Genomic DNA, 112,829 nt, shown 5'->3' on the forward strand with positions numbered 1-112,829 from the left:
ACATGCTCTCCAACGATGTCGCCCAGATCCCGCTGATCCACCGCGGTCAGCCCTCGGCTGTCAACAACACGCTTCTCGGCGTGAAGATGAACGCCTGGGATTCGGAACTCTGGAACGTCGCCGACTGGTCGCGCGCGAAGTAATGCCATAGGTGACGGGTCTGCCCTGTCGGCAGGCCCGTCACCCGCATTGTTGCCGACAGTCTGGAGACCAGCCGATGTTCACCTTCACCGTGCGGCGACTGCTGTTTGCAGTCCCGACGCTACTGGCCATCAGTTTCATAATTTTTGCCCTGCTCGACCTCGCACCGAGCGACCCGTTGGGCGACCTGCCGCTGACCATTCCGCCCGAAGTGCGCGAGCAGATCCGGCTGGCCATGGGCCTCGATCAGCCCTTCATCATTCGCTATTTCAAATGGCTGCAGCAGTTCTTCATCAATGAACCGCTGAACATCTTCGAACAGATCACCGGCATCACCGTCGGCTCCGGCGAGCGCATGCGCGTGCTTTCCTGGGCGACTCGCAGCCCCGTGGTCGACCTGATCGTCCAGCGTCTGCCACAGACACTCTGGGTCGTCGGTCTCTCCTACCTCTTCGGCGTTTTGATCGCGATCCCGATCGGCGTCATCTCCGCCTATCGCCAGTATTCCTGGTTCGACCAGATCGGCACCTTCGTCTCGATGGTCGGCTACTCCGTGCCGACCTTCTTCACCGGCGTCCTGCTGATCGTCGTCTTCTCCTCCTGGCTGCAGTGGTTCCCGTCGATCTACGACACCACACTGGTGGTCAACAGCTGGGACAGCTTCGTGCTCCAGGTGAAGCAGATGTTCTTGCCTGTCCTGGTGTTGACCCTTTTCAACGTCTCCCAGATCAGCCGCTTCGTGCGCGCCTCCATGCTCGACAACCTGAACATGGATTATGTCCGCACGGCGCGTGCCAAAGGCGTCAAGGAAAAGATCGTGCTGCTCGTGCATGTCCTGCGCAACAGCCTGATCCCGGTCGTGACTGTGATCGCGCTCGGCGTCCCCACGATCTTCTCCGGGGCCATCATCACCGAGCAGGTCTTCCGCGTGAATGGTCTGGGGCAGTTGCTGATCACCGCGATCCAGGGCGCCGATATCCCGCTCGTGCAGACCCTGACCTTCATCTTCGCGATCCTGATCGTGCTCTTCAACCTGATTGCCGACGTTCTCTACGGCATACTCGATCCGAGGATCCGCTATGAGTGATGCCGCAATCGCAACAACCGGTGCACCGGCTCCACAGACAAGACCTCAGAGCGGCAGCTTCTGGCCCATGCTCTGGCGACAGTTCCGAGCTCACAAGGGCGGCGTTGCCGGCCTGATCGTCTTCGTCTTCATCGTCGCCGCCGTCTTCATCGGCCCCTACATCCACACGATCGATCCGGCGAAACTCGACATCCGTGCCAAGAACCAGGGGCCATCCTGGGAGCATCCCTTCGGCACAGACAACCTTGGCCGCGACATGCTGGCCCAGGTTCTCGCCGGTGGCCAGATCTCGCTTGCCGTCGGCATGGCGGCCATGCTGCTGGCCCTGGTCGTCGGCACCCTGGTCGGCGTGCTCTCGGGCTACTCCCGCAAGCTCGACGGCCCGCTGATGCGTCTGACCGACCTCTTCCTGGCGCTGCCGCTCCTGCCGCTGCTGCTGGTGATCATCATGCTGTTCCGCGACACGTTGCGCACCGCCTTCGGCCCGGAAACCGGCATTTTCATCCTGATCGTCTTCGTCATCGGCATCACCAGCTGGATGCACACGGCCCGCATCGTGCGAGGCGACGTGCTGGCAATCAAAAGCCAGGAATTCATCCTGGCGGCGAAATCGAGCGGCATGCGCGAACACCGCATCATCATCAAGCACATCCTGCCCAATGTGATGTCCTCGATCATGGTCTCGGCGACGCTCGGCATCGCCACCGCCATCATCACTGAATCCGCGCTCTCATTCCTGGGGCTCGGCTTCCCGCCGGACTTTCCCACCTGGGGCCGGCTACTGTTCGACGGCGCCAACTTCCTGCAGATCAACCCGTCCCGCGTCTTGTGGCCGGGCCTTGCGATCTCGCTGACGGTGCTGAGCGTCAACTACATCGGCGACGCAATCCGCGATGCGCTCGATCCGAAGGCGCTGAAGCATTGAGGGCATGAGCGGGCGCGTCAGCGCCCGCTTGGCCGCCCCAATATCCAGCGCGCCGCGAACCAGCTGGCACAGGCCCAGACCGTTCCCGCCGCCCAGCCACCGAGCACGTCAGTCGGGTAATGCACCCCGAGATAGATGCGGCTGAGGCCGATGATCAGGGTCAGGAAAACCGCGACGGCCGGGAAGAAATAGCGCAGCGACGGCTGCTCCTCGAGCCGGGACAGCATGGCGCCGAGTGTCAGGTACGTGATCGCCGACAGCATGGCGTGGCCGCTCGGAAAGCTCATGTCCGACACCTCGACCAGATGCTGCACGACTTCAGGCCTCGGCCGGGCGATCCCAAGCTTCATCGCGCTGCTCAAGGCCCAGCCGCCGAGGATCGAAACGGTGACGAAGGCAGCGGTGCGAAATTTTCGACGCAGAGCCAGATAGGTGACGACCAGGGTCACGAGCAGAGTCAGCACGGTCACGCCGCCAAGCGCCGTGATGTCGACCATCACCTTGGTGAGCCAGGCGGGACCGACCGGCATGCCGACGTCGGAGGTATCGCGCAGCATGAGCAGCACGCTCTCGTCGAAGGCACGCGTCTCGCCTTCCAGCACTTCCCCCGTCAGTTCGAACAGCAGATAGGCAAAAAGCGCCGCCACCAACGCGGTCAGCCAGACGCGGGCTTCGGCGACCGAGACGATGCGGGTGAGATGGCGCTTGAGCTGCTGCATGGGCAAGATCCTGATCGTTGGTGTTGAGGCTACATCGCGTTGCAAGGCGCGTGCGTCAACCGGGACGCGGGAAGCAAATGTGGGCGGGTCGCGGTTGTTCCATACTTCCCTTTCCGGACAGCGGCGGTTCGCTCGCGACGAGGGCCCGGAGTTTTGCCCCTCACCCTACCCTCTCCCCGCAGTCGGGAGAGGGAGGCACGCGCGGTGCACGTTTCGGCCTTCTCCCCGCGCTTGCGGGGAGAAGGTGCCGCCCTTCGACAGGTTCAGGAGGCGGATGAGAGGCCATAGCGCACGGCACAGGCTTTGAGCCGATCAGCTTACTCACCCAAACCGCCTTGATCTTGTCGCCCACCCCCGCCACTCTCCGCCCACACATCCGGAGACATCCCCATGCCCCAAGGCCCGCTCAACCTCCTGACCGACATCGACGGCCTGACCGTCGGCCATGCGACAGACTTTGCCCTCGGCTCCGGCGTCACCGTGATTGTCTTCGACGAACCGGCGACCGCATCCGGCACCGTGCTCGGCGGCGCGCCCGGTGGACGCGACGTGACGCTGCTCGATCCCTCGATGACGGTGCAACAGGTCGATGCCTTCGTGCTCTCAGGCGGCTCGGCCTTCGGGCTGGATGCGGCAGGCGGCGTGCAGTCGGGCCTGCGCGCTGCGGGCCGCGGCTTTGCCGTTGGCTCCGTGCGGGTGCCAATCGTGCCGCAGGCGATCCTGATGGACCTGCTCAATGGCGGCAACAAGAACTGGGGCCTGCATGCGCCCTATCGCGATCTCGGCTATCAGGCCTTTAAGAGCGCGGCGAAAGGCGCCTTCCCGCTCGGCACTGTTGGCGCAGGAACGGGCGCGACGACCGCCAATTTCAAAGGCGGCCTCGGCTCGGCCAGCGCCATTTCGTCCTCGGGACACACAATCGGAGCGCTGGTGGCCGTCAATGCCATGGGTTCAGTCACGGTTGGCGATGGTCCGCATTTCTGGGCTGCCCCTTTCGAGGAGGGGGAAGAATTCGGCGGCCTCGGCCAGCCCGCTCATGTGACCGTCGAAGATCGGGCCTTGCGCATCAAGGGGCTGCGACTGACGGCAACCACGATCGGCGCCGTCGTGACCGATTGCGCTGTCTCAAAGCCAGAACTTCATCGCCTCTCGCTCTCGGCCCATGACGGCCTCGCCCGCGCCGTCCTCCCGGCGCATCTGCCGCTGGACGGAGACACGATGTTTTCGGCCTCGACGGGCAAGCGCCAGAGCAATGGCGCGGCGGACTTGATGGAACTCTGCCATCTCGCAACGCTGGTGACCGCTCGGGCGATTGCGCGCGGGGTGTATGAGGCGGTGGCCCTGCCTTACGCGGATGCGTTACCGGCCTGGCGGGACAGGTGGGGGTGACCTCTTCTCCTCCTTGGTGGGGGAGAAAGCGATTTCGATGAATTAGGCGAGCGCAAGCCGCCTAAACATCAGAAATCGCAAGTGAGGGGGTCCGTTCGTCGTGCTACCATCACCGATCCCCTCACCGGGAAAATCTGAAGTTTAGGCGGCTTGCGCTCGCCTAAGCCTTCGATTTTCCATCCTCTCCCACAAGGGGAGAGGTGTCGCCCCACCCACATTGCGCCCTTGACCCAAGTCAAGGACAGGCCTTCCCTAGCCCTAGAGATTGCCCGCCAAGGGTGGTCATGCTGGTAAAGCAGGCCTGCCGTAGGATGGACGGATCGGGGGAGGACGGTTCGAGAATGGAAGACGAAAGCGACATGGAAAGACCAATCCTCACCAACCGCACCTTCGACGAGCTGAAACTCGGCGATGCGGCAAGCCTGACACGGATCATCGGCCCCGATGACATCGAACTCTTTGCAGCCCTCTCCGGCGATAGAAATCCAGTGCCGCTTGGCCAGTCGCTGATCCCGGCCGGCATGATCTCCGCCGTGTTGGACACGCGCCTACCCGGCCCCGGCACCGTCTATCTCGGTCAGGATCTGGAATTCTGGAAGGAAATCGCGACAGGGGATCGGATCACCGCAACCGTCACCCTGATGAAGAAGGAAAGCGACGGCCGGACACTCATCTTCGACACCCGTTGCGTCAACCAGAATGGCGAGCCGGTACTTGCCGGCAAGGCCCGCGTGCGGGCGCCGATTGAACGCATCAGCTGGTCGGAGAACCTGCCGCCGGACGTTTCGCTGCAGCGCCACGACCGCTTCGATGCCATTGTCGCCGAGGCCCGCGGCCTGCCGATGGTGAAGACGGCGCTGGTCCACCCCTGCTCGCCGGAAGCGATCGAGGCAGCGGTCGAGATCCGCGACGAGGGCTTGCTGGAGCCGATCTTGATTGGCCCGGAGGCAAAGATCCGCGCGGCCGCCGAAAAGGCCGGCATCTCGATCGACGGGCTGGAAATGCTCAACACCGAACACAGCCATGCGGCGGCAGCCCTCGCGGTCGAACTCGCCGTCGCCGGCAAGGTCGGCTCGGTGATGAAGGGCAGCCTGCATTCAGACGAATTGCTTGGCGCGGTCGTCGGCAGCGGCTCGGGGCTCAAGACCGAGCGCCGCGTCAGCCATGTCTATGTCATGGATGTGCCCGCCTATTCCAAGCTGCTGATCGTCACGGACGCGGCGATCAACATAGCGCCGACGCTCGAGCACAAGCGCGACATCTGCCAGAACGCCGTGGATCTCATGCATATGCTGGGCGTGGCCGAGCCCAAGGTCGCGGTGCTCGCCGCCGTCGAGACGGTCAATGACAAGATGCCGGCAACGCTTGAAGCGGCAGCCCTCACCGTCATGGCCGCCCGCGGCCAGATCCGGGGTGCGAAGGTCGACGGGCCCCTCGCCTTCGACAATGCCATCAGCATGGAAGCCGCCCGCACCAAGGGCATCATCTCGCCCGTCGCCGGCGATGCCGACATCCTGCTGGTGCCGGATCTCGAAGCCGGCAACATGCTGGCCAAACAGCTCCTCTATTTCGCCAATGCAGATGCCGCTGGCCTGGTGCTCGGCGCTCGCGTGCCGGTCATCCTCACCAGCCGCTCCGACAGTCTTAGGGTCCGGATCGCCTCGGCCGCACTCGCCAAGCTGGTCGCTGCCAAGCGTGCGGCAGCGCTCGGTGACAAGGCATGAGCCAGAAACTGCTGCTGACTTTCAATGCCGGCTCTTCGACGGTCAAGATCGGCATCTTCGCCCGCGAGCCTGAAGGGGCGAAGCGCGTCGGCAAGGGTGTCATCGACTTCCGCGCCGAACCTCTGACTTTCCATCTGGTCGAGGGGCCCCAGGTCTTCGACGTGCCGCTGGTCGCCAAAACTGATGATCTGCTGCACGACGTTCTGGAAGAGGTTTTCGACTGGCTGTCCGAGCACTACGATCTCGACGCCGTCTCGGCCGTCGGCCACCGCGTGGTCCATGGTGGCGATCGCTTCGCAGATGCTGCCGTCGTCGACGAGGAGGGCCTCGCCGCAATCGAGAGCCTGGTGACGCTGGCACCGCTGCACCAGCCGCAGAACCTGCGCCTGATCCGCGCGATTGGCGAGCTCAAGCCCGGCCTCCCCCAGACCGCCTCCTTCGACACCGCCTTTCACCGCACGCAATCCGATGTCGTGCGCCGGTTTGCCATCCCGCGAGAATGGTTCGACAAGGGGGTGAAGCGCTACGGCTTTCACGGCCTGTCCTATGCCTATGTCGCGGGCGCCCTGAAGAGGCTCGAACCGGAAACGGCAGGAGGTCGGGCCGTCGTCGCCCATCTCGGCTCCGGGGCCAGCCTCTGCGCGCTGGACCACGGGATCAGCCGCGACACGTCCATGGGCTTTTCCACGATCGACGGCGTGCCGATGGCAACACGGTCCGGCGCAATCGACCCGGGCGTGCTCTTCCATCTGGTCGATGCGCATGGGCTGAGCGTCAAACAGGTCGAGGAGATGATCTACAAGCAGTCGGGCCTGCTCGGTCTCTCCGGCATCAGTGCCGACAGCCGATTGCTGTTGGAGACACCGTCGAAGGAAGCCTGCGAGGCCCTCGATGTCTTCACCTTCCGCATCGCAGGAGAGGTGGCGCGGCTCGCCTCTTCGCTCGGTGGTTTGGATACGCTGGTCTTTACCGCCGGCATCGGCGAAAACCAGCCGACGATCCGCCGTTCGGTGGTCGAGCGCCTGCGCTTCCTCGGCCTGCTCCTGGACAGCGAGGCGAACGACCGCAACGAGGCCGTCATCTCACGCGAGGAAAGCCGCGTGAAGATCCTGATCATCGCGACCGACGAGGAACAAGTCATCGCCGACGATTGCCTGAGACTCCTCGGCTGAGACATCCATCGTCGCCCCCTCAGGCGATGCCCCCCTGGCTTACTCATGCCAGGCAGATGCCAGCACCCGAAGCCAGTTCTCTCGGCAGATCTTGTCGAGGTCTGAAGGACCGTAGCCGCGCTCTTTCAGCGCCGTCACGAGCCGCTGGTTGCCGGTGGCGTCGCCGATGACATTCGGGATCGTCGCGCCGTCGAAATCGGACCCCAGCGCCACACAGTCAATCCCCATGCGGTCGACGAGATAGTCGATATGGCTGACCATGGTCGCAAGCGAGGTTTCCGCATCGTCGCGACCATCAGGCCGCAGCATGGTGACGGCATAGTTAAGACCGACGAGCCCGTGGCTGGCCTTGATCGCATCCATCTGCCGGTCCGTCAGATTGCGGGCGACAGGCGTCAGGGCATGGACGTTGGAATGGCTGGCAATCAGCGGCTGATCGCTCAGACGCTCGACATCCCAAAAGCCTTTCTCGGTGATGTGGGCGAGATCGATCAGGATCCCGAGCCGGTTGCAGGCCTTGATCAGATCTTCCCCGGCCTTCGTCAGCCCCGGCCCGGTATCAGGCGAACTCGGATAGGCGAAGGGCACGCCATGACCGAAGATGTTGTGGCGGCTCCAGACCGGTCCGACCGAGCGCAAGCCGGCGGCATAGAAAACCTCCAGCGTTTCGAGATCGGCATCGAGCGCCTCGCAGCCTTCCATGTGCAGGACAGCGGCAAAGACGCCGTCCGCCATGGCCTGGCGGATCTCGGCCGTTGTCCGGCAAAGCCGCCAGCTGCCGTCCTGGTCGAGCCGATGGGCGATCGCCGCCATCTGCAGGGCGATGTCGAGCGAGGGGATCCTCTCCAGCGGCGGATCGAGTGGCGTGGAATAGTGACCGTTCACATCCGGTTCGCGCAGATTGAAGTCATGCGGCGACGGAATGTAGATGGCGCAGAGACCGCCGGCGAGCCCGCCTTTCCGCGCGCGCGGCGCATCGATATGCCCGGCGCTCGTTCCGTTACGAAATTCTGCGACCGGATTTCGGCCCTCGCTGCGGCTGCGCCAGAGGCGCAGAAGAACATCGTTGTGGCCGTCGAAAACTAGGTTCATGAAAAAGGATCCAGAAGTAGCGTCCAGGCAAAAAGCCCGGACGGGGTATGAGGCGAAACACCGCGACTGTTTCGGAATCGTTGGACCAAATCATGTCGCGCTTCAAGCTGCGCGACGATTTATCCCGCAGTCACGGAAACAAGCGGTGGCACTCGCGCGAGCCAGTCGGTCGCCGCCTCGTAGGCTGCGGCAACCGACAGCACCGCTCGATCCGTCCTCGGTCGCCCGATCAGCTGGAAGCCATTCGGCAGGCCCGTCGCCGAAAAGCCTGCGGGCAGTGCAGCGACCGGCAGGCCGGCCATGCTGGGACCAATCACGACTTCCATCCAGCGATGATAGGTGTCCATATGCTTGCCCGCGATCTCGCGCGGCCACGGAATGTCCGCATCGAAGGGGAAGACCTGCGCGGCCGGCGCCACGAGATAATCGCAAGTCTCGAAAACCTTCATCATCGCCTGATACCAGGCCGTGCGAACAGCCGAGGCCTCGTAGACATCCGCCGCCTGGATGCGCAACCCGGAGCGGACCTCGTAGAGGATCTCGGCCTTCAGCGCGCCACGTCGGCCGGGATCTTCATAGAAGTCGCGCATGCTGCCGGCAGTGAAATAGCTGCGGAGCGTCGTCCAGGCCCACCAGAGTCTGTTCAGGTCGAAATCGACCTTCACCGGTTCGACGGCAAAACCCAGTCCTTCGAAGACGCCGAGTGCCTTCTCGTTCAAGTCGAGCACGCCGGCTTCGAAGGATAGATGTCCACCGAAGTTCCCGAGCCAGCCGATGCGACCGCCCTTTCCAGGGATCGCCGGGTCGAGGGAGATTGGCCCGCTTTCGAAAGAGGAGGGATCGCGCGGATCGAAACCGGACTGGATGTTGAGGAGCGCTACGACATCCTTCACGGAGCGACCCATCGGCCCGAGCGTTGACAACTGATTGAGATAGGCGTCCCGCCCCGGAAGCGTGGGCACACGGCCGAAGCTCGGACGGAATCCGACGACATTGTTGAAGGCGGCCGGATTGCGCAAAGAGCCCATCATGTCGCTGCCATCTGCGACCGGCACGAGACGCGCCGCAAGCGCTGCCCCTGCCCCGCCGCTTGAGCCCCCGGCAGAGCGGGTGAGGTCCCACGGATTGCGGGTCACGCCAAAGACTGGATTGTAGCTATGCGAGCCGAAACCCCACTCCGGCGTATTGGTCTTGCCGATGATGATGGCACCGGCGGCCCTGATGCGCTGGACCTGGATGTCGTCGAAGTCCGGAACATAGTCGTGGAAGAGCGGCGAACCATAGGTACAGAGAATGCCCTTTGCTTCGCTCAGGTCCTTGATCGCAATCGGTACGCCGTGCAGCGGGCCAAGGGTTTTGCCTTGCTTGCGCTCGGCATCCCTGGACCGGGCCTCAGCAAGCAGTGCCTCGCGCGAACGAAGACTGACAAGCGCATTGATCTGAGGGTTTAGCCACTCGATCCGATCGAGATAGGCTTCCATGACGTCCTCGGCCGAGACGCCTCCCGCATTGAGGGATTTTAGCAAGTCGGCAAGGGACAGGGAGGTCAGGTCGGACACGCGGGGCTCCGTTCGAATGGGCGCTCTGGTCGGGCAGACAGAGACGATGGGCTTCCCGACAGGACACTGTCAAGCGTTGGGCCGAGCGCCTCACGCAGGCCAGCCATGCGCATCCGGAAAACTTTCCACCCACCCAAAATAAAAATGGTCAAACGACCAAATTAGAGGCAACATGCCACAAAAGAGGATGCTGCGGGTCTCGTCGAACCGCACTTCCAAAACACGGGAACATCGACGAAATCAGGCGAAATCCGGCTCAGATCCCGAAAAAGGGGCAGACCGGCGAGCGCCACGGAGGGAGAGATCGGCATGCTTGAAAGCTGGCACGTGACTTGCGTGATACCACCTGCGCCACTCCGCAATCGGCAGTCTCTGCCGCATCCGGGGTCGAACGAAGCACTTCGCGCATAACCCGAACGCCAGGGGGCACGGCTTGAGTTCCGCATCAGACAAGGCAGCCATCGAAATCCGCGGCGTCAGCCGCATCTACGGATCAGGACAGGACAAGGTCAAAGCCCTCGACGGGATCTTTCTCAAGATCAGGGAAAACGAGTTCTTCACGCTGCTGGGTCCATCCGGCTGCGGCAAGACCACCCTGCTCCGCCTGATCGCCGGCTTCGATTTCCCGACAACGGGCGAAATCCTCCTGCACGGCGAGGACATCGCCCCGCTTCCGCCCTTCAAGCGTCCGGTCAATACCGTCTTCCAGTCCTACGCGCTCTTCCCGCACATGAGCGTCGCCGATAACATCGGCTTCGGCCTGAAGATGCTCGGCAAGCCGAAGGTCGAGGTCGAGGCCCGCGTCGCAGAGATGCTGGAGCTCGTCCACATGACTCAGATGCGTGACCGGCAGGTGAGCCAGATCTCCGGCGGCCAGCAACAGCGTGTGGCGCTCGCCCGGGCACTCGCCCCCAAGCCGAAAGTCCTGCTGCTCGACGAGCCCCTGTCGGCGCTCGACTACAAGCTGCGCAAGGAGATGCAGATCGAGCTGAAGCGGGTTCAGGCCGAGACGGGCATCACATTCATCTTCGTCACCCACGACCAGGAAGAAGCGCTCACCATGTCGGACCGCATCGCGGTCATGTCGACAGGAAGCCTGCGCCAGGTCGGCTCACCTTGGGACATCTACGACCGTCCGGCGGAACGCTTCGTCGCCGACTTCATCGGCGAAACCAACTTCCTTGAGGTTGAAGTCGCCTCCGTTCGGGGCGACCGGGCAAGTGTCCGGCTGCGCTCCGGCCGTGAGATCCCCGCGACCTTCCCGGACAACACAACACCAACAGGCAAGGTGACCATCGTCATCCGCCCCGAACATGCCGCCGTCGTCGACCCGACAGATGAGGCGACCTTGCAGGGTTCGATCGAAAGCGTCGTCTATCTGGGAACGGACACCAATATCAATGTCCGCCTCGAAGGTGGCGCGCTCTTCACGGTTCGCCAGCAAAACAGCCGCAGCGGCAGTTGCGGTCTGGTCGAGGGCCAACATGTCGGCATCATGGTCAGCCATGATGTCGCGCAGATCCTGAGGGATTGATCATGAGCGCGATCAAGACGGCCCCTGAAAATGCCAAATCGCGCGACATCCGAAACCGCTGGTTCTTGAGCCTCCCGGCGCTTGTCATCATTTTCGTCGCAGCCCTCGGGCCCCTGCTCGTGATGGTGCTCTATTCCTTCTTGGAGAAGGGAGACTATGGCGACGTGAAGTTTGGCACCTTTTCGCTGGAAGGCTGGACCTCGGTCTTCATGCAGCGCGATATCTTTGACGACACGCTCGGCATCGCCGACGCGCACCTCGCGATCTTCTGGCGCTCCATCAAGCTCTCGCTCTACACGACCCTCTTCACCCTGATCCTCGGCTTCCCCACCGCCTATTTCATCGCGACCCGCCCGGCCCGCACCCGGGAGATCTGGGTCTTCCTGATCACCATTCCCTTCTGGACCAACCTTCTCATCCGCACCTTCGCCATGCAGCAGGTCATCCGTAATGAAGGCATCCTCAACAATGTTCTGATCTGGCTCGGCATCATCGATACGCCGCTACAGATCATCTATACCGACACGGCCACCCTGCTCGGCATGACCTATGTCTACCTGCCGCTGATGGTTTTGCCGCTTTATGCCTCGATCGAGAAGCTCGATTTCCGGCTGGTCGAGGCCGGATACGACCTCTACGCCAACCGCCTGCAAGTGCTGTGGCGGATCGTCATTCCGCTGGTGAAACCCGGCCTGATCGCCGGCTCGATCCTCGTCTTCATTCCCTCGCTCGGCGCCTATGTCATTCCGCGCGTGCTGGGCGGCGGCAAGAACCTGATGCTCGGCAATCTCATCGAGCTGCAATTCGGCGCCGGTCGCAACTGGCCGCTGGGCGCTGCAATGTCCATCACGCTGATGGCCCTCGTGATGATCGCCCTGCTCTTCTATGTCCGCAACGCGGCGAAATCGGGGGTGCGTCATGGCTGAACGTCGCTTCGACATCCGCTCGCAGCCCGGCTTCGGCTTTATTGCGCTCTTCACCTTCTTTGCGCTCTATCTGCCTATCGTGACGCTGGTAGCCTATTCCTTCAATGCCAGCGACTCGCTCTCATCATGGGGCGGCTTCTCGCTGCGCTGGTTCGCCTCCGCTCTGGAGAACAGCACAGTGCAGGCCGCAGCCATGCGCTCGGTGATCATCGCGCTCTGGGCCGCGGGCCTTGCGACGATTGCCGCGACCATGGCAGCACTCGCCACCACGCGCACAGAACCCTATCGGGGTCTCACCGCCAAATATGCCGTCATCAACCAACCGCTGATGATCCCGGAAATCGTCACCGCCGTGGCGTTGCTGATTGTCTTCTCGCGCATCAAGGTCTGGACCGGCTATTCCGGCCTCGGCTACCTGATCCTGGCCCATACGGCCTTCTGCATTCCCTTCGCCTACCTGCCGATCCGCGCGCGACTGGAGAGCATGGACCTCACTTTGGAGCGGGCGGCTGCCGACCTCTACGCCACGCCCTGGCAGGCCTTCCGCTTCGTGACGCTGCCTTTGCTGCGACCCGCCATCATCGCCGGCTTCATGCTCGCCTTCGTCATCTCGCTCGATGACGTCGTCATCACAGAATTCGTCAAATCCGGCGGGCAGGACACGCTGCCCACCTACATGCTCGGCCAGATCCGCCGCGAAACGACACCGGAGATCAACGCAATCGCGACGATCTTCCTGGCCGCCTCGACGGTCCTGATCGTGATCTTCTTCTTCATCAACCGGCGCAAGCCGCAAGCATAAAAGCAACCAACAGAGAGGAACGGACATGACAATGAAATGGATGACGACCACGGCGATCGCCGCCGTCTCGGTGCTGACCTTTGCAGGCGCGGCATCAGCCGCCGGCGAACTCAACATCTACAACTGGGGTGACTACACGAGCCCGGAGCTGATCAAGAAGTTCGAGACGGAGTTCGGCGTCAAGGTGACGATCACCGACTATGACTCCAACGACACGGCGCTCGCCAAGGTCCGCGCCGGCGGCCATGGCTTCGACATCGTCGTGCCCTCGGCCAACTACATGCCGATCTGGATCAACGAGGGCCTGCTGCTTGAGGCCCGCCCGGACGAGATGGAGAACTTCAAGAATGTCGACCCCCGCTGGGCGGATGTCGAATGGGATCCAGGCCGCCGCTACTCGGTTCCGTGGCAGTGGGGTGTGACCGGCATTGGCGTCAATACAAAATTCTACAATGGCGACATCAACACCTCGGCAATCTTCCTCGACCCGCCGGAAGAGCTGGTCGGCAAGCTGAACGTCACGCCCGAGATGAATGACGTGCTCTTCGCCACGATCAAGTATTTTGGCGGCGACTGGTGCACGACCGACAGGGACGTGCTGATGAAGGTGCGCGACAAGCTGGTCGAGGCCAAGACCAAGTGGCTCGCCATGGACTATAGCGTCACCGACAAGCTGCCGACCGGCGACTATGCCGGCGTCTACTACTGGAACGGCGCGATCATGCGCTCACGCCTGCAGAACCCCGACGTCAAGTTCGGCTATCCCAAGGAAGGCTATCCGGTCTTCATGGACAGCGTCGTCATCCTCAAGGACGCCAAGAACGTCGACAACGCCAAGGCCTTCATGAACTTCATCATGGCACCGGAAAACGCCGCCATGCTGTCGAACTTCGCCAAATATGCCAACGGCATCACGGGCTCGGAGCAGTTCATGGACAAGGAAATGCAGGGCGCGCCGGAGCTGGAGATCCCCGCAGAACTCGAGAGTGCCGGCGAGTTCCTGCTGAGCTGCGAACCCGACGTCCAGCAGCTTTACACGCGGATCTGGACCGAAGTGCAGAAGTAACACCGAACCACGAACGAAAAGACCGACACGGGAGGGCTTACATGCCCTCCCGCAGGAGGAGCATACCCGGATGACGACACAGTTTGCCAAGGCCTATGGTTTCGAGAGACGGGACGTGACGCTCGCCAACTGGCGCACCGCGCCATTCAGCCGCTTCAGCTTTGGCCATGCCGAAGAAGTTGTCCCGAGTGCCATGATCGCCGCCACCGCCGAATTGAGCGAAGGCGAAACCGTGGCGTCCGATCTTCTGTCGCAGGCCCTGCCTCAGGGGCTTGCCGGTCAGCCCGACGTCCAGAGCTATCTCGACTATGCCCATACCGACGCCTTCGTGTTGATGAAGGCGGGCACGATCGTCGCCGAACACTATGCCCCGCATGCTGGCATCGACCAGCGCCATATTGTCTTTTCGATCAGCAAGTCGCTGACTGCTCTGGCCATTGCAACCCTGGAAGCCGACGGACTTATGGACCCCGACGCGCCCGTCACCAGCCTGCTGCCCGAAGCGTCCGATTCCGCCTATGGCAACTGCAGCATCCGAGACGTGCTCGACATGCGCGTGAGCCTCAGTTTCGACGAGGCTTATCTCAACACCGACGGCGCCTATGCCCGCTACCGCCGCGCCACGCTCTGGAACCCGGCCGATCCGTCCCAGCCGGACGAAACCTTGCTGGCCTTCCTGCTGACGCTGGAGAAGGAAGCACACCCGCATGGCGGCGCACATTTCTATGCCTCTCCCAATTCCGACCTGCTCGGCATCCTCATCGAGCGCGCAACCTGCGAACGTTACGCCGATGTCTTGTCGACGCGCCTGTGGAAGCCGCTCGGCGCGAAGAACCACGCCAGCGTGACGGTCGACGCCGAAGGCACGGCACGTGCAGCAGGAGGCATCTCGGTTACTGCCCGCGATCTCGCCCGTGTCGGCGAAATGCTGCGAAATGGCGGCACCATCGACGGAAAACGCCTCATTCCCGAAGCCTGGCTCACCGACATGCTGACGGCAGGCGACCACCAGGCCTGGGTGGACGGCAAATCCAATTTCTTCCCCCACGGACGCTATCGCAGTCAGTGGTACCAGTCGGGTGAGCCTGATGGAGCCTTCTGCGCCATCGGCATCCATGGCCAATGGCTCTATGTCGACCCCTCCACCGAAACCACCATCGTCAAGCTCTCCTCGCAGCCCAACCCGCTGGACGATGAGCTGAAGCACGACAATTTCGCCTTCTTCCGTGCGTTCAGCGCCTGGACCGCCTGAGATCAAAGGAGCCTGAAATGGCAACCACCGCAGACATCATCATCACCAATGGCCGCGTCCTGACCATGGACAGCGCCGCCCCCCGCGCCGAAGCCGTCGCCCTTGCCGGCAACCGCATTCTTGCGGTCGGCAGCGAAGCCGAGGTGAAGGCTCTGGCCGGTCCGAACACAAAGCTAGTTGACGCCAAGGGCGCCACCGTGATGCCCGGCTTCAACGAAGCCCATATGCACATCTTCCCCGGCTCGGTGTCGCTGCGCCAGCTGAACCTGCATGGCATTCAGGGCTTCGACTCCCTGAAAGCAGCAATCCTCGACTATGCAGAGAAGAACCCCGACGAGCCGCTTCTGATGGGCTTTTCGGCTGACTACTCCATCATCTCTCTGACCGAGCCCTGCACCCGCCATCACCTGGATGCGATCCTCCCGGACCGCCCCTTCATGATGTTCGCGCCAGACCATCACACCGCCTGGGCCAATACCGCGGCACTGGAGAAGGCCGGCATTCTGCAGGGCAAGGATGTCGGCGTCGGCAACGAGATCGTCATGGGGCCGGATGGCCTCGCCTATGGCGAGCTGCGCGAGGGCAATGCCTTCGGCCCGGTCTCGGCGCTCGCCTCCACAGGCGGCCGCGAGGAGCTCGGCATGGTCACCGGCATGGACCCGGAGAACGTCACGCCGGAACAGTTTGCCCTCGACCGCGCCATCCTGAAAGCTGGCCTCGACTATTGCGCCTCCTGGGGCGTCACCTCGATCCAGAATTTCGACGGCAATCACTACCAGCTGCGCCTGATGCGCGATCTGGAGCTTTCGGGCGAGCTCTCCTGCCGCATTCGCATCCCCTATCACATGAAGAACTTCATGGCGCTGGAGGATCTCGACAAGGCGGCGGCCTGGAAGACGGAATTCGCCACCGACATGCTGCGCGGCGATTTCGTCAAGGTATTCATGGACGGCGTGCTGGACAGCCAGACGGCCTATATGCTCGACGGTTATGGCGACCGACCGGGCTATACCTATGAGCCGCTGTTCACGCCGGAAGCCTTCAATGCCATCGCCATCAAGGCTGATGCGCTCGGCCTGCAGGTCGCAGTCCACGCCATCGGCAGCGCCGCGATCCGCCAGACGCTTGACGGCTATGAGGCGGCGGTGAAGGCCAACGGCAAGCGCGGTAACCGCCACCGCATCGAGCATATCGAAATCATCCATCCGGATGACATCCCGCGCTTTGCCGAACTGGGCATCGTCGCTTCGATGCAGCCCGTCCATTACCCCGGCGGCACCTGCTTCCCGGCAGAACCGACGACGGCGAAGATCGGCGAGGACCGTTGGGACTATGCCTATGCCTGGCGGACGATGAAGGAAGCAGGCGCACCGGTCGTCTTCGCCTCCGACTGGCCGGTCTCGCCCGTCTCGCCCTTCCAGTGCATCCAGGATGCGCTGACCCGCAAACCATGGAAAGACGGGCTGAAAAACCAGCGCTTCTCGCTGATGGAAGCGCTTGAGGCCTATACCGCAATCGGCGCCTGGGTGGAGTTCATGGAAGATCGAAAGGGCATGCTGAAACCGGGCTACCTCGCCGATGTCGTGATCCTCACCAAAGACATCGAAGCCATCGCTCCCGAAGAGATCATGGACACCGCCCGCCCCGCCGTCACGATTTGCGACGGCCGCATCACCTTCCAGGCCTGAAGAAAGAACCGCCATGAGCGCCGAGATCGTCATCCACAATGCCCGCATCCTAACCATGGACCATGAGCATCCGCGTGCGGAAGCCATTGCACTCACCGGCAATCGTATCATGGCGGTGGGCGGCAATGCCGAGATCCTGACGCTGGCGGGGCCAAAGACGCGCGTCGTGGATGCAGGCGGCGCTACGGTACTTCCAGGTTTCAACGAAGCCCATATGCACATCTTCGGCGGTTCGGTCGCGCTTGGCGAACTCTCGCTTTTCGGCATGAAGGGTTTTGACGCCCTGTCCAAGGCGGTAAAGGACTATGCGGCTGCCAACCCGGACCTGCCGCTGCTCGTCGCCCAGACGGCAGACTACACCATCCTTTCGGAAACAGAGCGCGTCACGCGCCACCATCTCGACAGGATCATATCAGACCGCCCTTTCATGATGGTTGCCCCCGACCGACACACGGCCTGGGCCAATACCATCGCGCTTGAGAAGGCCGGTATCCTGCAGGGCCGCGATGTCGGTGTCGGCAACGAGATCGTCATGGGTGAGGACGGTCTGGCGAATGGCGAATTGCGCGAGAGCAATGCCATCCGCCCCGTCGCGACCATGAGCGTGACCGGCGGCCGCGAAGGCCTCGGCGTCGGCACCGGCGGCGATCCCGAACACGTCACATCGGAAGAGCGTGCTGCAGACATCGAAGTGCTGAAGAAGGGCCTCGCCTATTGCGCCTCGCTCGGCATTACCTCCTTCCAGAACATGGACGGAAATCTCTATCAGCTGGAAATGCTGGACGAGATCGAGAGAACCGAGAGTTTGCCGGTGCGCGTGCGCATGCCCTATCACATGAAGAATTTCATGCCTCTCTCCGACCTGGAAGAGAAGGCCGCAGCCTGGAACGCCCGCTACGATACGGACAAGCTGCGCTGCAACTTCGTCAAGCTGTTCATGGATGGTGTGACCGAAGGAGAAACCGCGGTCTTCGTCGATGACTACGCCCACAAGCCCGGCTGGAAGGGCGAGCCGCTATTCTCGGGCGAAGCCTTCAATGCTGTCGCGACCGAGGCAAACCGGCTGGGCTTATCCGTCGCCGTGCATGCGATCGGCGACGGCGCCGTGCGGATGGTGCTCGACGGCTACGAGGCCTCGATCCGCGCCAATGGCCGAAAGGACATGCGCAACCGCATCGAACACATTGAGGTGGTGCATCCCGACGACATCCCCCGCTTTGCCGAAACCGGCACCATCGCATCGATGCAGCCGACACATCCGCCGGGCTCCGCCGGCCTGCCGCTCGAACCCTATCTCACCTATATCGGTCGCGAACGCTGGCCCTACGCCTTCGCCTGGAAGACCCTTGTCGATGCTGGAGCAAAGATCGTCTTCGCCACCGACTGGCCGGTTTCCCCGCTCCCGCCACTCAGCTGCATCGGCGATGCTCTGACCCGAAAGCCCTGGGCGGACGACGTGCCGGATCACCGCCTCAGCCTGCAAGAAACGCTTGCCGCCTATACCCGCACCAGCGCCTGGGTCGAATACATGGAAGACCGAAAGGGCGTGCTGAAACCGGGATATCTGGCGGATGTTGTCGTCCTCTCCGGCGATATCGAAGCGACGTCACCGGACAACATCGCCTTGCTATCGCCTGTTCTCACCATCTGCGACGGCCGCGTCACTTTCGAAGGCGGAGGGGGTCGATGAGCGAGGCAGCGCAAGCGTCCACTGATTCAGCGAACAGTGCAACGACACGCGGGCGACCACCGGGCGCGACCCGCAAGGGTCTCGAAACCCGCGTCCGCATCATCAAGGGCGCCCGCGAGGCGCTCGAAGACGGCGGCATGGAGGCCTTGACCACACGCCGCATCGCAGCTTCTGCCGGCGTCAAGCTCGCGACGCTGCACTACTACTTCGACAGCAAGGAAAGCCTGCTACTCGCCGTGCTCGAAGACCTGATCGCGGATATGGATGCGGCCTATCGCGCGGATGTCGACCTGCCACCGGCGCCCGAGGACCGGGTCGAAGCCCTGATCCGCGCCAGCTGGCGCTACATCCAGCGCACCCGAAACAAGCAGATCGCCCAAACCGAGCTGACGCTCTACGCGCTGCGGACCAAAGGCTCCGAATGGCTCGCGGCAAGACAGTACAACGCCTATATCGATTTCTACGGCCACCTCGTTTTCGAGGATGACAGCGATGAAGAGCTACGCCGCATCGGCCGAGCCGTCGGTCGCCAGATGCTGATCGGCATCGACGGTATCATCCTGCAGAGCTATGCCCTGCAGGATCTCACGGCATCGAATGACGACATCGAAGCCCTGATCATCGCCATGCGCGGCTATCTTCGCCGCCTCATGGCCGAGCGCGGCAAGGCACGCTAGCCAAGGTTCCAGATGCCTCTGGCATTGCCGGAGAAAAGCTTGTCCTTCTCTTCTCTCGTGCAGCCATGCAGCAGCGCCTGCGTCGTCGCGACCCAAGTCGACAGCCCCCCGCCGAGTGTACAGACCGGCCAGTCCGAGCCCCAGATCGCGCGACCGAAACCGAACGCGCCGATCGTGTGGTCGAAATAGGGTTTGAGATCTTCCAGCGTCCAGCTCTCGAGATCGCCATAGGCCGGAATGCCGGAGATCTTCACGCGGACATTGTCGCGCTTGGCAATGTCAGTGATCCCGGTCTTCCAGATGTCATAACCATGCCCCTTGATGTCGGGCACGCCGCAATGGTCGAGGATGAAGGTGACATCGGGCGCGAGATCGACGAGTGCCTTCGCCTTGTCGATCTGATGCGGCAGCATGCAGAGATCGAAGGTGAGGCCTGTCGCGCCCAAACGCTTCACGTTCTCCCGGAACAGCGCGCCCTCGGACACATCGTCGGGCACGACATGCAGAACGCGGCGGAAACCTTTGACGAACGGGTTTGCCAGCTGTGCATCGAGATAGGCGGCAAAGCCGGGATCTTCCGGCCGGCAGGAGGCGATCACACCCTGGATGAGGCTATGAGGCGCCTGCGACAACTCCTGGACCATGGCGGTTTCACCGGGGATGTCCTCGGGCGCAACATCCACTTCCATATGCAGCACCGAGGAGATCCCGAGCCTCTTCGCCTCCCGTGCATAGGTCTGCCAGGTGAAATCGGCATCGAGGGCCGGAACGTCCTTCAGCCAAGGATAGCTGAGCCTGTCGCGGTAGATGAGATGCAGATGGGTATCGATGATCATGTGTGGCCTCCCAAGGCAACTTAAACTGATGGAGTGTCCCCGGTTTCGCCACCAAGACCAGCACCGGCAAGCTCGGAAATCCGACGTGCCGTTTCCCGCAGCGCCTCCAGCGTCCGCGGGATATCAGGCGCGTCGGGCTGATTGATGATGCCGATATAGGGGACGGTCAGCGCGCCCAGAGCTTCGCCGTCTGCGCTCAGGATCGGCGCCGACAGGTTGGTGACGCCGGCGGTCTGGGCACTCGGCATCATCTCGTAGCCGCGTGCGCGGATCTCATCGAGGTGGCGAGCAAAGGCCTCGGTCAAGCGTCCCTCCGGCCCGCCGCTCGCGACATGTTCGGCCACCATCATCGCCCGCACGTCCGGACTGCGATAGGCAAGCAGCACATGACCCGACCCGGTATCGAACAGGCCCATGCGCGAGCCGACCCGCATCGAGATGCCCCAATAGCCAGGCGCCTCTAGCTGCGCGATGACGACCGGATGGCCGCGATCATAGACGACGATATGGTTCTCCTGCCGGGTCACTTCCGCAAGCTCGCGCATCAGCGGCATGGCAAGCGACGCGAGCCGCCGGGTCGGCGCATGCAGGTGCGCAAGCCCGAAGAGCTTGAGCGTCAGCACATAGCGATCGCCGTCCAGCCGCGCGACATAGCCGCGTTTCACCAGCCGATCGAGCATCCGGTAGAATTCATTCGGGCTGCGGTCGAGCTTCTTGGCGATCTCCGCCTGACTGAGCCCCCCGTCGACGCCGGCCAAGAGCTCAATGATATCTAGCCCCTTGTCGAGAGCCGGCGCCCGATAACGATCCTGGTCGAGGTCATTCACGCTTTTCTCTCCCTGAAGTTCGACGACTGACCTTGACGTTCATGAATAAATGTTTTGCATATGAATGATGCTCGCATCGACGGCCGGAATATGCAAGGGTCGCGTGACGAGGGATCGGCTGGAGGAGCCAAGAGCATGTATCTGCCTCTGAAGAACAAGCATGTTTTGGTGACGGCTGCCGGCCAGGGTATCGGCCGCGCGAGCGCCATCGCCTTTGCCCGCGCCGGCGCGACCGTCGTCGCGACCGACATCAACACCGAGACTCTGGCGATACTGGACGGCGAGGCCGGCATCACGACGCGCCAGCTGGACGTCCTGAAGGACGACGCGGTCAAGGCCGTGGTCGGAGAGACAGGACCCTTCGATGTGCTGTTCAATTGCGCCGGTGTCGTGCATGGCGGCACCATCATGGACATGGCCGACAAGGATCTCGACTTTGCACTCGACCTCAATGTCCGCGCGATGATCCGCACAATCCGTGCCGTGCTACCTGCCATGCTGGAGAAGGGCGACGGCTCCATCATCAACATGGCATCGGTCGCCAGCTCCGTGAAGGGCGTGCCGAACCGCTGCGCCTATACCGTCACCAAGGCCGCTGTGGTGGGGCTCACCAAATCCGTCGCCGCCGACTATGTGACGCAAGGGATCCGCTGCAACGCGATCTGCCCCGGCACGGTCGAAAGCCCGTCGCTGCAGGATCGCATGCGCGCTCAAGGCGACTATGATGCCGCCCGCGCCGCCTTCATTGCCCGCCAGCCCATGGGGCGGCTGGGCACCCCGGAAGAAATCGCCGACCTCGCCGTCTACATCGCCGGCGCTACCTATACCTCGGGCCAAGCCTTCGCCATCGACGGCGGCTGGACCATCTAATTCTGAAGAAGGAAGAAACCCATGAAACTCATGCGCGTCGGCCCACTCGGCCAGGAAAAGCCTGCGATCCTCGATAAGGACGGCAAGGTTCGTGACCTCTCGGCTCATGTGAGCGATATCGGCGGTGCGGCTATATCCCCGGAAGGTCTGGCGAAGATCGCCGCTATCGACCCAGCCTCGCTGCCTGAGATCGCTGCGGACCGGATCGGCGCCTGCGTCTCTGGCACCGGCAAGTTCATCTGCATTGGCCTCAACTATTCCGATCACGCCGCAGAAACCGGTGCCGCTGTGCCGCCGGAGCCGGTGATCTTCATGAAAGCAACCTCCGCCATCTGCGGCCCGAACGACGACGTGCTTATCCCCCGCGGTTCGGAGAAGACCGACTGGGAAGTTGAGCTTGGCGTGGTCATCGGAAAGACCGCGAAATACGTCTCGGAAGCGGACGCCATGGACTACGTCGCCGGCTACTGCGTCTCCCACGACGTTTCCGAACGCGCCTTCCAGACAGAGCGCGCGGGCCAGTGGACCAAGGGCAAGTCCTGCGACACCTTCGGCCCCATCGGCCCCTGGCTTGTCACCAAGGACGAAATCGCAGATCCGCAGAACCTCAAAATGTGGCTCTCGGTGAATGGCAAGATGATGCAGGACGGCTCGTCCAAGACCATGGTCTATGGCGTTGCCCACCTCGTTTCCTATCTGAGCCAGTTCATGAGCCTGCATCCCGGCGACGTCATCTCCACCGGCACGCCTCCGGGCGTCGGCCTCGGCATGAAGCCGCCGCAGTTCCTGAAGGCCGGCGATGTGGTCGAACTCGGCATCGAGGGTCTCGGTACGCAGAAGCAGACCTTCAAGGCGGATGTTTGAGGTCAGTCGGTAGGACCGTTGTTGACCCCGCCCATGTGGCGGGGTTTTGCGTTTTTGCGCCATGCATGGGGCCTGATGTTGGCGACGCTCTGTCCATGTGGACTTGTCCTGGTTCGCCCACTATCTTGTAAGCAGGTATCACCCAGTAGTCTGGAGCGACCATGGCGACCTCGCTGAAGATCGATGACGCATTAAAAGAGCGGGTGCAGCAACTGGCCAACGACCGCAAACGCTCGGCGCATGGACTGATGCTGGAAGCGATTGAGCAGTATGTGGAGCGTGAGGAGGCCCGTGAGACCTTCACGCGAGAGGCACTGGCATCCTGGACGGCTTTCAAGGAAACGGGCCGCCACCTGACACTGGAGGAAGTTGGCGACTGGCTCGAAACCTGGGGCACAGCCGACGAAAAACCGGTGCCCGAGTGCCACGAGTAATCGTGACAGAGGGAGCAGCTATTGGCTTGGAGCGATGCCGTCGCTTCCTTCAGGCAGGGTCGGCGGAGGCAGCTCAGAAAGCAGCCAGGGAAATCAAACGACAATTCAAGCTGCTGGCGAGCCAACCGCACATCGGAAGACCAATGCAACGCGCGCCCGCGATTAGGGAATTGAGCATTCCTTTTGGCACCTCGGGCTATGTGGCCCTTTATCGTTATGAAGCGCTGGAGGAGGCAGTCTACATCCTGGCATTCAGGCATCAGCGCGAAGCGGGATATTGATGATGCGACAAGCTGATTGCCATCCGCGCACATCAACAAAAAGCCGGCCGCCCCACCCGGCCATTGTAGCAGTCACACCTGACCCAGATCAGAACCGATAGTTCAGACCGACGCGCAAGATATGGCTGGACGGTTCCGACCGATAGCTGTCTAGCGGACTGACCGTGCCCAGAGGAGAGGTCCGTGAGACATAATCGGTGTAGAGATATTCGGCCTTGAAGCTCAGGGCATCCGTCATGGCGTATTCCGCCCCCACGCCGGTGACGAAACCCAGATAGGTCTGCTTGTCATCGCCAATGGCTGCGCCGACCACCGGATCGACACCGCCCTGGCCGCGTGCGACGGCGAGACCGCCGGTCACGTAGAGCAGTGTGCGATCCATGGCGACGCCGACACGGGCGCGTGCCGTTCCCTGCAAGCCGAGCTCATAATAGCAGGTCTGAGAAGGAAAACCCTGGCAGGACTGGTCTCCCTTGACCTTGGCCCAGGAGACATCGCCTTCCACGCCATAGACCATGTTGCCGTTCTGGATGTTGTATCCGGCCGTAACGCCGGCAACACCGCCCCGAAGGGTCGTGTCCGAACCCAGAGTGCCGGATCCTGTCTCGGTCTTCACCTCGCCGACCGCGCCGCCACCGACGACGCCGACATAACCGCCGCTCCAGTCGTGAATGATGTCTGCCACGGCAGTTTGCGAAGACAAGGGAGGTGACGAATCCGCCAAACCGAAGTCGGCGGCTGAGACTGTGGTGCAATGCAGGCCAGCACAGAGGCTGGCGAATAAGAATCTGGTGCTCACGAAAACTCCTGGCGCTGAACAACCGCCTCTGCGCGGCGCAATGCTGGCGTCCGGTTCTCGCCTGCTCCCGCAAAGATAGAAAAAAGCCGGGCGTCACCACCCGGCTTTATAGTTTCAATCTGATCCGAAGCTTACTTGATCAGCGGCAGGATGCTGTCGATCGACTTCTTCGCGTCACCGTAGAACATGCGCGTATTCTCCTTGTAGAACAGCGGGTTCTCGATGCCGGAATAGCCGGTGCCCTGGCCGCGCTTGGAAACGAAGACCTGCTTCGCCTTCCACACTTCCAGAACTGGCATGCCGGCGATGGGCGAGTTCGGATCTTCCTGGGCGGCCGGGTTGACGATGTCGTTCGAGCCGATGACGATGGCGACGTCCGTTTCGGGGAAGTCCTCGTTGATCTCGTCCATTTCCAGAACGATGTCGTAAGGCACCTTCGCTTCCGCGAGCAGCACGTTCATGTGGCCCGGCAGGCGTCCGGCGACCGGATGGATCGCGAAGCGCACAGTCTTGCCGGCGGCGCGCAGCTTGCGGGTCAGTTCCGATACAGACTGCTGCGCCTGGGCGACCGCCATGCCGTAACCCGGAACGATGATGACGCTGTCTGCATCGTTCAGCGCATTGGCCACGCCGTCGCCGTCGATGGCGATCTGCTCGCCCACGACTTCCATCTGCGGCCCGGTCGTGCCGCCGAAGCCGCCCAAGATGACCGAGACGAAGCTGCGGTTCATCGCCTTGCACATGATGTAGGAAAGGATCGCACCGGACGAACCGACGAGAGCACCGACGACGATCAGGAGATCGTTCGACAGCGAGAAGCCGATGGCAGCAGCAGCCCAACCGGAATAGCTGTTGAGCATTGAGACGACGACGGGCATGTCGGCGCCGCCGATGCCCATGATCAGGTGATAGCCGATGAAGAGCGCCAGAAGCGTCATCAGGATCAGCGTCCAGCTGCCGGCGCCGTTGAAATAGAGCACCAGCAGGATCAGCGAGCCGAGAGCAGCACCCGCATTCAGCATGTGCCCGCCCGGCAGCTTCTTGGCCGTCGTATCGACCTTGCCCGCCAGCTTGCCATAGGCGACCACGGAACCCGTGAAGGTGATGGCACCGATAAAGACGCCGAGGAAGACCTCGATCTTCAGAACCGCTATCTCGGCACTGGTCTTCTCGGCAATCTTCAGGGCAAAGCCGGTAAAGTCATTGAAGAGGGCCGTGTGACCGTTCTGAGCAGCGCAGACGACCGCATTGAGCGCGGGATCGCAGAACGCGATATTGGCATTGGCGAGCGAGCTAGCAATCCGCCACATCTCGATTTCGGCATTGAAGCCGATAAAGACGGCAGCCAGACCGACCAGCGAATGCATGGCAGCCACAAGCTGCGGCATCTCGGTCATCTGCACGCGCTGGGCAACGACCCAGCCGATGCTGCCGCCGATGGCGATCATCACGACCGAGACCAACCAGTTACCGGCGCCAGGACCGTAGATCGTCGCGAGAACTGCAAGCGCCATGCCTGATATACCGTACCAGACGGCGCGCTTGGCGCTTTCCTGACCCGAGAGGCCGCCGAGTGACAGGATGAAGAGAACAGCCGCGACAACATAGGCCGCTGTGGTGAATCCGTATTCCATGAGTTTTCCCCTCCCCGCTCTTTAAGACTTCTGGAACATGGCGAGCATGCGCCGTGTCACCATGAAGCCGCCGAAGATATTGATGCCGGCCATCAGAACCGACAGTGCGGCGAGGATGATCACCAGGAAATTGCCGGAGCCGATCTGCATCAGGGCACCCAGAATGATGATCGAGGAAATGGCATTGGTAATCGCCATCAGCGGCGTGTGCAGCGAATGGCTGACATTCCAGATGACCTGGAAACCGACGAAGCAGGCGAGCACGAAGACGATGAAATGGCTCATGAAGCTGGCCGGCGCATAAAGACCGACGAGCAGGATCAGCGCACCGCCACCGGCGAGCATCGCCACCTGGTTGCGGGTCTGCGTCTTGAAGGCGGCGATTTCCTGCGCCCGCTTCTCCTCGGGCGTCAGCTCCTTCACCTTTTCCTTAGGCTTGGCAGCCGCGATCGCTTGAATCTTCGGCGGCGGCGGCGGGAAGGTTATCTCGCCACCCTTGGTGACAGTGGCACCCCTGATCACGTCGTCTTCCATATTGTGCACGACCACGCCATCCTTGGCCGGCGTCAGGTCCGTCATCATGTGGCGGATATTGGTGGAGTAGAGCGTCGACGACTGCGCAGCCATGCGGCTCGGGAAATCGGTATAGCCGACGATGGTCACGCCATTGTCGGAGACGATCTTCTGATCAGCAACCGTCAGGTCACAATTGCCGCCTCGCTCGGCAGCAAGGTCGACGACGACGGAGCCCGGCTTCATCGCAGCGACCATGTCGGCGAGCCACAGCTTCGGCGCATCACGGCCGGGGATCAGCGCGGTTGTGATGACGATGTCGACCTCGGGGGCCAGTTCGCGGAACTTGGCAAGCTGCTTTTCGCGGAACTCCGGTGAAGAGGGTGCCGCGTAACCGCCGGTCGCTGCGCCATCCTGCGTGGCTTCAAATTCGAGATAGACAAACTGTGCGCCCATGCTTTCGATCTGCTCGGCAACTTCGGGCCGGACGTCGAAGGCATAGGTGATGGCGCCGAGCGATGTAGCCGTACCGATGGCGGCAAGACCCGCGACGCCCGCACCGATCACCAGGACCTTGGCCGGCGGCACCTTGCCGGCCGCCGTCACCTGACCGGTGAAGAAACGGCCAAAATTATTGCCAGCCTCGATCACTGCGCGATAGCCGGCGATGTTGGCCATCGACGACAGCGCGTCCATCTTCTGGGCGCGGCTGATGCGCGGCACCATGTCCATGGCAACGACCGTCGCGCCCTTGTCTTTGGCCTGCTCGAGCAGAGCCGTGTTCTGGGCCGGATAGAAGAAGGAGATCAGCGTCTTGCCAGGTCCGAGACGATCGACTTCAGCCGTTTCCGGCGGACGCACCTTGGCGATGATGTCAGCTGTTTCATAAAGCGCAGCGGCCGTCTCGACCACCGTCACGCCGGCGGCGCGATAGGCATCGTCCGACAACCCCGCGGCCTTGCCGGCACCGCTTTCGATGACGCATTCATAGCCGAGTTTCCGCAACTGCGAGGCGCTATCAGGCGTCATCGCGACGCGGGCCTCGCCGGCATAAATCTCCCTTGGCGATCCGATCTTCAATCCCATCTCCCAAACTCCGTTCGAACGGGTTCCACCTACGGTCCTTCGCCCAAAGTCGAAGGACTCTCCGATCGCGGACACGACCAGAACTAAGGCCCCCTGTCTAGTCCAGCTCCGAGAACAAATGACGGTTTTGTCTTGCGGCTTACCCGCTTAAACCGATTTTTGTTGCAGCGCACACACGTAGCTTCCGCTGACACCCGATGGAACAATTGACCGCTGGCCCTGTTTCCCACGGGAACAACGCACAAGGAGACCCACATGCTGCAATGGATCCTCATCCTTCTTCTGATCGCCGCTGTCGCAAGCCTGCTCGGTTTTCGTGGCGTGGCCGGCGCCTCGGCCGGCGTCGCCAAGATCCTGATTTTCATCGTCTTGGTCGTTATGATCATCGCGCTCTTTACCGGCGTCGTCATCGTCGCCTGACGAGAGTTCACCCAGACGGAAAAGGCCCGCACGCTATTAGCGATGCGGGCCTTTTTCTATGCAGCGATCAGATGAAAGGCCTGACCCTTTGCTCGGCCGGCGTCCAACCGGAAATTTCCTGCAGGCCGAGGGGGTCGACGATGTCGCAGCCCCGCTCGCGCCAGCGTATGAGCCCCCGGTCGGCGAGCTTCTTCAGCGTCTTGTTGGTATGGACAATCGAGAGCCCGAGCGTATCGGCAAAATGCATCTGCGTGACTGGAATATGGCGGTGGTTGTCGCCGAGGATGCCGGCATTCATGCCACGATCGAACAGGAAGGCCAGGAGGTAGGAGGCTCTCTCCAGCGCAGACCGGCGCCCGATGCTGAGCAGATGTTCGTCAAGAATGCACTCTTCGCGCGCTGCAAGCCAGGTGAGATCGAAGCTCAGCCCCGGATGCAGCTCGAACAGGGAAAACAGCCGACTTCTTTCGAAGACACAGAGCGTCATGGGTGTCAGGGCTTCAACCGAATGCTGCATCTCGGCCATGACAGCGCCCTGCAGGCCGATCATGTCGCCAGGCACGATGTAGTTCAGGATCTGTCGTCGGCCGTCTTCGAGGATCTTGTAGCGGAAGCCCCAACCCGACAGCACCGTGTAAAGATGGGCGCTGCGCGCGCCTTCGACGAGCACGGTCGTTCCCGGATCGGCAACGAGTTCACCACGCTTGAAGGTGGAGACGAATTCCAGTTCTGACTCAGTGAAAGGACGGAACCGTTTCATATGCCGCAACGGACATTCGAAACAGCTTACACGAATGGGGGAATGACGCGGTTCGATTGCCACGGGATAACCTCGTTTGTCCGTCATGCTGTTCCGGATTGGAACAATGCAGGCTGCACATGTCTTTTTTAAATGACGCTGGTCGGGGCACGTCCCATAACGCGCGCCTGACAAAAGGAAATTCCATGATGACTGCGCCGCTCCGCGTTCTCGTTGCCGAGAACCAGTATCTGATTGCCATGGAGGTGGAGCGCATTCTTCTTGACGATCTGCCTTGCGATGTGACCATCGCCCCGCTGGCCCGACTGGCAGAAGCCGTCCAGACGACCGCATTCGATGTGGTGATCATCGATGCGGCCTTGAACGAGGCCTTGAATGTCGAGCGCACAGACCTGATCATGAAAGCTGGCGCGAAGCCCGTCTTTCTGTCGTCCTACGGACATTTTACCGACATCCCAAGCATCGTGACCGAGCATCCGCTGGTCACAAAGCCGCCGCAAGCCCACGAACTGGCTGCGGCGGTTTTGAAAGCGGCGCATGGTCGCGGGCCCTCAGACGGCAAAAGCCTTCTTGATGACCGCTGAGCTGTGGGCATCGGGGCCGTAATCGCCCTCGCCGCTCACACCCAGGATCTCCTGAAGCTTGTTGCGTGCTCGATTGATGCGGCTCTTGATCGTGCCGACGGCACAACCGCAGATCTCCGCAGCTTCTTCATAGGCGAAGCCGGAAGCGCCAACGAGAATGATCGCCTCGCGCTGGTCGCTCGGCAACTGATCAAGTGCACGCTTGAAGTCCTGCAGGTCGAGTGAACCATACTGCTGGGGATGGGTGGAGAGCTGCGACGTGAAGATGCCGTCGGTGTCGGAGACCTCACGGCCACGCTTGCGCATTTGCGAATAGAATTCGTTGCGAAGAATGGTGAAGAGCCAAGCCTTCATGTTGGTGCCGGGCTCGAAATGATCCTGCTTCGCCCATGCCTTCATGATCGTGTCCTGCACCAGATCGTCGGCGACGTGATGTCGGCCGGTCAGCGATACGGCAAAGGCACGCAGGTTTGGCAGCGCTGCCAAGAGGTCGCGCTTGAAGGAGTGGTCGGTCGACTTATCGCCAACAGTCATCGAGCATTGTCCTTGATGCGAGTGGACTCACTGGCCTGGCGTTCGGCCACATCCAGTTGCTCCAGGAGCTGGAGGAACCGATCCGGAATCCCTTCTTCCTGTACCGACTGATAGTATTCGCGCAATTGCGCGGACACGCCGGGATGAAAGGCGGCCATTCCAGGCAGCCCGTTCGTAGCCGGCGCTTTCTTCGAATGTTCTGTCATTTGGTCCAACGGGTTTGAAACAGTGTCGCCTGACAACGCCAAAGGGCGCAGAAGGTTCCCGAACATGCAATTATTTTATTTCAACGCTGCGTAGCTCTCGAAACCGTGATCCGAATGGAACAAAGCCCACCAGCCGACGTTCATCCGGCATCGAAACACGGAGAACCCAACATGCTTTACTACGCACTCGTATTTCTGGTCGTCGCCCTGATCGCTGGCGTTCTCGGCTTCGGCGGCATTGCTGGCGCATCGGCTGGCATCGCCAAGATCCTCTTTGGTATCTTTATCATTCTCTTCCTCGTTTCGCTCGCCATGCGGCTCTTCCGTCAGGCGTGAACGAGAAACTGACGTAGCAAAAAAGGCCGCTTCCGAAGAAGCGGCCTTTTTTCATGGGAGAAATTCAGATCGAAGCTCAGAGGAGGATCCAGACGACAGCGGCGAATAACAGGACGAGAATGACGCCGAGCGTCGTGACGGTGAACGAGCCGTAGCGGGGCGGGACCTGAGATTCGAGGTCCTGATCGAGGCCCGCCTGTTGCGAGACATGGCGGTTCTGTGCGTCGACGTTGACTAAATTCGGATCGGCCGAGACTTCGGGCTTCATCATCATTCTCCATAACGTTCGGCAGGGACAGGCGGCATCAAGGCCTGCGCTTCGGCAGGGCCGGCGGTTGAGACAGGCGCCTCGAGCACGGCCAGCTTGTTGGGATCGATCGTCTGGCGGATGTTTCGACCAGCCACGAGATCGGCGTTCACGGGGAAACAATCGCCATAGATGATCTCGGCCATGGCCCGCGCGCGCTTAAGTTCTTTTGGCAGCGCGCCGTAGCAAGCCTCGTCCGTGTCATAAGAAATAACAGCGACCGGATCCTGCAGACATGTGGTGTCTTGCGGATGGCAGGCCACAATGACCATCAGGGCAGCCATACTGTTCATGATCGTTCTCCGTGTTACCTAAAGGTTAACGCGAAGACTGCACGACAGTTCCAGGAACAATGGCGTGAAACGCCCATACGGCAGGGATTAGGAGCGGATCAAGCCATGAATGTAGTGCAGCTTGCCGATCACCGGCTCGGACAGCACGAAGGGATAGAGATCCGGCTGACCCATGCTGCGATTGATGCTGTTGATCGCTAGCGTCAGCGGCACCCAGGCGCGGATCAGGGCGCCTGCGCTGCCAATGCCGTAACTGTCAAAAGTGCGTTTCAGCTCGATCGCCGGCACATCGGCCTCGACATCGGGATTGGTTCTGAGACCGAAGGCATCCGCCGTATCCAGCGCGTCGACGATGTGGAAGTAATGGGCAAAGGTCTCGGCGAAATCCTCCCAAGGGTGGCTCGCGGCATAGGCGGAGATGAAGCTGTTCTCCCAGCCTAGCGGGGGGCCCTCGGCATAGTGGCGTTTCAGAGCCTCACCGTAATCGGCTCGCTCGTCGCCGAACACACTCCGGAAGGCCTCGAAGGCATTCCTGTCCCGCACGAGGACATTCCAGTAATAATGGGCCACCTCATGGCGGAAATGGCCAAGCAGGGTGCGGAATGGCTCTCCAAGCGCCACACGCCGCGCCTCCCGTTCTGCGTCGGAACCCTCGACAATATTGAGCGTGATCAGGCCGTCGGCATGACCGGTCAGCACTGGCCCGTCACCGCTGTCTGCCGGATCATCCGCGAGAAATTCGAAACCCAGCCCTTGCTCGGGATCGGCTGTGCGTGTGACCAGGGGCAGCCTGAACCTGAGAATGGAATAGAAGAGCCCGCGTTTCGCGAGCTCGATTCTCTGCCAGTTCTGGAGGTTTTCCGGCACCGAAAGATCCGGGATCGTAACATTGTGCCGGCAGGCGACGCAAAAGCCGCTGGCATCCTCATCTTCAACGAGCCAGTTGCACCCGCCCAGGGCCGCATTGGCGCAAGGCCGGACGCTCCCGGTTTCCGTTATGCCTTTATTGAGCACATGCGTGCCGGAACCATCCAGCGCCACCATGTCGAGACTGGTCGAACGAAAAGCCAGACGCGCCCCACATGTGACGCAACCGTCATTCTCAAAATGCACGACGTTCGAACAGTTGCTGCAACTGAACAGGCGCATGGCCGTATCTTTCCATGAAAGGACACCCGCGGGGGCGCCAAAGATTCAGTCGAAGATCTCGAGTGGAAAGCGCAGCTCGTAGCGCACCTGTCCGTTCGTCAGTTCGTGATGCGCTTCGCCGTTTACCGAAGATGGGACGACCCGCTCCAGAACGGTGCTGCCGAAGCGCGCCGCCTTGGTTTCTTCGTTTTCGCGAGCGGTAAATGGTTCGGACCAGACGATCACCACCACGGGACCCGCGGGCGTTTCGAGCTTCCGGCACGAGACCTCGATCGGCTGGCGTCGTTGCAGGAAATCACCATGGCTAACGGCATTGACCACCAGCTCATGCAAGGCAAGCCCGATATGCAGCGACGCATTGGGTGTCAGAAGAACGTCGTCGCCCACGACCTGAACCAGATCTGCGTTTTCCTGAACGTAGCGATCGACCTGCTGCTTCAGGAGATCGCGAAAATAGGCCCCGCGCCAGCTGGAGTCGGTGATCAGGTCTTGCGACTGAGAAAGGGCATGCAGCCGGCCCCGGAATTTTCCGAGGAACATGTCCAGCGTCCCGGAATACCGGGCCGTCTGGGATGCGATGCTCTGAATGATCGCGAGAAGGTTCTTCGACCGGTGGCTGACTTCCCGCAGGAGTGCGCGCAAAAGCCTTTCGCGCCGCCGGTCTTCGGTGCGATCGATGACAACTGTGATCAAATGCAAATCATGATCCGCCATCTCGACCATGCGGCAGCGGAATTCGAAGAAGGTATCGTCTCCCGCCTCAATCTCGAGCTCAGCACGATCTCCGGCGTTCTGTAACCCGGACTTGAGCTCTGCGAGTTTCTGCCCGATCTCCGGCCCGAAGATGGTGTCGTCGGACGGAGTTGCCCCCGCCGCCAGCCGCCAGCGAGCCGGCAGCGAGGTGATGCAGACATAGGTACCATCTTTATCCTGAAGAGTGAGGCTGGCGCCCATGTCGATGAGCGCGGTTATGAAGAACTCCCGCAGCTGTTCGTCGCCGCGCTGAGGTTCAAACCATGTCAACCGATGTACCAATTGCCTGCTCCGCCATTATCGGCATCTGGGACCGGCTCCGTCTGCCGGTCCATTCCTCGCTCTAACCTATGCCCCACAAGAGCTATATCAAGCCTGCTCGGTCACGCGCTCGTTGAAGAAAAGCGCCTGACTGATCAAAGCCTTGACCATGTCGGGGTTGAACGGCTTGGTGACCAGGAAGGCAGGCTCAGGACGCTCGCCAGTCAACAGGCGCTCCGGGAATGCCGTAATGAAGATGACCGGGATGGTATCGACCTTGAGAATGTCGTTCACGGCATCGATGCCCGAGCTTCCATCCGCAAGCTGGATGTCGGCGAGGACCATTTTCGGGCTGGTACGCTTATAGAGATCGACGGCTTCGGCATGGGTGCGGGCGATGCCGGTCACGCGGTGACCGAGGTCTTCGACCATCTGCTCGATGTCGAGCGCGATCAGAGGCTCGTCTTCGATGATCATGATGTCGGTCGCGACCTGGCGGGAGATCTCCATCGAGGCCTCGTTGAAGAGCGCGTTGAATTCGGCTTCGCCGACGCTCAGCACGCTGGCCGCTTCGGTGGTGGTGAAACCTTCGACCGTGATCAGAAGAAAGGCGTGGCGCGCGCGCGTCGGCACGGATGCAAGGTTGGCGGCGGCACGCTTTTCCCATGCAAAGGGCGAGGTGATCTGGGGAAGCTCGACCTTGGTCGAATCGTAGATCGTCACGAACAGCTTGTAGAGAGCGACACGGTCATCACCGGTGTCGGGAAAAATGGAGATGTCGGCGATCAGCGCTTCCAGGACCGCTGCCACATAGGCATCTCCGGAGGTCTGCGAACCGGTGACGGCGCGTGCGTAACGGCGCAGGTAAGGAAGATGGACAGCGACGCGGGCAGTAAGGGACATGCAGTTCTCCAATCGAAATGGATAAAGGTGCGGACTCGGCAGAAAACGCGGCTCGAAAAAAAATGTTCCATCGTCTTTGGAACTTTTTTGCCTGTTCGGGCTTATCACGTTAATTGTCGTCTCGCTTGGCAAACTGACGGAATTGGACAGACATGGCTGAAGGCCCTCCGGATGGAAATAAATCGAAGAAGCCGTCGGAGGCAAAGCGGCAAAATGCGAACGCATTGATCGCGTCAAAGCTTCGTGGCTACTACGACAGTATCGTCGACGAAGGCACTCCGTCCCAATTTCTCGACCTTCTCGAAAAGCTTCACGATGCGGAAGCAAAAGCCAAGTCCAGGAAACCCTGACATATGAACGGCCGGGCTTCGAAAAGCCCAACCGTCTCTCAAAAGCGCAGGTCAATCGCGATCGTTGCCGACACCTTGCGACTTGGCGACCCCATAGGCGACTGCTGCAATCGCCGCGGCAGTCAGCAGGGACCGTCCCTTCATCAGCGCCGGCACACCAGCCAATAACTGCAGCGTCATCGGATCAGGCAGCCGTGCCCTGGCGGCCCTTTGACGGGCTTCCATGCGACGCTCGGCGCGACGGTTGATCGACTGCACCACGACGATGACGATGATGGCGCAGAGCGCCGTGACGCCAGCGATGACCAAGGCAGCATAAATCGGACCGATGATGCTGGTCAGATAGAAGCCGAGAGCCAGAAGCAGGGCGACATAGGTCGTTAGCCCCAACACACCGGCAATCGCACCCGCCATCACGGAGCGCCCGACCTTGTTGGCGGTCGGCCGCACCTTGCCAAAGGCGACGATGCCCAAATGTCTAAGGAGTGGCAGCATGATCAGCGCCGGCTGAGAAGCGCAAGAACGTAGCCGACGCCAGCGGCCATAGCGAGCGACTGCAGCGGCTTTGCGCGCACATAGGCTTCGATATCTTCTTCAGCATTCATGAAGCGCTCACGTGCGCTGTCGATATATTCCTGTGAGGTTTCGCCCGCCTGACGGATCTTGCCGCTACCGAAGGAGGCGACGGTCTGCGTCAGAGAAGCGATATCGCGGCGCAGGGCTTCGAGGTCCGCCTGGACGTCACCGCTGGTCGCGGTACCCGCCGTGTTCGCCTTGTCTTCGATGCGGTCTGCGAGATCGTTTGCCTTGACTTCGATCTTGCTCTTGGAGGCGCTCGGTACCTGGGCCATGGAATTCTCCTTGGATTGTTCATGAAAGGCAGTTCGCAACAAGAACGCCGTGACCGGACGAGTGTTCCATCATCACCTCGGCCTTTTCTTGTGCACGAGGCCACGGGCCCGATCTGATCGGCTTCGACCCAGCCGATGGAACTTCCCGCATTAGCCGACGTTTTCAGCCCCGAGGACATCAAGCCTCGACCATTCACCGACACGGGAGTTATCCGATGAATTGGAATCAGATCGAAGGCAATTGGGAACAGTTCAAGGGCAAAGCCCAGACCCAGTGGGGCAAGCTGACAGGTGACGATCTCGATGTGATCGCCGGCAAGCGCAAGGAGCTCTCAGGCAAGATCCAGGCTGCCTATGGCAAGACCCAGGAAGAAGCCGATCGCGAGATCGACGAGTGGATGAGCCGCAGCTAAGACCTGCAGGCTAAGGAATGCCCGGAACCCGGAAGCGCCCGCTTCCGGGTTTTTTGCTGCGCCTCAGGCAGCCACTGTGCTGGCGCCGTAGGTCACGCCCTTTTCTTTCAGCCAGCGGCGATAGGCGATGGACGAGGCATCTGCCCGCGTTGGGATTTCCTTGCGCGGCTCCAGCGGCAGGAGTACCGGCCGCTGGTTTTCAAGGATGATGCGGTCCTGCAGGAAGATCATCTGCTGGAAATGGATAAGCTCCGTGGTCGTTGAGACATCGTCGATCAGATACATGATCGGATGCGCCCGGCAGCGGCCGGGATCGAGCGGCTGGACGAAGAGGCCGATGACATCCCAGCGATTGGTAGCGTTGGGACATGTCTTGTAGAGGATCGTGGCGAACGGCGTCATCACCCGGTACATGTATTGGGTGGTGATGCCGTCGGACGCCGACAGAGCCGCCTGCGGCTGGAAGAAGGTGCAGTTGGTCGCCCAGACCTCGTCTTCGTCGCGGCGGATTTCGACATCATAGCTCTGTACTTCCGTATGCGGCTCGGCTCCCAGAACATCCGTATGCACGAAGGGGAAATGCGCCATGTCGAGGAAGTTCTCGACGATGCGAAGTCCTGAAGCCTTCACCGTGACCACGCCGCAGGGCACATAGCGTCTATCCGGCTCGTCGGCCTCCGGCAGCGGAAAGATCTCGCGCTCGGGCTCGCCCAGCGTCGCCCAGAGAAAGCCGAAGCGATGGCGTAGCGGCAGCGGCTCGGCCCGCCCCTCGGCAAACACTTCGATCGCCCCATCCGCTTGTCTGACGACAGTCAGATCCGTCCCGAGCAACCGGTTCTGCGATCGGCCCACAGGGATCACCGCCTCGGTATCGAGCACATACCACTGATCAAGCGACGCCTTGTCGATACCGTTCTGCATAGTCTGTCTTTCCTCTGGAGCACGGGAGAAACCGCTTGAAACCCGATCTCACCCGCCGCTAGATTGCCCAAAAATTAGAGCGCGCACAATTGCAAGGCAACACTGATCCCCATCCGATGACGGCGAAAGCCGACCATATGACCGTCGGCTTCACCTTTTCCGGAAGGCTGGAGCCGCAGGGCTTCATCGCGTTCGCCGAACATCGGGCCGCCCGCCTCTCGCTCGGGCTCAAGATTGCGGCCTGCGACTACGATCGCTGTCGCCTGACGCTGTCGGGCCCGGAAGCCCTGATCGACGCCTTCGAAATGGCGGTCAGCCTCGGCCCCTATGACAGCATCGTGCTCGACGTGACCCGCTTTCAAACAGACGAAGACTTGCCCGCAAAGGCCGCATCATGACATCAACCTCTCCCTGGATCCCCGTTGCCCTTTCCGCGGACGTCGAGGCCGGCACCTCTGCCGGCACCCTCGTCAACGGCGAGGAGCGCGTCGTCTGGCGTGACGACAAGGGCGAAATCCATGTCTGGGAGGACCGCTGTCCGCATCGCGGCATGCGCATGAGCTTCGGCTTCGTGCGCGGCGACCACATCGCCTGCCTCTATCACGGCTGGCGCTACGACACGGGTGGCCAATGTCGCTACATTCCGGCGCACCCGGATCTCGAGGTGCCCCAGACCATCAAGGTCCCGACCTTTGCCGCAACCGAACGCGCCGGGATAATCTGGATGGCACCGGACGGGGCGGATGCAGCGGACCTCTCGACGCTTCCCGAGACGGCCGAAGCCGTCCGCAGCCTGTTTCTCGACCTGGCGACGAATGCGGCTTTGCTGGCGGTGACGGCAGCTCCACCCGACGGGTATCGTCCGGTCGAGAGTGGGACTGGCTTGGTTACCTTCCAAGGTAACGACCTGACAGTGCTGATCGCAGGCCAACCCCGCGACGCCGGCCGGACGGCCCTGCACATCACGGTGAGCGGACACACCTCCGCAGCCACCCGCCGCGACCTGATCCTATGGGCGACCGACCTGCGCAACCGGCTCGAAGCCCAGACGACGGAGGCGGCGTGATGATCAGGCTCTACGACTACCACCTCGACGAAAACGGCTTTCGCGTCCGCCTGCTCCTCTCCATGCTCGGCCTCTCCTTCGAGACGGTTGCCGTCGACAAGGCACCGGGCCGCGAGCAGGAAAAGCCGCATATGCTGGCCCTCAACCCGACCGGCACGCTGCCGATCCTCGAAGACGGCGATGTCAGGTTGTTCGGCACGGCGGCGATCCTGGCTTATCTCGTCCGCGCCCATGCGCCTGACAGTCCCTGGCTGCCCGCCGATGCCGCAGACTTCGGACGCGTCCAGCAATGGCTGGGCTTTTCCGGCCGAGAACTGAAACCCGCAATCGACGCCCGCGAGGCGGCCCTCTTCACCACCGAAGGCGCAAGCGAGGCCGACCTGAAGGCGGCGCGAAAAGCCTTCCGCATCATGGAAGACCACATGACGCTGCGGCAGATCGAAGGCTCGGACTGGTTCGTCGGCAACGCCCCGTCACTCGCCGACCTCGCCCTCCTGCCCAGCTTTGCGCTTTCGCGTGACTGCGGCATCGACCATGACGAATACCCCGCCCTTCGCCGCTGGCTGCGCCGCTTCCGCGCGCTGCCTGGCTTCATCACCATGCCGGGCGTACCGGATTACCATTGACCTGCCTTGCTGACCGAAAGCCGCTCGGCTAGGTCGGAGGGCAAGCAGGGAGGTCCGCCATGATCCGCATCGTCTTTCTCGACCGGGACACGCTGTCGCCGGAAACCGTGGTCCGCGCGCCCTCCGTGCCGCATGAAATGGTGGTCCATGCCCGCACCGCACCGCATGACGTGGCGGAGCGCATCCGCGACGCAGATGTGGTGATCACCAACAAGGCCCCTGTCCGTGCCGAGGCTCTGGCTGGTGCTGCGAAGCTGAAACTGATTGCCGTCTCCGCCACCGGCACCGACATTGTCGATCTTGCGGAAGCCAGGACGCGAGGCATCGCCGTCTGCAATATCCGCAATTATGCGAAACACACGGTGCCCGAACACACCTTCGCGCTGATGCTGGCGCTGCGCCGTTCGATCCTGCCCTATCGCCAGTCGGTGATCGAGGGACGCTGGCAGCAGGCCGCGCAATTCTGTTATTTCGATTACCCCATCGCGGATCTCGGCGGCTCGACGCTCGGCATCATCGGCCATGGCACACTCGGCCAGTCCGTCGGGCGCATCGCCGAGGCCTTCGGCATGACCGTGCTGGCCGCCGGTCGTCGCGGCGCAACCGACCTCAAACCCGGCCAGACGGCTTTCGACGAGGTCCTGAAGCGCTCTGACGTCATCACCCTGCACTGCCCGCTGACACCGGAAACGCGCGGCGTGATCGGCATCAGAGAATTCGCCCTGATGGAGCGCCGCCCGCTGCTGATCAACACCGGACGCGGAGGCCTCGTCGATGAACTGGCGCTGGAAAAGGCCCTCGATACCGGCCAGATCTCCGGCGCCGGCTTTGATGTCACCGATGGCGAACCGCCCGCAGCCAACAGTCCGATGATGCGGATTGCATCACGCGAAAACGTCATCCTCACCCCGCATGTCGCCTGGGCAAGCCGCGAGGCGATCCAGGCGCTGGCCGACCAGCTGATCGAGAACATCGAGCTCTTTCTAGCCGGCACGCCCCGCAATCTTGTTGGCTGATCCAACCAAGGCAGCAGAAGCCTGTCGCATCGGGATACCCCCCTCTGGCCTGCCGGCCATCTCCCCCACAAGGGGGGAGACTGGCTGAATCGCTGGCCCGCTCACATTCCGTTGGCGCCGCAAAGGGATCGGCAAACGCGGCGCTCCGCTCTCCCCCCTTGTGGGGGAGATGTCACGCAGTGACAGAGGGGGGTATCCCTATGCAACCCCCCACCCCTTGCCCTTTGGCCGCAACGCATATCTAACTCTCTCAAAAGACACATGGGAGGACGGCATGCGGTATCTGGAGGCGGACTATCAGGGCGAGGAAATCCTGACGGCGAAAAAGGGCGCGCTTGGCCTGATCGCCCTCAACCGTCCACGTGTGCTGAACAGTCTCTCCCACGACATGGTCCTCGCCTTTGGCAAGGCGCTCGATGCCTTCGAGGCAGACCGCCAAGTGGCCGCCGTCCTCGTCACCGGCGAAGGCGAACGCGGGCTTTGCGCCGGCGGCGATATCAGGATGTTCTATGAAAGCGGCAAGGCCGGCGACACCAAGGCCTCCGAATTTCTCAAGGCCGAATACCGCCTGAACGCCCGCATCGCCCGCTTCAAAAAGCCCTATGTCGTCGTGATGGACGGCATCACCATGGGCGGCGGCGTCGGTGTCTCCAGCCATGGCAGCCACCGCATCGTCACCGAAACCACGAAACTCGCCATGCCCGAAACCGGCATCGGCTTCTTCCCCGACATCGGCGCCACCTGGCTTCTCTCCCGCGCATCCGGCGAACTCGGCACCTGGATGGGGCTAACAGGTGAAGCGGTGAACGGCGCTGACGCCATCACCGCAGGCTTTGCCGACTGGTTCGTTCCGCAGGACCGGGTGGCCGAACTGCTGGAGCGGATCGCCGCCCTCCCCGCACCCGCTCTCGGGGCAACCATCGCCTCGATCATCCGCGACTACACGGTGGACGGCCCGACCGGCATCTTTTCCGAAGGCCGCACCATGATCGACCGCTGCTTCGCCTTCGACACGGTAGAGGAGATCATCGCCGCCCTCGAAGAGGAAGGCAGCGAACTCGCGACGCGCACCCTCATCGCCATGCGCGCGAAGTCACCGACCAGCCTGAAGGTGACGCTCCGCATGCTGCGCGAGGCCCGCCGCTCCAAGGACCTCGAAACCTGCCTCGAACGCGAATTCGCCGGCACCTGCCAAGTGGTCAAGGTACCCGACTTCTACGAAGGCATCCGGGCTGCGATCATCGACAAGGACCGCAACCCGAAATGGTCCCCGGCGACGCTGGAGGATGTGGCGCCGGAGAGTGTCGAGGCGTTTTTTGTCGCGAGAGATGAGCGGTTGTTTGGGTAGGTTCGAAGAGGCCTAGAGTTCGCGACCGACGGACGGTGAATCCATATGCTCGCGGACAGAGGCGTTAAGCTGGGCCAATTGATCCGCGCCGACCAAGAGCTCGGCCAGGGTATAACGTCGGATTGAGCGGTCAACCGGCCGACCGATCAAAACACCATCCTGTACATCGAGCGTGAGAAGGTCACCGGGCTCGACATTCAAGCGCCGCAGAAGTGCGGACGGAATGCTGAGAATAGCCGAGTTGCGTTGTCTGCGGATCTTTTTCTTGAACGGCATGACACTCTCCATTTGCACCAACTCGACCTCGCCGCTTCAAGATTGGGCGCAACATCCGGAAGATAACTCATTACGGCGATCGTGTCCCGTAACGAGCCGTCAGGAGTCTACCGCTTTGCACCAGAAGCGGACATTCAATCGACTTCGTCTGCTGTTGCTACCTTCGCCCGATTTTGTGCCATCACGGCCAGCATATGCTCGCCCCACGCTGAGAATTCCGGCAATCTCTTACTGAAAGTGGAGAGATTCATTACGTAAACATGATTAGATACGCGCCCGTAATTTCCCGAGTGATAGTTCTGAACATAGAGAACCTCATCAATTTCACTAGCCACCAAGGTATCCCCGCCTTGCTCGAAAAAGCATTCGTAAAGGGGGCCATCAACCACCATCATTGGAACGAAGAAACAGATATCGCCAGAGAGGTCGGAGTAGACTTCTTCGCAATTGTCTCTCTCGTGGATGGCGGCTTTAAAGGCTGAAATTACGCCCGATTGAATTTGCTGTGTCTGGCCACTTTTGAAACACGAGTACGACCTTGCTACTCGCTCTACCGCTGCCATTGGACGCATTGCTTCGATAGCCCCGTAGCTCAGAACGAATCTATCAACGTTGTTTTTCCAGTGAAAGATACCGTAGCCTGACGACCCGTCGTAATCGCTCTTTCTGTTTGTGTAGAAAATGAAGGGATCAGCAGTCTTTTTAACCTCTATGCAGAGCGAAATCATGCATGTAACTTCCGGCTTTTCTTTTGTGCTGGCGAAAATCTTGTAGGCCCGAATATCTAGCTCGCGCGCCTTTCCTTCATCCTTGTCAATAAAGTAGACATTTTGGCTCGGCCTCCAATTCGCGTTGTCCAAAATAGACGCGGCCAGCAACTCCGTAGCGAACCCTGCTTTTTCCGCAGCTTCAATGATCTTTTCTAATGGAATGGGCATCACCGACCTTATCAAGTGAATTGGCAGACTAGCTCACGTAGCACGGCAGCGATTGCGAAGGGGCATTTCGTTTAACTGGCAGGCCAGCAAAGGGCCGAATGCAGCCGACGGTGTGCCTAGTTGCAAGTGTAGAAATACCCCCCTACTCAATCTCATACGGCATCGGGTTCCTGACCCGGTGATCCACCACCAGCTTCCTTTTCAGCGGCGGCACGGCGCGGCTGGTGCATTTGACGCGCTCGCAGATGCGGCAGGAAATGCCGATCGGGTCGAAGGCGCCGCGGTTGGAGAGGTCGAGGTCGTCGGCATAGACGAAGGCGCCGGCATAGGAGATCTCGCAGCCGAGTGCCAAGGCGTAGCGCGGATTGGCGGCGCGGAAGCCGGCGGAGCCTTTTGATACCTGCGTCGCGATGCAGAGATAACGCACGCCATCGGGCGTTTCCGCCGTCTGGCGGATGATCCGGCCGGGCGTCTCGAAGGCCTGATGGGCGTTCCACAGCGGACAAGCCGCCCCGAAGCGGGCGAATTGCAGGCGCGCCGCACTATGCCGCTTGGTGATATTCCCGGCCCGGTCGATGCGGGCAAAGAAGATCGGCACGCCCTTCAGCCCCGGCCGCTGCAGCGTCGAGAGGCGGTGGCAGACCTGTTCGAGCGAAGCCTCGAAGCGGGCGGCGAGCAGTTCGATATCGTGGCGAAGGTCCCGAGCGGCGGTGAGGAAGCTGCGATAGGGCAGGATCAACGCGCCGGCGAAATAATTGTGAAGCCCCATGCGACAGATCTCGACCGCCTCTTCGCTGCGGAAATTCGCCTGTTTCAATACCTGGTCGATCTTCGGGGCAGCGGCCAGCTGGGCGATCTGGATGGCGATCTGGAAATCGCGGGTGGGGGCCGAGGCATAGCGACTGACGGTGAGGATCCGCCCCACCGGATCGAAGCGGCGGATCGCCTCATCACCCGCCTCGCCGCGCACGACGCGCACGCCATGCCGCGCTTCGAGATGGCCTGAAAGAGCCGCGTAATTCTCCCCCTCGCCGAGCTTCAGCTCTGTCGCCAGCTGCTCGGCGGCGAGGTCGAGATCGTGGATGTAATTGTCGACGAAGTGGAAGAAGTCGCGCACCTCGTCATAAGGCGTCACCTCCTGGCTGGGCGCCGCCCCCAGCCGGTCGTCGAGGCTTGCCAGCTGCTCGTTGCCGCGCCGGTAAGCCTGATGCGCGGCAATCAGCGCATGGGCAAAACCGGGCGCATTCTGGGTGACGAGCTTCAGCTCCTGCAGGCTCGGCGAATAGGTCTCGAACAGAGGGTCGGATAGCGCCTCCGTCAGCGCAGAGAGCAGCCGGTCGTTCTGGCCTGAGGACAGCTCGGTGATATCGATGCCGAACTTTTCCGCCAGCGACAAAAGCACCGAGGCCGAGACCGGGCGCTGGTTGTTTTCGATCTGGTTGAGATAGCTGGTGGAAATGCCGACCATATCGGCAAACTGCGCCTGGGTTGCCCCATTCGCCTGGCGGATGTCGCGGACCTTGCGGCCGATGAAGAGTTTCCCGATGGCCATTTCGCAAATTCGCAATTTTCACTTTGCAAATTCATAAATCCACAGATGCACCTGTTCAACCGTTTTCTTCTGCGGCACAGTGGAATAGGTGTCACATCAAGGCTCTGAAGCCAAAAGACCATTCGGGAGGACATATGCTGACGATCCTGGACCAGCTCGAAGCCCGTCGCGACGAGGCCCGCCTCGGCGGCGGCGAAAAGCGCATTGCCGCCCAGCACGGCAAGGGCAAGCTGACCGCCCGAGAGCGCATCGAGGTCCTGCTCGACGAAGGCTCGTTCGAAGAATACGACATGTATGTCACCCATCGCTGCGTGGATTTTGGCATGGCCGAACAGAAGGTGCCGGGCGACGGCGTGGTTACCGGCTGGGGCACGATCAACGGCCGCCAGGTCTACGTCTTCTCCCAGGATTTCACCGTGCTCGGCGGATCGCTGTCGGAAACCCATGCCCAGAAGATCTGCAAGATCATGGACATGGCGATGAAGGTGGGAGCGCCCGTTATCGGCCTGAATGATAGTGGCGGCGCCCGCATCCAGGAAGGTGTCGCCTCGCTGGCCGGCTATGCCGATGTCTTCAAGCGCAATGTCGATGCCTCAGGCGTCATCCCGCAGATCTCCGTCATCATGGGCCCCTGCGCCGGCGGTGCCGTCTATTCGCCCGCCATGACCGATTTCATCTTCATGGTGCGGGATAGCTCCTACATGTTCGTCACCGGTCCCGACGTGGTGAAGACCGTGACCAACGAGATCGTCACGGCGGAAGAACTCGGCGGCGCCTCGACGCACACGAAAAAGTCCTCCGTCGCCGATGGCGCCTATGAGAACGATATCGAAGCCCTGGAACAGGTCCGCCTGCTCTTCGATTTCCTGCCGCTCAACAACCGCGAAAAGCCCCCCGTTCGCCCCTTCCATGACGATCCCTCGCGCATCGAGATGCGGCTGGACACGCTGATCCCCGACAGCTCCAACAAGCCCTATGACATGAAGGAGCTCATCCATGCGCTGGCCGACGAGGGTGATTTCTTTGAGATTCAGGAAGCCTTCGCCAAGAATATCATCACCGGCTTCATCCGCATGGAAGGCCAGACGGTCGGCGTCGTCGCCAACCAGCCCATGGTGCTGGCCGGCTGCCTCGACATCGATTCATCGCGCAAGGCCGCCCGCTTCGTCCGCTTCTGCGATGCCTTCTCGATCCCGATCCTGACGCTGGTCGACGTGCCCGGCTTCCTGCCCGGCACCGCCCAGGAATATGGCGGCGTCATCAAGCACGGCGCCAAGCTCTTGTTCGCCTATAGCCAGGCGACCGTGCCGATGGTGACCCTGATCACCCGCAAGGCCTATGGCGGCGCCTATGACGTCATGGCCTCCAAGCATATCGGCGCCGATATCAACTATGCCTGGCCGACGGCGGAAATCGCAGTCATGGGCGCCAAGGGGGCGACCGAAATCCTCTACCGTTCGGAACTCGGCGACGCAGAAAAGATCGCGGCGCGGACCAAGGAGTACGAAGTCAACTTCGCCAACCCCTTCAAGGCCGCCGAACGCGGCTTCATCGACGAAGTGATCATGCCGCATTCCTCCCGCCGCCGGATTGCCAAGGCCTTTGCGAGCCTCAGGAACAAGCAGGTCGGCACGCATTGGAAGAAGCACGACACGATCCCGTTGTAAGCATGCATTGAGAGTGGGCAAGGACAGCACGGAAGGCCTATATACCTCTCGGCGCGCCCGAGGCGCATCACCGAGAAAGGATCCGATTTCATGACCGAGACAAAATTCCCGCCCGAGAAGAACCTGCCCGCAGGCTATCAGCCGCCGAAGGTCTGGATGTGGGAGCCCGGCAATGGCGGCGCCTTTGCCAGCATCAACCGCCCGATTGCGGGTGCGACGCATGACAAGGAACGCCCGGTCGGCAAACATCCGCTACAGCTCTATTCGCTGGGCACGCCGAACGGCCAGAAGGTGACGATCCTGCTCGAGGAACTGCTGGCGGCAGGCCATGAAGGTGCTGAATACGATGCCTGGCTGATCAATATCGGCAAGGGCGACCAGTTTTCCTCCGGTTTCGTCGAGGTCAATCCCAATTCCAAGATCCCGGCCTTGATGGACCATGCGCCTGTTGATGGCGGAGAGCCGATCCGGCTGTTCGAGAGTGCCTCGATCATGACCTATCTCGCGGAGAAATTCGACGCCTTCCTCCCGACCGAGACTCGCGCCCGCGCTGAAACATTGAACTGGCTGTTCTGGCAGATGGGCTCCGCACCCTTCCTTGGCGGCGGCTTTGGCCATTTCTACACCTATGCGCCGATGAAGATCCAATATGCCATCGACCGCTACGCCATGGAGGTGAAGCGCCAGATGGATGTGCTGAACCGCCACCTCGCCGACAACGAGTTCATGGCTGGCAAGGATTACACGATTGCCGACATGGCGATCTGGCCCTGGTATGGCCGGCTTGCCCTGCATGGCGCCTATGACGATGCCGGCACCTTCCTCTCGGTCGACGAATACGAACATGTCCAGCGCTGGACGAAGCAGCTCGCAGCCCGCCCGGGTGTGAAACGTGGCGCGATCGTCAACAAGACCTCCGGCCCGCTTTCCGAACAGCTGCATGAACGCCACGATGCCTCCGACTTCGATACGATGACGCAGGACAAACTGGCCGGTCAGGCGTGAGGAGAAAACCATGAGCAAAGCGCCCGACATGATCAAGCATCGGGGTTTTCCATCCGGCATGCCGGGGACCGGTGTGCAATTCACCATTCGCCGCGCCAACGACAAGGGTGTCACCCCGATCAAGACCCTGCCGCGAAAGGCGCGACCGGGCACGAAGGAGCACCGGATCGACGCTGCCTTTCTGCATGCGCTCTGGCACCAGTTCGGGGCAGAACCATTCGTCCGCGGCAATCTCGATGCAGCCCGCCTCAGCCTGTTGTTTGGTCGCGAGGTCGTGGCCGTCAACAAGGACTTCGACCCTCACTCCTATGACGAAATGCTTGTCATAAACGAGCGCGTCGCCCGCAAGAGCTTCCCGGAATCCTTCGAAGACGTGTTTGAGGTGTAACGTCATGGCAAAAGATCCGCTCATGCCGAAACATCAGGGCTTTCCCTTGGGATTGCCCGGAACGCAATGGCAATACACGATCCGTCGGCCAAACCCGAAGGTCACGCCCGTCACCAACTGGCCGCGCCACCGCACCATGGACCAGACGGTGGCACTCGCCGACCTCGGCTTCATGCAAGCGCTCTGGCAGTATTTCGGCACCGAACCTTTCGAGCGCGGCAATCTCGACGGTGAACGCCTCTGCCGCCTCTTCGGCCGCGAAGTGATTGCCGCCGAGCGCGGTTTTGATCCGCAATCCTACTTCGCCAAGCTCAAGATCAACGAGCAGCTGGCGCGGAAGAACTTTCCGGAAGCCTTTGGCGAGGTGAAGGACGAAAAGAGCGTGGCGAAAGGCTTGAAAAAGAAGGTCAGGGAATAGCGGGCATGCCGACACTCCTTCTCTGGAAAGGACATCGTTTTCTTTTCTACTCGAAGGAAATTGGCGAGCCGCCACATATTCACGTCCTGAAGGACGGAAAGCAGTTGAAAGTGTGGTTGCGGGATCTCGGTGTTGCCCGCAACGCAGGCTTCGCGGCACATGAGGTGAATGCTATCCTCAAAGTCGTCGCGGAACACCGGCAGGGTTTCGAGGAGGCGTGGAATGACCACTTTGGACATTGATGAGCGGCAACTGCAAGTCCGCTCCGTGGACGTCACGGACGACAGCATCATCTTCGACATGATGGATGGGCGCAGGATCGTGGCGCCGCTCTGGTGGTATCCGCGCCTCGCCAAGGCCTCTCCCGAGCAGCGTGCCAAGGGTGAGATTCTCCCCTTTGGTGACGCCGTCGGCTGGGAAGAGATCGACGAATACATCAGCGCCAAGGCGCTCATCATCGGAGGTGCCGCTCCCGGCGCCGTCCCACCTGCTCAAGCTGCCGAGTGACAACAATGATCCAGAAAATCCTCATCGCCAACCGGGGCGAAATTGCCTGCCGGGTCATCAAGACCGCGAAGAAGCTCGGCATCAAGACGGTGGCCGTCTACTCCGATGCCGACCGCAATGCGCTGCATGTCGAGATGGCCGATGAGGCGGTGTTTATCGGCCCGGCGCCGTCGAACCAGTCCTATATCGTCATCGACAAGATCCTCGATGCGATCAGACAGACCGGCGCCGATGCGGTCCATCCCGGCTATGGCTTCCTCTCGGAAAACGCTGCCTTTGCCGAAGCGCTGGAAAAGGCGGGCGTAACCTTTATCGGCCCGCCGGTTGATGCAATCCAGGCCATGGGCGACAAGATCACCTCGAAGAAGCTGGCAGCCGAAGCCGGTGTTTCGACCGTGCCCGGCCATATGGGCCTGATCGCGGACGCCAACGAGGCGGTCAAAATCTCCGATCAGATCGGCTATCCCGTGATGATCAAGGCTTCCGCCGGCGGTGGTGGCAAGGGCATGCGCATTGCCTGGAATGCCGAAGAGGCCCGTGAAGGCTTCCAGTCGTCGAAGAACGAGGCGAAGAATTCCTTCGGTGACGACCGCATCTTCATCGAGAAATTCGTCACCGAACCGCGCCATATCGAAATCCAGGTGCTCGGCGACAAGCACGGCAACACGCTCTATCTCGGCGAACGCGAATGCTCGATCCAGCGGCGCAACCAGAAGGTCATCGAAGAGGCCCCCTCGCCCTTCCTCGATGCCGCCACCCGCAAGGCCATGGGCGAACAGGCAGTCGCCTTGGCAAAAGCCGTCGGCTATCACTCCGCCGGCACGGTCGAGTTCATCGTCGATGGCAAGGAAAACAAGTTCTACTTCCTCGAGATGAACACCCGCCTGCAGGTCGAGCATCCCGTCACCGAACTGGTGACCGGCCTTGATCTCGTCGAGCAGATGATCCGCGTCGCGGCCGGCGAGAAACTCTCATTCGGCCAGGAGGATGTGAAGCTCAATGGCTGGGCCATCGAAAGCCGGCTCTATGCCGAAGACCCCTATCGCAACTTCCTGCCCTCGATCGGTCGCCTCACCCGCTATCGCCCGCCGGCAGAGGGCACGACGGCCGAGGGCACCGTGGTTCGCAATGACACCGGCGTCTTCGAGGGCGGCGAGATCTCGATGTATTACGACCCGATGATCGCCAAGCTCTGCACCTGGGCTCCCGATCGCCTGACCGCCATCGACGCGATGTCGGAAGCGCTCGACAGCTTCGAGGTCGAAGGCATCGGCCACAATCTGCCCTTCCTCTCGGCGGTGATGAACCAGGATCGATTCCGCTCAGGCAAGATCACCACGGCCTATATCGCCGAGGAGTTCAGGGACGGGTTTAGCGGCGTGACGCCGGATGCCGCCTCAGCTGAAAAGCTCGCTGCCATCGCCGCGGTGATCAACCATCGCCTGCAGGCGCGCGCGATCCAGATCTCCGGCACGATCGGCAACCATACCCGCAAACTCGGCAAAGACTGGGTCGTCAATCTGGCCGGTAGCGACCACGCGCTGGCCGTCACCGAAGGCACCGGCAACACGCGTGTCGCATTCGAGACCGGCAACGAGATGGTGGTCGCCACCGACTGGCAGCCCGGCCAGACACTGGCAACCGTCGACATCGGCGGTGACACGCTCGCGGTGAAGGTCGACCTCAAGGGCCCCGCCATCCGGCTCCGCTGGCGCGGCATGGATTTGACCGTCCGCGTCCGCTCGCCGCGTGTCGCAGCGCTTGCCAAACTCATGCCGGAAAAACTGCCGCCGGATACGTCGAAGATGCTGCTCTGCCCGATGCCGGGCGTGATCACCGGGGTGGCCGTGAAGGAAGGCGAGACTGTCGAAGCCGGTCAGGCGCTCGCCACCGTCGAGGCTATGAAGATGGAAAACATCCTGAAGGCAGAACGCCGCGGCACGGTGAAGAAGATCGTCGTCAAGCCGGGCCAGAGTCTGGCGGTCGATGAGTTGATCATGGAGTTCGAGGGGTGAGGACGCCGTCGGCAATTGCGGTCGGGGTCCCCCCCTCTGTCGGCTATGCCGACATCTCCCCCACAAGGGGGGAGAGTGGCCGCTCGCGTTCCGCCTACCTCACACACTTAACCCTAAGCGTGGGGCAACAGGCCGGCCCCACCCCATTCTCCGCCCTTGTGGGGGAGATGTCCGGCAGGACAGAGGTGGGTACCCGCGCGGTACGCCGGCAGACGAAGAAAAGCCGCCTAGGACAGCCGCTTCAGCATATGCCGCTGATGGTCCTGCCCGCCGAAGAAGACGGCAAGGACGTGAACGACTTTAGCTGCCTCGTCTATACGGAAATAAATGACAGCATTGTCTTTCGAAAAGTGTCGAAGGCCGAAGCCAAGGCCTGCATCGAGCGTGCCGCGATGTGGATAGGCGGCCAGCGCAAACATGTCTGCCGTTATTCCGCGAACCCGCTTCCCCGCCCGCTCATAGGCAACCTGCAATTCGTCGCCGAAGCCAAGATAGGTGCTTACCAGGTGGTCGAAGATTGCATCGAGATCTTGGATGCTGTCTTTGGTACGCCTGATTTCATAGGCCATACTCGACCTTCTTGCGCGCGATCATCTCCTCGATCTGCACTCGGCTCTCTTCTTCCGAGAGAAATGGCCCTTCCATCCGACGCAGAAGAAGAGCACGCAACGCTTCCTGATCCTCTTCCCGCATCTCCGTCTCTTCGCGCACCAGATCAAGCCCCCGCTCGACGACGGCGGCAAGGCTTGGAAAATGGCCGTCCTCGACCAGCTTGCGTGCGAATTCCGCCTGCTGGGGCGAGAGCGAGACAGAGGCTTTCACGGTCATGGCAAGGCGCTCCGGTTGAGCTTCTAAGAATAACCCGACCCCGAAATTCCGTCAAACAGACCTCCCTCGGCGAACCGCCGAACCGCGCAGCCTTCAGATAAGGATCGCATCGATGACCAAGAAAACCATCGCCGACTGGCAGGCGCTTGCCGAGAAGGAATTGAAGCGTCCGGCGGACAGCCTCGTCTGGAACACGCCCGAGGGCATTCCGGTGAAGCCGCTTTATACGGCAGACGACATTGCCGGCATCGGCCATCTCGAGAGCCTGCCGGGCTTTGCCCCCTTTGTGCGCGGGCCGCGCGCCACCATGTATGCAGGGCGGCCATGGACAATCCGGCAATATGCCGGCTTCTCGACGGCGGAGGAGTCGAATGCCTTCTACCGCAAGGCGCTTGCCGCAGGTCAGCAGGGCGTCTCGGTCGCCTTCGACCTCGCCACCCATCGCGGCTATGACTCGGATCATCCGCGCGTCGAGGGCGATGTCGGCAAGGCGGGTGTGGCGATCGACTCGGTCGAGGACATGAAGATCCTGTTCGACGGCATTCCATTGCAGGACATCTCCGTGTCGATGACCATGAATGGCGCCGTCATCCCGATCCTCGCCAATTTCATCGTCACCGGCGAGGAACAGGGTGTCTCGCGCGACAAGCTGTCCGGGACCATCCAGAACGACATCCTCAAGGAGTTCATGGTCCGCAACACCTATATCTATCCGCCCGAACCCTCGATGCGGATCATCGCCGACATCATCGAATATACGGCGAAGGAGATGCCGAAGTTCAACTCGATCTCGATCTCCGGCTATCACATGCAGGAGGCGGGTGCGACGCTGGTGCAGGAGCTTGCCTTCACGCTGGCCGATGGGCGCGAATATGTCCGGGCCGCTATCGCCAAGGGCCTTGATGTCGACGCCTTTGCAGGCCGCCTGTCCTTCTTCTTTGCCATCGGCATGAATTTCTTCATGGAGGCCGCGAAACTGCGCGCCGCCCGCCTGCTCTGGACCCGCATCATGCAGGAATTCGAGCCGAAGAAGGCGTCTTCCCTGATGCTGCGCACCCATTGCCAGACTTCGGGCGTTTCGCTGGCCGAACAGGACCCTTACAACAACATCGTCCGCACGGCCTTCGAGGCGATGTCGGCCGTGCTCGGCGGCACCCAGTCGCTGCACACAAACTCGTTTGACGAGGCGATTGCGCTACCGACGGAATTCTCCGCCCGCATTGCCCGCAACACCCAGCTGATCCTGCAGCACGAGACCGGCGTGACCAAGGTCGTCGATCCCCTCGCCGGCTCCTATTATGTCGAGAGCCTGACCAATGAGATGGCGGAAAAGGCCTGGGCGCTTATCGAGGAGATCGAGCAGCTGGGCGGTATGACCAAGGCCGTCGACGACGGTTTGCCGAAGCGCCTGATCGAGGAGGCCGCGACCCGCAGGCAGGCCGCTGTCGATCGCGCAGAAGAGGTGATCGTCGGCGTCAACAAATACCGCCTCGAAAACGAGGAACCGATCGATATCTTGCAGATCGACAACACCGCCGTTCGCCTGTCGCAGATCAAGCGCATTGAGCAGACGCGCCGACAGCGCGACCCGAAGCGGGTGAGCGAAACACTCGCCCGGCTGACCGAGGTCGCAAAGACCGGCGAAGGCAACATCCTCGAAGCCGCCGTCGACGCGGCGCGTGCCCGGGCCACCGTTGGCGAAATCTCGGATGCCATGCGCGCCGTCTTCGGCGATCACGTTGCCGTGCCTGAAGTGGTGCATGACATCTATGGCAAGGCTTACCAGGGCGATCCAGAAATGGTGACGCTGTCGACCCGCCTCAAGGACTACGGCAAGGCGGCCTCCAAGCCGCGGATACTGATCGCCAAGCTCGGCCAGGATGGCCATGACCGTGGCGCCAAGGTCATTGCGTCGGCCTTTGGCGATATCGGCTTCGATGTCGTGGCAGGCCCCCTGTTCCAGACGCCGGAGGAAGCGGCGGATCTCGCCGTCGCCAACAAGGTCCAGGTCGTCGGCATGTCCTCGCTTGCTGCCGGCCACAAGACGCTCGCCCCGCAGCTCGTCGAGGCACTGAAGGCCAAGGGCGCCCACGACGTGATCGTCGTCGTCGGCGGGGTCATCCCGCGCCAGGATTATGAATTCCTGCTGGAGCACGGCGTCTCCGCCGTCTTCGGTCCGGGCACCAATGTGATGGATGCCGCGCGCTCGGTGCTTGACCTTCTGGAAGGCCGCCTGCGAAACAGTTGAGACGCAGGCAGCGCTCGGGGAGGAGCATGGAGACCTACGATTACATCGTCATCGGCGCCGGCACCGCCGGCTGCCTGCTGGCCAACCGGCTCTCTGCCGATCCGTCACGCCGCGTGCTGCTGCTCGAAGCCGGCGGCAGCGACAATTATCACTGGATCCACATCCCGGTCGGCTATCTCTACTGCATCAACAATCCGCGCACCGACTGGTGCTTCAAGACGGAAGCAGAGGCTGGGTTGAACGGCCGCGCGATCGGTTATCCCCGCGGCAAGGTGCTCGGCGGCTGCTCCTCGATTAACGGCATGATCTACATGCGCGGCCAGGCCCGTGACTATGACCAGTGGCGCCAGATGGGCTGTGAAGGTTGGGGTTGGGATGATGTTCTGCCTCTGTTCAAGAGAACCGAGGACTTCCACCGGGGGGCCGACGACAAGCATGGTGCAGGCGGCGAATGGCGCGTGGAAAAGGCCAGGCTGCGATGGGACGTGCTGGAAGCTTTTCGCGAGGCGGCCAAACAGGCCGGTATTCCGGAGACCGACGACTTCAATCGCGGCGACAACGAGGGCTCCGGCTTCTTCGAGGTCAACCAGCGCTCCGGCATCCGCTGGAACACGGCGAAAGCCTTTCTGAAACCGATCCGCCACCGGAAGAACCTGACGATCCTCACCCGCGCCCATGTCAAGCGGCTGACGGTCGAGGGCGATCGCGTGACCGGCGCCGAAGTGCATCACGACGGGGAGCTGAAGCGCTTTGCCGCCCGCCGCGAAGTTGTTCTCTCAGCCGGCGCCATCGGCTCGCCGCAGATCCTCGAACTCTCCGGCATTGGTCGCGGCGATGTCCTGCAAAATGCAGGGATTGAGACCGTCTGCGAGGTACCCGCCGTCGGCGAAAACCTGCAGGACCACCTGCAACTCCGCCTCGTCTTCAAGGTCAATGGCGTGCCGACGCTTAACGAACGGGCCTCCAGCCTCTACGGCAAGGCGATGATCGGGTTGGAATACGCGCTACGTCGTTCAGGCCCCATGTCCATGGCGCCGAGCCAGCTTGGCATCTTTACCCGCTCCGGCCCGGACAAGGAAACCGCCGATCTCGAATACCATGTACAGCCGGTCTCGCTCGACAAGTTCGGCGATCCCGTTCACCCCTTCCCGGCGATGACGGCGAGTGTCTGCAATCTCAGACCCGAAAGCCGGGGCTCGGTGCACATATCGGGTCCGGACTTCGCCGCCCAGCCGAAGATCGCGCCGAACTACCTCTCGACATCAGGCGACCGCGACGTCGCCGTCCGGTCGATCCGGCTTACCCGCCGCATCGCGTCCCAGCCCGCCTTTGCCCGCTATCAGCCGGAGGAATATCGTCCCGGCCCAGCGCTCGAAAGCGATGCGGAGCTGGAGAAGGCGGCCGGTGACATCGGCACGACCATCTTCCACCCCGTCGGCACCTGCCGCATGGGTGCGGATCCGGACAGCGTGGTCGATCCGCGGCTACGGCTACGTGCACTGAAGGGCCTGCGCATCGCGGACGCCTCGATCATGCCGACCATCACCTCGGGCAACACCAATTCCCCCACTCTGATGATCGCCGAAAAGGCGGCCGCGATGATCCTCGAAGATCACCGCTAACCGCCGATATCAGCTGCGGTCGTCGGCATTCGCCCCGAGCAGCTTCGGCAGATCGCCGAAGCGGGCAACGAGGCCGAAGATGATGGCGGCCACCGCCACGAACAGGATCGTCACCGACGCCATCACAGGCGTGTAGCCGTAGCGCAGCGCGTTGAAAATCTTGATCGGCAGCGTCTCCATCACGAAACCGACCGTCATGTAGGCGACGATGTATTCGTTGAGCGATAGCACGAAGGCAAAGGCATAACCGGAGACGAGATAGGGCGCGATCAGCGGCAACACGACCGTGCGGAAGATGGTCCGGTCATCGGCGCCCATGGTGGCAGCCGCCTCGACCAGCGAGCGGTCGATCGCGGAGAAACCGAGCGACAGCGTCACCAAGGGAAGCGTCACGAAGAAGATCGCGTGGCTGATAACCGCCGTCCAGGGCTGGCCGTAGAAACCGGTCGCGGCCCAGAAGGTGAGCAAACCCAGCGCCGTGATGACGGGCGGCAGCGTAAAAGGCGCGATGCCGAGCAGCTGGAAGACCTGTGCCCAGGGCGCAAGGCGCCGCCAGAGGAACCAGGCAAGCGGCAGCGCGATGGCAACCGCCAAAGCGGCCGCGCACAGCGCCAGAATGACCGAGGCGAACAGCGCCGCACGCCAGCCGGGATCGGTGAAGATCGCGCCATACCACGAGAGCGAAAAGCCCTGCGGCGGGAAGTTGAGGCTCTGCTTGGCATTCACCGAGACGCCGGCGACAACGACGATGGGGGCCGCGAGGAAGATGCCGATGAGGGTGAAATAGAGACGGGTCAGGGCCTTATTCATGCTGCCTCTCCCTTGCGACCGATCAGAAGAGTCAGCGCCACCATGCCAAGCGTGACAAGCACGAGGAACACGGCCATGGCAGCCGCAAACGGCATGTTGGACTGGTAGATCGCCTGGTCGGTGATCAGCACCGACAGCGTCCAGTGCGAGGGACGACCAAGGATCTGCGGCAAAAGATACGAGCCGAGCGCGAAAATGAAGACCATGATCAGCGTGGCAATCAGCGTATTGCGCAGCGCCGGCACGACGACCGTGAAGAAAGCCCTGAGCGGCGAGGCCCCGAGTGTTCGCGCCGCTTCGGTCAACGTCGGGTCGAGCCGGACAAGGGCGGGATAGAGCACGAGCACGGTATAGGGCAGCGCCTGATAGGTCATCCCCGTGAGCACCGCGCCGAAATTCGGCATGAGCGCCACGGGGCTTTCCATCAAGCCGATCATCACAAGCAGATTGGTGATGCCGGCGGTGCGCGAAAACAGCGTCGACCAGGCAAAGCCGATGATGACTTCCGAGAGCGACAGCACGGAGAGCAACGCCACCAGCCACAGCACCTGCGCTTTGCGCGACATGCGCGCCAGCAGATAAGTGAATGGCAAGGCGAGCACGACGCAGACCACGGCGACGGCAATCGCAAGCCCCAGCGAGAAGCTGAGTACGCCGCCGAAGAAGAATGACAGGAAACGGGCATAATTGTCGAAGACGAAATCCGGCGAATAGAAGCCGGTCGGGTCCCGCTTGAAGAAGGAGACGGCAATCATCGTCGCGAAGGGCACGACGAAGAACAGAATCAGCATGCCCGCCGGAAAGGCGAGCGGCGCATAGTCGAGTGCGGTTTTCGGGGGCTCGCGTCTCATGCCGACAACACCACGGCGGTTTCAGGATCGATGACGATGCCGACATCCTGGCCGACAGCGACGACCGGCCGCTCGCGCGGTGTCGAGACGGCGACGACTTCGGTGCCGGAAACGTCGAGGAAGGTCTCGATCGTGCCGCCGAGATCGCGGATGAAAGTGACCTTGCCGGTGATGCGGCCGTCGCCGGGGGCCGCGAGCTTCACATCCTCGGGGCGAACCGAGAGGCTGGCCTGCCCCTGCCCCGACGGCGCCGATATGCCGGCGACGGCATGACCGAGCACCAGCGCTGTACCACCCTGCGCGTTCAGCGGCAGGAGATTGGTCGAACCGATAAAATCGGCCACGAAGCGGTCAGCGGGTTTGCGATAGATCTCGATCGGGCTCGCCGCCTGTCGGATCTTGCCGCCATTCATGACAACGACGGTATCGGCCATGGTCATCGCCTCCCGCTGGTCATGGGTCACGACAATCGTCGTGATGCCGAGCTGCTGCTGCAGCTTGCGCAGCTCGACCTGCATCGCCTCGCGCAGCTTGGCATCGAGCGCCGAGAGCGGCTCATCGAGCAGAAAGAGTTTGGGCGAGATGGCGAGCGCCCGGGCAATCGCCACGCGCTGCCGCTGGCCGCCTGAGAGCTTGTGCACGGGCCGGTCGGCATAGCCAGTCAGGTGGATCATCGAGAGCAGCTCGTCAACGCGCTTCACCTGCTCCTCACGACCGATGCCTCGGATGCGCAAGGGATAGGCGATGTTCTCGCCGACGGTCAGATGCGGGAAAAGCGCCAGCGACTGGAAGACCATACCGAGATCGCGCTTGTGCGTCGGCACCTGGGTGATGTCCTTACCATCCAGCACGATCGCACCATTGGTCGGGCTGTCGAGCCCGGCGATCATGCGCAGCAATGTGGTCTTGCCACAGCCGGAGGGGCCGAGTAGGCAGACGAAGGTGCCATGCGGCACGGAAAGCTCGACCTGATCGACCGCCGTGAACGGGCCGAACTGCTTGGTGACGGAATTAAGGGCGAGGCCGGACATCATGTCTCCGAAATCAAATGGTGCAGGCTCGAAGCCCTTTGGCGCGGCAATAGCATCTCACGCCCGAATTGTCTTGCAAACGCTGAGCAGTCCCATGAGGCGCGACACGCGTCAGTGATTGGGGCTTTGCCCCTCACCCTACCCTCTCCCCGCCTGCGGGGAGAGGGGAAGTTGGCCTTGAGCGAGCCGCGTATTTCCTTCTCCCCGCGAGCGGGGAGAAGGTGCCGGCAGGCGGATGAGGGGCGAGCCTCTGCCGCTATCAACCGACGATCAGCTCGGTCCACTTCTGGTTCAGCCAGTCCGACTTGGTCTGGTAGAGATCATAACGCGGCGTGATCGGCTCGATGTCAGAGGAAACGGCGGCGAATTCTTCTGCCGTCAGATCGAGCAGCTCGCGCTTGACCGTCGGCGCCGTGCCGACCTTGCGCGACAGGGTCGCCTGAACCGAAGGCTGGCACATGTAGTCGATGAAGATATGCGCTTCCTCGGTCTTGGCCGAAGCGCGCGACAGAGCCCAGCAACCGGAGTCCTGAATGCCGCCTTCCTTCGGGAAGGTCGAGCGAACCGGCTGGCCGTCCGCAGCGGCAAGGCCCGTGACGTCGTGGTAATACTGGCCCATCGGGATTTCGCCCGACTTCAGCGACTGCTCGAACTGTGCCTCGTCGCGATACCAGAGGCGCACATTCGGCTTCACTTCTGCAAGCTTCTCCAGCGCCTTCAGGATACCCTCTTCGGTATCGAGCGCGTTGGTGCCGCCCATAAAGGTCTTGGCTGTCACTTCCAGCAAGAAGGAGTTGGAGACAAGCGCCAGAAGGCCGAGCTTGTCGGCATTCGCCGGATCCCACAGGGCTTCCCAGGAGGTCGGGGCTTCCTTGTAAACATCGGTATTGGTGACCAGCGTGATGTACCAGGCAACGGCACCGACGCCGGCGACGCGTCCATCCGGATACTTGTTGACGAAGCGGTCGATCAGGCCCGAGGCATTGCTGATCTTGGCCATGTCGATCGGCGCCCAGAGCTCGGTCGCCTGGCCCTTGAGCATCGCGACCTGCGACATCATCGAGAGGTCGGCGGGTGCCTGGCCAGCCTTGGCGGCCTGTTCAAGCTGCACGAGCCAGGCTTCACCGGTCGGCTCGGCGATGGATTCGACGGCGATGCCGGTTGCCTTGGTGAATTCCGGGAAGATGTTCGCGTCGAACGAGTCCTTGAAGTAGCCGCCATAGACGCCAATCTTGATCGACTTGTCCTGGGCGCGTAGGATCGACGGCATGGCGAGCGTGCCAGCAATGGCGGCAGAGCCCGCGAGCACGCCGCGCCGGCTGACGGAAGTGGAGAAAATGTCTTTCATGGTCCTGTTCCCTTGGTTGTTGTTGAGGCGTTTTCGCCCGTTCATCTGTATCGGTGGCCGGACCGCAGGAGCCGTCCGGAATATAAGCGCTCAGCGCCCTTTGATCGCCGGACTGTAGACCATCAGGCTGAGGATTTCGAAGAGGATTTGAGCGCCGACATGCGCCGTATTGTGGTTCGCGTCATATTGCGGCGCGACTTCGACGACGTCACCGCCGATAAGGTTGATGCCCTTGAAGCCACGGATCAGTTCCAGCGCCTCGCGCGATGTCAGGCCGCCCACCTCGGGCGTGCCGGTGCCGGGAGCGACGCTTGGATCGAGGCTGTCGATATCGAAGGAGAGATAGGTCGGACCGTCGCCGATCACGGCCTTCGCCTTTTCGATGATTGCGGCAATGCCAAGACCGTTGATCTCCTCGGCGTGAATGACGGTCATGCCGGACTCGTAGGAGAACTCCCAGAGATATTCGGCAGGTCCGCGAATGCCGATCTGGATCGTCCTGACAGGGTCGAGCACGCCATCGAGCACGGCATTCCGGAACGGGCCGCCATGGTGAAACTTCGTCTGATCGAAGGCGCCGCCGGTATCGCAATGGGCGTCGATGTGGATCATACCGACCGGGCCGTGCTTCTTGGCAATCGCCTTCATGATCGGATGGGTGATCGAATGGTCGCCGCCGACGGAAAGCGGCACAACGCCTTGAGCAACCAGCTTCGTATGATAGGCCTCGATGTCATCATGGCTCATTTCCAGCCGGTAACGGCTGGAAAAGGGCACGTCTCCGATATCGGCGACCTTCAGATCAAAGACCGGCGCGCATTCGAGCACGTGATTGTAGGGGCCGATACGATCGATGGCCCGCAGCGCCCGAGGCCCGAAGCGCGAGCCGGGACGGTTGGTCACACCTAGGTCCATCGGCACGCCGACGATCGCGACATCGAGATCGCTGACCTCAGGATTGCGCTGATCAACCTGGCGATAGGGCGCGGACACGAAAGTCGGCACGCCGGCATAGGGGGCAGCGCGCGTACCGTTCGAGAAGATCTTCTCGCCCACCTTGGCAAACTTCGGATCGAAGATTTCGCCGGCCTTGTCGTTTCCGTATTTCTCGCGCAGCGCGGCCAAGCGCTTTTCGTCGAAAGTCATGTCTCGTTCCCTGTTTGTGAACGATGGAGAGACCATCGTCCATTTTTGCGGCACGATCCGCACCTGCCTTTATTGTGAGCATTAACCCGCAACAGACTTGGAAAATCAATTCACGATGTTATAGCAATCGATGTGAGAAAAATTCACGGATCCTGAACCAGTCATGGCAAGCCGCCTGCCCCCGCTCAACCCCCTGCGCGCCTTCGAGGCCGCGGCTCGCCGCGGCTCGATCTCGGCTGCAGCGCGGGAGCTGAGCGTCACCCATGGCGCGATATCGCATCAGATCCGCAGCCTTGAGGAAACGCTGAAGACCGCACTCTTCGAGCGCGGCGGCAAGCGGCTGAAACTGACGCCCCAGGGCGCGCTTCTCTTGCCGGCCGTCACCCAGGCCTTCGATGGCATTGCAGCGGCAACAGCGCTGATGAACCGCCCCTCGACCAGCGGCAGCCTGCGCATCTCCTGCGTGCCCGCCCTGCTTTCGCTGTGGCTCGTGCCTCGCCTCGGCTCCTTCACCGATCGCTATCCCGAAATCAGCCTGACGTTGACCTCCAGCAATGATTCCAGCCTGATCTATTCCCCCGACATAGACATAGCGATCCTCTATGGCCCGGGCGGCTGGAAGGATTGCTGGACACGGCTCTGGAGCACGTTTGATCTCTTTCCGGTGGTCAGTCCCACTTTGCTCAACACGCGGCCGCTGCGCTCGACCCGCGATCTGCGTGACCATGTGCTGCTGCATGGCGACGACGGACGCGAATGGCGAAGCTGGCTCGCGGCCGCCGACGAACTCGACATGCCAAAAGCGCGTGAACACTTCATGGGCGATGCGCGGCTCTCGACCGAGGCTGCCCGTTTCGGCCAGGGCGTGGCGCTCGGAGACAGCATCACGGCGTCCAGCCTGATTGCCGCCGGAGAACTCGTGATCCCCTTCGATCTCGCAGTGCCCGCACCCGATGCCTTCTATGTCGCGGCTCGCAATGACGTGCGCGCGGCCCCGATCGCCAAGGTCTTCATCGACTGGATCTTCGACATGATCGAAACCGAGCGCGCCGCCCAGCCGCGCCCGGCAAGCCGCCCTTCAGGACGAGGCCTGCCATCCGCCCGAAAACGCAACGCCAATACCACTGCCGTGCTCTCGGAAGAGAGCTGACAACACCGAGGACAGAGACATGCCCGCCGCCCCCTTCAATCCGCTCGTCGCAGATCTCTCGGCTCCGCCGGTGCCTTCGGTTTTTGCCTGGGCACGCGCCTATGATGGCGCGAGCGGCCCGATGATCGATTTGAGCCAGGCCGTGCCCGGCTATCCGCCGCATCCCGATCTCTTCGCCTGGCTGGCCGAGGCCGCTTCCGCCCGGGCGAATGCCGGCTACGGCCCGATCGAAGGCGAAGCGCCGCTGCGCGAGGCCTATGCGGCGGAGGTTGCTGCCGTCTACGGCGCGCAGGTCACGGCCGACAACATCCACATCACCGCGGGCTGCAACCAGGCGTTCATGGCAACAGTCTCGGCAATTGCGAGGAGCGGCGACGCGGTGGCGCTGACCGATCCTTTCTACTTCAACCAGGAAACCACGCTGGCGATGATGGGCATTCGTCGCGAGCTGATCCCGCTCGATCCGGCCACCGGCTTCGTCCCCACCATCGAAGGCATCGAGGCCGTCCTGGCGAAGGGCGTTAAGGCCGTGGCGCTGGTCTCGCCCAATAACCCGACGGGCGCCATCTATCCGGCGGACCTGCTGCGCCAGGCCTTTGACGCCTGCCGAAAGGCCGGCGCCTTCCTCATTCTCGACGAGACCTATCGCGACTTCCTGCCCGGCGAAGGCCGCCCGCATGATCTGCTCTCGATCCCCGGCTGGGAGGAGAACCTCATCCTGCTCTACTCCTTCTCCAAATCCTTCTGCATCCCAGGCCATCGGCTTGGCGCGATCACCGCCGGCCCCCGCGCCGTCTCGGAAATCGCCAAGGTGATGGACAACCTGCAGATCTGCGCACCTCGTGCACCCCAGGCGGCCGTTGCAAAGGCAATTCCGGCGCTTAAAGCCTGGCGCGACGAGAACCGTCTCGAAATCCTCAAGCGCGCCGAAACGCTGGAAGGCGTCATGGCCAAGCTTCCCGCATGGAAGATGGACTCGCTCGGCGCTTATTTCGCCTTCATCCGCCATCCTTTCCTAGGTCGCGGCTCGGCAGAGGTGGCCGAACGACTGGCGAAGAAGGCGGGCGTGCTCTGCATCCCCGGCGCCTATTTCGGCGACGACTGCCAGGACTACCTGCGCTTCGCCTTCGCCAATGCCGACAGCGCAACAATCGAAGGTCTGGTCGCCCGTCTTTCGACCTTCAAGCTGGGCTGATCACTTATGCAGAAGAGCGTGGCGATCATCGGCGGCGGCCCGGCGGGCCTGATGGCGGCGGAGCATCTCGCCGGCAAGGGCCATCGCGTCACCATCTATGATGCCATGCCGACGGTCGGCCGCAAGTTCCTGCTCGCGGGCAAATCCGGCCTCAACATCACTCATGCCGAGGACTATGCGCGCTTCGTCACCCGTTACGGCGCAGCCAACAGCCGGCTGCGCCCGGTGCTCGACCTGATGACGCCGGAGGCCATTCGGGTCTGGGCAGCTGATCTCGGCACGGAAACCTTTGTCGGCTCCTCCGACCGCGTCTTTCCGAAGGTGATGAAAGCATCGCCGCTCTTGCGCGCCTGGCTGAAACGGCTCGAAGGACTGGGCGTGACCATCCTCACCCGCCACCGCTGGACGGGTTTCGACGGAGATGCCCTGCTCTTCGAAACGCCGGATGGTCAGAAGCGCGTGACCGCCGACGCTACGCTTCTTGCACTCGGTGGTGCGAGCTGGCCGAAGCTCGGTTCGGATGCGGCCTGGGTGCCCCAACTAAAAGCCGAAGGCATTGAGATCACGCCGCTCCGCCCGGCCAATTGCGGCTTCGACTGTGATTTTTCCGAACACTTCGACAGTCGCTTCTCCGGCCAGCCGATCAAATCGGTGAAGGCCAGCTCTGCAGCGGGCACCATCCAGGGTGAATTCGTGATCAGCAAAGGTGGCATCGAGGGTAGCCTGATCTATGCCCATTCGGCGGCACTGAGAGACACGCTCGACCGGGATGGCCATGCCGCATTGATCCTCGACCTCACGCCGGGGCGAACGACAGAGAAGCTTTCAGTTGACCTCGCGCGTCAGGACCGCAAGGCCAGCTTTTCCACGCGGCTCAAGAAGGCCGCTAATCTCGATGGCGTGAAGATAGCACTGCTGCGTGAGGTGACACCGGATGCGAACCAGCTGGATGCGGAGGCGCTGGCACACCTCATCAAAGCCCTGCCGCTCCCTGTCAAACGCCCTCGCCCCATCGCCGAAGCCATCTCGACGGCCGGGGGCGTCGCCTTCGATGCGCTCGACAACCACTTCATGCTGAAGGCGCGCCCGGGAACCTTTGTGTCAGGCGAAATGCTGGATTGGGAGGCGCCGACGGGCGGCTATCTGCTCACGGCCTGTTTCGCTACCGGCATTGCCGCGGCCGAAGGGATCGGCCGCTGGCTCGATACGCAAAGCGGCTGACCTCAGCGGCTGGCGGTTTTGTGCGAGGCGCCAGGCTTACGGAACTCGACGGTCGTCTTGGCGACCGGAATACCGAACTTGGTGACGAGCGCCGTATTCAGAACCGTCCCGTCCTCACGCAGCACCATCTTGTCCCAGAAACGCACCTTGTTGCCCTGTGTCTCCGGGCTCAGATAGACGAGATAGTTAAAGCGGGCGACCGCCCCGTTGAGCGTCACCTTGGTCTCGCCGATCACATCCTCGCGGGTGCCGCTATAGGTAGTCGGGCTGGTCTTGGTGAAGCGCCAGGTCTTACGATCCTTCGTGCCATCATCGAAGACGAAGTCTTCGCGCAGCGTCAGCGTCTTGCCGTCCCATTTGCCGGTCAGATCGACCGTGAAGGTTCGCTTCACGCCATTAATGGCGCTGAATGAACCGACAGCCTCGGTGCGTCCCGTAAAGTAATCCTCGAACGTAAACCTGTCTGCCGCCTGTCCGGCGGACGGCAACAGGCTCAGGGCAAGCCCGACAAGGGCCAAGCTGAACTTGGGCATGGGTGCGTCTCCATCATTGGCGCGTTGTGCATCCACTACGGCGCCAATCGATGAACGGATCTGGGATTGTTCCAGGAAACGCTTTCGTGAAAGCAAAGGCTGCCTTCACGCCCATGTCAGGGATTGTCGCGCCTGAAGATCCAGTCATGCTCCGGATGGTTCTGGAAGCGCCACTTGCGCAGCGGCCCGGCCATGACGTTGAGATAATACATCTCGTAGCCATGCGGCACGCCGCAGGGGTGATGCCCCTTCGGCACAAGCACCACGTCGCCATCCGACACCGCCATGGTTTCGTCCAGCGAGCCGTCTTCGGTAAAGACACGCTGGAAACCGAAGCCCTGAGCAGGGTTGAGGCGGTGGTAGTAGGTCTCCTCGAGATAGGTCATCTCGGGGAAATTGTCCTCGTCATGCCGATGCGGCGGGTAGGACGACCAGTTGCCCGAGGGCGTGAAGACTTCCGTGACCAGCAGGCTGTCGGCGACGTCGCGATCTTCCATGGCGATCGGATAGATATAACGCGTATTGGCGCCCTTGCCGCGCTCGACAAAGGAGATGCCATCGGGGCCGATCTGCTGCGCTTCGCGACCGGGCATGGCCGGAGCAGTACAGATCGCGAGCACGCAATCGGTCGTCGCTTCCGCCGACCAGTCGCTGCCGGCCGGCACATAGACGCAATGCGGCGGGGTTTTCTCGAACACCGACATCCGATGGCCGAGTTCGCCGAACGCCTTGCCGCCGCCGGAAATTTCGGCCTTGCCCTCGACAAGGACGAGGATGACTTCCGTTTCACCGGTCTGCTCTGCAGCACGCTCACCCGCCTTCAGGTGATAGAGGCCGAATCCGACATAGCCCCAGCCAGCGCTCGCCGGCGTGATATCGTGTACCTTGCCGGTCTTGCCGGAAGGCTTGCGCAACAGATCCGTCATTCCTCGTCTCCCAAATTTTTTAATCAATCCGCGTCGGAACGCTCCGCTTCAGCAGCGATCCTGACACGCTCGGCCTCGGCCTTGGCTTCCGCTTTTTTCATCGTGTGATCATACATGAAAAGCAGCTCGTAACCCGCATAGAGACCAGCCACCACGAAGACCATCGCCCAGCCGGTGGCACCATTCGAATACTCCACCCCGGCCCAGGCCAGCGGCAGCACGACGCAGAGGATGCGGCGATAAAGCGGCTTGAAGAAGGGATGGGTCGGATCGAGGATCTGGAACTTCAACGCTTTGCTCCCGGCAGTCTTGTGAATGGGTCGCCTGCAATAGAGCCCAAATCCGTGTGCTGTCAAAACACGGGGCGAAGATTAAGTCCCCGCCCCGTCTTCAATTCAGATCAGACCGGCATCCTTGGCGAAGCCCTTGAGCGACTTCAGGCCGAGGCTCTGATACTCGAAGGGGTTGCGCACATCCGGGTCCTGCTCGGCCTCGATGACGATCCAGCCTTCATAGCCATGCTCGGCCGCAACCTTCAGCACCGGCGTGAAATCAACGCCGCCTTCGCTGTCACCAGGCACGGTGAACACGCCACGACGCACGCCTTCGAGGAAGGAGAGCTTTTGCGTGCGCACCTCATCGGCGATCACGGGGCGGACGTTCTTTGCGTGGATATGGCCGACGCGGTGCATGTATTTCCTCGCAACCGCTTCCGGATTACCGCCACCGAAATAGCAATGGCCGGTGTCGAGCAGCAGCTTGGCATGCGGGCCCGTGTGTTCCATCAGCTTGTCGATCTCGGCCTCGGTCTCGACAACCGTCCCCATGTGGTGGTGATAGACCAGCGAGATGCCTTGGGCAGCCGAGAACTCCGCCAGCGCCTCGACGCCAGCACCGAACTTGGGCCATTCGGCATCAGACAGGACCGGACGGTCGGCAAGCGCCGTGTCATCGGCGCCATGAATGGCGTTCGAGGTTTCGCAGACGATGATGACCTTGCAGCCCATGGCCTTGAGCACATCGAGGAAGGGCTGCATGGCGGCCTTTTCTTCCTCGATCGTGTTGGTGAGCAGGTTCAGCGAATGCCAGCCGGACACGAATTTCAGACCGCGCGGCTCAAGCACCGACTTGAGACCCGCCGGATCGGTCGGCAGCTTGTGGCCCTTCTCGATTCCGTCGAAACCGATCTTGGCGGTTTCATCCAGGCACTGTTCGAGGCTGATATGGGCACCGAGACGGCGGTCGTCATCGTTCGACCAGGCGATCGGGTTGGTTCCGAAAAGGATCATGATCAGGTTCTTTCCTTCAGAGCCGCTTCATAGGCTGCGCGGGCTTGATTGACTTCGGCACGGGCCGAGACTTCCGGCACCGCGACATCCCACCAGTAGCCGCCGGCCCCGGTGGTCGGATAAGGATCGGTATCGATGACGATCACAGTGGTCTCGGTCGCCGCGCGGGCGGCATTAAGCGCCGTTTCGAGCTCAGAGATCGACGATACCTTGTGGGAGCGCGCCCCCATCGATGCCGCATGAGCGGCAAAATCGATGGCGATGGGGCTGACATTCGAATGGGTATAGAGGTTGTTGAACTGCGCGCCGCCGGTGCCCATCTGCAGCCGGTTGATGCAGCCGTAACCGCGGTTATCGGTGATCACGAGCGTGATCTTCACGCCCATGCCGACAGCCGTCGCCAGCTCCGAATTCATCATCATATAGGAGCCGTCGCCGACCATGACGATGACGTCGCGATCGGGTTCGGCCATCTTGATGCCGAGACCGCCGGCGATCTCGTAGCCCATGCAGGAGAAGCCGTATTCCATGTGATAGGAGAGCGGCAGCTTCGACTTCCACAGCTGATGCAGCTCGCCCGGCATGGTGCCGGCGGCGCACATGACAACCGTGTTGTCGCGCGAGGCGCGCTGCACGGCACCGATCACCTGCATGTCGGTTGGCAGCGAATTACTGTCCTTGGGCGCAGCCGTCACGGCGTCCGCCTTGGCAAACCAGGAGGCCTTGAGACCGGCATCCGGTGCGGCATACGTGTGATCACCGAGCGCCGCCGAGAGCTTTTCCAGACCGATCTTGGCATCCGCCACCAGCGGGATCGCATCATGTTTGGCGCTGTCGTAAGGCTGCACATTGAGCGCCAGGATCTTTCGATCAGGGTTCTTGAACAGCGCCCAGGAGCCGGTGGTGAAATCCTGGAAACGCGTGCCGACGCCGATGACGAGATCGGCCTTTTCCGAAACCACATTGGCGCTTTCGGCACCGGTCACGCCGACAGGGCCGAAATTCAGACCATGGTCCCAGGCCAGTGCCGACTTGCCGGCCTGCGTCTCGACGACGGGGATCTGGTGCTTCTCGACAAAGGCCTTCAGCGCGTCGGTGGCGCCTGCAAAATGCACACCGCCACCGGCGACGATGACAGGGTTCTTCGCCGCCTTCAGCGCCGCAACAGCCGCTTCGAACTCGACGACATCAGGCTCCGGACGGCGGAAGCGCCATGTCTTTTTGGCAAAGAAGCTCTCCGGATAGTCATAAGCCTCAGCCTGCACGTCCTGGCAGAAGGCAAGCGTGACCGGGCCGCAATCGGCGGGATCAGTCAGCGTGCGCATGGCGCGCGGCAGAGCGGTCAGGAGTTGTTCCGGCCGCATGATCCGGTCGAAGTAACGGGAGACAGGGCGGAAGCAATCATTCGCCGACATCGTGCCGTCGCCGAAATCCTCGAGCTGCTGCAACACGGGATCGGGGCCGCGATTGGCAAAGACATCGCCGGGCACGAAGAGCACCGGCAGGCGGTTGACATGCGCGAGGGCTGCCGCCGTCACCATGTTCAGCGCGCCGGGGCCGATGGACGAGGTCACGGCCATGGCGCGGCGACGGCCGAGCTGCTTGGCATAGGCGATCGCCGCATGCGCCATCGACTGCTCGTTCTGGCCGCGATAGGTCGGCAACTCGTCGCGGATGCCGTAGAGCGCCTCGCCGATGCCGGCGACATTGCCGTGACCGAAGATCGCCCACATGCCGGCGATATAGGGAACGCCGTCCTCATTCATCTGGTTGGCGAGGTAACGCATCATCGCCTGGGCGGCGGTCAGCCGGATCGTCTTCATGCTTTTCCTCCCTTGGCGGAAACCGCCTTTTGGCGTGCCGCATCCCAAATCGCGCAGAGGCTCTGGTAACGGGCCGCCATGTCCTCCACGGCTTGACCATCCGTGATGCTGCCAGCGAGCCACTTGCGCGCGGCGTCGCCGAAGATGGTGCGTCCGACGGCGAAACCTTTCACCAGATCGAAACCGGCAGCAAGCTGGAAGCTCTCCTCAAGTTCCGCCTGCGGCGCATCGAGACCGAGCACGACGATGCCGCGCGTGTTTGGATCGTTGCGTTCGATGGCGTTGCAGGCATTGGCCCAGGACGCCGTGGTCTTCATCGGCTCCAGCTTCCACCAGTCGGGATAGACTCCGATTTCGTAGAAACGCTCGATAATCTTGGCCACCGTCTCGTCGTTACAGGCGCCGACCTTGGAGGGGATGACCTCCAGCAGGAATTCGAGGCGATTGCGGCGCGCCGCATGGAAGAGCCTGAGCACCGTCTGCTCCTGCTCGGACTTCATCTCCGGCGTATCGTCCGGGTGATAGAAGGCGAGTACCTTCACCACATGATCCACAGGCCATTCGACAAGACCGCCAAAATCCGGGCCGATCTCGGGCTCCAGAGTCAGCGGACGCGAACCCGGCCATTCCACTGGGCGACCAATCCAGAGACCCGTGCCGGCCGCGCGATAAAGTGCCTCACGACCGAGACGGCTGTCGCAGAGCAGGCCATAACCGGAATTGCCGTCGGAGACTTTAAGTGCCGCATCCAGGCAGAGGTTCTTGAAGGCACCGATCTTCTCCTCCGAAACGCGGGCATCCTTGGCCATGGCTTCGAGCTGCATGCGGTGGTCAAAGGCAAAGACCCGCATGGTCGACCAGTCATTCTTGCGGTTGGTCGACCAATGCACCTGCTCCAGAGCCTCGTCCTTGCGCAGCGCCTTGTTCCTGATGCCAGTGCGGAAGAAGTATTGCAGCTCTTCCCAGCTCGGATAGGCCGGTGTGCAGCCGTGGCGCGAGACGGCGAATGCACCGCAGGCATTGGCAAACTTCAGCGAGGTCGGCCAGTCCTGGCCGGTGAGCCAGCCCTTGAGCAGTCCCGACATGAAGCCGTCGCCGGCGCCGAGGACGTTGAAGACTTCGATCGGGAAACCCTGGCCGGTCTGGCCGGCATCGAGACTGTCGGGGATCGCACCGTCAAAGACCACAGCGCCCATGGGGCCGCGTTTGCAGACGAGCGTGGCCGAGGACACCTTGCGAACCGCCTTCAGCGCCTCGATCGTGTCGGTCGAACCGCCGGCAATGTGGAATTCCTCTTCCGTCCCGACGATCAGATTGAACAGATGCAGGGTCGACTGAAGCTTGCGCGTCACCTTCTCGGATTCGACGAAGCGGCTTTCGCCGTCACCATGACCGGCAAGACCCCAGAGGTTCGGACGGTAGTCGATATCGAGCGCCGTCAACCGGCCCTTTTCACGGGCGATCTTCAGCGCCTTGAGGACTGCCGCTTCCGTGCGCGGATTGGACAGATGCGTACCGGTGGCGCAGACGCAGCGCGCTTCTGCGACGAAATCCGGATCGATATCCTCTTCCGACAGCGCCATGTCGGCACAGTTCTCGCGGTAGAAGATCAGCGGAAACTGGTGTTCATCGCGGATGCCAAGCAGAACAAGCGCCGTCAGACGCTCCTTGTCCGTCTTCACGCCGCGCACATCGACGCCCTCGCGCACCAGCTGCTCGCGGATGAAGCGACCCATATGCTCGTCGCCGACGCGGGTGATCAGCGCCGACTTCAGCCCGAGCCGTGCAGTGCCGGCGGCGATATTCGTCGGAGAGCCACCAATGTATTTGTTGAAGGAGGCCATGTCCTCCAGCCGACCGCCAACCTGGGCCCCGTAAAGGTCCACGGACGAGCGACCGATCGTGATCAGATCGAGCGAAGCCAAGCGATGTCCTCCCTGTGATGCGGGATCTTTCGCCCCGCCTCGCGACCGCTCCGCTTTTGGAACAGCCATTCTTGAAATAGACTATAAATTCTATTTCTGTGAATTTCAATACGGACGTTCAGCCATCCTGACGCGCCGTGCCGACAGCGACGGACAGCGTGATCGCAAGACACAAAGTCGCCGACAAAGACCGGAAGGCGCCGAAATCCACTTCCGAGACGGACAGAAGCGTCGCCCCCATGCGGCGCAGCGGGCTGACCACCGTGTCGGTGACGGCGACGACAGGAATGCCGCGCGCCCTGACCTGTTCGACCAGCTCAAGCGTCTCGGCGGAATAGGGGGAGAAAGTGACGGCAAGCAGAGCATCGCCCTCCCGGATGGCATGATGATTGTCGAGCCGCCCGACGACACTGTGCAACATGGCCGGCACACCCATCTTCTCGAAGGCATAGGCCATGTAGCTCGCGACCGGAAAGGAGCGGCGCAGACCGATGATGTGGATCATGCGCGCCTCGGACAACTGCTTGACGGCCACCTCCATCGCCTGAGGATCAACGGTCTTGACGAGATTTTCCAGCGAAAGCCGCCCCGCCTCGACGAATTCGGCGAGAAGGGCGGAGGGCGATCCCTCGGCCTTATCCCGCAAGTGCTGAAGACGCGTGGAATAGTCAGGCCAGCCGCCGACGAAACTCTCGCGAAACAGCTTCTGCATCTCCGAAAAGCCTGTGAAGCCCATGATCTGACAAAAGCGCATGAAGGCGGACGGCTGCACGCCCGCACCATCCGCCATCTCCGCCACCGTGGAAACCGCAATGCGATCCTTGTTGGCAGCGACATAATCGGCGCATTGCTTGAGCCGCTTGGGCAGGCTGCCGGAAACTTCCAACAGCCGATCTTCAAAGTCCTTGATCGTCTGCGGTCCACCGCTCTCGCTCATTCGCTCCCCTACCCTCATCCGGACACATCGTCCCGCTTGACAGAAATCGTATCACGATCTAGCAAAATGGAACATATATTCCAAAACGCGGCATTTGCCAGCGCGAAATGGAACAGCTTTCAGGCGCCACCATCAGGAGCGTCCAACGACATCACGATCGCCTCCTCTCGATGAGAGACAAAGGCGCGACAGGGAGGAAATGAACATGCTCACGAGACTGGCACTTCTGGGCGCCGGCCGCATCGGCAAGGTGCATGCCAAGGCAATCGCGGAAGACAAGCGCGCGAAACTCGTCGCAGTTGCCGATGCATTCGCGGACGCCGCAAACGCCATCGCGGCCCAGACCGGCTGCGCGGTGAAGACGATCGAGGAGATCGAGGCCGACAAGGACATCGATGCCGTCATCATCTGCACGCCGACCAACACCCATGCAGACCTGATCGAACGCTTCGCCAAGGCCGGCAAGGCGATCTTCTGCGAAAAGCCGATCGATCTGGATGTTGCCCGTGCGAAGGCCTGCCTCGAGACCGTGCGCGCCGTCGGCGGCAAGGTCATGCTTGGCTTCAACCGCCGCTTCGACCCGCATTTCCAGGCCGTGCGCAAGGAGATCGACAAGGGCTCGATCGGCAAGGTCGAGATGGTCACGATCACCAGCCGTGACCCGGGCGCGCCGCCTGCCGAGTATATCAAGGTCTCCGGCGGCATCTTCCGCGACATGACCATCCATGACTTCGACATGGCCCGCTTCCTGCTCGGCGAGGAAATCGAAACGGTGCAGGCCTCGGCTTCGGTTCTCGTCGACCCCAAGATCGGCGAACTCGGCGACTATGACAGCGCCTCGCTGATCCTGACGACGAAGAGCGGCCGCCAGGCGATCATCTCCAATTCGCGCCGCGCCTCCTATGGCTACGACCAGCGCATCGAGGTTCATGGTTCGCTGGGTTCTGTCTCGGCCGAAAACCAGCGCCCGGTCTCGATCGAGGTCGCCAACAAGGACGGCTATACCCGCCCGCCGCTGCACGACTTCTTCATGACTCGCTACACGGCAGCTTATGCCGCTGAAATCTCTGCCTTCATCGACGCGCTCGACAACGGCACGCCGATGGCACCCTCGGCGGAAGACGGCCTGATTGCGCTAGCCCTCGCTGACGCCGCCGTCAAGTCCGCCAAGGACAAGTCGGCCGTTACCGTCAGCTACTGAGACGCAAGAGCTCCCGCGTAACCGTAAGGTCACGCAGAATGGAAACGCCGCCCGAACCTCCTCGGGCGGCGTTTTCCGTTTCGATCGCTGAGACTAGACCGCCAGCTCGCGCCGCTCGACTTCCGTCAGCATGGCAAGATCGAGGATCTTCTGCAGATTTGCGGCATGCCGGAAGCTCGGCTCCTGGCCATAACCGGAGCGGATCGCCGTGATGAACTTCTGATAGTTCGTCTCGACCGGATCGACCTCGATCTCCCGCCAGACGGCCTTTTCGACATCTTCCTGCAGGCAGGCCCGAAGACTTGAGCCGTCGAGCCGATGGATGACCTCCAACGCGCCCTTGTCGCCATGGACCCGCAGGCGCAACTCGTTGAGATGCCCCGTCGCCCAGCGGCTGGCGTGAACCACGCCCATCGCGCCATTGGTGAACTCCGCCGTCATGGTGAAGCTGTCATTGGCATCGAGATCATACTCGCCGATCCTGTTGCCAGGCGCCTTGTCGAAGGTCTTCAGCCGCGCAAAGACATGGTCGATGTCGGTCGCAGCACCGTAACCGGCAAAGTCGAGGATATGGATACCGACATCGCCCAGCACGCCGTTCGAGCCGTGTTTGGTGGACAAGCGCCAGAGCCATTGGCTTTCGGTCGACCAGTCGCCCCAGGCCTTGGAGACGAGCCAGCTCTGCAGGTAGGAGGCCTCGATATGGCGGACTTTGCCGATCTCGCCACCGATGACCATCTGCCTTGCCTTCTGCACCTGCGCGACATTGCGATAGGTGAGGTTGACCATGTTGACGAGACCGGACATTTCCGCCGCCGTCGCCATCTCGTCGGCCTTGGCATAGTTCTCGGCCAGCGGCTTCTCGCACATGACATGTTTGCCGGCAGCGAGAAGCTTGAGCGTCGTCGGATAATGCACCTTGTCCGGTGTGACATTGGTGACCGCATCGAACTCGCCCCAGGCGATCGCCTCTTCCAGCGAGGTGAAGGTGTGGGGAATATTGTGCCGGGCGGCAAAGGCGCGCACCGTCGCCATATCGAGATCAACAGCCGCGACAAGCTGCACATCGGTAATGGTCGAGAAGTTCATGGCATGGGTATTTGCCATGCCGCCGGTACCAAGGATCAGCAGGCGTATAGGGGCAGTGCTCATTTGTAGCCTTCCTCACCGGCTTGGTGCAGGCGCGGACCGCGCTCGGTAATCGGCTCGAGCGCCTGTTCGACCGGGACATTCGGCGCATCATGGACGGCCGAATAGCGCGACATCGGATTGTAGGCCCACTTCACACCGTTGCGAAGCACCTGCTGGACGGTCGCGTCGTGATAGGTCGGATAGGTCTCGTGACCCGGCCGGAAATAGAAGATATTGCCCGCACCGCGGCGCCAAGTGAGACCCGAGCGAAAGATCTCGCCGCCGGCGAACCACGAGATGAACACCGTTTCCAGCGGCTCCGGAACGGAGAAGAACTCGCCATACATCTCTTCGTTTTCCAGCACGAAGTTCTCCGGAATGCCGGCTGCAATCGGATGGCCGGGATTGACCGTCCAGATCCGCTCACGCTCACCCGCCTCGCGCCATTTGAGAGCACAGGGCGTGCCCATCAGCCGCTTGAAGGGCTTGGCAAAATGGCCGGAATGCAGAACAAGCAACCCCATGCCTTCCCAGACACGGCTTGCGACCCGTTCGACGATCTCGTCGGAGACCTCGCCATGTGCCTTGTGGCCCCACCAGACGAGCACATCGGTCTCGGCCAGCCGGGCTTCTGAAAGGCCATGCTCCGGCTCCTGCAGGGTGGCCGTCGTTGCCTCGATTTCGCTGTCAGTGTTCAGAGCCGCGGCAATCGTCGCATGCATGCCGTCGGGATAGATCCCGCGGACAATATCGTTTTCGCGCTCGTGAATGTTTTCACCCCAGACAACCGTTCTGATCGTCATCTGAATTCTCCTTGGTTAGCGCCAGTCAACCGGCCATCAGAAAAGCCTCGACGAGACCCATCGTTCCGTCAGAACTAGGAATGAATCAAAACGAAACTAGGGCACGAAGCGGAAAATTTGAAAGCGGTTTGAAGAGCCACACTTGCAGTTGGTAGCTTGGGTGTCAAACAGCCTCTATGTCAGGATTTATGTTCTCCACGGACACATATCGCGATCTGTGAGACACTGGGCAGCTCCCATATTTTGGAAGCGCTTTGACATCGCGATACAAGAATTGCCACAATGCGCCGACGCATGACATAAGCCGTGGGCGGGCAGCAATAGCCTCGCGAAGGTGCAGGCGAACGGATGAAGCTCAAGGACTTTGCCAGAGAGATCGGATTGTCACCGACCACAGTCAGCCGCGCGCTGAGTGGCTATCCTGAGGTGAGCGCCTCCACCCGCGTACGGGTAATGGAAGAGGCGGCACGTCTCGGCTATCGGCCCAACATCAATGCGGTCCGGCTTGCGACGGGTCGGGCCGGCGCGATCGGCGTGGTCATGACCAAGGCCGGCGACTACCAGTTCTCCGAATTCATCAGCGGCATGGCCGACCGCCTGAGCAGCGAGGACACCGACATCCTGATCACGCCGATGATCGGGCACGATCCCGGTGACGAGTTGCAGCTCTACCGCAGACTGGCCGAGAGCCGTCGTGTCGATGCTGTCGTCATCCACTCCCCCTTGCCGAATGACCCGCGCATCGCCCTGCTTGACCGATTGAAGCTGCCCTTCATCGTCCATGGTCGTTCCGTGACCGATGTGCCGCATGCCTGGCTCGACATCGACAATGAGGGCGCGATCCGACAAAGCACGGAGCACCTCCTCGACCTCGGTCACAAGCACATAGCCTTGCTGAACGGTCGTGAGGGGCTGACCTTCACGCTGGATCGTCTAAAGGGTTATAGACAAGCCCTCACCGACCGCGGAATCCCGTTCGATCCAAAGCTTGTCAGTCATGGTGACTTCACCGACGAAATCGGTTTCCGTTTTGCCCGCTCCGCGCTCAAACAACGCCCGCAGCCGACCGCCTTCGTTGCAGGATCGATGATGACGGCCCTCGGCATCTATCGCGCGGCGCGATCGATGAACCTTGTGATCGGCCGGGATGTTTCGGTCGTCGCCCATGACGATGTCTTTCCTTATCTCACCGCCGAGAACATGGTGCCGCCACTATCGACCACGCGCTCCTCGATCCGGGCTGCCGGCAAGCGCATCGCCGATCTCCTCCTGCAGATACTCGCGGGCCAACAAGCCAGCGACATTCAAGAACTCTGGCCAGTCGAACTCATTCTGCGCGAAACCAGCCGCCCCGCACCGGAGGAAGCTTCCGTATGAACAAGACAGGCAGGAAGCGGATCGTCGTCATCGGCCACATCAACCATGACCGCATCTGGCGCCTGACCGAGCCGCTGCGTGCCGGTGGCCGGATTGCCTGGTCATCGCGGGAGACACGGCTCGGCGGCGGCGGATATTTCACCGCGCGGCGGCTGCTCGACCTCGGACACGACGTGGCACTCCTCTCGAACCTGATGTCCGACATCCATGGCGAGAACGCCTTTGCGGAACTGCAGGATGCGGGCTTCGATACGTCGCTGATTGCACGACGTGACGGCGAGACGGATTTCGCCGACATCCTGCTGGACCCGACTGGCGAGCGGACCATCCTTTCCAGCGAGCGACGGCTCTCCCGCACGTTCATGCTCGATCACGAGATTGCGGCCGACGCCTTCTACGTCAACGCACCCAAACTGCCGGACACCATTCTCGCCTCCCTGAACCGCGCGCCGCTGGTCATCTCGCAGTTGCCGCTACGCGAGGGCGAGCTCCGTGCCGCCGATATCATGGTCGGTTCGAAAGCCGATTTGCCCGACATTCCCATCGCCGATGTCTGGGGCAAGGCAAGGAGGCTCGCGAGCAATCGGCTCACCCATCTGGTGATGACGGACGGTCCCGGCGCCATCTCGGTTTATGACGGAAACACGGAAACGCGAGTGACCCTCGGCCGGCGCGTTACCGTGCGCGACACGATCGGTGCCGGCGACACCTTCAGCGGCAGTCTGCTGCACACCGTGCTGGGCGGGAAGAACGTGGTTGAGGCAAGCCAGCTTGCCGGTGACGCGACCACGGCATGGCTTGAACGCCGAGAATCGCAAACGCGAAGTGCAACAGAAAAATCAATATCATAACATTTTTATTTGATCGAAATCCGGGAACTTCCTGACCCACCTCCGAGTTGCTGGGGCCAAACGGAGGAAGGCATGACAGAAGCCGATTTCACCTGGAACGTACCCGTCGAACTGGAACTGCACTGTGGGCTGACGAGGCGCTTTCTGAACGCGTATGATGCGCTTGATTTTCTCGACGCGGAGTGGCCGACAAGACGCGGCCCGGCCTATGAACGCGCCCTGCGGCTTTGCCGCAACGCCCTGCGTGGCGCTCGTGCCGCCGAGCTGGCACGCAGCGCCTTCATCGCGGCGGCAGACGAGGCCGGCATGCGCCAATGTTCAAACCCGCGCAAGCAGATGGTGAGCTTCCTGCCAAGAGCGAGATCCGCCGTCGCCTGATAGTCCCGACAAACGGATGGCCGCCGCCGGCGGAACGGATCGCCAGATCCACCGTCTGGATCCACTTTGAAGGGGAGCCGCTCAGCCGGCTCCTGAAATCAGCAGAGCGATCGTCTGCCCGTCCATCAACTCTCGCATCAGAAGGCCATTCCCTGCGGAAAGCAGGCGGTCAGACAAGATCTCCGTCCAGCCATGCCCCGCAAGAGCCTCCGGCATTTCCACAATCGTATCGCCCCAGAACTGCTCCGACGTCAGCCCCTCGCCCGCCTGAAGCATGGCGATCGGCAGACGGCAGGCGACCGTGATCGAAGCGGCACCGTCTATTTCCCGCGCAAACGCCACGGCCTGTGACTGGCGGGGACCCGTGATCGTCAAAGGCAGATACCGCCCCTGGAGGAAAAGCTCAGGATGCCGGTTGCGAAGCGACAGGCCTCGGCCGACGACCGCTTGTTTCAGCCAACCCTCCGCCAGCGCACGCGGGTCATTGAATGAGATCGGCGCCTCTGGATCGAAGGCAGACAGGGTCTCAAAGGGCGGCGGACGCCGATTGTCCGGATCGACGAAGCTGAAATCGAGTGCTTCGCTTCCCTGATAGATGTCGGGAACGCCAGGTGCTGTGAGCTTGATGACGGTCTGGGTCAGGCCGTTCGTCAAACCCGCCCAGATCAGCGGCTGGATTTCGCGCACGAACTCGGTGACGAAGTGAGGCCTGTCGAGAAGCAGCGTCCGGACATAGTCCTTCACGGCGGTCTCATAGGTCTCATCCACTTCGTTCCAATCCGTCCGCAGCTTTGCCTCGCGCAAAGACTTTTCCACGAAGGCTGAGATGCGCTCGGCGAAATCGGCGATCCCTTCGCGATCGTCCGCCGTGAGATCGACCGGCCAGTGACCGATCAGCGCCTGAAAGATCATCCACTCCACCTCGGCTTCGGGCGCGGGCTTGCCGTCGACGTCGATGACGGCATCCCGATTCGCCTTCCGCCATCCCTCGATCAGGCCCGCAAAGCGGGGCGCATCCTCGGCAAGAGCGAAGAGACGTGCGCGGGCATCCTCGCCGCGTTTCGTATCATGGGTCGAGGAGGCGGAAAGCCCTGATGGCTGCGTCTTTGCACGCCGCTGCATCTCGGCATGGAAATGATCGAGGCCGCCCTCTTCCGGCTCCAGCTCTCCGCCGACCTCGTTCAGGGCCAGGAACTCGACATGGCGGAAGAACAACGTGTCCTCGAGCGACTTCGCCATCAACGGCCCGGTCAGCTGCTGGAAGCGGCGACGGAAGAGATCGGTTCCGACGCCCCCACCCGCAAGGCGCCCTTCGCCTTTCAGAAGATCGGCGATGGACCAGGCCGCATCAGCTGCCATCTCGTCCAGTCGAGGTTTCGCGTCTTCAAGCACCTGATCGATGAGTTCTCGATCTTCGGTGCTCATTTCTCCCTGGGCTGCATAGGTCCGGTAACGTGGGAAGGCGAGGAGAAGCTCTTCCAGGGCGCGGTTCATCGTCTCCTCGTCGAGCCGGAGCAAATCGGCGCCCTGCCCGACCAGGGCCTTCACCTCACCGGCGAAGTTGACCCGGATCATACGAAGCTTCGCCTCACGCATCTTGTCCGCAACGGGCGTCTGTTCCCCAGCGATCCCGGTATAGGCCTGACGCATGGCGAGGAAGCCTGCGGGATCCAGCAGAACCGGAACCTGGGCCGCGATGAATTCGTAGCCGGTCGAGCCCTGCACGGGCCAGCTCTTCGGTAGATCCTCTCCCGTTGCCAGGATCTTCTCGACATAGATTGGAATGTCCTGCCCGACAGCGTCGCGCAGCTGCTGCAAGTAGCGGCCAGGATCTGCGAGACCATCGACATGGTCGATGCGCAAGCCGTCGACCTGGCCGGCTTGCACCAGCTCCAGCACCGTCCGATGGGCAGCCTCGAAGACGTCGGATGCCTCGACGCGCAGACCGACCAGGCCGGCGATTTCGAAGAAGCGCCGATAGTTGAGGCCCTTGGCGGCTTCCGTCCAATGCATCAGGCGAAAAGGTTGGAGGTCGTGGAGAAAGAGCAGAAACTCATGTTCCTGCGCCTTCGCCCGGAACTCCTCGAGCAGCCCGTCGCAACCCTGCTCGCGGCAAAGCGAAACGACGGCTTTATGGAACTCGGCCTCCTCCCCGGCTGTCGCCTGGCGCCCGAGATCCGAGAGCGGTGCGGCCATGGGATTCTCGCAGCTGGCGAGAGCCGCCGGATAGGTCGATGGGTTCAGCGGATAGAGACTATCGAAATAGGCGAGCGCGAGCCCCCCTTGGTCAGCATCGAGCGTGAGCGAGATCTCTCCATCCACCACCGCCTGCTCGAACGGCTTGCCGAGAAACGGAAGCGTGAGCCGCTGGCTCCAGTCGATGTCGAAATAGTGCCCGTAGCGGCTCGCCTCGCCCCATTCGATGACGCTGCGCCACCAGGAGTTCTCCAAACTGGCTGCCATGTGGTTCGGCACGATGTCGAGGATCAGGCCGAGACCTTCGGCCTTCAACGCGGCAGTCAGCCGTTCGAGCCCCTCCCGGCCGCCAAGCACGGGATCGATGACATTGGCATCGGTCACGTCATAGCCATGCGTCGAGCCATCGGTCGCGGCAAACACGGGCGACGCGTAGAGATGGGTAATGCCGAGGCGCTTGAGATAGGGGACGAGCCCGATGGCGCGGTCGAAGTCCATGCCGCCGCGAAACTGCAAACGGTAGGTCGAAACGGGAAAGGGCATGCTGGCATCCTTGGGGGTGGGGTGTCCGACCCGGACCAACGCCCACCAGCCTGCCTTGTTCCCGTCGTCCCGGTGGATCCAGGATCCTCAGTGTAGGTTGAATTCTCCGTCCACCTTGCGCCACTCGTTCGGGCCAATCAGCCGCTTGTGGCTGAAGCGCACGGAATGCAGGTCACCGTCGAGATTGGCTCGCCAGAAATCCAGAAACTTCGTCATCTGCGGGAAGTCGGGAGCCAGATCGTAGTCCTGCCAGAGGAACGTCTGCAGCACCGAGCGGAAGTCTGGCATGCGGTACAGGATGTGTGCGGTCGTTAGGCCGTAGCCCTCCATCTGGAGGGTGAAGTCATTGGAAGATTTCATGCGGTTTCCCTCGTGAACATCGACGATAAAAAGTTTGACAAAAATTCGCGATCTGGCAAGAGGCGACTTGAATTTGTGATTGAAATTCAGACTGTTAGCAGCAGGCACACAAGAGTGCTGATTTTTTCGCGCGATCCTCTTGAAAGATAAAATCGGAAAAACCAAATCATCGCGCGCCGGATGCCAGGAAAGGGTCCGGCAACCCGTCCGGACCTTATCCGGTCCGGCCTTTGGGGACGTTCCATTTTGTTTGTCCAGGAGGAAAACATGAAGTTCCGTCCGCTGCACGACCGCATCGTCGTCCGCCGCGTTTCGTCCGAGGAAAAGACCAAGGGCGGCATCATCATTCCCGACACTGCCAAGGAAAAGCCGCAGGAAGGCGAGGTCATCGCCGTCGGCCCCGGCGCCCGCAACGATCACGGCCAGATCGTCGCCCTCGACGTGAAGGTCGGTGATCGCGTTCTCTTCGGCAAATGGTCCGGCACCGAAATCAAGATCGACGGCGAAGAGCTGCTGATCATGAAGGAAGCCGACATCATGGGCATCATCGAAGCCCAGGCTGCCGAAAAGAAAGCCGCCTGATCCAAATCGGTCATCATTTGCTTTATTGAGGAGTGAACCATGGCTGCAAAAGAAGTGAAGTTTAACACCGATGCCCGCGAGAAGATGCTGCGTGGCGTCGATATCCTCGCCAATGCCGTGAAGGTGACGCTGGGTCCCAAGGGTCGCAATGTCGTCATCGACAAGTCCTTTGGCGCGCCCCGCATCACCAAGGACGGCGTTTCGGTCGCCAAGGAAATCGAACTGGAAGACAAGTTCGAGAACATGGGCGCGCAGATGCTGCGGGAAGTTGCGTCCAAGACCAACGACCTCGCCGGTGACGGCACGACCACCGCGACCGTTCTCGCCCAGGCCATCGTCAAGGAAGGCGCCAAGGCCGTCGCCTCCGGCATGAACCCGATGGACCTCAAGCGTGGTGTCGATCTTGCCGTCGAAGCCGTCGTCGCGGAGCTGAAGGCCAATGCGCGCAAGATCTCCAACAATGCCGAGATCGCCCAAGTCGGCACCATCTCGGCCAACGGCGATACCGAGATCGGCCGCTATCTGGCCGAAGCGATGGAGAAGGTCGGCAATGACGGCGTGATCACCGTCGAGGAAGCCAAGACCGCAGAAACCGAACTCGAAGTCGTCGAAGGCATGCAGTTCGACCGCGGCTATCTTAGCCCCTATTTCGTGACCAATCAGGAGAAGATGCGCGTCGAGCTCGACGATCCCTACATCCTGATCCACGAGAAGAAGCTGTCGAACCTGCAGGCTCTGCTGCCGGTGCTTGAAGCCGTGGTCCAGTCGGGCAAGCCGCTCGTCATCATCGCGGAAGACGTCGAAGGCGAAGCGCTCGCCACCCTCGTCGTCAACAAGCTGCGTGGCGGTCTGAAGGTCGCGGCCGTCAAGGCTCCCGGCTTCGGCGACCGCCGCAAGGCCATGCTCGAGGACATCGCCATCTTGACCGGCGGAACGGTGATTTCGGAAGACCTCGGCATCAAGCTCGAAAACGTCACCCTCAACATGCTGGGCCGTTCGAAGAAGGTGTCGATCGAAAAGGAAAACACCACCATCATCAACGGTGCCGGCTCCAAGAGCCAGATCGACGGCCGCGTGGCCCAGATCAAGGCGCAGATCGAGGAAACCTCCTCCGACTACGACCGCGAGAAGCTGCAGGAGCGCCTGGCCAAGCTTGCCGGCGGCGTTGCCGTCATCCGCGTCGGCGGGTCGACGGAAGTCGAAGTGAAGGAAAAGAAGGACCGCGTCGACGACGCCCTGCACGCAACCCGTGCCGCCGTCGAAGAAGGCGTCCTGCCGGGTGGCGGTGTCGCCCTGCTGCGCTCGGTCAAGGCGCTCGAAAACCTGAAGACCGCCAATGAAGACCAGCGCGTCGGCATCGACATCATCCGTCGTGCGATCGAGGCCCCGGTCCGTCAGATCGCTGAGAATGCCGGCGCCGAAGGCTCGATCATCGTCGGCAAGCTGCGTGAGAAGCCCGAATTCGCCTATGGCTGGAACGCCCAGACCGGCGAATACGGAGATCTCTTTGCGCAGGGCGTCATCGACCCCGCCAAGGTGGTCCGCACGGCCCTTCAGGATGCAGCCTCCGTTGCTGGCCTCCTGATCACGACTGAGGCGATGATTGCCGAGAAGCCGAAGAAGGACGCAGCCCCGGCGATGCCGGCCGGCGGCATGGACTTCTGAGATCCGCTTTCGCAAAAACGCAAGGGGCCGCCTGTCGCAGGCGGCCCCTCCTTGTTTGAAACGGCCTGGCCTCGATCAGGCCGCAAGCGCCGGGGAAACCGGGCTCAGTCCCTCGAAGGTCGGACGGGCGATGTAATAGCCCTGGATCAGATCCACGCCGAGTTCCGTCAACACCTGAAGCTCGCCAGCCGTCTCCACACCCTCGCAGACGGCGGTGACGCCGAGATCGCGCAGCATGTCGAGTGTCCGCCGGACCACGACCTGCTTGACCGCATCGGTATCGATGCCCCGGATCAGATCCATGTCGAGTTTCACAAGGTCAGGCTGGAAACGGGTCAGAAGATTGAGCCCGGAATAGCCCGCGCCAAAATCGTCGATCGCTGTCTTGAAGCCGATCTCGCGGTAGCTCCGGAGAATGTTGAGCAGATGCGCCGTGTCGAGCTTCTCGACTTCGGTGAATTCGAAGATGATACGATCGAGCGGAAAATCGGTGCGCCGGGCAGTCTCCAGCGTCTGTCGGATGCAGGCGCGCGGCTCATAAACGGCATTGGGCATGAAGTTGATTGACAGATGCGGCATGTTGCTGCGCGGAAAGAGGTGAGCCGCCAGCTCGATGGCTCGCACGCGACACTGCTGATCGAACGCATAGCGATTGTCGGGATCGACCAGGGACAGGACGGAACCTGCCCCGCTCCCGTCAGCGCCTCTCACAAGCGCTTCATGTGCGAAAATCTCTCCGCGACGCGTATCCATGATCGGCTGGAAGGCCATCGTGAACGTGGAGCTAAACGCAGCCCCATTCTTGCAACCTTGGCAGGTCATGTTGTCTCCTTGAAGCCGAGGAATGCATTAAAGCGTGGGGCTCTTAAGGAAGATTGAAGGCGGCTACACAGGTCACTCTTAAAATATCAACCAGCATCGTCCTTATTTCATGACCTTTTTTGGGTACCTCATTTAATCAATTTAAATAATAGGATATCCTCGAATATGAGGCTGATTCGAGAAAGCCTCGCGGGCTAAATGACTTAGCTGGGGATGCGGACATGAGGGAACAGACTGATATTGAGACCTGGGCGATGGTCCGGGCTCAGCAGATCGTCATGCAGCAAGGCGCAAATCTGGTTGTCGCGGCGCAGAGGCTGGATCACAAGAAAACCACCGCGAACACCTATGCGCTTCGCAGCGCGATCATGGCATCGCTGATCGAAGCCATGAAATCACCGCCTGCGGAAGCCTTGGTTTCCATGGAGGCGCAGGCCTGAGACGAGGCTCGAGCAGCCGAACATCGGAACCTGCAGAGGACATCGAACGAAGCCCTTGGCGGCCGCGTTGCTCGATTGAACGTCGCGTTCGAAAGTAATTGGACGGGAAAGCTCTCAGATCGCGTTTCCCCCGGCCGATGCAAGCGTTACCTCACCTTGATCGCGGCAGTCAGACATGCGAGCGTCCGGCCATGCGCATTCTGCTCGTGGAAGACACGCTCGACGTTGGAGAGGCCATCTCTCGCCGCTTTGAAACCATCGGCCATACGGTCGATTGGGAGACGAACGGCCGTGCGGCCTCCGAGATCCTCGACTTCACCGAATATGATCTGGTGATCCTGGATGTCATGTTGCCGGGCATGGATGGCTTCTCGATCCTGAAGCGGATGCGCGACCAGGGCTCGACCGTGCCTGTGCTTGTGCTGACGGCTCGTTCGGAAATCGACGACCGCGTCGGCGCCCTCGACCTCGGCGCGGACGATTACCTGGTGAAACCCTTCGATTTCCGGGAACTCGAAGCCCGTGCCCGCGTGCTGCTGCGGCGACATGCCGGTGGCGAGGCGACCAACGTGATTGCCTGTGGTGACGTGTTGCTCGACCGCACCCAGCGTACGGTCAAGGTCGGCAACCGCGAAGTCCAGCTGAAGCGCCGCGAAATGACCCTGCTCGAAATCCTGGCAAGCCGTCCGGGACGCGTCTTCAGCAAGGACCAGTTGCTCGACCAGCTCTTCGGCTTCGACGAACCTGCAGGCCCGAATGCCATCGAGCTCTATGTCGGACGCCTGAGAAAGAAGCTTGAAGGCGCCAGGGCGCGTATCGTGACCGTGCGTGGTGTGGGGTATCAATTGGTGTCCGATGCAGAGGACTAGGCGCTCCCTCTTCGCACGCCTCGTCATCCGCGTTGCAATCGTGCTGGCGGGTGGCGCCGCGATCCTGATGACGGCGGCGTGGCTTTATGCTCGTGCGGCGGCCGACGAGGCCTATGACCGGCTCCTGCAGGGCGCGGCAATCCAGATCCTCGACAGTCTGGTGGTCGAAGAAGGCCGCATCGCGGTCAACCTGCCGCCGAGCGCTTTCGAACTGCTCGGCCTCGCACCGCGAGACAAGATCTTCTACCGCGTCATGGCACCCGACGCTTCGACGCTGACCGGCTATGAGGACCTGGAGTTCCCTGGAGACATTGCCAATGCCCGCACCGAGGTCCTGTTCCAGACGTCACGCTTTCGCGATCAGCCGGTGCGCATGGTGGCCGCCAGCCGCGCGATTGCCGATCCCTCGCTCGGTGGTTGGGCCAAGGTCCTGATCGCCCAGACCATCGAGGCCCGTCAGGCACTGACGACCGAATTGACGACCCGCGCCCTGGTACTTGTCGGCGTCATGAGCCTGCTTGCGCTCGGGGGGACCATTGTTGCCGTGCGCTATTCGCTGCGACCGCTCGATGCACTCGGCGACACGCTTCGCCGCCGGGACAGCCAGGATCTGACACCGCTCGCTATAAACGTGCCTCGCGAAATCTCCCCATTCGTGGAGTCCATCAACCACTTCATGGGCCGGCTGGATGACCGATTGCAGCTGTTGCAGCGTTTCATTGCCGACAGTGCCCATCAGATCCGCACGCCCCTGACGGCGTTATCGGCCCAGGTCAGCCTGATCAACGAAGAGGCTCTTTCGGAGAATGACCGCCGCCACCTCGACCGGGTGAAGAACCGGGCATCGGAGCTCGCGCGCTTCACCACGCAGTTGCTCAACCATGCCATGGTCATCCACCGCTTCGATTCCGTGCAACTCTCGCCGATCGACGTCGTCGATGTCGCGCGCAAAGCCTTCCGCGCCGCCGTGCCGATCACCATCGACCCTGACATCGTCGTCTCCTTCGAGGCGCCGCCAGAGCCTTTGATGGTGCTCGGCGATGGCTTGAGCCTGCGCGAAGCGATCGTCAATGTCATCGACAACTCGCTGCGCCACGGCGTGGTGTCGAGCCTTGCGGTGCGCGTGATCCGCCGGGGCGATTTCGTTCTGGTCGAGGTGGAAGATGATGGCCCCGGCATCCCGGCCCAGGACTGGGCGCAAGTGACCCGACGCTTCGTCTCATCGAAGTCAGGCGAAGGCAGTTCCGGCCTCGGCTTCGCCATCGCCTCTGAGGTGGCAACGACGCTGAACGGTGCACTGGCCTTCCGCGAACGCACGCCAGAGACGGGCTTCACCGTTTTCCTCGAGCTCCCCCTGATTGATGCGAGGCCGACCATATGAGCCTTTCAACGCAATTCCGCACCCTTGTCGGCGGCCTGCTGGCGGCCACCCTGGCATCGACCTCGGCACTCGCCCTTGAGGGGGAGCGCTCGGTCTTTCCCGCACCCGGCTCGGAACGAACGAAGCTTGTCATCAACGGGGTGACCGATGCCGATGTCATTGCGCCGCTGATCCGGGACTTCCAAGAAACGGCGCGCGACGTGACGGTCGAATTCAACGACTATGTCAGCAACGATCTCTTCCGCGAGGCGGAACTGGCCTGTCGTCAGCGGCGAAGCCACGGCGACCTGTGGATTTCCTCCTCGGTCGACCATCTCGTCAAGCTCGCCAATGACGGCTGCGCCAGATCCCACCAGTCCGAGGAAACGGAGCGTGTTTCGGCCTGGGCCAACTGGCGCGACGAAATCTTCGGCTTTGCCTTCGAGCCCGCCGTCATCGTCTATGACGCCTCGCAGGTGCCTCCGGAAGATGTCCCCCGCTCGCATGTCGAGATAGCCGAACTCTTGCGCCGCAAGCCGGACGAATACTGGACCCGGATCGGCACCTATAATGTTCAGCTGTCAGGCGTCGGCTATTTGCTCGCCTTCCACGATGCCCAGCAGGCGCCGACGAGTTACGGCCGCCTCCTGGAGAGCTTCAGCCGTGCCCAGGTGGTGACCAGCTGTTGCAACAAGGAAGTGCTCGATCTGATCGAGGAAGGCAGACTGAAGATCGCCTACAACATCCTCGGCTCCTATGCCTATGCTCGCTATCTGCGCAACAACGACATGCAGGTGGTCGTCCCCCGCGATTACACGCTGATCCTGACCCGCGGCGCGATGATCCCGACCCATTCGCCCCAGCCGGATCTCGCTGCCCGCTTCGTCGATTACCTGGTTTCCGAGCGCGGCCAGAAGGTGGCCCGCGAGAAAGCCTTCTACTTTGCCGAAAACGCCCCCCTGCCCCCGGGCGTCGACGGTCCGATCTCGCTGATCGAATCCGGCATCGGCAGGCCGATCCGTGTCGGCCCCGCACTGCTCGCGGCCCAGGATCGGGCCACCCGGGAAGAGTTCATTCGCAACTGGACCTCGCTCTTCGCGCCCGGCGCACGGTGACGCGTGAAAGCGGCGTGAGGCAAACGAAAAGGGCGGCGCCCTGTCGGCGCCGCCCCCATAATTCTGATCGATGTTTCCAGGGAGACGCTCAGTCCACCCCGCGCGCAATGGCTTCCGTGGTGACGTAGCGGCGCTGATAGAGGAAGAGCGAGCCCCCGACGACCAGACCAATCACGTCGGAGATCAGTCCGCCACTGATCATGCTCAGTGCCCCGACGAGCAGGAGCAGTCGCAGCGGCACGCCGAGTGCGCCGAAGAACCATCCCTGGACCGCAGCCGCCAGCATGTAGATGCCGAGGCTTGCCGATACGAACACATGCAGGACTTCCAGCCAGGTACCCTGCATCAGCATGGCCTGCGAGTAGAAGAACATGAACGGCACCACGAAGGCCGCGAGGCCGATCTTGAAGCTCTCGACGGAGGTCTTCATCGGATCGGATCCCGAGAGCGCCGCACCCGCATAGGCCGCGAGCGCCACCGGTGGCGTGATCGCCGACATCACCGCAAAGTAGAAGACGAAGAAGTGTGCGGTGAGAACCGGAATGCCGAGATTGACCAGACCGGGTGCGACCACAGCGGCAGCAACGGCGTAGGCGGCGGTCGTCGGCATGCCCATGCCCAGCACGATGGAAATGCACATGGCGAAGAACAGCGCCAACAGCTGGTTCTGTTCGGCAATGCCCAGGAGCAGGCTGGAGAAGCGAGCCCCGACGCCCGTCAGCGCGATGACGCCGACGATGATGCCCGCACACGCGCAGACGGCGACAAGCTGGACCGACATGCGTGCGGCGATGTCGAAGGCCTTCGCCAGCAATCGCGGTCCCATGCGATGCGGTGTCAGCCAGCTGACCACGGCCGCTGCCATCATCGACACCGTGCCAGCGCGGATAACCGAATATCCGGCAAACAGGGTGTAGATCAGCATGATGATCGGGATGAACAGGTAGACCTGCTTCAGCAGCTCCTTGAAGACCGGCAGTTCTTCCTTCGGAAGCCCCTTCATGCCGAGTTTCGTCGCCTGCAGATCGACCATGAAATACACGGATGCGAAGTAGAGAACCGACGGAATGATCGCGGCAACCACGATGTCCGTGTAAGGGATCCCCGTGACTTCGGCCATGATGAAGGCACCGGCGCCCATGATCGGCGGCATGATCTGGCCGCCGGAGGACGCTGCAGCTTCAACCGCCGCGGATGTCTTTGCGGGATAGCCGACCTTCTTCATCAGCGGGATGGTCAGCGAGCCCGTGGAGACGACGTTGCCCGCAGATGTACCGTTGATCATGCCCATCAGACCGGACGCGAGAACCGCAACCTTGGCCGGACCGCCACGCGCACGACCGGCTGCCGCAAAGGCGAAGTTGACGAAGTAATCGCCGACCTTAGACGCCTGCAGGAAAGCCGCGAAGGTGATGAACAGGATGATGTAGGTCGAGGACACCGCCACGGGATCGCTGAGGATGCCCTGGTCGGTGAAGATGTAGGTGAAGAAGCGCCGTGCCTCGTATCCACGATGGGCGAGGAAGCCGGGCAGATAGGGACCGGCGAAGGAATACAGAATGAAGATCGAGGCGATCACCACCAGGGCAAGGCCCGCGACACGCCGCGTCACTTCGAGGATGAGAATGACGCCAACCAGGGCAGCATAGAAGTCCGCCGGCTGCGCCATGGCCGTTCCAGCTCTCAGACGAAGCGGTCCGACATTGAACAGGATATAGCCGAGGACCGCAATCGAGGCGACGCCGAGCGCATAGTCGGCCCAATCGACGCGGGTCCGGTCACGGCTGGGGAAGAACCAGGCAGCGAGGAGCGCGGCAGCAGTGCCCGCCAGGAGCGGCAGGCCATAGGTCGAGAAAACGAAGGCTGGAGGACGCGCAATGCCGGCGACCCAGTAGGCGCCCCAGGCATAGGCGATCATGGCAAAGCCGTAGCCGATGCCACCGACACCCACCAGAAGAAGAAGCCACTCGATCGGATTGCGCCGCACCCGCTCCGGCACGGCGACCGGCAATTGCACGGCCGAATAGATCAGGAAGCCGAGAAGCAGACCGCCGCAGACGTGGATCAGGCGATAGGTCCAGGTTTCGAGCGGATAGAGGTTCATCACCCCGATATGGAAGGCGGTATAGGCGATGCAGAGAACGATGATCGCCTTGTTCGTCCAGTTTGCATGGAGCCGCTGGTTGCTCGCAACCGGCTCGTCATCGACGTTCTGAGCCACGATGGGCCCAGCGGCTTGCTGCGCTGAGATGTTGTCAGCTTGTGTCATGGTGGTGTGTCCCGATAAGGAAGCCGGATCTTGCACGAAGGAGGGCGGCAGCCGGAGCTGCCGCCGATTGCCTGCACCGCGAGGCGCAGGTTCCGGGCTTTACTGGCCCTTCAGATCATCGGGAATGGTGATGCCTTTTTCTTCGAAGTAGCGAACCGAGCCAGGGTGGAACGGCAAGAAGGTGTTCTTCTCGATATTCGCGGAAATCGTCTCAGAGGCCGTGGCATGGATCTGGACCATGCGATCGTTGTTTTCCATCACCAGCTTGGTGATCTCGTAGGCAAGCGTCTCAGGCATTTCGGCATTGGCGACCGCGAAGTTCCAGAGGCTGACCGTGCCCTGCGGGTCAGGGAAACCCTGATAGAGACCACCGGGCACTTCGAAGGCAGCCAGTTCCGGCATGGCTTCGAGGATCTTCGCCTGCTCTTCCGCGCTGAAGCCGAAGATGTTGACCGGGTTTTCAGCGGCGATCTGCGCGAAGGCCGAAATCGGAACGCCGGCAGCAAAGGCGAAGGCGTCGATCAGACCATCCTTCACCTGGCTGGTCGCGTCATTGGCACCCGAGAAGGAGATGACCGGCTTTACGCCGACGCTTTCGAAGTAGCGCGGCCAGTAGGTCGCAGCAGTACCGCCGGCAGGACCGACCGAGACGCGCTTGCCGTCGAGGTCAGCCACGGACGTGATGCCGGACGACTTCAACGCAACGACCTGGAACGGGGTCTGATACATCGGGAACAGGGCGCGCAGGTTCTTGTGTTCGACACCCGGTGCAAGTTCGCTGTTGCCGGTCCAGGCTTCGTAGGCCGGACCCATGGTCACGAGACCCATCAGATGGTCGCCGGTCTCAATGAGCGTGGCGTTCTGGACAGGACCGCCGGTGACTTCAGCAGATGCGTTGACACCCAGCTTTTCGGTGATGAGGCCGGCAAGACCCGTGCCATAAATGAAGTAGGTGCCGCCCTGGCTGGCGGTACCGATGGTCAGGCTGCCCGGCCAGTCGGCCTTGTCCTGAGCGGAAACGGATGCGGCAAACGTCAGAGCCATGGCACCAGCCATAGCGATCATGAACTTTTTCATGAAGTCCTCCCTGCATGTTTTGACGTGACAGAGTCCGACGCCTCCTCTGGGCCGGACCTTGGGCGAGCTAAGCCTCGGCTTGAGCGGGAGGCAACGAGGTGTGAGCCCCCCTCACCCGCGCCCGGCCATTTTCACGCCGCGCATGGGGGGAAATCGTAACATTTCGACAGGTCAATGGGTGGAAAGCCACCCATTTCGTGCACGCGGCCGACCTAAGTCCAAGAGATCCAGGCCCAGCTTCAACCGTCGACGGCCAGATTCTTGTCCAATCCGTGCTTCTGCATCTTCTCGTAAAGCGTCTTTCGCGAAATGCCGAGCTGTTCGTAGACAGGCTTCAGCGCGCCCCCATGGGCCGCAATCGCGCTGGCAATCAATTGCTTTTCATAGGCTGCCACCTTCTCGGCAAGACGTGTGGCGGATGCATCAGGATCGGTCGTGACGTCGAGCCCGGTTTCAATGCCAAGCACGAGGCGATCCGCAGCATTCCTTAGCTCGCGCACATTGCCCGGCCAGTCGCGCTCGGCGATCTCGGACAAGATATCCGGCTCGACCTCCATGTCGTCGCGACCGTAGCGCGCCGAGGCTTCGCGCACCAGGTGCAGGAAAAGCAGCGGAATATCGGCCCTTCGCTGCGAAAGCGACGGCACCCTGAGCGTCGCGACGTTCAGCCGGTAGAAGAGATCGGCGCGAAACCGGCCGGCTGCGACCTCGCTTTCGAGATCGACCTTGCTGGTCGCCAGAAAGCGGACATCGAGCGGCACCGTCTCGTTGGACCCGAGCCGGGTAATCGTCCGCTCCTGCAGGACACGCAGGAACTTCGCCTGCAGGTCGAAGGGCATGGAGCCGATCTCGTCGAGCAGGATCGTCCCGCCGCGGCCATGCTCGAACTTTCCGTAGCGCGCGCGGATCGCGCCCGGAAAGGCACCGGCCTCGTGACCGAAGAGCTCGCTTTCGATCAGCGTCTCCGGCAGCGAGGCGCAGTTGATCGCGATGAACGGTCCCTTCGACCGAGCGCTGACGTCGTGCAGGCTGCGCGCCACGACTTCCTTGCCGGCACCCGTCTCGCCGATGATCAGCGCATCCGCTTCGGTGGCGCCGATGGCGCGCACACGGTAACGCAGGTCGACCATGACGGGCGTGCGCCCCGGAAGCCGCGTCTCGATATCGTCGCGCTTGCCCGCGACCGCCCTCAGGCGCCGGTTCTCGAGCACCAGCGATCGGCGGTCGAGCGCATGACGCACGACACCGGCAAGCGCTTGGCTGGCAAACGGCTTTTCGATGAAATCGTAGGCGCCTTCACGCATCGCCTTGACGGCAAGCTGCACCTCGCCATGTCCAGTCACAAGAATGACGGGGATTTCGTGATCGAGTTCGCGGATGCGGTGGAGAAGCGTCATCCCGTCCATGCCCGGCATGCGGATGTCACTCACGACCACGCCATCGAAACCGAAACCGACCCGCGAAAGGATTTCCTCTCCAGAGGCGAAGGCCTTGACCTGCAGGCCGTGCAGTTCGAGCGCCTGACTGGTGGAGAAGCGCAGCTCCTCCTCGTCATCGACGAGCAAGACCTGTCCAGAATTCATTCCGCCGCCTCGTTCAATGCTTCAGCCTGCAGGAGTTCGATGCGAAAGAGTGCGCCGCCGCCTTCCCGTTTGCCGACCGTCAGGCTGCCACCAAAATCCTTGATGATATTGTAGGAAATGGAGAGACCGAGACCAAGCCCCTTGCCCACGCCCTTGGTGGTGAAGAAGGGATCGAAGATGCGCTCGACGATCGCCGGCGGAACGCCTGGCCCACGATCGGCGATCTCGATCACGACGCGTCCCTGTGAACTCCGCGCCGAAAGTTCGATCTTGCGGTCCTCCAAACCTTCGACAGCGTCGCAAGCATTGGTCAGGATGTTGACCAGAACCTGCTGCAGACGCACGGGCCCACCCTGGACTGCTGGCAGACCGGGCTCGAAACTGAGAGACAGGCTGGCATCGGCTGTCCCGAGCCGGGCCGAGACGATCTCAAGCGTCTCCCGAACCACCTCTTCGATCGAGATCGGGCCAAGCTTTTCGTTCGGTTTGCGAGCAAAATTGCGCAGGTGGCGCGAGATCGAGGCCATGCGGTCGATCAGGCTGGAAATGCGCCCAAGATTGTCGCGTGCCTCCGATATCCGGTTGCGATCGATCAGCATCGTCGCACTGTCGGCATAGGTCTTGGCGGCCGCGAGCGGCTGGTTGAACTCGTGCGACAGGGCCGCCGACATCTGGCCGAGACCGGCGAGCTTGCCTGCCTGGATGAGGTCCGCCTGGGTCTGGCGCAGTTGCAGATTGACGCGCGCAAGATCGGCCGTCCGCTCCTCGACCCGCCGCTCCAGCTCGGCCTGAGCTTCGATCTGCATGTGCATCCGCTCCTGCAGCCGGGCGCGGCGCTGAATGACCACGGCGAGCCCCAGCACGAAGAGGCAGAGAAAGAGCAGGATGGCGACCAGCATGGTGCGCGCCTGGGCGTGGATGGTGCCTGTGTCGAAGAGCACCTTCACGGTCCAGTCAGCGTCCGGCATATAATGTTGCAGAACAAGATATTCGCGATTTCCATCGCTCTGGTTGATGGTCATCAACACATGGTCGTCGAGTGCACCGCGCTTGATCGGCAATTCCCGCAGGACGGCGTCCGAATACCGCCGCGAGGCGGTGGTCCGTTCGAGACGTTCGGGTGTCAGCGGCAGGACCGAGGCATAGAGCCATTCCGGGTTGCCGGTCATGAAGATGATTCCCTCGGGATCATGCACCAGGATCTTGTATTCACCGCCGCGCCAGGAGGTCTCGATCTCCTCGATGTCGACCTTGAAGGCGATGACGCCGCGCACCGCGCCGTTCACTTCGATCGGCGAAGAGAAATAGTAGCCGCGCTTGGCCGATGTCGTGCCAAGCGCATAGAAGCGCGCCTGCTTGCCGGCCGCTGCTTCGTAGAAATAGGGACGGTAGCTGAAGTTCTCGCCGACAAAGCTCGCCGCCCCGTCGAAATTGCTCGCCGCGATCGTGTTGCCGTCCATTGTCATCACATAGATGTCGGAGGATTCGAGCAGAGCGTTGATCTCCTTGAGGTAGCGATTGGTCGCGTCGCGAAGCTCCGGATTGCCGGGATCGAGCACAAGCTCCTTCATGTCGTCGTGGTCGGCGATCAGCGCTGGCAGTGTTTCGTAGCGGCTGAGATGGCCCGATAGCGCCGAAGTCGCCAGTCGCAGCGCACTGTTGGCCTGGAGCGAGGCTTCGTCCATGACCTTGCGCGTCATCAATCGATTGCCGACGGTCATCAGCGCCAGGCTCGCGGCAAGCAGCACGAGGACAAGCGCAATGATTATGCGCCGGGCCACAGCCAATCGCCGTGCGGGTGGTACCATTCCAATCGTCAAATGCGCGCTCCTTATCGTGCCGAGGATAACTGCCTGGCTGCAGCTTTCCAAGCCGGCTTGCATGCGCGACTGTCTGCTCGCAAAAAAGCCGCCGACCCACAGGGACCGGCGGCTCATGATCTTACAGCGATCGGCGGCAATCAGGCAGCGCGATGATGCGCGTGCATGGCCTGCTGACGGCGGCCTTCAGGCGCGAGCTTGAACTGGTTGATAAGCTGCATCAGCGCATCCGCCTCGTCGGCCAGCTGACGGGTCGCGGCATTGGTTTCCTCGACCATCGCCGCATTGCGCTGGGTCATCTGGTCCATCTCGTTGACGGAGGAGTTGACCTCTGCCAGCGCATTCGACTGATCGCGGCTGGCCATGGCGATGACCGAGACGCGGTCCGCAACCGTGATGATGTTGGCTGAGATCTCGGCGAGCACAGACCCCGTCTGCTGCACCAGTTTGGCGCCGGAGGAGACCTCCGTGCTCGACTTGTGGATGAGGTCTTTGATCTGCTGGGCAGCCCCCGCCGATCGCTGTGCGAGCTCGCGCACTTCCTGCGCAACGACCGCAAAGCCCTTGCCCGCTTCGCCCGCACGCGCCGCCTCGATTCCGGCATTGAGCGCCAGCAGGTTGGTCTGGAAGGCGATTTCGTCGATCACGTCGATGATCTGGACGATCTGGCCAGACGCGTCTTCGATGCGACCCATGGCATCGATGGCGTTTCCGACAACCGTCGACGAGGTATCGGCACGGCCCTTGGTATCGGCGACGATGTTGTTTACTTCCTCGGCCCGCTCCGCGGACGACTTGACGGTAACCGTGATCTCGTCGACGGCAGCTGCCGTTTCCTCGAGCGAGGCGGCCTGCTGTTCAGTGCGCTTGGCCAACTGATCGGCCGCACTGCTCATTTCGGCGGCGTTGCGCTGGATCATGTAGGTGTTCGAGCGGATCTGCGTCATCGTATCCTGCAGATGCTCGAGCGACTGGTTGAAGTCGTTGCGCAACTGCTCGAGACGGCCGTGGAACGGCGTGTCGATGGTCTCGGAGATATCCCCCTTGGCGAGACGGCCGAGACCGCTGGCCAGCGCATTGACGGCGAAGTCGATCTGGCGATCGATTTCCTGTTTTTCGAGATCGTTGCGGCGACGCTCGTCCTCCGCCTGAGCGCGTTCGGCTTCGCTGCGGCTTTCGATTTCGATCTTCGAAAGTGCGTTCTGCTTGAAAACGCCGAGCGCACGGGCCATCTCGCCGATCTCGTCAACACGGGCTTCGCCGTTGATTTTCGTATCGAGAACACCTTCGGCCAGGCGACGCATGGCGCCAGTGATCTGGCCGATCGGCCCCTTGAAGGTCATGACAAGCCCGATGCCGGCGAAGATGGAAATCAGGATGCCGAGCGCCGTTGCACTGATGGAAATCGAGTTGGCTTCCTGACGTTCCTGCCCGGCCGAAACCTTCTGCATCTCCGCAAAGGTCGTCAGCTGCCTCCAGATGACGTTAAGGTCGGCAGCCGCCTCTTCGAAGCTCGCCTTGCGTTCCTGGCTGACCTTCACGAGTTCGGCGCTGGCACCGATCATCGTATCGACAGCCGGGCCGAGATCCTTCTTGACCTGCATCAGGATCGGCTGATCGGCGGCCGTCTTGTCGAGTTCAGCAAGGAACTTCTTCACAGCGTTGAACTGCTGCTCAAGCAGCATCCGGTTCTGTTCGGTCGGCTCCAGCAGGAAACGGGCCATCATGATCTGCACGGCGTAGCCGGCGGCCATGACCTGTCGACCGTCTTCGATGACAGCCTGGGCCTTGGCAAGCGGTGCATCGAGTTCGCCGAACTTGATCGTCGCTTCCTTCATCTTTTGCTGTGCTGCAAGGCCGAGATAGGCATTGAGCTGCGTAAAATTGCGCAGCTGACCGGTCATGCTCTTGATCGCATCCTCGGACATGTCGTTGCTTGCGAGCGCTGCCTTCAGTTCGCCGCCGATCTTCTCAAGCGTCTTGGCGGCCGACAGGTTCGCCTTCGGCAGCACTTCCGCCAGCACCTGCTGGCGGGCAAGGATTTCGTCGATGCGCTCCCCAATGACGGCGAATTTCTCCTCCGGCGTCTTGGCCTTGGTGAAAGCGGAATTGGTTTCGGTGAGGAAAGTGCCGGTGCTGCGAATGCTCTCGGCGTCGCGCAGCATCGTCTTGGCCTCAGCGTCATCCGCCTGCACGGCGCGCTCCATGGTCGCCATGGCGGCCGTCACGCGTCCCTGTGCAACGACCACCTGCTTGCCCCCCCGCTGCAGGGTCTCGACAAGGGCGGTCTCCGAAGCATGCAGCGTCCAGAGATCGTCGATATGGACAAAGACCTGATCGATCAACTTGCCGGCTTCTTCGAGTTCAACACGACCGTCCGCATCGGGACCAAGCTGAGCCAGCGTGCTGTCCAGATCGCGTCGCTGCTGCTCAAGGCGACCGGTCAGATCAGCCTTGGCCTCTTCTGTCGTATTGGCAAGAAAGCTGCTCATCGAGGCGGAGACGTCGCGGAAACCGCTCAAGGACTGCAGCACGCTGTTCGAGATTTCGATGCGGCCCTGCAGCAATCCCGACGCGTAGAGTCCGGTAAAGCCGACAGCGGAAATGCTGATGACGAAAGGCAGAATGAAAATCAGCACCTTCGTCTGAATGTTAAAGCGCGACAATATACGGTCAATGAACACGGTCTTGGTCTCCCCCGACATCGCCGACGAGCAAAGTTTGCTGTCGTCGAAGTCCATGTCTGAATCGAACGGAGCATGGGCAAGGAAGACTAATATGAGTTTAATAAGATCGCTCAGATTGGGGCATGGGCAGTGCTGGATCAGCGATCCGAATGACCAGCCGAACCACAACCCAAAATAGAGATTAAGCACAGAACCAGGGCACGCGAGATGGACGATCCCGCATGCCCCAACTTAAGCCTATCTCCCCACCATAAGAAGAGGATGTCAGCGCATCTCCTCGATGGCGACCGCATCGACATCGGTGTAATCGACATTGTCGCCGGCCATGGCCCAGATGAACGAATAATTCGCCGTGCCGGCCCCGGAATGGATCGACCAGCCGGGGGACAGGACGGCTTCCTCGTTCTTCATGATGATGTGGCGCGTCTCGTCCGGTTCGCCGAACAGATGGAAGACACGAGTCTTCTCCGCCATGTCGAAATACAGATAGGCCTCCATGCGTCGGTCATGGATGTGGCAGGGCATGGTGTTCCACACCGAGCCCTTGGCAAGGCTCGTCATGCCGACCACCAACTGGCAGGTCTTCACACCTTCGGGGTGAACGAACTGGAAGATCGAGCGCTCGTTGCTGGTTTCCTGCGCGCCGAGATCGAGCCGCTTGGCGTCACCGATGCCGATGTGCCGAGCCGGGTACTGCGTGTGTGCCGGAGCACTGAGTAGGTAGAATTTCGCAGGCTCGTCCGCCGACACCGAGGCGAAACAGACCGACGATCCCATGCCGGCATAGACCATGTCACGGGTGCCGGCTTCGAACCGCTCTCCATCGACCGTCACCACGCCTGCCCCGCCGATATTGACCGCAATCATCTCACGACGTGCGAGCAGTTCAGGCGTACCCGCCGGCTTGATGGTTTCGAGCGGCAGTTCCGAGGCGAGCGGCACGGCACCGCCGACGATCATGCGATCGTAATTCGTGTAGTGCAGCTGGATGCGGCCCGGCACGAAGAGCGGCGGCAGCAGAAAATTCGAGCGCAGTTCATCCGTGCCAAACCCGGCAGCGGTCAACGGATCGATGGCGAAGCGATTGGTGAAATCGGTGTGCGACATCATTCCTCCCATACATGTTATGTCAACTTATCATACATGTTGAGCAGCACTCGGCAAGTGAGAAAATTGATTACTTGAGAGCTACCAATGCGAACTAGGAGTGCACCACGATAAAGTCATAAGACAGGTTTTCAACCACGCGGCAATGGATAGGCCACCTGACCATCCTCCTCTCCCCTCGGAAAAGCGCCCTCCCGGTTGCGCCGTTCGGCGTCCCGGTATCCCTGCGGACTGATCCCGATATAGCGCTTGAACATGCGGGAGAAGTAATAGGCGTCCGCATAGCCGGAGAGAGCGGCGGCCCGCTTCACCGTACAGCCGCCGGCGAGCAGCCCCATGGCGCGCTCCATGCGTTTGAATTCCTGGAACTTGTCCATGGTCCAGCCAACGCGCTTGCGGAACTCGCGCTTGAAATAGTCGGGATTGTAGGGCGCGGCCGAAAGCACCTGCGAGGTGATCGCCTCGTTCAGCGGATCCGCAGCAATCTGGCTGGCGGCGACCATGATCGCCAGCGACAGCTGGTCGGGATTAGCCACCGTCCCGACGGATTGCTCCCGCCAGCCGATGAAGGCCTGCTCGATGAACTCGATCAACAGGAACATGAAGACATGATGCTGCTGCAGGCTCGTCGAATACGGCGGCGCCGTCTCGCGAAAATGCTGGACCACCTTCTCCAGCATGCCCCAGCGGGCAAGCTTCACTGACAAGGCAAGATCCATTTGTGCGATCAGGTCGAGGCGACCGAAGAGATCCAGCGTGAAATGCTGCGCGATCCCGGTATACGGCTCGACCGAAACCGACCGCCCGACGAATCGCGTATCCGCCGGCAAAAGCATCGCCAAACCCGGCTCCATTTCGACCGTCTTCCCCTCGACTTCATAAATCCCGCGACCGCTCAGACAGATCACGAGGTCATGCACCCGGTTCGATTTGTCGATCGACCAGGTCTGCGCATGCTGCATGCGGATGGTCGAGCGTGTCAGGTTGAGCGCCAGCGCCTGCATCGGAATACCGCTGAGTACACTACCTTCAGTTTCGTCCATCATTTTTCCCCTCTTTGTCGATTTCCGCGCGAGACGTCTGAAGAGATAGTAGACACAGGACCGGTCGACTTGGGAAGACCGGGGAGGATATCAGGAGGAGGAGGGTAGACGGCAAGACAGGCCACGGAGGTGGGCCGGTCTTGGCTTGGTCCACCCTGAATATTGCGATGCAGAAAACGGAATACACGCGCCCCGTCACCATCGCCTATGTCGGCGGCGGCTCGCTCAATTGGGCGACGAAACTGATGGGCGACCTCGCCCAGGATGGAACGGTTCCGGCAACAGTCCGGCTTTACGACCTCGACCATGCCGCTGCCGAACGCAACGCCCGTATCGGCACCCGCTATGCCGCCCGCAGCGAGACCGGGGCGCCCGTCACCTACACGGCAGAACGCACGCTGGAGGCAGCACTTCGTGGTGCCGACATCGTCATCATCTCGATCCTGCCGGGCTCCTTCGAGGACATGGCGAACGACATCGCGATCCCCGAGCGCTATGGTATCCGCCAGTCGGTCGGCGACACCGTCGGGCCCGGCGGCTTCATCCGCGCCATGAGGGCAATTCCGATGATCGCCGAGATCGGCCGCGCCATCGCCAACCACTGCCCTGAGGCTTACGTCTGCAATCTGACAAACCCGATGTCCGTGCTGACAGGCACGCTCTATGCCGTTTTCCCGCAGATCCGCGCCTGGGGTTCCTGTCACGAAGTGATCAAGACCCGCAAAATCATGGCTTACCTCGCCAACCGCCAGGCAGGCGAAGTGCTCTACGGCTATCGCAATGCCAAGGTGAACGTGCTCGGCATCAACCACTTCACCTTCGTTGATCGGGCCGCTGTTGGCGGTATCGACATGATGCCGGCCTTTCTCGATTTCGCGAGAGAGCATCATGCGACCGGCTGGCGGGAATCGCCGCTAGATCCCGCGAACGAACACGATCGCTACTTCACCGACAGCTTCCGCGTTAAGTTCGACCTCTCGCTCCGCTTCGGCATCGCCGCAGCAGCGGGCGACCGGCACCTCGTCGAGTTCCTGCCGCAGAGCTGGTACCTCGATGATCACGCCGCCTGGAAGTTCGGCCTCACCCCGGTCGAGTTCCGGATGCGGGAACGACAGGAGAAGGTCGATTATGCGGATGCCCTCGACAAGGGCGCCGAGCTGCCGCCAGCCCGCGCCTCGGACGAAGCCATCGTCGAGCAGATCAAGGCTCTGATGGGCGGGCCTGAGCATGTGAGCAATGTCAACCTGCCGAACCGGGGGCAGCTCGCCGGCTTTGCAGAGGGCACGATCGTCGAAACCAATGCCCGCTTCAGTGCACTCGGCATCCAGCCCATCGTTGCAGGCCGTCTGCCGAAGGGTCTTGAACTGCTCGCCCGTCCCCATGCCGACCGGCAGAACGCACTCGTGGCATCAGTCCTGTCTGAAGACGTCGATGCGCTCCTGCCGCTCTTCGTCTCGGATCCGCTCTTCGCCGCCCTGCCCCAGCATAAGGCGACCCGCCTGTTCCGAGAAATGGTGACGGCTACCCAGCATCGCCTGCCTGAAAGCTTGGCGAGAGCCGGAGGTGCCGCATGAGCGGAGACAGCCGTTACCTCGGGCTCTTCTATCTCGCGCCCTACATCATCGGGCTCCTGATCTTCACGGCCCTGCCCTTCGTCGTCTCGCTTTACCTGAGCTTCACCGACTACAATCTGATGAGTGCGCCGATCTTCACCGGCTTCGACAACTATGTGAGGCTTTTCACCGGCGATCGGACCTTCCGCAAGTCGCTCTGGGTGACCCTGATCTATGTCTTCACGACGGTGCCGCTGAAGCTGATCTTCGCGCTCTTCGTCGCGGTGATCCTGAATTACAAGCTGAAGTTCATCAACGTTTACCGCACGGCCTTCTATGTGCCCTCGATCCTCGGCGGCTCGATCGCGATCGCTGTTCTCTGGCGCTACATGTTCGCCGATGTCGGCCTCGTCAACATGGGCCTGACGATGATCGGCCTGGAGCCCGTCAACTGGTTCGGCGACCCGACCAATGCGCTCTTCACCATTACCCTGCTGCGCCTCTGGCAGTTCGGTTCGGCCATGGTGATCTTCCTCGCGGCCCTCCAGAGCATCGATAAAAGCCTCTACGAGGCAGCCGCGATCGATGGCGCCGGCAAATGGAAGAGCTTCGTCCACATTACCTTGCCGCTGATCACGCCCGTCATCTTCTTCAACCTGATCATGCAGATGGTCCAGGCCTTCCAGGAGTTCAACGGCCCCTACATCATCACGCAGGGCGGCCCGCTGAAAGCCACCTACTTCCTGCCGATCTACATCTATGACGAAGCCTTCAAGCGCTTCGACATGGGCTATGCCTCGGCCATCGCCTGGGTGCTCTTCGTCATCATTATGGCGCTCACCCTCATCGCCTTCTGGTCTTCGCGCCACTGGGTCTACTACGCCGGCGACAAGCGGAGCTGATCATGACAGACCACGCCCTTCCCCCCTATGCCGCTGGCATCGAAGAAGCCGACAAGGCCCACCGCCGCGATCTGCGCCGGCAAAAGATCACGACCGTCTTGCGTTATGCCGTCCTGACGGTGGTCGGCTTGATCATGATCTACCCGCTGGTCTGGCTGATCGGTGCCTCGTTCAAGACCAATTCCGAGATCTTTGCCAATCCCGGCTTCTGGCCGGAGAAGCCCACCGCCGACGGTTATATCCGCGGCTGGCAGACCTCCACACCCTACACCTTCGGCACCTTCTTCCTGAACACGCTCTGGATCGTGCTGCCCAAGATTATCGGGACGGCGGTCTCCTGCACGGCGGTGGCCTATGGCTTTGCCCGCTTCGATTTTCCGTTCAAGAAGCTGCTCTTCGCGACCCTCATCGCCACGCTGCTGCTGCCGAACGTCGTCACCCGCATTCCACAATATCTGCTGTTCCGCGATCTCGGCTGGCTCGACACCTATCTGCCGCTCTGGGTCCCCTCGGCCTTTGCTGGCGACGCCTTCTTCGTCTTCATGCTGGTACAGTTCCTGCGCGCCATCCCGCGCGACATGGAGGAAGCAGCGCGCGTGGATGGCGCTAATACCTGGCAGGTCCTCGTCTTCATCGTCATTCCGCTGCTGATGCCGGCACTGATTTCGGTCTGCCTCTTCCAGTTCATGTGGACAATGAACGATTTCCTAGGGCCGCTTATCTACATTTCCTCCGTCGAGAAGTTCCCGGTGTCGCTGGCGCTGAAACTCTCGATCGACACAACGGAGGCCTTCGAATGGAACCGGGTACTGGCGATGTCGGTGCTGACACTTCTACCAGCACTCATCGTCTTCTTCCTCGCTCAGAAATACTTCATCGACGGCATCTCCGCCGGCGGCATCAAGGGATAAAACAATGGCCCGGTTGCAACTGAAAAACCTCGAAAAAGACTATGGCTCCTTTCGTGCCGTGCATGGCATCAACCTCGATGTCGAAGACGGCGAGTTCATGGTCCTGGTCGGCCCCTCCGGCTGCGCCAAATCGACGACGCTGCACATGATCGCCGGCCTGGAACGGATCACAGGCGGCGAAATCCGCATCGGCGGAGAGCTGGTCAATGACCGAGCCCCCGGCGATCGTGGCATCTCCATGGTCTTCCAGAACTACGCGCTCTATCCGCATATGAAGGTGAAGAAGAACCTCTCCTTCTCCATGCGCCTCAAGCGCCGTCCGCAGGCGGAAATCGACGAGGCGACTGACAAGGTGGCGGGCACGCTGGAAATCGGCGCCCTGCTCGACCGATTGCCCAAGCAGCTCTCCGGCGGCCAGGCGCAGCGCGTCGCCGTTGGCCGCGCCCTCATCAAGAAGCCGCAGGTCTTCCTCTTCGACGAACCACTGTCCAACCTCGACGCCAAGCTGCGCGCCTCGATGCGCGTGCGCATCACCGACCTTCACAAGCAGCTGAAGGCCGACGGCATGGCCGCGACCGTCATTTACGTCACCCACGACCAGACCGAGGCCATGACCATGGGCGACCGGATCTGTGTCATGAAGGACGGCCACATCATGCAGGTGGCAGACCCGGTGACGCTCTACAACCACCCGGCCAATGCCTTCGTCGCCGGCTTCATCGGCAGCCCGGAGATGAACCTGATCGCGGCCGAACTCACCGGCAACGAAGAACTCGTCACAGCCGGCCAGACGCTCTCGATCATGGATGGCCTTGCCCAGCGGCTTCATCGCGATGCCGCGCGTGAGGTGACCATCGGCATCCGCCCGCAGCACTTGAAGATTGCGCCGCCCGAAACGCCAGGAACGCTTTCGGGGCGGATCAGCCATGTCGAGTTCATGGGCCACGAAGTCTATCTCTACGTGGATATCGGCGGCGAACGCGTCATCGCCGTCGTGCCCTCCAGCCAGTACGACAGATCGCAGATCCGTGACGACCATGTCTGGCTGAGCCCGGACATCCGGTCCGCACACATCTTCAACCGCATGACGGGCGAGAACATCTCGCTCGCCGACTGAAAGCCGTCATCGTTCCAACTTGGGAGGAGCCAGAATGAGAACCTTGATCATGACCGCCGCACTTCTTGCGGCAACCAGCCTGACCGCAGCCAATGCCGCCAATCTTCGCATGTCCTGGTGGGGCAGCGACGACCGCCATATCGCCACGCAGGAAGCCCTGAAGCTCTGCGGTGGAAAATTCGGTCATACAATCTCACCGGAATTCACCGGCTGGACCGGCCACCAGGAAAAGATCACCACGCAGCTCGCCGGCCGCACCGAAGCCGACATCATGCAGATCAACTGGCCCTGGCTGCCGATCTTCTCGAAGAACGGCGACGGCTTTGTCGATCTGAATGAATTCAAGGACGTTATCGACTTGAGCCAGTGGTCGGAGACGGATCTGAAGGGTGGCACCGTCGAGGGCAAGCTGAACGGCCTGCCCGTTTCCACCACCGGTCGCGTCTTCATGTTCAACAAGACCACCTATGACAAGGCGGGCCTTGCGATCCCGACCACCTGGGACGAACTGCTTGCAGCAGCGCCGGTGATGAAGGAAAAGCTCGGTCAGGACTACTTCCCCTTCGAAGGCACCGCCCTGGACGCCCGCCTCGTTGTCATCCTGCGCACCACGCAGAAGACCGGCAAGGACCTGATCGACCCAGCGACGAACCAAGTTGCCTGGACCGTGGAGGAACTGGCCGAGGGCCTGCAGTTCTACCAGACAATGGTCGATCAGGGCGTCATCAAGTCGTGGAAGGACGTGGCAGCAGGCGGCAACGCGCCGCTGCATGAAAATCCAGCCTGGGCCGCCGGCAAGATCGCCGGCACCTATCAGTGGGACAGCACCTACGGCAAGATCTCCGGCCCGATGGAGAAAGGCCAGCAACTCGTGCCCGTCAAGCTCTTGCAGATCGAGGGCGCGACGACCGAAGGCGTCTATCGCAAGCCCTCGATGCTTCTGGCTATCTCCAGGAACAGCAAGGAGCCGAAGGCCGCCGCCGAGATCGTCAACTGCCTGCTGAACGATCCGGAAGCGATCAAGATCCTTGGTGCAACGCGTGGCGTACCTTCGAGCAAGATCGCGCTCGAAGAACTCTCCAAGGCCGGCTCGATCGAGCCGGTGCAGGTCGAGGCCAACAGGATCGTGCTGGAAAGCAATGGCGTCGGCGTCTCGCCGCTCAACGAGCATCCGCGCGTGACGGAAGCCTTCGACAGCACCTTCGAGGCCTTCGCCTATGGTCAGGCTTCGGCCGAAGACGCAGCCGCCGAGATCATCGACGGCATCAACAGTGCACTCACCGGCATCTGAGGAGGACGATCTTGACCGACGGCCCCATCCAGCTGCTGCACCTATCGTCTAGGACGGCAACCCTCACGATCGAGGCGGATGCGCATCTGTTCGCCCTCGACCGGGTGTTGCCCTGGGTACTGCAGCTGGGTGACGGCACGACGGTGAAGACCGGCAGCGCGACCTCGGTCGTGCTGTCCCTCGACGGTCTCGAACCGGAGCACGAGTACCGCTTCTCGACCGCGATCGGTGGCATCGCCTTCCGAACAGCCGACGAAACGGCCCTGGTCGATATCCGCGACCACGGAGCGCGACCAGACAGCAAGGACAATACCACGGCGATCCAATCCGCGATCGCCGCGGTGCCGGCGGGTGGAACACTCCGGCTGCCCGCCGGCTCCTGGACATCAGGCCCGCTTTTCCTGAAGAGTGACATGACGCTGCTGATCGAGGACGGTGCGGTTCTGCAGGACATCGGTACCCGTGAGGGGCGCCCGATCCTACCAGCCCGCCATCCGGACGGACGCGTGCTCGGCACCTGGGAAGGGGTTGCGGAGGCCTGCTTCGCCAGCCTCCTGAACGCCATCGATTGCGAGAACCTAACCATCTGCGGCAAGGGAATCGTGGACGGCGGCGGCGACCGTGGCGACTGGTGGACCTGGCCGAAGGAAACCCGCGACGGGGCGCGACGCCCACGCACAATCTTCCTGTCCGGTTGCCGCCAGCTCACACTGGCCGGAATCACCGTTCAGAACTCCCCCTCCTGGACCGTCCATCCCGTGCTCTGCGAGGATGTTCTCGCGGTGGGACTGACGATCCGCAACCATCCTGATACCCCGAACACCGACGGCCTGAACCCCGAATCCAGCCAAAATATTCGCCTTGTTGGCCTCGACATTTCGGTCGGCGACGATTGCGTGGCGATCAAGGCCGGCAAGCGCGATCCGCGCGGCGGCCCTGACAGGCCGACCCGCAATGTCGAGATCCGCAACTGCCTGATGCAGCGCGGCCATGGCGCCGTGGTCATGGGCAGCGAGATGAGCCAGGGCATCAGCGACGTCACGATCAGCCGCTGCCACTTCATCGGCACCGACCGGGGCCTGCGCATCAAGACACGCCGTGGCCGTGGCGGAAGCGTCTCGAATATCAGCGTCCATGACTGCCGTATGGAGGATGTCGCGACCCCGATCGCCGTCAACGCCTTCTATTTCTGCGACGCCGATGGCCGTTCCGATTATGTCCAGTCCCGCACCGCCCTGCCCGTCTCCCTCACCACGCCGAAGATCGAGGGCATTGAGATCCGCAATCTCGAGGTTTCAGGCGCCGAAACGGCGGCAGCCGTCTTCTACGGGCTTCCGGAAGCGACGATCGACGCCGTGTCGATCGATGGCCTCAGCATAGCCTACAACGCCGATGCGAAACCCGCCGTGCCGGAGATGGCCTGCCATCTCCCGGAACTGCGCCATGCCGGCATCATCGCCGAGAATACCAATTTCAGCCGGATTGCCGGCCTCTCACCCGCTTCCATTCACCCGGACCCATGAAGACCAATGCTGATCTCCTATTTCGACGACTACGCCCGCGATTACGAACCCTACAAGGCTGGTGCCTGGTGTTATGAGGACGGCTGCCTCTATCGCGGCCTGATCACGCTGCATGAGGCGACAGGAGATCGGCGCTGGCTCGACCACCTGACCCGGCTCGTCGATGCGCAGGTGGATGCCGACGGCGGTCTTGCCGACTACAGGATCACCGAATTCAACATCGACAACATTCAACCCGGACATGCACTGCTTTACCTCCACCGTCTGACCGGCCAGGCCCGCTATCTCGATGCAGCACGACAGCTCGGTCGCCAGTTGACCCACCATCCCCGCATCGCAAGCGGCCCCTATTGGCACAAGCTGCGCTACCCGCATCAGGTCTGGCTGGATGGCCTCTATATGGCCATGCCGTTCAAGGTCGAGCTTGGCCTGGCATTGGGTGAGCAGAGCGTCGTGGAGGACGCTATCGCCCAGTTCGCCACGGCGCTCGACCTGACCTTCGACGCAGCCTCCGGCCTCTATCGCCACGGCTACGACGAGTCGCGGCTGCAGGACTGGGCCGATCCGGATACCGGCCTGTCGCCGGCGCATTGGGCCCGCTCGATCGGCTGGCTCGCCATGGCCTTCGTTGACGTCATCGAGCATCTGCCGCAGGGCGAGACGCGCCGCGACCTGTCGACACGTCTTACCGCGATGAACGATCGGCTTGCCGCGCTGGTGACGAGCGACCATCGCTGGCTTCAGGTGATCGATGCGCCCGAGGCGACGGGCAATTACCCCGAAAGTTCGGCAACGGCCATGTTCGCCTACGCCTTGCAGAAGTCCGAACGTCTCGGCATTGATCGACATGCTCCCCTCGGGCGTTCAGCGCTTCAGGCTCTTGCGGATCTCGAAGTCAGACCTGTCGAGGGCGGGCGGCGGCAGTTGCAGAATGTCTGCTGCGTCGCGGGCCTCGGCCCCTTCCACGGTATCTATCGCGATGGCAGCGTTGCCTATTACCTCACCGAGGCCATCCGCCCCGACGACATCAAGGGTGTTGCTCCGCTAATGATGGCGGAGGCCGAACGTCTGCTCGCAGAGGACCTCGCCCTCACCCAGCAAGGCGAGGGACGGCGGCCGCCAGCGATGAATGCCGTCTGACGCGCAGCGTATGGACCGCCGGCGGAGGAGCCGACGGTCCTGTCTTGAAACTCAACTCGCGGCCTTCTGCTCAACACCCGATGCCGCTCTCTGCCGGACATCCGTCCAGCCGAGATTGCCGGCATAACGCCAAGCCATCTGCCCCTGCTCGTCGAGCGTGAAGAGATGCAGCCAGCCATTGTCGAAGAGGGCGCGAACCTGCGCATGCCGCTTCAGGATGTCTGAAATCGCATCCTTCGGCGCCTCGACAGCAACGGTCAAGCGCAGCGGCTCGTGGACGAAATTCTCCCCGTCGTGGACCGACTGCCAGGGGAGCCCGGCCCGCATATTGCCACCATTGCCCTCAACCACGCCGATGCCGCCAACGACATTGTGCAACAGCTTGTTGCCGGCCCCGAAGAGCGACGGCGCAACCGACGAGCCGAAATACTGCAGGCTGATCCAGCTCGCAACGACGACGGGGGCCGTCAGGATGAGTTCGAGGATCTTGAAGCCCTCATCCTTCTTCCAGACATAGTCGTGCAGGAAGGCCTGACCTTCCAGCGACCGGCCTGCAGTGCGCGAGCGCGGGGCCGCGATAAAGGCGCGGCAACCGGCAAGCCCGAGTTCTGGGCGAACTTCCGACCAGTCCTTGCTGCGCTCGATGACACGGTCAGCCGTCGCCCGCGGCAGACGCCGCGCCCGCTCTGCCCGCGTCAGGCTGCCGGCCTGCGCGAGCCACTGGCGGATGCGAACGATGTCTTCAGGCAGAATATCGTTCTCCAAGTCGTCTTCGAACAGCGTCACGCTATCCGTCGTGGTATCGTGCAGGCCACCGAGGAAGACGGTATCAGCCGGGATGGTGATCCCGTTCACCGCCAGCTTTTCCCGCACCGCGCGATCATTCAGCAGATCGGCCAACAGACGCGCGTTGACGTCGCCCGCATACCCGCCGCAGGCGCCGCAGTGAAGGGCGCTGGCATAGGGGTTGTTGACCACATTCGCGCCATGACCGGAGATCAGCACGAAGCGGCCGAACCCTTCCGTCAGCGACATCGCTTTCAGTACGGTTTCAGCGACCACGGCGCGGGTATCCAGATCAAGGCTCGGGGCAAAGCGCGGCTTTGCGGCGTCCGGACCTTTGCCCTTGCCGAAACCGAGACCGTCACGCATCAGCTTGCCGGCATAGACGGGGCCCATGGCTTCCACGAAGGCGAAGGACGACACGGCGGCCAGCTTGAACCGGCCCCAGGCGCGGGTGGCACGCGCGCTGAACCGCGCCTGCTGATCGGCATCCTCATCGTGATCGACGGCGCTGCAGCTGAAGACGGAAGGCTTCAGGAGAACCGGCAAGCGATGCTCTGATACGTCGGAGGCAAAGCCCTTGTGGCCGGCGCCGAGACCGAAAAAGCCGGCAAAGCCAAGCGTGCGGACAGCAGGATCAACCCTTTCGAGCGCGCGGCGGAAGACTTCCGAGCGCACGTCGATGCAGAAGGCCGCCTGCAGCACCGGCCGCAACTCGGCAACCTTGATCGGCGAGGGTGCAGCAAGCGTGGCCGCAAGCTTCCGCTGCGCTGCGCGCTCGGCGGCGACCTGCAGCAACCCGTCGATGGTGGTGTCGAAATCAGGGCTGACCGGCTCGGCATGGGCACGCCGCACCTGCTGCCACTCACTCTCGATGGCGGTCTTGTGACGCGCATAAAGCGCCTCCTCGAAGACGAGCCGGATCGCCAGCAGCTCGAGCGCCGTCGTGTCCGTCCGTCCCTCGACCTCGGCCTTGAACTGGATGTGGCGCGCATACTGCGCCCAGCCGCCGACGGTCAGCAGAAGTTGATGGAAATAGGTGCCGGGTTCGGCGCCGAGGCCAAGCGCGACGGCAGCCCGTTCGATCGCCCCATGCGGGGTCTCCGGCGTTTCGTCGACATGGATGCTGAAGCCCTTCAGCCCCAAGATTTCCGGTGTCAGATCATGGGTCGCAAAGGCGCGCCAGGCAGCATAAAGCCCGTTGCGCCGGGAGGCGGCCCAAAGGGCCTGCCCCTGATCGAAGAAGCCGGCCGCAAAACTGCCGATCCGCTCGGACACGAGCCCCGGCCAATCCTTGCCCGTGGCCCGCGCGGCAAGCTCCGCGATCGTCGGGAGTGCCGCCACCGGCTGCGGCTCCTCGCCAACGGCAGCCTTGAGCGCCGGCAGGTCGATGTGGCTGAAGAGCGCGCTCGACTGGAGCGCCGCCGCCAGATCCTCATCCGTGATCTCGCTCCTGGCGATCTGGTCGGCAAAATGCTTGCGCGGCAATGCCAGCCTGACGCCGCCGATCCGGGCGAGCCGGGCCGCCGTCTGGTCGAGCGTCTCGGTGATCTGGCCGAGGAAGGGGTTGACGGCAACGGTCGCCGTCAGCGGCCAGGTCGGCGGGATCGCTCGCACGGCCTGATCCGCCGCAAGCGCGAGTGCTTCACCATGCAGGGTGTCGATCGTGGTCATCTCGGTCATCGGTTCACTCCTTGATGGAAGCAGGCGTTGCGGAGGGGGTGCGCGGAAGCGTCCAGCCACCGAGCAGGCGATCGAAGAGGGCATTGACGTAGAGGCCGTTGGCGAGATGGACGCGCAGGCCCGCCGCTGCCGGATGATAGGCCCAGAGCGGGAAGAGCGACTGGGCAACAGCCACGACGCCGAAGGTGACGACGGCAAGCAGCATCAGCGTCCATTCGAGCGGCTCGGGCTGTGGGGTCGCAGGCAGCGTCCCGAGCATCAGCTTGTCGGAAATGCGCTGCAAGGCGAAGTAGGCCGTGGCCGCCGAGATCGCGTAGAGCGAGGTTCGCCAGGTCAGCGCCCGGGGAGCCGCATCCGCCAACCCTTGAGCGATCAAGTAAGCGACGCCGAAGATCAGGATTGCACCAAGTGCCAAAGCCTGCGGCGGCTTATCGGCGAAACCGAAGAGCAGGCCGATGACGGCATAGATGGCAAGCGCCAGCAGGAAGGCGCGCCCGACCGCCTTGGCATTTGGGATCGCGACCGGACCGGGGCGCTTGATAGAGGCGACCGTTTCGATGGCCGAGCCGGAGGCGAGGAAGGCGTGTGCCTTGTAGAGCGAATGGGCGACGATGTGCAGCAGCGCAATCGGGAACAGTGCCAGGCCACATTGCAGGATCATGAAGCCCATTTGCGCGACCGTGGACCAGGCGAGCGAGGTCTTCACCGCTGACTGGGTGAGCATCACGAGACTGCCGAACAGCGCCGTGAAGCCACCAACCATGACCAGCACCGCCAGTACCACAGGCGCCTGCAGCATGACATCGGCAAAGCGGATCAGGAGGAAGCCGCCAGCATTGACGACGCCGGCATGCAGCAGAGCCGAAACCGGGGTCGGCGTTTCCATCACTTCCGTGAGCCAGCCATGGGTCGGGAACTGCGCAGACTTCAGAAGTGCGGCGACAGCAAGGAGCGCTGCGGCAGCGATCGTCAGCGGCAGCCCCTCGCCTAACCGCGCAGCGGCAAGGATGGTGGCGATGTCGCCAGTGCCGAAGGAAATCGCAAGCAGGATGACGGCGCTGATCAGCGCGGCATCACCCGTGCGCGAGACGATGAACTTCTTGCGCGCGGCCCGCTGGGCAGCGATCCTGTCAGGATAGAAGAGCAACAGCTGATGCAGGAGCAGGCTGGTCGCGACCCAGCCGATAACGAGCTGAAGCAGCGTACCTGACTGGACGAGCAGAAGGACGGCAGCGAGGGTTGCCGTCATCCAGCCGGTGAACGGGCCCTGCCGCTCTTCCCCGTCGAGGAAGGTGCCGGCATAACGCAGCACCACCCAGCCGATGAAGGATACGAGCAGCAGCATGACAAGGCTGACAAGGTCAAGCCGCGAGGCCAGCGCGAAGTAGCTGTAGCCGATTGCCGGGCTGGTGCCAGGCCCCTGCAGCTCGAGGACGACAGCGGAAAGGATCGCGACGACGATCGAACCGAGAGCCGCGAGTTCGGCAACGCGGATCGCCTGGCGCGGGCGAAGGCCGGGCGCCTGGAAGGCATAGAACGAGGCACCGGCAAGCAACAGCGGTGCAAGGAGTGGCAGCAGGTGGATCACGTGATGTCTCCGGTCTGGGCCGCTGCTTGGGAGGAGGCAGCGGCGATCTCACGGACCTGTTATCAGCCGCGTGATCTCAAGAAAAATTCATTGTTTCTCTAAATTCGTTCTATAAAATAGAACTATGCCCGAATTGAACTACCACCACCTCCGCTATTTCCGCGCCGTTGCGCATGACGGCAACCTGACCCGCACGGCCGAGCGGCTGAACCTGTCGCAATCGGCGCTCTCCATCCAGATTAAGCAGCTGGAAGAGCGATTGGGCCACTCTCTCTTCGAACGACGCGGCCGACAGCTCTATCTGACGGAAGCGGGACGCATCGCGCTCGACCATGCCGACACGATCTTTTCGGCCGGGGAAGAACTGGTCGAAACGCTGAAAGAAACCGGAAGAACCCGCCGCGCGATCCGTATCGGCGCGCTGGCCACGCTGTCGCGCAACTTCCAGATGGAGTTCCTGCGCCCTATCCTCGGTCGCTCCGACGTCGATATGATCTTGCGCTCGGGCAGTACCAGTGAGTTGCTGGGCGCGCTCGAAGCCCTTAACCTCGACATCGTCCTGCTCAACCAGGCACCGATGGCCGATTCCGTAACGCCCTTCATCGCCCAACATGTCTATCAGCAGCGAGTGAGCCTGATCGGCAGGCCGTCCTATGGCAAACCGGGCGCGAAGCTTGCAGACCTCCTGGCCGAGCACCCCGTCATCCTGCCAACGCTCGAAAGCGGCGTGCGCTCGCAATTCGAAGCGCTGGTCGCGCGCCTTGGCATCACGCCGCAGATCGCGGCTGAGGTGGACGACATGGCGATGATGCGTCTTCTGGCGCGAGAAGGGGCCGGCCTTGCCGTTCTGCCGCCGATTGTCGTCAAGGGCGAGCTCGAAGCCGGCGCGCTGGTCGAGTTCGACGCCCTGCCCGGTATGATCGAATCCTTCTTTGCCGTGACCGTGAAGCGCCGCTTTCCGAACCCGCTCATCCGGCCGCTGCTCGAAGCGAGCGAGGACGGCAAAACCGCTGGCGCCTGAACAACGTAAAGCTCAAGCGCATCAAGCATTTGAGAAGGGGACTGCGTGAAGACATCCATCGCCATCATCGGAGCCGGCATTGCCGGCATCACGCTCGGCCGCAATCTCTCCGGCCTCGCCGACATCACCGTGTTTGAAAAGAGCCGGGGCCTTGGCGGCCGCATGGCAAACCGCCGCCGCGAAGGTTTTTCCTTTGATCACGGTGCCCAGTATTTTACCGCCCGCTCGCCGGCGTTCAAGGCGGCAGCGGAGCAGGCCGTGGCACAAGGTCATGCCGACATCTGGCCGAGGGCAGTTCATACGCTGACCACAAACGGCCTTGTGGCAGACAGCCGCCCGACCGAGCCGCGCTATATCGGCATTCCCGGCATGAGCGGGTTTGCGAACGGATTGGCCGAAGGACTTGAGATCCGCAAGGAAGCGAGCGTCGCACGGCTTGCGCCCTCCGGAAATGGCTGGGCTCTGAGCGACAACGAGGACAGACATCTTGGCCATTTCGATCTTGTCATCTCCACCGCCCCCGCCCCGCAGACCATCCGGCTGATGCCGGAGACTTTTTCCGCCCATGCCGCCCTGAAGACCGTTAAGATGAGTGGCTGCTTCACCCTGATGATCGGTCTCGACGCCCAGCTGGACCTCGGCTTCGAGGCCGCCCGCATCGAAGATCCCGTACTCAGCTGGATTGCCATCGAGGCAAGCAAGCCGGGTAGATCCGAAAAGACCGCGCTCACCATCCACAGCCGAAACGATTGGGCAGAGGCCAATCTGGAGCGTGACCGCGGCGAGGTACAGGCCGAGATGCTACAGTCTCTGAAGCGACTTCTCGGGAAGAACTTCTCCACGCCCGCCTGGCTCGACCTGCACCGCTGGCGCTACGCGAATGTCGAAAGACCGGTGGGTCAGCCTTTCCTCTTTGATCCAGCCCTCGGCCTTGGCGCCTGTGGCGACTGGTGCCTTGGCAACCGGGTCGAGGCAGCGGTCGAAAGTGCCCTCGCTTTGTCTGAAATACTGATCGCCCGCCTGCAAGGAGCCTGACCGATGTACCGCGACCCCGCGCTCACCAAAATTCTGACCTATGCAGGCGCCCTCCCCTTCTGGGTGCTCGGGCTGGCCCAGGTGCTCCGCTTCGAGCCCGCACTCGCCGCCCAGGCCTTTGTTGCCTACGGCACGGGCATCGCCTGCTTCATGGCGGGAACGCTCTGGAGCCAGGCACAGATCAAGGCAGAGAAACCACAGCTGATGCTTGTCGTCAGCAATGTCGCGGCCCTTGCAGCCATCGGCGCGCTGCTGCTCCACGCCTATGTCCCGGCTCTGACGATGGCGCTGCATATGGCCGTGTTTCTCGCGCTCCTTGCCTGCGATCTTTCCATCCAACGCAAAGGCGACCAACCCGATTGGTATCTGGCGCTTCGGCGTAATGTCACGCTTCTGGTGATTGCCGCCTATGCTGTGGTGATGATCCTGACATGAGATTTTTTTGTATCATGCTGTAAGATCTCTCGGGAAGCCGCGACGAAAGGGGGCGTGCTGTGTGGCACGCGAGATCTTGACAGTGCGGACGACGTCCGGGGGATCACCATGGTGAATGCGGGTGAGCAGGAAGCGAATAGTGGAAACGGTGCTGCGGCCCCTTTTCTCGCCGATGCTGTTTACATGGCGGAATTGCGCCAGCGCATGCTGAAATTTGCGAGCCTTCAGCTTGCCG

The 112,829-nt window shown here is 61.8% G+C and carries 111 protein-coding genes (2 of these 111 only partly in view); 61 read left to right on the forward strand and 50 right to left on the reverse strand.

Translation table 11 applies throughout. The annotated features are described in order from the left end of the window. From D4A92_RS01690 to D4A92_RS01700, 3 genes are all read left to right on the forward strand, one after another. Positions 1-143, forward strand: the 3' end of a protein-coding gene (locus tag D4A92_RS01690; protein WP_006727031.1) for a peptide ABC transporter substrate-binding protein. 1,564 nt of this gene lie to the left of the window's left edge; 143 of the gene's 1,707 nt are visible here — the last part of the coding sequence; its start codon lies beyond the left edge, outside the window; its stop codon occupies positions 141-143. A gap of 74 nt (positions 144-217) precedes the next feature. Further along, on the forward strand, positions 218-1,228 hold the full coding sequence (locus D4A92_RS01695) for an ABC transporter permease (RefSeq protein ID WP_054147968.1): 1,011 nt from the start codon (positions 218-220) through the stop codon (positions 1,226-1,228). Next, positions 1,221-2,153: an ABC transporter permease gene (locus tag D4A92_RS01700; RefSeq protein ID WP_069043348.1), complete on the forward strand. Its 933-nt coding sequence runs from the start codon at positions 1,221-1,223 to the stop codon at positions 2,151-2,153. The genes D4A92_RS01695 and D4A92_RS01700 overlap by 8 nt, the downstream gene beginning before the upstream one ends. Positions 2,154-2,170: 17 nt before the next feature. Here the strand turns inward: D4A92_RS01700 and D4A92_RS01705 are convergent, their stop codons facing one another. After that, positions 2,171-2,872: a phosphatase PAP2 family protein gene (locus D4A92_RS01705; protein ID WP_203017680.1), complete on the reverse strand. Its 702-nt coding sequence runs from the start codon at positions 2,870-2,872 to the stop codon at positions 2,171-2,173. 390 nt (positions 2,873-3,262) lie between these two features. Between D4A92_RS01705 and D4A92_RS01710 the strand changes: the two genes are divergently transcribed. From D4A92_RS01710 to D4A92_RS01720, 3 genes are all read left to right on the forward strand, one after another. Next, complete coding sequence (locus D4A92_RS01710; RefSeq protein ID WP_203017681.1) at positions 3,263-4,261, forward strand: P1 family peptidase; 999 nt, start codon at positions 3,263-3,265, stop codon at positions 4,259-4,261. 341 nt (positions 4,262-4,602) lie between these two features. After that, entirely contained in the window at positions 4,603-5,985 is a 1,383-nt protein-coding gene (locus D4A92_RS01715; RefSeq protein WP_203017682.1) for a bifunctional enoyl-CoA hydratase/phosphate acetyltransferase, read from the forward strand. After that, on the forward strand, positions 5,982-7,157 hold the full coding sequence (locus D4A92_RS01720; protein WP_203017684.1) for an acetate/propionate family kinase: 1,176 nt from the start codon (positions 5,982-5,984) through the stop codon (positions 7,155-7,157). The genes D4A92_RS01715 and D4A92_RS01720 overlap by 4 nt, the downstream gene beginning before the upstream one ends. Positions 7,158-7,196: 39 nt before the next feature. On the opposite strand, the gene D4A92_RS01725 is transcribed toward D4A92_RS01720, so the two are convergent. Beyond that, positions 7,197-8,249 (reverse strand): dipeptidase, encoded by a 1,053-nt coding sequence (locus tag D4A92_RS01725; protein WP_203017686.1) that lies wholly within the window; start codon positions 8,247-8,249, stop codon positions 7,197-7,199. Positions 8,250-8,368: 119 nt separating this feature from the next. Then, on the reverse strand, positions 8,369-9,808 hold the full coding sequence (locus tag D4A92_RS01730) for an amidase (protein ID WP_203017688.1): 1,440 nt from the start codon (positions 9,806-9,808) through the stop codon (positions 8,369-8,371). Between the two features lie 433 nt (positions 9,809-10,241). Between D4A92_RS01730 and D4A92_RS01735 the strand changes: the two genes are divergently transcribed. The 8 genes from D4A92_RS01735 to D4A92_RS01770 all read left to right on the forward strand — a co-directional run bounded on the left by D4A92_RS01735 (position 10,242) and on the right by D4A92_RS01770 (position 19,443). Beyond that, positions 10,242-11,342 carry an ABC transporter ATP-binding protein gene (locus D4A92_RS01735; RefSeq protein WP_203017689.1) on the forward strand — a complete coding sequence of 367 codons (1,101 nt, stop codon included), beginning with the start codon at positions 10,242-10,244 and terminating at the stop codon, positions 11,340-11,342. Positions 11,343-11,344: 2 nt separating this feature from the next. Continuing rightward, positions 11,345-12,268, forward strand: coding sequence for an ABC transporter permease (locus D4A92_RS01740; RefSeq protein ID WP_203017690.1), 924 nt, complete (start codon positions 11,345-11,347; stop codon positions 12,266-12,268). Next, positions 12,261-13,070 (forward strand): ABC transporter permease, encoded by an 810-nt coding sequence (locus D4A92_RS01745; protein ID WP_203017691.1) that lies wholly within the window; start codon positions 12,261-12,263, stop codon positions 13,068-13,070. The genes D4A92_RS01740 and D4A92_RS01745 overlap by 8 nt, the downstream gene beginning before the upstream one ends. A gap of 31 nt (positions 13,071-13,101) precedes the next feature. Then, positions 13,102-14,136 (forward strand): extracellular solute-binding protein, encoded by a 1,035-nt coding sequence (locus D4A92_RS01750; protein ID WP_203019797.1) that lies wholly within the window; start codon positions 13,102-13,104, stop codon positions 14,134-14,136. 70 nt (positions 14,137-14,206) lie between these two features. Continuing rightward, complete coding sequence (locus D4A92_RS01755) at positions 14,207-15,388, forward strand: serine hydrolase domain-containing protein (RefSeq protein ID WP_203017692.1); 1,182 nt, start codon at positions 14,207-14,209, stop codon at positions 15,386-15,388. A 17-nt stretch (positions 15,389-15,405) separates the two neighbouring features. Beyond that, the gene (locus tag D4A92_RS01760) at positions 15,406-17,076 is read left to right on the forward strand and encodes an amidohydrolase (RefSeq protein ID WP_203017693.1); all 1,671 of its coding nucleotides are present in this window, start codon (positions 15,406-15,408) and stop codon (positions 17,074-17,076) included. Between the two features lie 13 nt (positions 17,077-17,089). Further along, complete coding sequence (locus D4A92_RS01765) at positions 17,090-18,766, forward strand: amidohydrolase (RefSeq protein ID WP_203017694.1); 1,677 nt, start codon at positions 17,090-17,092, stop codon at positions 18,764-18,766. Further along, positions 18,763-19,443 (forward strand): TetR/AcrR family transcriptional regulator, encoded by a 681-nt coding sequence (locus tag D4A92_RS01770; protein WP_203017695.1) that lies wholly within the window; start codon positions 18,763-18,765, stop codon positions 19,441-19,443. The genes D4A92_RS01765 and D4A92_RS01770 overlap by 4 nt, the downstream gene beginning before the upstream one ends. On the opposite strand, the gene D4A92_RS01775 is transcribed toward D4A92_RS01770, so the two are convergent. Both D4A92_RS01775 and D4A92_RS01780 read right to left on the reverse strand, forming a co-directional pair. Continuing rightward, positions 19,440-20,279, reverse strand: a complete 840-nt coding sequence (locus tag D4A92_RS01775; protein WP_203017697.1) for an amidohydrolase family protein — start codon at positions 20,277-20,279, stop codon at positions 19,440-19,442. The genes D4A92_RS01770 and D4A92_RS01775 overlap by 4 nt on opposite strands. Positions 20,280-20,299: 20 nt before the next feature. Further along, positions 20,300-21,106, reverse strand: coding sequence for an IclR family transcriptional regulator (locus D4A92_RS01780; protein ID WP_203017698.1), 807 nt, complete (start codon positions 21,104-21,106; stop codon positions 20,300-20,302). Positions 21,107-21,241: 135 nt separating this feature from the next. On the opposite strand from D4A92_RS01780, the gene D4A92_RS01785 reads away from it, so the two are divergent. From D4A92_RS01785 to D4A92_RS01800, 4 genes are all read left to right on the forward strand, one after another. After that, positions 21,242-21,976, forward strand: a complete 735-nt coding sequence (locus tag D4A92_RS01785) for an SDR family oxidoreductase (RefSeq protein ID WP_203017700.1) — start codon at positions 21,242-21,244, stop codon at positions 21,974-21,976. A gap of 21 nt (positions 21,977-21,997) precedes the next feature. After that, positions 21,998-22,840 (forward strand): fumarylacetoacetate hydrolase family protein, encoded by an 843-nt coding sequence (locus tag D4A92_RS01790; protein WP_203017702.1) that lies wholly within the window; start codon positions 21,998-22,000, stop codon positions 22,838-22,840. Positions 22,841-23,001: 161 nt separating this feature from the next. Further along, positions 23,002-23,274, forward strand: a complete 273-nt coding sequence (locus D4A92_RS01795; RefSeq protein WP_203017704.1) for a CopG family ribbon-helix-helix protein — start codon at positions 23,002-23,004, stop codon at positions 23,272-23,274. A gap of 2 nt (positions 23,275-23,276) precedes the next feature. Next, positions 23,277-23,555: a type II toxin-antitoxin system RelE/ParE family toxin gene (locus D4A92_RS01800; RefSeq protein ID WP_246754006.1), complete on the forward strand. Its 279-nt coding sequence runs from the start codon at positions 23,277-23,279 to the stop codon at positions 23,553-23,555. An 88-nt stretch (positions 23,556-23,643) separates the two neighbouring features. Here the strand turns inward: D4A92_RS01800 and D4A92_RS01805 are convergent, their stop codons facing one another. The 3 genes from D4A92_RS01805 to D4A92_RS01815 all read right to left on the reverse strand — a co-directional run bounded on the left by D4A92_RS01805 (position 23,644) and on the right by D4A92_RS01815 (position 27,581). Continuing rightward, entirely contained in the window at positions 23,644-24,240 is a 597-nt protein-coding gene (locus D4A92_RS01805; RefSeq protein WP_203017708.1) for an outer membrane protein, read from the reverse strand. 245 nt (positions 24,241-24,485) lie between these two features. Then, positions 24,486-25,988, reverse strand: coding sequence for an NAD(P)(+) transhydrogenase (Re/Si-specific) subunit beta (locus D4A92_RS01810; RefSeq protein ID WP_203017709.1), 1,503 nt, complete (start codon positions 25,986-25,988; stop codon positions 24,486-24,488). Positions 25,989-26,009: 21 nt separating this feature from the next. Then, positions 26,010-27,581 (reverse strand): Re/Si-specific NAD(P)(+) transhydrogenase subunit alpha, encoded by a 1,572-nt coding sequence (locus D4A92_RS01815; protein WP_203017710.1) that lies wholly within the window; start codon positions 27,579-27,581, stop codon positions 26,010-26,012. Positions 27,582-27,842: 261 nt separating this feature from the next. Here D4A92_RS01815 and D4A92_RS01820 point away from each other — a divergent pair, with 261 nt between their 5' ends. After that, a complete protein-coding gene (locus D4A92_RS01820; protein WP_006724646.1) occupies positions 27,843-28,007 on the forward strand; it encodes a DUF1328 domain-containing protein in 165 nt (54 codons plus the stop codon). A gap of 67 nt (positions 28,008-28,074) precedes the next feature. On the opposite strand, the gene D4A92_RS01825 is transcribed toward D4A92_RS01820, so the two are convergent. Continuing rightward, positions 28,075-28,830, reverse strand: coding sequence for a Crp/Fnr family transcriptional regulator (locus D4A92_RS01825; RefSeq protein ID WP_203019798.1), 756 nt, complete (start codon positions 28,828-28,830; stop codon positions 28,075-28,077). 122 nt (positions 28,831-28,952) lie between these two features. Here D4A92_RS01825 and D4A92_RS01830 point away from each other — a divergent pair, with 122 nt between their 5' ends. Continuing rightward, positions 28,953-29,351 carry a response regulator gene (locus tag D4A92_RS01830; RefSeq protein ID WP_006724649.1) on the forward strand — a complete coding sequence of 133 codons (399 nt, stop codon included), beginning with the start codon at positions 28,953-28,955 and terminating at the stop codon, positions 29,349-29,351. On the opposite strand, the gene D4A92_RS01835 is transcribed toward D4A92_RS01830, so the two are convergent. Together D4A92_RS01835 and D4A92_RS01840 are read right to left on the reverse strand one after the other, a co-directional pair. Next, positions 29,319-29,885, reverse strand: coding sequence for an RNA polymerase sigma factor (locus D4A92_RS01835; protein ID WP_006724650.1), 567 nt, complete (start codon positions 29,883-29,885; stop codon positions 29,319-29,321). The genes D4A92_RS01830 and D4A92_RS01835 overlap by 33 nt on opposite strands. Then, positions 29,882-30,157, reverse strand: coding sequence for a NepR family anti-sigma factor (locus D4A92_RS01840; RefSeq protein ID WP_054147944.1), 276 nt, complete (start codon positions 30,155-30,157; stop codon positions 29,882-29,884). The genes D4A92_RS01835 and D4A92_RS01840 overlap by 4 nt, the downstream gene beginning before the upstream one ends. Positions 30,158-30,262: 105 nt before the next feature. Between D4A92_RS01840 and D4A92_RS01845 the strand changes: the two genes are divergently transcribed. Then, the gene (locus tag D4A92_RS01845) at positions 30,263-30,427 is read left to right on the forward strand and encodes a DUF1328 domain-containing protein (RefSeq protein ID WP_006724652.1); all 165 of its coding nucleotides are present in this window, start codon (positions 30,263-30,265) and stop codon (positions 30,425-30,427) included. A gap of 76 nt (positions 30,428-30,503) precedes the next feature. Here the strand turns inward: D4A92_RS01845 and D4A92_RS01850 are convergent, their stop codons facing one another. The 5 genes from D4A92_RS01850 to D4A92_RS01870 all read right to left on the reverse strand — a co-directional run bounded on the left by D4A92_RS01850 (position 30,504) and on the right by D4A92_RS01870 (position 34,093). Beyond that, positions 30,504-30,695, reverse strand: coding sequence for a hypothetical protein (locus D4A92_RS01850; RefSeq protein WP_203017711.1), 192 nt, complete (start codon positions 30,693-30,695; stop codon positions 30,504-30,506). A 2-nt stretch (positions 30,696-30,697) separates the two neighbouring features. After that, positions 30,698-31,027: a hypothetical protein gene (locus D4A92_RS01855; RefSeq protein WP_246754008.1), complete on the reverse strand. Its 330-nt coding sequence runs from the start codon at positions 31,025-31,027 to the stop codon at positions 30,698-30,700. Positions 31,028-31,114: 87 nt separating this feature from the next. After that, positions 31,115-32,176 carry a zinc-binding metallopeptidase family protein gene (locus D4A92_RS01860; RefSeq protein WP_203017712.1) on the reverse strand — a complete coding sequence of 354 codons (1,062 nt, stop codon included), beginning with the start codon at positions 32,174-32,176 and terminating at the stop codon, positions 31,115-31,117. A gap of 45 nt (positions 32,177-32,221) precedes the next feature. Then, entirely contained in the window at positions 32,222-33,199 is a 978-nt protein-coding gene (locus D4A92_RS01865; RefSeq protein ID WP_246754009.1) for a sensor histidine kinase, read from the reverse strand. A gap of 99 nt (positions 33,200-33,298) precedes the next feature. Further along, positions 33,299-34,093 (reverse strand): response regulator, encoded by a 795-nt coding sequence (locus D4A92_RS01870; RefSeq protein ID WP_203017714.1) that lies wholly within the window; start codon positions 34,091-34,093, stop codon positions 33,299-33,301. A gap of 152 nt (positions 34,094-34,245) precedes the next feature. Between D4A92_RS01870 and D4A92_RS01875 the strand changes: the two genes are divergently transcribed. Beyond that, positions 34,246-34,443 carry a NepR family anti-sigma factor gene (locus D4A92_RS01875; protein WP_203017716.1) on the forward strand — a complete coding sequence of 66 codons (198 nt, stop codon included), beginning with the start codon at positions 34,246-34,248 and terminating at the stop codon, positions 34,441-34,443. Between the two features lie 51 nt (positions 34,444-34,494). Here D4A92_RS01875 and D4A92_RS01880 read toward each other — a convergent pair whose 3' ends face one another. Together D4A92_RS01880 and D4A92_RS01885 are read right to left on the reverse strand one after the other, a co-directional pair. Next, the gene (locus D4A92_RS01880) at positions 34,495-34,938 is read right to left on the reverse strand and encodes a phage holin family protein (protein ID WP_203017718.1); all 444 of its coding nucleotides are present in this window, start codon (positions 34,936-34,938) and stop codon (positions 34,495-34,497) included. A 2-nt stretch (positions 34,939-34,940) separates the two neighbouring features. After that, positions 34,941-35,294, reverse strand: a complete 354-nt coding sequence (locus tag D4A92_RS01885; RefSeq protein ID WP_203017720.1) for a DUF883 family protein — start codon at positions 35,292-35,294, stop codon at positions 34,941-34,943. A 215-nt stretch (positions 35,295-35,509) separates the two neighbouring features. Here D4A92_RS01885 and D4A92_RS01890 point away from each other — a divergent pair, with 215 nt between their 5' ends. Further along, positions 35,510-35,707, forward strand: coding sequence for a CsbD family protein (locus tag D4A92_RS01890; protein ID WP_203017722.1), 198 nt, complete (start codon positions 35,510-35,512; stop codon positions 35,705-35,707). A gap of 63 nt (positions 35,708-35,770) precedes the next feature. Here D4A92_RS01890 and D4A92_RS01895 read toward each other — a convergent pair whose 3' ends face one another. Continuing rightward, the gene (locus tag D4A92_RS01895; protein ID WP_203017725.1) at positions 35,771-36,628 is read right to left on the reverse strand and encodes an aromatic ring-hydroxylating oxygenase subunit alpha; all 858 of its coding nucleotides are present in this window, start codon (positions 36,626-36,628) and stop codon (positions 35,771-35,773) included. A gap of 116 nt (positions 36,629-36,744) precedes the next feature. Here D4A92_RS01895 and D4A92_RS01900 point away from each other — a divergent pair, with 116 nt between their 5' ends. The 5 genes from D4A92_RS01900 to D4A92_RS01920 all read left to right on the forward strand — a co-directional run bounded on the left by D4A92_RS01900 (position 36,745) and on the right by D4A92_RS01920 (position 40,684). After that, on the forward strand, positions 36,745-37,026 hold the full coding sequence (locus D4A92_RS01900) for a hypothetical protein (protein ID WP_203017727.1): 282 nt from the start codon (positions 36,745-36,747) through the stop codon (positions 37,024-37,026). Beyond that, positions 37,023-37,694, forward strand: a complete 672-nt coding sequence (locus D4A92_RS01905) for a Rieske (2Fe-2S) protein (RefSeq protein WP_203017728.1) — start codon at positions 37,023-37,025, stop codon at positions 37,692-37,694. The genes D4A92_RS01900 and D4A92_RS01905 overlap by 4 nt, the downstream gene beginning before the upstream one ends. After that, on the forward strand, positions 37,694-38,320 hold the full coding sequence (locus tag D4A92_RS01910; protein WP_203017729.1) for a glutathione S-transferase family protein: 627 nt from the start codon (positions 37,694-37,696) through the stop codon (positions 38,318-38,320). Before D4A92_RS01905 ends, D4A92_RS01910 begins: the two co-directional genes overlap by 1 nt. A 59-nt stretch (positions 38,321-38,379) precedes the next feature. After that, complete coding sequence (locus D4A92_RS01915; RefSeq protein WP_203017730.1) at positions 38,380-39,336, forward strand: D-2-hydroxyacid dehydrogenase; 957 nt, start codon at positions 38,380-38,382, stop codon at positions 39,334-39,336. 274 nt (positions 39,337-39,610) lie between these two features. Further along, on the forward strand, positions 39,611-40,684 hold the full coding sequence (locus D4A92_RS01920; protein WP_203017731.1) for an enoyl-CoA hydratase/isomerase family protein: 1,074 nt from the start codon (positions 39,611-39,613) through the stop codon (positions 40,682-40,684). 12 nt (positions 40,685-40,696) lie between these two features. On the opposite strand, the gene D4A92_RS01925 is transcribed toward D4A92_RS01920, so the two are convergent. The 3 genes from D4A92_RS01925 to D4A92_RS01935 form a co-directional block, all read right to left on the reverse strand. Then, complete coding sequence (locus D4A92_RS01925) at positions 40,697-40,960, reverse strand: AbrB/MazE/SpoVT family DNA-binding domain-containing protein (RefSeq protein WP_203017732.1); 264 nt, start codon at positions 40,958-40,960, stop codon at positions 40,697-40,699. Between the two features lie 134 nt (positions 40,961-41,094). Next, positions 41,095-41,898, reverse strand: a complete 804-nt coding sequence (locus tag D4A92_RS01930) for a hypothetical protein (protein WP_203017733.1) — start codon at positions 41,896-41,898, stop codon at positions 41,095-41,097. Positions 41,899-42,040: 142 nt separating this feature from the next. Next, entirely contained in the window at positions 42,041-43,450 is a 1,410-nt protein-coding gene (locus tag D4A92_RS01935; RefSeq protein ID WP_203017735.1) for a helix-turn-helix domain-containing protein, read from the reverse strand. A 134-nt stretch (positions 43,451-43,584) separates the two neighbouring features. On the opposite strand from D4A92_RS01935, the gene D4A92_RS01940 reads away from it, so the two are divergent. The 7 genes from D4A92_RS01940 (at position 43,585) to D4A92_RS01970 (ending at position 49,450) form a co-directional block, all read left to right on the forward strand. Beyond that, positions 43,585-45,117, forward strand: coding sequence for an acyl-CoA carboxylase subunit beta (locus D4A92_RS01940; protein ID WP_203017737.1), 1,533 nt, complete (start codon positions 43,585-43,587; stop codon positions 45,115-45,117). Between the two features lie 90 nt (positions 45,118-45,207). Then, on the forward strand, positions 45,208-46,122 hold the full coding sequence (gene yghU / locus D4A92_RS01945) for a glutathione-dependent disulfide-bond oxidoreductase (protein ID WP_203017739.1): 915 nt from the start codon (positions 45,208-45,210) through the stop codon (positions 46,120-46,122). Positions 46,123-46,132: 10 nt separating this feature from the next. Further along, positions 46,133-46,510 carry a hypothetical protein gene (locus D4A92_RS01950; protein WP_069043317.1) on the forward strand — a complete coding sequence of 126 codons (378 nt, stop codon included), beginning with the start codon at positions 46,133-46,135 and terminating at the stop codon, positions 46,508-46,510. A 4-nt stretch (positions 46,511-46,514) separates the two neighbouring features. Then, entirely contained in the window at positions 46,515-46,928 is a 414-nt protein-coding gene (locus D4A92_RS01955; RefSeq protein ID WP_203017741.1) for a hypothetical protein, read from the forward strand. A gap of 5 nt (positions 46,929-46,933) precedes the next feature. Further along, the gene (locus D4A92_RS01960; RefSeq protein ID WP_110792574.1) at positions 46,934-47,170 is read left to right on the forward strand and encodes a DUF4160 domain-containing protein; all 237 of its coding nucleotides are present in this window, start codon (positions 46,934-46,936) and stop codon (positions 47,168-47,170) included. After that, positions 47,151-47,435 (forward strand): DUF2442 domain-containing protein, encoded by a 285-nt coding sequence (locus tag D4A92_RS01965; protein ID WP_203017743.1) that lies wholly within the window; start codon positions 47,151-47,153, stop codon positions 47,433-47,435. Before D4A92_RS01960 ends, D4A92_RS01965 begins: the two co-directional genes overlap by 20 nt. Before the next feature lie 5 nt (positions 47,436-47,440). Then, a complete protein-coding gene (locus tag D4A92_RS01970; RefSeq protein ID WP_203017745.1) occupies positions 47,441-49,450 on the forward strand; it encodes an acetyl-CoA carboxylase biotin carboxylase subunit in 2,010 nt (669 codons plus the stop codon). A gap of 227 nt (positions 49,451-49,677) precedes the next feature. Here the strand turns inward: D4A92_RS01970 and D4A92_RS01975 are convergent, their stop codons facing one another. Together D4A92_RS01975 and D4A92_RS01980 are read right to left on the reverse strand one after the other, a co-directional pair. Further along, complete coding sequence (locus tag D4A92_RS01975) at positions 49,678-50,019, reverse strand: type II toxin-antitoxin system RelE/ParE family toxin (protein WP_203017747.1); 342 nt, start codon at positions 50,017-50,019, stop codon at positions 49,678-49,680. After that, the gene (locus D4A92_RS01980) at positions 50,009-50,278 is read right to left on the reverse strand and encodes a type II toxin-antitoxin system ParD family antitoxin (protein ID WP_203017749.1); all 270 of its coding nucleotides are present in this window, start codon (positions 50,276-50,278) and stop codon (positions 50,009-50,011) included. Before D4A92_RS01980 ends, D4A92_RS01975 begins: the two co-directional genes overlap by 11 nt. A gap of 112 nt (positions 50,279-50,390) precedes the next feature. On the opposite strand from D4A92_RS01980, the gene scpA reads away from it, so the two are divergent. Both scpA and D4A92_RS01990 read left to right on the forward strand, forming a co-directional pair. After that, complete coding sequence (gene scpA, locus D4A92_RS01985) at positions 50,391-52,526, forward strand: methylmalonyl-CoA mutase (protein WP_203017751.1); 2,136 nt, start codon at positions 50,391-50,393, stop codon at positions 52,524-52,526. A gap of 26 nt (positions 52,527-52,552) precedes the next feature. Then, positions 52,553-54,148 (forward strand): GMC family oxidoreductase, encoded by a 1,596-nt coding sequence (locus D4A92_RS01990; RefSeq protein WP_203017753.1) that lies wholly within the window; start codon positions 52,553-52,555, stop codon positions 54,146-54,148. Between the two features lie 9 nt (positions 54,149-54,157). Here D4A92_RS01990 and D4A92_RS01995 read toward each other — a convergent pair whose 3' ends face one another. The 5 genes from D4A92_RS01995 to speB all read right to left on the reverse strand — a co-directional run bounded on the left by D4A92_RS01995 (position 54,158) and on the right by speB (position 59,334). Continuing rightward, positions 54,158-54,958 (reverse strand): ABC transporter permease, encoded by an 801-nt coding sequence (locus D4A92_RS01995; protein ID WP_054147922.1) that lies wholly within the window; start codon positions 54,956-54,958, stop codon positions 54,158-54,160. Continuing rightward, the gene (locus D4A92_RS02000) at positions 54,955-55,809 is read right to left on the reverse strand and encodes an ABC transporter permease (protein WP_006724683.1); all 855 of its coding nucleotides are present in this window, start codon (positions 55,807-55,809) and stop codon (positions 54,955-54,957) included. The genes D4A92_RS01995 and D4A92_RS02000 overlap by 4 nt, the downstream gene beginning before the upstream one ends. Further along, positions 55,806-56,840 carry an ABC transporter ATP-binding protein gene (locus tag D4A92_RS02005; RefSeq protein WP_203017755.1) on the reverse strand — a complete coding sequence of 345 codons (1,035 nt, stop codon included), beginning with the start codon at positions 56,838-56,840 and terminating at the stop codon, positions 55,806-55,808. The genes D4A92_RS02000 and D4A92_RS02005 overlap by 4 nt, the downstream gene beginning before the upstream one ends. 259 nt (positions 56,841-57,099) lie before the next feature. Then, on the reverse strand, positions 57,100-58,188 hold the full coding sequence (locus tag D4A92_RS02010; RefSeq protein WP_203017757.1) for an ABC transporter substrate-binding protein: 1,089 nt from the start codon (positions 58,186-58,188) through the stop codon (positions 57,100-57,102). A 90-nt stretch (positions 58,189-58,278) separates the two neighbouring features. Beyond that, positions 58,279-59,334, reverse strand: a complete 1,056-nt coding sequence (gene speB, locus D4A92_RS02015; RefSeq protein ID WP_203017759.1) for an agmatinase — start codon at positions 59,332-59,334, stop codon at positions 58,279-58,281. A gap of 163 nt (positions 59,335-59,497) precedes the next feature. On the opposite strand from speB, the gene D4A92_RS02020 reads away from it, so the two are divergent. Genes D4A92_RS02020 through D4A92_RS02030 form a run of 3 tightly spaced genes read left to right on the forward strand, consistent with a single transcriptional unit; the run spans position 59,498 to position 62,900 of the window. Beyond that, the gene (locus D4A92_RS02020) at positions 59,498-60,484 is read left to right on the forward strand and encodes a LysR substrate-binding domain-containing protein (protein WP_203017761.1); all 987 of its coding nucleotides are present in this window, start codon (positions 59,498-59,500) and stop codon (positions 60,482-60,484) included. A gap of 19 nt (positions 60,485-60,503) precedes the next feature. Next, on the forward strand, positions 60,504-61,679 hold the full coding sequence (locus D4A92_RS02025) for an aminotransferase (RefSeq protein ID WP_203017763.1): 1,176 nt from the start codon (positions 60,504-60,506) through the stop codon (positions 61,677-61,679). A gap of 6 nt (positions 61,680-61,685) precedes the next feature. After that, positions 61,686-62,900, forward strand: coding sequence for a TIGR03862 family flavoprotein (locus tag D4A92_RS02030; protein ID WP_203017765.1), 1,215 nt, complete (start codon positions 61,686-61,688; stop codon positions 62,898-62,900). A 2-nt stretch (positions 62,901-62,902) separates the two neighbouring features. Here D4A92_RS02030 and D4A92_RS02035 read toward each other — a convergent pair whose 3' ends face one another. From D4A92_RS02035 to D4A92_RS02065, 7 genes are all read right to left on the reverse strand, one after another. After that, the gene (locus tag D4A92_RS02035; protein WP_203017767.1) at positions 62,903-63,433 is read right to left on the reverse strand and encodes a DUF3833 family protein; all 531 of its coding nucleotides are present in this window, start codon (positions 63,431-63,433) and stop codon (positions 62,903-62,905) included. Positions 63,434-63,549: 116 nt separating this feature from the next. Beyond that, a complete protein-coding gene (gene iolB / locus D4A92_RS02040; RefSeq protein WP_203017769.1) occupies positions 63,550-64,359 on the reverse strand; it encodes a 5-deoxy-glucuronate isomerase in 810 nt (269 codons plus the stop codon). A gap of 23 nt (positions 64,360-64,382) precedes the next feature. Beyond that, complete coding sequence (locus D4A92_RS02045; protein ID WP_203017771.1) at positions 64,383-64,649, reverse strand: hypothetical protein; 267 nt, start codon at positions 64,647-64,649, stop codon at positions 64,383-64,385. A gap of 105 nt (positions 64,650-64,754) precedes the next feature. Further along, complete coding sequence (gene iolE / locus D4A92_RS02050) at positions 64,755-65,648, reverse strand: myo-inosose-2 dehydratase (RefSeq protein WP_203017772.1); 894 nt, start codon at positions 65,646-65,648, stop codon at positions 64,755-64,757. A gap of 2 nt (positions 65,649-65,650) precedes the next feature. Continuing rightward, positions 65,651-67,471 (reverse strand): 3D-(3,5/4)-trihydroxycyclohexane-1,2-dione acylhydrolase (decyclizing), encoded by a 1,821-nt coding sequence (iolD, locus tag D4A92_RS02055; RefSeq protein ID WP_203017774.1) that lies wholly within the window; start codon positions 67,469-67,471, stop codon positions 65,651-65,653. Beyond that, positions 67,468-69,396, reverse strand: a complete 1,929-nt coding sequence (locus D4A92_RS02060) for a bifunctional 5-dehydro-2-deoxygluconokinase/5-dehydro-2-deoxyphosphogluconate aldolase (protein ID WP_203017776.1) — start codon at positions 69,394-69,396, stop codon at positions 67,468-67,470. Before D4A92_RS02060 ends, iolD begins: the two co-directional genes overlap by 4 nt. A 118-nt stretch (positions 69,397-69,514) precedes the next feature. Then, a complete protein-coding gene (locus D4A92_RS02065; RefSeq protein ID WP_203017778.1) occupies positions 69,515-70,333 on the reverse strand; it encodes a MurR/RpiR family transcriptional regulator in 819 nt (272 codons plus the stop codon). A gap of 205 nt (positions 70,334-70,538) precedes the next feature. Here D4A92_RS02065 and iolG point away from each other — a divergent pair, with 205 nt between their 5' ends. Beyond that, positions 70,539-71,534, forward strand: coding sequence for an inositol 2-dehydrogenase (iolG, locus tag D4A92_RS02070; protein ID WP_203017780.1), 996 nt, complete (start codon positions 70,539-70,541; stop codon positions 71,532-71,534). Positions 71,535-71,627: 93 nt separating this feature from the next. Here the strand turns inward: iolG and D4A92_RS02075 are convergent, their stop codons facing one another. Both D4A92_RS02075 and D4A92_RS02080 read right to left on the reverse strand, forming a co-directional pair. Continuing rightward, positions 71,628-72,686, reverse strand: coding sequence for a Gfo/Idh/MocA family protein (locus D4A92_RS02075; RefSeq protein ID WP_203017782.1), 1,059 nt, complete (start codon positions 72,684-72,686; stop codon positions 71,628-71,630). Continuing rightward, on the reverse strand, positions 72,683-73,468 hold the full coding sequence (locus D4A92_RS02080; protein WP_203017784.1) for a ThuA domain-containing protein: 786 nt from the start codon (positions 73,466-73,468) through the stop codon (positions 72,683-72,685). The genes D4A92_RS02075 and D4A92_RS02080 overlap by 4 nt, the downstream gene beginning before the upstream one ends. Positions 73,469-73,816: 348 nt before the next feature. Between D4A92_RS02080 and D4A92_RS02085 the strand changes: the two genes are divergently transcribed. The 3 genes from D4A92_RS02085 to D4A92_RS02095 all read left to right on the forward strand — a co-directional run bounded on the left by D4A92_RS02085 (position 73,817) and on the right by D4A92_RS02095 (position 76,074). Continuing rightward, positions 73,817-74,845 carry a substrate-binding domain-containing protein gene (locus D4A92_RS02085; RefSeq protein WP_203017786.1) on the forward strand — a complete coding sequence of 343 codons (1,029 nt, stop codon included), beginning with the start codon at positions 73,817-73,819 and terminating at the stop codon, positions 74,843-74,845. Then, positions 74,842-75,696, forward strand: coding sequence for a PfkB family carbohydrate kinase (locus D4A92_RS02090; RefSeq protein ID WP_203017788.1), 855 nt, complete (start codon positions 74,842-74,844; stop codon positions 75,694-75,696). The genes D4A92_RS02085 and D4A92_RS02090 overlap by 4 nt, the downstream gene beginning before the upstream one ends. A gap of 72 nt (positions 75,697-75,768) precedes the next feature. Further along, on the forward strand, positions 75,769-76,074 hold the full coding sequence (locus tag D4A92_RS02095) for a DUF982 domain-containing protein (RefSeq protein WP_203017790.1): 306 nt from the start codon (positions 75,769-75,771) through the stop codon (positions 76,072-76,074). Between the two features lie 81 nt (positions 76,075-76,155). On the opposite strand, the gene treY is transcribed toward D4A92_RS02095, so the two are convergent. Both treY and D4A92_RS02105 read right to left on the reverse strand, forming a co-directional pair. Beyond that, positions 76,156-78,813 carry a malto-oligosyltrehalose synthase gene (gene treY / locus D4A92_RS02100; RefSeq protein WP_203017793.1) on the reverse strand — a complete coding sequence of 886 codons (2,658 nt, stop codon included), beginning with the start codon at positions 78,811-78,813 and terminating at the stop codon, positions 76,156-76,158. An 87-nt stretch (positions 78,814-78,900) separates the two neighbouring features. Beyond that, on the reverse strand, positions 78,901-79,173 hold the full coding sequence (locus D4A92_RS02105; protein WP_203017795.1) for an usg protein: 273 nt from the start codon (positions 79,171-79,173) through the stop codon (positions 78,901-78,903). A 267-nt stretch (positions 79,174-79,440) separates the two neighbouring features. Between D4A92_RS02105 and groES the strand changes: the two genes are divergently transcribed. Together groES and groL are read left to right on the forward strand one after the other, a co-directional pair. Next, positions 79,441-79,755, forward strand: a complete 315-nt coding sequence (gene groES / locus D4A92_RS02110; RefSeq protein WP_203017797.1) for a co-chaperone GroES — start codon at positions 79,441-79,443, stop codon at positions 79,753-79,755. Positions 79,756-79,794: 39 nt separating this feature from the next. After that, complete coding sequence (gene groL / locus D4A92_RS02115; protein WP_203017799.1) at positions 79,795-81,420, forward strand: chaperonin GroEL; 1,626 nt, start codon at positions 79,795-79,797, stop codon at positions 81,418-81,420. A gap of 75 nt (positions 81,421-81,495) precedes the next feature. On the opposite strand, the gene D4A92_RS02120 is transcribed toward groL, so the two are convergent. Continuing rightward, the gene (locus D4A92_RS02120; RefSeq protein WP_203017801.1) at positions 81,496-82,242 is read right to left on the reverse strand and encodes an EAL domain-containing protein; all 747 of its coding nucleotides are present in this window, start codon (positions 82,240-82,242) and stop codon (positions 81,496-81,498) included. Between the two features lie 221 nt (positions 82,243-82,463). Here D4A92_RS02120 and D4A92_RS02125 point away from each other — a divergent pair, with 221 nt between their 5' ends. From D4A92_RS02125 to D4A92_RS02140, 4 genes are all read left to right on the forward strand, one after another. Continuing rightward, positions 82,464-82,682: a hypothetical protein gene (locus D4A92_RS02125; RefSeq protein WP_203017802.1), complete on the forward strand. Its 219-nt coding sequence runs from the start codon at positions 82,464-82,466 to the stop codon at positions 82,680-82,682. Positions 82,683-82,873: 191 nt separating this feature from the next. Then, positions 82,874-83,551: a response regulator transcription factor gene (locus D4A92_RS02130; protein ID WP_054147896.1), complete on the forward strand. Its 678-nt coding sequence runs from the start codon at positions 82,874-82,876 to the stop codon at positions 83,549-83,551. Beyond that, positions 83,538-84,932, forward strand: a complete 1,395-nt coding sequence (locus D4A92_RS02135; protein WP_203017803.1) for a sensor histidine kinase — start codon at positions 83,538-83,540, stop codon at positions 84,930-84,932. Before D4A92_RS02130 ends, D4A92_RS02135 begins: the two co-directional genes overlap by 14 nt. Continuing rightward, positions 84,929-86,026 carry an ABC transporter substrate-binding protein gene (locus tag D4A92_RS02140; RefSeq protein ID WP_203017804.1) on the forward strand — a complete coding sequence of 366 codons (1,098 nt, stop codon included), beginning with the start codon at positions 84,929-84,931 and terminating at the stop codon, positions 86,024-86,026. Before D4A92_RS02135 ends, D4A92_RS02140 begins: the two co-directional genes overlap by 4 nt. Positions 86,027-86,114: 88 nt before the next feature. Here D4A92_RS02140 and D4A92_RS02145 read toward each other — a convergent pair whose 3' ends face one another. The 7 genes from D4A92_RS02145 to D4A92_RS02175 all read right to left on the reverse strand — a co-directional run bounded on the left by D4A92_RS02145 (position 86,115) and on the right by D4A92_RS02175 (position 97,612). Further along, positions 86,115-88,295 carry a TRAP transporter permease gene (locus D4A92_RS02145; RefSeq protein WP_203017805.1) on the reverse strand — a complete coding sequence of 727 codons (2,181 nt, stop codon included), beginning with the start codon at positions 88,293-88,295 and terminating at the stop codon, positions 86,115-86,117. 99 nt (positions 88,296-88,394) lie between these two features. Then, a complete protein-coding gene (locus D4A92_RS02150) occupies positions 88,395-89,372 on the reverse strand; it encodes a TAXI family TRAP transporter solute-binding subunit (RefSeq protein ID WP_203017806.1) in 978 nt (325 codons plus the stop codon). 239 nt (positions 89,373-89,611) lie between these two features. Then, the gene (locus D4A92_RS02155; protein WP_006724717.1) at positions 89,612-90,955 is read right to left on the reverse strand and encodes a sigma-54-dependent transcriptional regulator; all 1,344 of its coding nucleotides are present in this window, start codon (positions 90,953-90,955) and stop codon (positions 89,612-89,614) included. Next, positions 90,952-92,763: a sensor histidine kinase gene (locus D4A92_RS02160; protein ID WP_281435266.1), complete on the reverse strand. Its 1,812-nt coding sequence runs from the start codon at positions 92,761-92,763 to the stop codon at positions 90,952-90,954. The genes D4A92_RS02155 and D4A92_RS02160 overlap by 4 nt, the downstream gene beginning before the upstream one ends. 152 nt (positions 92,764-92,915) lie before the next feature. Further along, a complete protein-coding gene (locus D4A92_RS02165) occupies positions 92,916-95,459 on the reverse strand; it encodes a methyl-accepting chemotaxis protein (RefSeq protein ID WP_203017807.1) in 2,544 nt (847 codons plus the stop codon). A gap of 267 nt (positions 95,460-95,726) precedes the next feature. After that, positions 95,727-96,569: a 5-dehydro-4-deoxy-D-glucuronate isomerase gene (kduI, locus tag D4A92_RS02170; RefSeq protein ID WP_203017808.1), complete on the reverse strand. Its 843-nt coding sequence runs from the start codon at positions 96,567-96,569 to the stop codon at positions 95,727-95,729. 131 nt (positions 96,570-96,700) lie between these two features. Further along, positions 96,701-97,612: an AraC family transcriptional regulator gene (locus D4A92_RS02175; protein ID WP_203019801.1), complete on the reverse strand. Its 912-nt coding sequence runs from the start codon at positions 97,610-97,612 to the stop codon at positions 96,701-96,703. Positions 97,613-97,779: 167 nt separating this feature from the next. On the opposite strand from D4A92_RS02175, the gene D4A92_RS02180 reads away from it, so the two are divergent. From D4A92_RS02180 to D4A92_RS02210, 7 genes are read left to right on the forward strand one after another with little or no spacing between them, the layout of a single operon-like run. Next, positions 97,780-99,186, forward strand: a complete 1,407-nt coding sequence (locus tag D4A92_RS02180; RefSeq protein WP_203017809.1) for an alpha-galactosidase — start codon at positions 97,780-97,782, stop codon at positions 99,184-99,186. Further along, complete coding sequence (locus D4A92_RS02185) at positions 99,183-100,067, forward strand: carbohydrate ABC transporter permease (RefSeq protein WP_006724723.1); 885 nt, start codon at positions 99,183-99,185, stop codon at positions 100,065-100,067. The genes D4A92_RS02180 and D4A92_RS02185 overlap by 4 nt, the downstream gene beginning before the upstream one ends. A 2-nt stretch (positions 100,068-100,069) precedes the next feature. Then, a complete protein-coding gene (locus D4A92_RS02190; protein ID WP_246754011.1) occupies positions 100,070-100,978 on the forward strand; it encodes a carbohydrate ABC transporter permease in 909 nt (302 codons plus the stop codon). Between the two features lie 4 nt (positions 100,979-100,982). Continuing rightward, positions 100,983-102,095 (forward strand): ABC transporter ATP-binding protein, encoded by a 1,113-nt coding sequence (locus tag D4A92_RS02195; protein ID WP_203017811.1) that lies wholly within the window; start codon positions 100,983-100,985, stop codon positions 102,093-102,095. 34 nt (positions 102,096-102,129) lie between these two features. Next, complete coding sequence (locus tag D4A92_RS02200) at positions 102,130-103,386, forward strand: ABC transporter substrate-binding protein (RefSeq protein WP_203017812.1); 1,257 nt, start codon at positions 102,130-102,132, stop codon at positions 103,384-103,386. Between the two features lie 11 nt (positions 103,387-103,397). Then, a complete protein-coding gene (locus tag D4A92_RS02205) occupies positions 103,398-104,909 on the forward strand; it encodes a glycoside hydrolase family 28 protein (RefSeq protein ID WP_203017813.1) in 1,512 nt (503 codons plus the stop codon). A gap of 6 nt (positions 104,910-104,915) precedes the next feature. Then, the gene (locus tag D4A92_RS02210) at positions 104,916-106,049 is read left to right on the forward strand and encodes a glycoside hydrolase family 88/105 protein (RefSeq protein ID WP_203017814.1); all 1,134 of its coding nucleotides are present in this window, start codon (positions 104,916-104,918) and stop codon (positions 106,047-106,049) included. Between the two features lie 51 nt (positions 106,050-106,100). Here D4A92_RS02210 and D4A92_RS02215 read toward each other — a convergent pair whose 3' ends face one another. Together D4A92_RS02215 and D4A92_RS02220 are read right to left on the reverse strand one after the other, a co-directional pair. Then, positions 106,101-108,515 carry a YbcC family protein gene (locus D4A92_RS02215; RefSeq protein ID WP_203017815.1) on the reverse strand — a complete coding sequence of 805 codons (2,415 nt, stop codon included), beginning with the start codon at positions 108,513-108,515 and terminating at the stop codon, positions 106,101-106,103. A gap of 4 nt (positions 108,516-108,519) precedes the next feature. Beyond that, the gene (locus tag D4A92_RS02220) at positions 108,520-110,103 is read right to left on the reverse strand and encodes a proton-conducting transporter membrane subunit (RefSeq protein WP_203017816.1); all 1,584 of its coding nucleotides are present in this window, start codon (positions 110,101-110,103) and stop codon (positions 108,520-108,522) included. Between the two features lie 124 nt (positions 110,104-110,227). Between D4A92_RS02220 and D4A92_RS02225 the strand changes: the two genes are divergently transcribed. From D4A92_RS02225 to D4A92_RS02240, 4 genes are all read left to right on the forward strand, one after another. Further along, the gene (locus D4A92_RS02225; RefSeq protein ID WP_203017817.1) at positions 110,228-111,124 is read left to right on the forward strand and encodes a LysR family transcriptional regulator; all 897 of its coding nucleotides are present in this window, start codon (positions 110,228-110,230) and stop codon (positions 111,122-111,124) included. Between the two features lie 45 nt (positions 111,125-111,169). Continuing rightward, positions 111,170-112,159 carry an NAD(P)/FAD-dependent oxidoreductase gene (locus tag D4A92_RS02230; RefSeq protein ID WP_203017818.1) on the forward strand — a complete coding sequence of 330 codons (990 nt, stop codon included), beginning with the start codon at positions 111,170-111,172 and terminating at the stop codon, positions 112,157-112,159. Positions 112,160-112,162: 3 nt separating this feature from the next. Then, positions 112,163-112,594 carry a DUF3429 domain-containing protein gene (locus D4A92_RS02235; RefSeq protein ID WP_203017819.1) on the forward strand — a complete coding sequence of 144 codons (432 nt, stop codon included), beginning with the start codon at positions 112,163-112,165 and terminating at the stop codon, positions 112,592-112,594. 108 nt (positions 112,595-112,702) lie between these two features. Next, positions 112,703-112,829 carry the 5' end (the start) of a sigma-70 family RNA polymerase sigma factor gene (locus D4A92_RS02240; protein ID WP_203017820.1) on the forward strand. The gene runs 506 nt beyond the window's last position, so only the first 127 of its 633 coding nucleotides appear in the window; the start codon lies at positions 112,703-112,705; the stop codon falls past the right edge of the window.

The organism is Rhizobium rosettiformans (genome assembly GCF_016806065.1).
GTDB lineage: Bacteria > Pseudomonadota > Alphaproteobacteria > Rhizobiales > Rhizobiaceae > Allorhizobium.

Excerpts from the sequence above, each read along its gene's own strand:
- iolB (WP_203017769.1), bottom strand. The coding sequence starts at position 64,359 with ATGACGGATCTGTTGCGCAAGCCTTCCGGCAAGACCGGCAAGGTACAC.
- D4A92_RS01835 (WP_006724650.1), bottom strand. The coding sequence starts at position 29,885 with ATGACTGTTGGCGATAAGTCGACCGACCACTCCTTCAAGCGCGACCTC.
- D4A92_RS01830 (WP_006724649.1), top strand. The coding sequence starts at position 28,953 with ATGATGACTGCGCCGCTCCGCGTTCTCGTTGCCGAGAACCAGTATCTG.
- D4A92_RS02120 (WP_203017801.1), bottom strand. The coding sequence starts at position 82,242 with ATGACCTGCCAAGGTTGCAAGAATGGGGCTGCGTTTAGCTCCACGTTC.
- D4A92_RS01770 (WP_203017695.1), top strand. The coding sequence starts at position 18,763 with ATGAGCGAGGCAGCGCAAGCGTCCACTGATTCAGCGAACAGTGCAACG.
- D4A92_RS01710 (WP_203017681.1), top strand. The coding sequence starts at position 3,263 with ATGCCCCAAGGCCCGCTCAACCTCCTGACCGACATCGACGGCCTGACC.
- D4A92_RS01975 (WP_203017747.1), bottom strand. The coding sequence starts at position 50,019 with ATGGCCTATGAAATCAGGCGTACCAAAGACAGCATCCAAGATCTCGAT.
- D4A92_RS02215 (WP_203017815.1), bottom strand. The coding sequence starts at position 108,515 with ATGACCGAGATGACCACGATCGACACCCTGCATGGTGAAGCACTCGCG.
- D4A92_RS01885 (WP_203017720.1), bottom strand. The coding sequence starts at position 35,294 with ATGGCCCAGGTACCGAGCGCCTCCAAGAGCAAGATCGAAGTCAAGGCA.
- D4A92_RS02075 (WP_203017782.1), bottom strand. The coding sequence starts at position 72,686 with ATGAGCACTGCCCCTATACGCCTGCTGATCCTTGGTACCGGCGGCATG.
- D4A92_RS01875 (WP_203017716.1), top strand. The coding sequence starts at position 34,246 with ATGGCTGAAGGCCCTCCGGATGGAAATAAATCGAAGAAGCCGTCGGAG.
- D4A92_RS01850 (WP_203017711.1), bottom strand. The coding sequence starts at position 30,695 with ATGAAGCCCGAAGTCTCGGCCGATCCGAATTTAGTCAACGTCGACGCA.
- D4A92_RS01980 (WP_203017749.1), bottom strand. The coding sequence starts at position 50,278 with ATGACCGTGAAAGCCTCTGTCTCGCTCTCGCCCCAGCAGGCGGAATTC.
- D4A92_RS02145 (WP_203017805.1), bottom strand. The coding sequence starts at position 88,295 with ATGACACAAGCTGACAACATCTCAGCGCAGCAAGCCGCTGGGCCCATC.
- D4A92_RS01930 (WP_203017733.1), bottom strand. The coding sequence starts at position 41,898 with ATGCCCATTCCATTAGAAAAGATCATTGAAGCTGCGGAAAAAGCAGGG.
- groES (WP_203017797.1), top strand. The coding sequence starts at position 79,441 with ATGAAGTTCCGTCCGCTGCACGACCGCATCGTCGTCCGCCGCGTTTCG.
- D4A92_RS01845 (WP_006724652.1), top strand. The coding sequence starts at position 30,263 with ATGCTTTACTACGCACTCGTATTTCTGGTCGTCGCCCTGATCGCTGGC.
- scpA (WP_203017751.1), top strand. The coding sequence starts at position 50,391 with ATGACCAAGAAAACCATCGCCGACTGGCAGGCGCTTGCCGAGAAGGAA.
- D4A92_RS01915 (WP_203017730.1), top strand. The coding sequence starts at position 38,380 with ATGATCCGCATCGTCTTTCTCGACCGGGACACGCTGTCGCCGGAAACC.
- D4A92_RS01995 (WP_054147922.1), bottom strand. The coding sequence starts at position 54,958 with ATGAATAAGGCCCTGACCCGTCTCTATTTCACCCTCATCGGCATCTTC.
- D4A92_RS01955 (WP_203017741.1), top strand. The coding sequence starts at position 46,515 with ATGGCAAAAGATCCGCTCATGCCGAAACATCAGGGCTTTCCCTTGGGA.
- D4A92_RS02135 (WP_203017803.1), top strand. The coding sequence starts at position 83,538 with ATGCAGAGGACTAGGCGCTCCCTCTTCGCACGCCTCGTCATCCGCGTT.
- D4A92_RS02020 (WP_203017761.1), top strand. The coding sequence starts at position 59,498 with ATGGCAAGCCGCCTGCCCCCGCTCAACCCCCTGCGCGCCTTCGAGGCC.
- D4A92_RS01740 (WP_203017690.1), top strand. The coding sequence starts at position 11,345 with ATGAGCGCGATCAAGACGGCCCCTGAAAATGCCAAATCGCGCGACATC.
- D4A92_RS02155 (WP_006724717.1), bottom strand. The coding sequence starts at position 90,955 with ATGAATTCTGGACAGGTCTTGCTCGTCGATGACGAGGAGGAGCTGCGC.
- kduI (WP_203017808.1), bottom strand. The coding sequence starts at position 96,569 with ATGTCGCACACCGATTTCACCAATCGCTTCGCCATCGATCCGTTGACC.
- D4A92_RS02025 (WP_203017763.1), top strand. The coding sequence starts at position 60,504 with ATGCCCGCCGCCCCCTTCAATCCGCTCGTCGCAGATCTCTCGGCTCCG.
- D4A92_RS01790 (WP_203017702.1), top strand. The coding sequence starts at position 21,998 with ATGAAACTCATGCGCGTCGGCCCACTCGGCCAGGAAAAGCCTGCGATC.
- D4A92_RS01720 (WP_203017684.1), top strand. The coding sequence starts at position 5,982 with ATGAGCCAGAAACTGCTGCTGACTTTCAATGCCGGCTCTTCGACGGTC.
- D4A92_RS02010 (WP_203017757.1), bottom strand. The coding sequence starts at position 58,188 with ATGAAAGACATTTTCTCCACTTCCGTCAGCCGGCGCGGCGTGCTCGCG.
- D4A92_RS01990 (WP_203017753.1), top strand. The coding sequence starts at position 52,553 with ATGGAGACCTACGATTACATCGTCATCGGCGCCGGCACCGCCGGCTGC.
- iolG (WP_203017780.1), top strand. The coding sequence starts at position 70,539 with ATGCTCACGAGACTGGCACTTCTGGGCGCCGGCCGCATCGGCAAGGTG.
- D4A92_RS02160 (WP_281435266.1), bottom strand. The coding sequence starts at position 92,763 with ATGGTACCACCCGCACGGCGATTGGCTGTGGCCCGGCGCATAATCATT.
- D4A92_RS01935 (WP_203017735.1), bottom strand. The coding sequence starts at position 43,450 with ATGGCCATCGGGAAACTCTTCATCGGCCGCAAGGTCCGCGACATCCGC.
- D4A92_RS02035 (WP_203017767.1), bottom strand. The coding sequence starts at position 63,433 with ATGCCCAAGTTCAGCTTGGCCCTTGTCGGGCTTGCCCTGAGCCTGTTG.
- D4A92_RS01870 (WP_203017714.1), bottom strand. The coding sequence starts at position 34,093 with ATGTCCCTTACTGCCCGCGTCGCTGTCCATCTTCCTTACCTGCGCCGT.
- treY (WP_203017793.1), bottom strand. The coding sequence starts at position 78,813 with ATGCCCTTTCCCGTTTCGACCTACCGTTTGCAGTTTCGCGGCGGCATG.
- D4A92_RS01890 (WP_203017722.1), top strand. The coding sequence starts at position 35,510 with ATGAATTGGAATCAGATCGAAGGCAATTGGGAACAGTTCAAGGGCAAA.
- D4A92_RS02000 (WP_006724683.1), bottom strand. The coding sequence starts at position 55,809 with ATGAGACGCGAGCCCCCGAAAACCGCACTCGACTATGCGCCGCTCGCC.
- D4A92_RS02200 (WP_203017812.1), top strand. The coding sequence starts at position 102,130 with ATGAGAACCTTGATCATGACCGCCGCACTTCTTGCGGCAACCAGCCTG.
- D4A92_RS01940 (WP_203017737.1), top strand. The coding sequence starts at position 43,585 with ATGCTGACGATCCTGGACCAGCTCGAAGCCCGTCGCGACGAGGCCCGC.
- D4A92_RS02235 (WP_203017819.1), top strand. The coding sequence starts at position 112,163 with ATGTACCGCGACCCCGCGCTCACCAAAATTCTGACCTATGCAGGCGCC.
- D4A92_RS02085 (WP_203017786.1), top strand. The coding sequence starts at position 73,817 with ATGAAGCTCAAGGACTTTGCCAGAGAGATCGGATTGTCACCGACCACA.
- D4A92_RS01965 (WP_203017743.1), top strand. The coding sequence starts at position 47,151 with ATGACCACTTTGGACATTGATGAGCGGCAACTGCAAGTCCGCTCCGTG.
- D4A92_RS01840 (WP_054147944.1), bottom strand. The coding sequence starts at position 30,157 with ATGTTCGGGAACCTTCTGCGCCCTTTGGCGTTGTCAGGCGACACTGTT.
- D4A92_RS01905 (WP_203017728.1), top strand. The coding sequence starts at position 37,023 with ATGACATCAACCTCTCCCTGGATCCCCGTTGCCCTTTCCGCGGACGTC.
- D4A92_RS02065 (WP_203017778.1), bottom strand. The coding sequence starts at position 70,333 with ATGAGCGAGAGCGGTGGACCGCAGACGATCAAGGACTTTGAAGATCGG.
- D4A92_RS01855 (WP_246754008.1), bottom strand. The coding sequence starts at position 31,027 with ATGAACAGTATGGCTGCCCTGATGGTCATTGTGGCCTGCCATCCGCAA.
- D4A92_RS02105 (WP_203017795.1), bottom strand. The coding sequence starts at position 79,173 with ATGAAATCTTCCAATGACTTCACCCTCCAGATGGAGGGCTACGGCCTA.
- D4A92_RS02005 (WP_203017755.1), bottom strand. The coding sequence starts at position 56,840 with ATGTCCGGCCTCGCCCTTAATTCCGTCACCAAGCAGTTCGGCCCGTTC.
- D4A92_RS01785 (WP_203017700.1), top strand. The coding sequence starts at position 21,242 with ATGTATCTGCCTCTGAAGAACAAGCATGTTTTGGTGACGGCTGCCGGC.
- D4A92_RS01910 (WP_203017729.1), top strand. The coding sequence starts at position 37,694 with ATGATCAGGCTCTACGACTACCACCTCGACGAAAACGGCTTTCGCGTC.
- D4A92_RS02030 (WP_203017765.1), top strand. The coding sequence starts at position 61,686 with ATGCAGAAGAGCGTGGCGATCATCGGCGGCGGCCCGGCGGGCCTGATG.
- D4A92_RS01795 (WP_203017704.1), top strand. The coding sequence starts at position 23,002 with ATGGCGACCTCGCTGAAGATCGATGACGCATTAAAAGAGCGGGTGCAG.
- D4A92_RS02095 (WP_203017790.1), top strand. The coding sequence starts at position 75,769 with ATGACAGAAGCCGATTTCACCTGGAACGTACCCGTCGAACTGGAACTG.
- D4A92_RS01705 (WP_203017680.1), bottom strand. The coding sequence starts at position 2,872 with ATGCAGCAGCTCAAGCGCCATCTCACCCGCATCGTCTCGGTCGCCGAA.
- D4A92_RS01895 (WP_203017725.1), bottom strand. The coding sequence starts at position 36,628 with ATGCAGAACGGTATCGACAAGGCGTCGCTTGATCAGTGGTATGTGCTC.
- D4A92_RS01860 (WP_203017712.1), bottom strand. The coding sequence starts at position 32,176 with ATGCGCCTGTTCAGTTGCAGCAACTGTTCGAACGTCGTGCATTTTGAG.
- D4A92_RS02185 (WP_006724723.1), top strand. The coding sequence starts at position 99,183 with ATGAGCGGAGACAGCCGTTACCTCGGGCTCTTCTATCTCGCGCCCTAC.
- D4A92_RS02210 (WP_203017814.1), top strand. The coding sequence starts at position 104,916 with ATGCTGATCTCCTATTTCGACGACTACGCCCGCGATTACGAACCCTAC.
- D4A92_RS02090 (WP_203017788.1), top strand. The coding sequence starts at position 74,842 with ATGAACAAGACAGGCAGGAAGCGGATCGTCGTCATCGGCCACATCAAC.
- iolE (WP_203017772.1), bottom strand. The coding sequence starts at position 65,648 with ATGATCCTTTTCGGAACCAACCCGATCGCCTGGTCGAACGATGACGAC.
- D4A92_RS01765 (WP_203017694.1), top strand. The coding sequence starts at position 17,090 with ATGAGCGCCGAGATCGTCATCCACAATGCCCGCATCCTAACCATGGAC.
- D4A92_RS02195 (WP_203017811.1), top strand. The coding sequence starts at position 100,983 with ATGGCCCGGTTGCAACTGAAAAACCTCGAAAAAGACTATGGCTCCTTT.
- D4A92_RS02225 (WP_203017817.1), top strand. The coding sequence starts at position 110,228 with ATGCCCGAATTGAACTACCACCACCTCCGCTATTTCCGCGCCGTTGCG.
- D4A92_RS02125 (WP_203017802.1), top strand. The coding sequence starts at position 82,464 with ATGAGGGAACAGACTGATATTGAGACCTGGGCGATGGTCCGGGCTCAG.
- speB (WP_203017759.1), bottom strand. The coding sequence starts at position 59,334 with ATGACTTTCGACGAAAAGCGCTTGGCCGCGCTGCGCGAGAAATACGGA.
- D4A92_RS01700 (WP_069043348.1), top strand. The coding sequence starts at position 1,221 with ATGAGTGATGCCGCAATCGCAACAACCGGTGCACCGGCTCCACAGACA.
- D4A92_RS01970 (WP_203017745.1), top strand. The coding sequence starts at position 47,441 with ATGATCCAGAAAATCCTCATCGCCAACCGGGGCGAAATTGCCTGCCGG.
- D4A92_RS01810 (WP_203017709.1), bottom strand. The coding sequence starts at position 25,988 with ATGGAATACGGATTCACCACAGCGGCCTATGTTGTCGCGGCTGTTCTC.
- D4A92_RS01755 (WP_203017692.1), top strand. The coding sequence starts at position 14,207 with ATGACGACACAGTTTGCCAAGGCCTATGGTTTCGAGAGACGGGACGTG.
- D4A92_RS01760 (WP_203017693.1), top strand. The coding sequence starts at position 15,406 with ATGGCAACCACCGCAGACATCATCATCACCAATGGCCGCGTCCTGACC.
- D4A92_RS01715 (WP_203017682.1), top strand. The coding sequence starts at position 4,603 with ATGGAAGACGAAAGCGACATGGAAAGACCAATCCTCACCAACCGCACC.
- D4A92_RS01900 (WP_203017727.1), top strand. The coding sequence starts at position 36,745 with ATGACGGCGAAAGCCGACCATATGACCGTCGGCTTCACCTTTTCCGGA.
- D4A92_RS01775 (WP_203017697.1), bottom strand. The coding sequence starts at position 20,279 with ATGATCATCGATACCCATCTGCATCTCATCTACCGCGACAGGCTCAGC.
- D4A92_RS01950 (WP_069043317.1), top strand. The coding sequence starts at position 46,133 with ATGAGCAAAGCGCCCGACATGATCAAGCATCGGGGTTTTCCATCCGGC.
- D4A92_RS01960 (WP_110792574.1), top strand. The coding sequence starts at position 46,934 with ATGCCGACACTCCTTCTCTGGAAAGGACATCGTTTTCTTTTCTACTCG.
- iolD (WP_203017774.1), bottom strand. The coding sequence starts at position 67,471 with ATGAAGACGATCCGGCTGACCGCCGCCCAGGCGATGATGCGTTACCTC.
- groL (WP_203017799.1), top strand. The coding sequence starts at position 79,795 with ATGGCTGCAAAAGAAGTGAAGTTTAACACCGATGCCCGCGAGAAGATG.
- D4A92_RS01745 (WP_203017691.1), top strand. The coding sequence starts at position 12,261 with ATGGCTGAACGTCGCTTCGACATCCGCTCGCAGCCCGGCTTCGGCTTT.
- D4A92_RS02175 (WP_203019801.1), bottom strand. The coding sequence starts at position 97,612 with ATGGACGAAACTGAAGGTAGTGTACTCAGCGGTATTCCGATGCAGGCG.
- D4A92_RS02150 (WP_203017806.1), bottom strand. The coding sequence starts at position 89,372 with ATGAAAAAGTTCATGATCGCTATGGCTGGTGCCATGGCTCTGACGTTT.
- D4A92_RS02080 (WP_203017784.1), bottom strand. The coding sequence starts at position 73,468 with ATGACGATCAGAACGGTTGTCTGGGGTGAAAACATTCACGAGCGCGAA.
- D4A92_RS01750 (WP_203019797.1), top strand. The coding sequence starts at position 13,102 with ATGAAATGGATGACGACCACGGCGATCGCCGCCGTCTCGGTGCTGACC.
- D4A92_RS01820 (WP_006724646.1), top strand. The coding sequence starts at position 27,843 with ATGCTGCAATGGATCCTCATCCTTCTTCTGATCGCCGCTGTCGCAAGC.
- D4A92_RS02130 (WP_054147896.1), top strand. The coding sequence starts at position 82,874 with ATGCGCATTCTGCTCGTGGAAGACACGCTCGACGTTGGAGAGGCCATC.
- D4A92_RS01725 (WP_203017686.1), bottom strand. The coding sequence starts at position 8,249 with ATGAACCTAGTTTTCGACGGCCACAACGATGTTCTTCTGCGCCTCTGG.
- D4A92_RS02140 (WP_203017804.1), top strand. The coding sequence starts at position 84,929 with ATGAGCCTTTCAACGCAATTCCGCACCCTTGTCGGCGGCCTGCTGGCG.
- yghU (WP_203017739.1), top strand. The coding sequence starts at position 45,208 with ATGACCGAGACAAAATTCCCGCCCGAGAAGAACCTGCCCGCAGGCTAT.
- D4A92_RS01925 (WP_203017732.1), bottom strand. The coding sequence starts at position 40,960 with ATGCCGTTCAAGAAAAAGATCCGCAGACAACGCAACTCGGCTATTCTC.
- D4A92_RS01880 (WP_203017718.1), bottom strand. The coding sequence starts at position 34,938 with ATGCTGCCACTCCTTAGACATTTGGGCATCGTCGCCTTTGGCAAGGTG.
- D4A92_RS01695 (WP_054147968.1), top strand. The coding sequence starts at position 218 with ATGTTCACCTTCACCGTGCGGCGACTGCTGTTTGCAGTCCCGACGCTA.
- D4A92_RS02180 (WP_203017809.1), top strand. The coding sequence starts at position 97,780 with ATGCAGAAAACGGAATACACGCGCCCCGTCACCATCGCCTATGTCGGC.
- D4A92_RS01920 (WP_203017731.1), top strand. The coding sequence starts at position 39,611 with ATGCGGTATCTGGAGGCGGACTATCAGGGCGAGGAAATCCTGACGGCG.
- D4A92_RS02190 (WP_246754011.1), top strand. The coding sequence starts at position 100,070 with ATGACAGACCACGCCCTTCCCCCCTATGCCGCTGGCATCGAAGAAGCC.